General features: G+C 57.8%; 72 protein-coding genes and 2 pseudogenes. 46 read left to right on the top strand and 28 right to left on the bottom strand.

The annotated features are described in order from the left end of the window. On the bottom strand, positions 1 to 936 hold a 936-nt coding region (gene istA / locus SY26_RS18925; protein WP_157020543.1), incomplete at its 3' end, for an IS21 family transposase. Between the two features lie 297 nt (positions 937 to 1,233). On the opposite strand from istA, the gene SY26_RS21350 reads away from it, so the two are divergent. The 5 genes from SY26_RS21350 (at position 1,234) to SY26_RS18905 (ending at position 3,731) form a co-directional block, all read left to right on the top strand. After that, positions 1,234 to 1,371, top strand: coding sequence for a hypothetical protein (locus SY26_RS21350; RefSeq protein WP_157020542.1), 138 nt, complete (start codon positions 1,234 to 1,236; stop codon positions 1,369 to 1,371). Positions 1,372 to 1,954: 583 nt separating this feature from the next. Then, the gene (locus SY26_RS18920) at positions 1,955 to 2,533 is read left to right on the top strand and encodes a hypothetical protein (protein ID WP_046001842.1); all 579 of its coding nucleotides are present in this window, start codon (positions 1,955 to 1,957) and stop codon (positions 2,531 to 2,533) included. Positions 2,534 to 2,968: 435 nt separating this feature from the next. Then, positions 2,969 to 3,151, top strand: coding sequence for a hypothetical protein (locus tag SY26_RS18915; protein ID WP_046001841.1), 183 nt, complete (start codon positions 2,969 to 2,971; stop codon positions 3,149 to 3,151). A 145-nt stretch (positions 3,152 to 3,296) separates the two neighbouring features. Continuing rightward, positions 3,297 to 3,434: a hypothetical protein gene (locus tag SY26_RS21720; RefSeq protein ID WP_198143227.1), complete on the top strand. Its 138-nt coding sequence runs from the start codon at positions 3,297 to 3,299 to the stop codon at positions 3,432 to 3,434. 81 nt (positions 3,435 to 3,515) lie between these two features. Then, positions 3,516 to 3,731, top strand: coding sequence for a hypothetical protein (locus SY26_RS18905; RefSeq protein WP_046001839.1), 216 nt, complete (start codon positions 3,516 to 3,518; stop codon positions 3,729 to 3,731). A 304-nt stretch (positions 3,732 to 4,035) separates the two neighbouring features. On the opposite strand, the gene SY26_RS18895 is transcribed toward SY26_RS18905, so the two are convergent. After that, the gene (locus SY26_RS18895) at positions 4,036 to 4,446 is read right to left on the bottom strand and encodes a BLUF domain-containing protein (protein ID WP_046001837.1); all 411 of its coding nucleotides are present in this window, start codon (positions 4,444 to 4,446) and stop codon (positions 4,036 to 4,038) included. 565 nt (positions 4,447 to 5,011) lie between these two features. Between SY26_RS18895 and SY26_RS18890 the strand changes: the two genes are divergently transcribed. Beyond that, a complete protein-coding gene (locus SY26_RS18890; protein WP_084693950.1) occupies positions 5,012 to 5,818 on the top strand; it encodes a replication initiation protein in 807 nt (268 codons plus the stop codon). Positions 5,819 to 5,828: 10 nt separating this feature from the next. Here SY26_RS18890 and SY26_RS18885 read toward each other — a convergent pair whose 3' ends face one another. From SY26_RS18885 to SY26_RS18875, 3 genes are all read right to left on the bottom strand, one after another. Then, positions 5,829 to 6,164, bottom strand: coding sequence for a hypothetical protein (locus SY26_RS18885; protein ID WP_046001836.1), 336 nt, complete (start codon positions 6,162 to 6,164; stop codon positions 5,829 to 5,831). Beyond that, the gene (locus SY26_RS18880; RefSeq protein WP_046001835.1) at positions 6,161 to 6,832 is read right to left on the bottom strand and encodes a ParA family protein; all 672 of its coding nucleotides are present in this window, start codon (positions 6,830 to 6,832) and stop codon (positions 6,161 to 6,163) included. Before SY26_RS18880 ends, SY26_RS18885 begins: the two co-directional genes overlap by 4 nt. A 1,177-nt stretch (positions 6,833 to 8,009) precedes the next feature. Continuing rightward, complete coding sequence (locus SY26_RS18875) at positions 8,010 to 8,906, bottom strand: recombinase family protein (RefSeq protein WP_046001834.1); 897 nt, start codon at positions 8,904 to 8,906, stop codon at positions 8,010 to 8,012. A gap of 286 nt (positions 8,907 to 9,192) precedes the next feature. Here SY26_RS18875 and SY26_RS18870 point away from each other — a divergent pair, with 286 nt between their 5' ends. From SY26_RS18870 to SY26_RS18820, 11 genes are all read left to right on the top strand, one after another. Next, the gene (locus tag SY26_RS18870; RefSeq protein WP_046001833.1) at positions 9,193 to 10,392 is read left to right on the top strand and encodes a helix-turn-helix domain-containing protein; all 1,200 of its coding nucleotides are present in this window, start codon (positions 9,193 to 9,195) and stop codon (positions 10,390 to 10,392) included. Between the two features lie 330 nt (positions 10,393 to 10,722). Further along, a complete protein-coding gene (locus tag SY26_RS18865; protein ID WP_046001832.1) occupies positions 10,723 to 11,553 on the top strand; it encodes a GntR family transcriptional regulator in 831 nt (276 codons plus the stop codon). A 179-nt stretch (positions 11,554 to 11,732) separates the two neighbouring features. Next, positions 11,733 to 12,506, top strand: a complete 774-nt coding sequence (locus tag SY26_RS18860) for an SDR family NAD(P)-dependent oxidoreductase (RefSeq protein WP_046001831.1) — start codon at positions 11,733 to 11,735, stop codon at positions 12,504 to 12,506. 10 nt (positions 12,507 to 12,516) lie between these two features. After that, positions 12,517 to 13,176: a class II aldolase/adducin family protein gene (locus tag SY26_RS18855; RefSeq protein ID WP_046001830.1), complete on the top strand. Its 660-nt coding sequence runs from the start codon at positions 12,517 to 12,519 to the stop codon at positions 13,174 to 13,176. A 67-nt stretch (positions 13,177 to 13,243) separates the two neighbouring features. After that, on the top strand, positions 13,244 to 14,302 hold the full coding sequence (locus SY26_RS18850) for a sugar ABC transporter substrate-binding protein (RefSeq protein WP_084693948.1): 1,059 nt from the start codon (positions 13,244 to 13,246) through the stop codon (positions 14,300 to 14,302). An 80-nt stretch (positions 14,303 to 14,382) separates the two neighbouring features. Then, positions 14,383 to 15,906 (top strand): sugar ABC transporter ATP-binding protein, encoded by a 1,524-nt coding sequence (locus SY26_RS18845; RefSeq protein ID WP_046001829.1) that lies wholly within the window; start codon positions 14,383 to 14,385, stop codon positions 15,904 to 15,906. Continuing rightward, positions 15,903 to 16,898 carry an ABC transporter permease gene (locus SY26_RS18840; protein ID WP_046001828.1) on the top strand — a complete coding sequence of 332 codons (996 nt, stop codon included), beginning with the start codon at positions 15,903 to 15,905 and terminating at the stop codon, positions 16,896 to 16,898. The genes SY26_RS18845 and SY26_RS18840 overlap by 4 nt, the downstream gene beginning before the upstream one ends. Before the next feature lie 7 nt (positions 16,899 to 16,905). Further along, the gene (locus SY26_RS18835; RefSeq protein WP_046001827.1) at positions 16,906 to 17,892 is read left to right on the top strand and encodes an ABC transporter permease; all 987 of its coding nucleotides are present in this window, start codon (positions 16,906 to 16,908) and stop codon (positions 17,890 to 17,892) included. A 14-nt stretch (positions 17,893 to 17,906) separates the two neighbouring features. After that, positions 17,907 to 18,854 (top strand): carbohydrate kinase family protein, encoded by a 948-nt coding sequence (locus SY26_RS18830; protein ID WP_046001826.1) that lies wholly within the window; start codon positions 17,907 to 17,909, stop codon positions 18,852 to 18,854. A 5-nt stretch (positions 18,855 to 18,859) separates the two neighbouring features. Next, positions 18,860 to 19,603, top strand: coding sequence for an SDR family NAD(P)-dependent oxidoreductase (locus SY26_RS18825; RefSeq protein ID WP_052715387.1), 744 nt, complete (start codon positions 18,860 to 18,862; stop codon positions 19,601 to 19,603). 416 nt (positions 19,604 to 20,019) lie between these two features. After that, positions 20,020 to 21,441 (top strand): aldehyde dehydrogenase family protein, encoded by a 1,422-nt coding sequence (locus tag SY26_RS18820; RefSeq protein WP_046001825.1) that lies wholly within the window; start codon positions 20,020 to 20,022, stop codon positions 21,439 to 21,441. 209 nt (positions 21,442 to 21,650) lie between these two features. Here the strand turns inward: SY26_RS18820 and SY26_RS18815 are convergent, their stop codons facing one another. The 3 genes from SY26_RS18815 to SY26_RS18805 form a co-directional block, all read right to left on the bottom strand. After that, positions 21,651 to 22,829, bottom strand: a complete 1,179-nt coding sequence (locus SY26_RS18815; protein WP_046001824.1) for an acetyl-CoA C-acetyltransferase — start codon at positions 22,827 to 22,829, stop codon at positions 21,651 to 21,653. Between the two features lie 66 nt (positions 22,830 to 22,895). Beyond that, positions 22,896 to 23,438, bottom strand: coding sequence for a TetR/AcrR family transcriptional regulator (locus SY26_RS18810; protein WP_198143226.1), 543 nt, complete (start codon positions 23,436 to 23,438; stop codon positions 22,896 to 22,898). 143 nt (positions 23,439 to 23,581) lie between these two features. After that, positions 23,582 to 25,027 (bottom strand): short-chain fatty acid transporter, encoded by a 1,446-nt coding sequence (locus tag SY26_RS18805; protein WP_198143225.1) that lies wholly within the window; start codon positions 25,025 to 25,027, stop codon positions 23,582 to 23,584. Positions 25,028 to 25,313: 286 nt separating this feature from the next. Between SY26_RS18805 and SY26_RS18800 the strand changes: the two genes are divergently transcribed. From SY26_RS18800 to SY26_RS18770, 9 genes are all read left to right on the top strand, one after another. Beyond that, positions 25,314 to 27,260: an acetoacetate--CoA ligase gene (locus SY26_RS18800; RefSeq protein ID WP_046001821.1), complete on the top strand. Its 1,947-nt coding sequence runs from the start codon at positions 25,314 to 25,316 to the stop codon at positions 27,258 to 27,260. 74 nt (positions 27,261 to 27,334) lie between these two features. Then, positions 27,335 to 28,402 (top strand): thiolase family protein, encoded by a 1,068-nt coding sequence (locus SY26_RS18795; protein WP_198143224.1) that lies wholly within the window; start codon positions 27,335 to 27,337, stop codon positions 28,400 to 28,402. After that, complete coding sequence (locus SY26_RS18790) at positions 28,399 to 28,809, top strand: Zn-ribbon domain-containing OB-fold protein (RefSeq protein ID WP_046001819.1); 411 nt, start codon at positions 28,399 to 28,401, stop codon at positions 28,807 to 28,809. The genes SY26_RS18795 and SY26_RS18790 overlap by 4 nt, the downstream gene beginning before the upstream one ends. 15 nt (positions 28,810 to 28,824) lie before the next feature. Then, positions 28,825 to 29,271 carry a MaoC family dehydratase gene (locus tag SY26_RS18785; RefSeq protein WP_046001818.1) on the top strand — a complete coding sequence of 149 codons (447 nt, stop codon included), beginning with the start codon at positions 28,825 to 28,827 and terminating at the stop codon, positions 29,269 to 29,271. Positions 29,272 to 29,273: 2 nt separating this feature from the next. Continuing rightward, complete coding sequence (locus SY26_RS18780; RefSeq protein ID WP_046001817.1) at positions 29,274 to 30,497, top strand: MFS transporter; 1,224 nt, start codon at positions 29,274 to 29,276, stop codon at positions 30,495 to 30,497. 257 nt (positions 30,498 to 30,754) lie between these two features. After that, the gene (locus SY26_RS20725; RefSeq protein ID WP_084693947.1) at positions 30,755 to 31,102 is read left to right on the top strand and encodes a carboxymuconolactone decarboxylase family protein; all 348 of its coding nucleotides are present in this window, start codon (positions 30,755 to 30,757) and stop codon (positions 31,100 to 31,102) included. Positions 31,103 to 31,601: 499 nt separating this feature from the next. Continuing rightward, positions 31,602 to 31,949, top strand: coding sequence for a hypothetical protein (locus tag SY26_RS21345; protein WP_157020541.1), 348 nt, complete (start codon positions 31,602 to 31,604; stop codon positions 31,947 to 31,949). Between the two features lie 188 nt (positions 31,950 to 32,137). After that, positions 32,138 to 32,776: a hypothetical protein gene (locus tag SY26_RS18775; protein ID WP_046001816.1), complete on the top strand. Its 639-nt coding sequence runs from the start codon at positions 32,138 to 32,140 to the stop codon at positions 32,774 to 32,776. 36 nt (positions 32,777 to 32,812) lie between these two features. Continuing rightward, positions 32,813 to 34,633, top strand: coding sequence for a DUF262 domain-containing protein (locus SY26_RS18770; RefSeq protein WP_046001815.1), 1,821 nt, complete (start codon positions 32,813 to 32,815; stop codon positions 34,631 to 34,633). Between the two features lie 430 nt (positions 34,634 to 35,063). On the opposite strand, the gene SY26_RS21980 is transcribed toward SY26_RS18770, so the two are convergent. From SY26_RS21980 to SY26_RS18735, 6 genes are all read right to left on the bottom strand, one after another. After that, a complete protein-coding gene (locus tag SY26_RS21980; protein WP_046001813.1) occupies positions 35,064 to 35,654 on the bottom strand; it encodes a transposase in 591 nt (196 codons plus the stop codon). Between the two features lie 410 nt (positions 35,655 to 36,064). After that, positions 36,065 to 36,451 carry a type II toxin-antitoxin system death-on-curing family toxin gene (locus SY26_RS18755; RefSeq protein ID WP_046001812.1) on the bottom strand — a complete coding sequence of 129 codons (387 nt, stop codon included), beginning with the start codon at positions 36,449 to 36,451 and terminating at the stop codon, positions 36,065 to 36,067. Then, positions 36,448 to 36,672: a MazE family transcriptional regulator gene (locus SY26_RS18750; protein ID WP_046001811.1), complete on the bottom strand. Its 225-nt coding sequence runs from the start codon at positions 36,670 to 36,672 to the stop codon at positions 36,448 to 36,450. Before SY26_RS18750 ends, SY26_RS18755 begins: the two co-directional genes overlap by 4 nt. A 264-nt stretch (positions 36,673 to 36,936) precedes the next feature. Further along, on the bottom strand, positions 36,937 to 37,968 hold the full coding sequence (locus SY26_RS18745) for a YafY family protein (RefSeq protein ID WP_046001810.1): 1,032 nt from the start codon (positions 37,966 to 37,968) through the stop codon (positions 36,937 to 36,939). Beyond that, the gene (locus tag SY26_RS18740; protein WP_046001809.1) at positions 37,958 to 41,089 is read right to left on the bottom strand and encodes a UvrD-helicase domain-containing protein; all 3,132 of its coding nucleotides are present in this window, start codon (positions 41,087 to 41,089) and stop codon (positions 37,958 to 37,960) included. The genes SY26_RS18745 and SY26_RS18740 overlap by 11 nt, the downstream gene beginning before the upstream one ends. After that, positions 41,086 to 43,431, bottom strand: coding sequence for a PD-(D/E)XK nuclease family protein (locus SY26_RS18735; protein WP_198143221.1), 2,346 nt, complete (start codon positions 43,429 to 43,431; stop codon positions 41,086 to 41,088). The genes SY26_RS18740 and SY26_RS18735 overlap by 4 nt, the downstream gene beginning before the upstream one ends. 360 nt (positions 43,432 to 43,791) lie before the next feature. On the opposite strand from SY26_RS18735, the gene SY26_RS22250 reads away from it, so the two are divergent. Beyond that, positions 43,792 to 43,998, top strand: a complete 207-nt coding sequence (locus tag SY26_RS22250) for a WYL domain-containing protein (RefSeq protein ID WP_084693944.1) — start codon at positions 43,792 to 43,794, stop codon at positions 43,996 to 43,998. Here SY26_RS22250 and SY26_RS18730 read toward each other — a convergent pair. The 5 genes and pseudogenes from SY26_RS18730 to SY26_RS18715 form a co-directional block, all read right to left on the bottom strand. Continuing rightward, complete coding sequence (locus SY26_RS18730; RefSeq protein ID WP_046001808.1) at positions 43,995 to 44,624, bottom strand: hypothetical protein; 630 nt, start codon at positions 44,622 to 44,624, stop codon at positions 43,995 to 43,997. The two genes, SY26_RS22250 and SY26_RS18730, sit on opposite strands and share 4 nt — an antisense overlap. Positions 44,625 to 44,636: 12 nt before the next feature. Further along, positions 44,637 to 45,371, bottom strand: coding sequence for a hypothetical protein (locus SY26_RS21340; RefSeq protein ID WP_157020540.1), 735 nt, complete (start codon positions 45,369 to 45,371; stop codon positions 44,637 to 44,639). 1,043 nt (positions 45,372 to 46,414) lie between these two features. Beyond that, entirely contained in the window at positions 46,415 to 46,579 is a 165-nt protein-coding gene (locus tag SY26_RS18725; protein ID WP_046001848.1) for a helix-turn-helix domain-containing protein, read from the bottom strand. Between the two features lie 234 nt (positions 46,580 to 46,813). Then, the gene (locus SY26_RS18720) at positions 46,814 to 48,109 is read right to left on the bottom strand and encodes a hypothetical protein (protein ID WP_046001807.1); all 1,296 of its coding nucleotides are present in this window, start codon (positions 48,107 to 48,109) and stop codon (positions 46,814 to 46,816) included. Positions 48,110 to 48,368: 259 nt separating this feature from the next. Continuing rightward, positions 48,369 to 48,647, bottom strand: a pseudogene (locus SY26_RS18715) (IS5/IS1182 family transposase); the annotation flags it as partial. Between the two features lie 109 nt (positions 48,648 to 48,756). Here SY26_RS18715 and SY26_RS18710 point away from each other — a divergent pair. The 10 genes from SY26_RS18710 (at position 48,757) to SY26_RS20710 (ending at position 64,494) form a co-directional block, all read left to right on the top strand. Beyond that, positions 48,757 to 48,999, top strand: coding sequence for a type II toxin-antitoxin system ParD family antitoxin (locus SY26_RS18710; protein WP_046001805.1), 243 nt, complete (start codon positions 48,757 to 48,759; stop codon positions 48,997 to 48,999). Next, a complete protein-coding gene (locus SY26_RS18705) occupies positions 48,953 to 49,306 on the top strand; it encodes a type II toxin-antitoxin system RelE/ParE family toxin (protein ID WP_369799458.1) in 354 nt (117 codons plus the stop codon). The genes SY26_RS18710 and SY26_RS18705 overlap by 47 nt, the downstream gene beginning before the upstream one ends. Then, entirely contained in the window at positions 49,303 to 50,334 is a 1,032-nt protein-coding gene (locus SY26_RS20210; protein ID WP_046001803.1) for an exonuclease domain-containing protein, read from the top strand. The genes SY26_RS18705 and SY26_RS20210 overlap by 4 nt, the downstream gene beginning before the upstream one ends. 73 nt (positions 50,335 to 50,407) lie before the next feature. Further along, positions 50,408 to 50,992 carry a DUF1819 family protein gene (locus SY26_RS18695; RefSeq protein ID WP_232303420.1) on the top strand — a complete coding sequence of 195 codons (585 nt, stop codon included), beginning with the start codon at positions 50,408 to 50,410 and terminating at the stop codon, positions 50,990 to 50,992. Positions 50,993 to 51,001: 9 nt separating this feature from the next. After that, on the top strand, positions 51,002 to 51,598 hold the full coding sequence (locus SY26_RS18690; RefSeq protein WP_084693951.1) for a DUF1788 domain-containing protein: 597 nt from the start codon (positions 51,002 to 51,004) through the stop codon (positions 51,596 to 51,598). Positions 51,599 to 51,600: 2 nt separating this feature from the next. Continuing rightward, positions 51,601 to 55,125, top strand: a complete 3,525-nt coding sequence (gene brxC, locus SY26_RS18685; protein ID WP_046001801.1) for a BREX system P-loop protein BrxC — start codon at positions 51,601 to 51,603, stop codon at positions 55,123 to 55,125. Continuing rightward, complete coding sequence (pglX, locus tag SY26_RS18680; RefSeq protein ID WP_046001800.1) at positions 55,125 to 58,625, top strand: BREX-1 system adenine-specific DNA-methyltransferase PglX; 3,501 nt, start codon at positions 55,125 to 55,127, stop codon at positions 58,623 to 58,625. Before brxC ends, pglX begins: the two co-directional genes overlap by 1 nt. Further along, positions 58,618 to 61,113, top strand: coding sequence for a BREX-1 system phosphatase PglZ type A (pglZ, locus tag SY26_RS18675; protein ID WP_046001799.1), 2,496 nt, complete (start codon positions 58,618 to 58,620; stop codon positions 61,111 to 61,113). Before pglX ends, pglZ begins: the two co-directional genes overlap by 8 nt. Positions 61,114 to 61,122: 9 nt before the next feature. Then, complete coding sequence (brxL, locus tag SY26_RS18670; protein WP_046001798.1) at positions 61,123 to 63,222, top strand: BREX system Lon protease-like protein BrxL; 2,100 nt, start codon at positions 61,123 to 61,125, stop codon at positions 63,220 to 63,222. 159 nt (positions 63,223 to 63,381) lie between these two features. Further along, entirely contained in the window at positions 63,382 to 64,494 is a 1,113-nt protein-coding gene (locus tag SY26_RS20710) for an NYN domain-containing protein (RefSeq protein ID WP_084693943.1), read from the top strand. 125 nt (positions 64,495 to 64,619) lie between these two features. Here SY26_RS20710 and SY26_RS18665 read toward each other — a convergent pair whose 3' ends face one another. Then, entirely contained in the window at positions 64,620 to 65,243 is a 624-nt protein-coding gene (locus tag SY26_RS18665; RefSeq protein ID WP_046001797.1) for a hypothetical protein, read from the bottom strand. Between the two features lie 73 nt (positions 65,244 to 65,316). On the opposite strand from SY26_RS18665, the gene SY26_RS18660 reads away from it, so the two are divergent. Both SY26_RS18660 and SY26_RS18655 read left to right on the top strand, forming a co-directional pair. Further along, on the top strand, positions 65,317 to 66,345 hold the full coding sequence (locus SY26_RS18660) for an ADP-ribosylglycohydrolase family protein (RefSeq protein ID WP_046001796.1): 1,029 nt from the start codon (positions 65,317 to 65,319) through the stop codon (positions 66,343 to 66,345). A 3-nt stretch (positions 66,346 to 66,348) separates the two neighbouring features. Then, positions 66,349 to 66,975 carry a uracil-DNA glycosylase gene (locus tag SY26_RS18655; RefSeq protein ID WP_046001795.1) on the top strand — a complete coding sequence of 209 codons (627 nt, stop codon included), beginning with the start codon at positions 66,349 to 66,351 and terminating at the stop codon, positions 66,973 to 66,975. A gap of 227 nt (positions 66,976 to 67,202) precedes the next feature. On the opposite strand, the gene SY26_RS22245 is transcribed toward SY26_RS18655, so the two are convergent. Beyond that, positions 67,203 to 67,739, bottom strand: coding sequence for a DUF4167 domain-containing protein (locus tag SY26_RS22245; protein ID WP_084693941.1), 537 nt, complete (start codon positions 67,737 to 67,739; stop codon positions 67,203 to 67,205). Between the two features lie 336 nt (positions 67,740 to 68,075). Here SY26_RS22245 and SY26_RS18645 point away from each other — a divergent pair, with 336 nt between their 5' ends. Beyond that, complete coding sequence (locus SY26_RS18645; protein WP_046001793.1) at positions 68,076 to 68,501, top strand: VOC family protein; 426 nt, start codon at positions 68,076 to 68,078, stop codon at positions 68,499 to 68,501. Positions 68,502 to 68,701: 200 nt separating this feature from the next. Here SY26_RS18645 and SY26_RS18640 read toward each other — a convergent pair whose 3' ends face one another. After that, entirely contained in the window at positions 68,702 to 70,885 is a 2,184-nt protein-coding gene (locus tag SY26_RS18640) for a methyl-accepting chemotaxis protein (protein ID WP_157020539.1), read from the bottom strand. Positions 70,886 to 71,432: 547 nt separating this feature from the next. On the opposite strand from SY26_RS18640, the gene SY26_RS18635 reads away from it, so the two are divergent. The 3 genes from SY26_RS18635 to SY26_RS18620 all read left to right on the top strand — a co-directional run bounded on the left by SY26_RS18635 (position 71,433) and on the right by SY26_RS18620 (position 73,537). Further along, the gene (locus tag SY26_RS18635) at positions 71,433 to 71,726 is read left to right on the top strand and encodes an HU family DNA-binding protein (protein WP_046001792.1); all 294 of its coding nucleotides are present in this window, start codon (positions 71,433 to 71,435) and stop codon (positions 71,724 to 71,726) included. A 137-nt stretch (positions 71,727 to 71,863) separates the two neighbouring features. Beyond that, on the top strand, positions 71,864 to 72,160 hold the full coding sequence (locus SY26_RS18630) for a hypothetical protein (RefSeq protein WP_046001791.1): 297 nt from the start codon (positions 71,864 to 71,866) through the stop codon (positions 72,158 to 72,160). A gap of 289 nt (positions 72,161 to 72,449) precedes the next feature. Next, positions 72,450 to 73,537 (top strand): IS3 family transposase gene (locus SY26_RS18620; RefSeq protein ID WP_157020538.1). Its coding sequence is split into 2 segments (ribosomal slippage): positions 72,450 to 72,699 and positions 72,699 to 73,537, totalling 1,089 coding nucleotides; the frame shifts between segments, so codons are not numbered across the junction. Between the two features lie 119 nt (positions 73,538 to 73,656). Here SY26_RS18620 and SY26_RS21335 read toward each other — a convergent pair. The 4 genes from SY26_RS21335 to SY26_RS18605 all read right to left on the bottom strand — a co-directional run bounded on the left by SY26_RS21335 (position 73,657) and on the right by SY26_RS18605 (position 79,304). Beyond that, positions 73,657 to 74,823, bottom strand: a complete 1,167-nt coding sequence (locus tag SY26_RS21335) for a HEPN/Toprim-associated domain-containing protein (protein WP_157020537.1) — start codon at positions 74,821 to 74,823, stop codon at positions 73,657 to 73,659. 270 nt (positions 74,824 to 75,093) lie between these two features. Then, positions 75,094 to 75,819 (bottom strand): DUF2290 domain-containing protein, encoded by a 726-nt coding sequence (locus SY26_RS20700; RefSeq protein ID WP_084693940.1) that lies wholly within the window; start codon positions 75,817 to 75,819, stop codon positions 75,094 to 75,096. Between the two features lie 2 nt (positions 75,820 to 75,821). Next, positions 75,822 to 77,912 carry a DEAD/DEAH box helicase gene (locus SY26_RS20695; protein WP_084693939.1) on the bottom strand — a complete coding sequence of 697 codons (2,091 nt, stop codon included), beginning with the start codon at positions 77,910 to 77,912 and terminating at the stop codon, positions 75,822 to 75,824. 867 nt (positions 77,913 to 78,779) lie between these two features. Further along, positions 78,780 to 79,304 (bottom strand): SOS response-associated peptidase family protein, encoded by a 525-nt coding sequence (locus tag SY26_RS18605; RefSeq protein ID WP_369799460.1) that lies wholly within the window; start codon positions 79,302 to 79,304, stop codon positions 78,780 to 78,782. A gap of 101 nt (positions 79,305 to 79,405) precedes the next feature. On the opposite strand from SY26_RS18605, the pseudogene SY26_RS18600 reads away from it, so the two are divergent. After that, positions 79,406 to 79,813: pseudogene (locus tag SY26_RS18600) on the top strand (transposase); the annotation flags it as partial. A 123-nt stretch (positions 79,814 to 79,936) separates the two neighbouring features. Continuing rightward, complete coding sequence (locus SY26_RS21330; RefSeq protein ID WP_157020536.1) at positions 79,937 to 80,161, top strand: hypothetical protein; 225 nt, start codon at positions 79,937 to 79,939, stop codon at positions 80,159 to 80,161. Positions 80,162 to 80,618: 457 nt separating this feature from the next. Here SY26_RS21330 and SY26_RS18595 read toward each other — a convergent pair whose 3' ends face one another. Both SY26_RS18595 and SY26_RS18585 read right to left on the bottom strand, forming a co-directional pair. Continuing rightward, positions 80,619 to 81,107, bottom strand: a complete 489-nt coding sequence (locus SY26_RS18595) for a metallophosphoesterase family protein (RefSeq protein ID WP_052715383.1) — start codon at positions 81,105 to 81,107, stop codon at positions 80,619 to 80,621. A gap of 381 nt (positions 81,108 to 81,488) precedes the next feature. Then, on the bottom strand, positions 81,489 to 82,316 hold the full coding sequence (locus SY26_RS18585) for a WYL domain-containing protein (protein ID WP_369799459.1): 828 nt from the start codon (positions 82,314 to 82,316) through the stop codon (positions 81,489 to 81,491). Positions 82,317 to 82,372: 56 nt separating this feature from the next. On the opposite strand from SY26_RS18585, the gene SY26_RS18575 reads away from it, so the two are divergent. Beyond that, positions 82,373 to 83,671 carry an NUMOD3 domain-containing DNA-binding protein gene (locus tag SY26_RS18575; protein ID WP_157020535.1) on the top strand — a complete coding sequence of 433 codons (1,299 nt, stop codon included), beginning with the start codon at positions 82,373 to 82,375 and terminating at the stop codon, positions 83,669 to 83,671. Positions 83,672 to 85,184 lie beyond the last annotated feature (1,513 nt).

Below are 85,184 nucleotides of genomic sequence, written 5' to 3'. Positions count from 1 at the left end.
GCTGACCCGGCCAGTGGCCTGATCGCAGGCTTCGAACGGCGCTGCCGGCTGGTCGGACATCGCAGCCAGATCCCGCCCAAGGCGCTGGCCGATCGTCTCGGACTGGCCGCGCAGGACATCCCCCYGACGCCTGCGGCATTGCTCCTCCAGATGGGCGTTGAACGCGTCCCAGGTCGCAAACCGCGGGATCGGCACCATGAAGTTGCGRCGGGAGTAGCCAACCAGGCCCTCAGCGTTGCCTTTGTCGTTCCCCTTGCCCGGGCGGCCGTAGCGGTCGCGGAACAGGTAATGCGACAGGAACCCGTTGAAGAGCGTGGCTCGCTGGCGCGCCCCGTCCGGCAGGATCTTCGCAACCAGGCAGCGGTCGTTGTCGTAGAGGACCGATGCGGGCACCTTGCCGAAGAATGCGAAGGCCTGGACGTGACCGTCAACCCAGGCTTCCGCGGTCGCCGCTGGATAGGCCCTGACATAACAGGCATCGCTGTGCGGCAGGTCCATGACAAAGAAATGCGCCTTCTGCTCGACACCGTCGATAATGGCCACCGCCTCGCCGAAGTCGGCTTGGGCATGTCCRGGCGGGTGTGCCAGCGGCACGAACATCTCGCGACMGTGCCGTTCGCGCTCCCGCATGTAGTCCTTCACGATCGTGTAGCCGCCGGTGAACCCGTGCTCATCGCGAAGCCGCTCGAACACCCGCTTCGCCGTATGCCTCTGCTTGCGATGGACCTCCCGATCGCCCTCCAGCCAGCCGTCGATGATCCCGGTGTAGGCATCCAGCTTCGGCCGCTTCACGGGGGCCGTCCGCCGATATCCGGGCGGAACCGAGAACGCCATCATCTTGGYTACGCTGTCGCGCGCGATGTTGAAATGACGCGCTGCCTCGCGCTGGCTCATCCCCTCGGCACAGGCCAGTCGCACTCTACGATACAAGTCCACGGTGAAAATCCTCCCGCCCTCCCTGTCGCCAGAAAGGGTAAAGGTGGACGACTTTTACGCCGCCCGCAGCAGGATCATCCCGCCGCTACCGTGGCCGACTTTTGCACCGCCGTTCTCACCAACCCTACCTGAAACCGTAACCAGCCGTCAGAGGCGGCCATGCACCGCTTGAAATGGACATTCCAGCTTTCATCCACATGTGTCCCCTTGCTATGATGTGATCATGTGTTCTGTGGACACCGCATCAGCATCAAGAAGCAGAAGCAGGCCCGGGCCCGGGTTCGGAGAACCTGAAGCATGAGCTTCCGAACCTGCTACTGCATCTGGGCCATATTCTGGATCGGGTTCTGGTTCGCCTCGGGCCTGTTCCCGTGGATCGGAGACTGGACCTGGTCCTGGACCGGGGTCGGGCCCGGGGTCGGGTTCGGCCAGTAGGGGCGGCGGAGGTCCGCGAGGCTGAAATCCCTGTAAGACCTTGAAATCCTTATTCTATTCTTACTCTCTCTCTCTTTTTCTCTACTAAAAGAAGCTAGGAAAGGAAAAGAGAAGTTTTTCATTTAGAGAGTTCGAAGTTCAAGAACTTAAAGAATATATAATAATTGAGTTGGGCCTTAGCGTCCTAGCTCCTTTTGCCCTGAGACTGCTGGCCAGAGCTCCGCCCGCACTGGCACCCGAACCCGCTCCACCACCTGTAAATAATTGATTTATAACATTATAATTAAGTTCGCGAACTTGTCGGGTCTGAACATCCAACTTGGCGAGCCGATGTTGTCGTTATGACCGGAAGGCTGGTCATGTACGTCTCGCCACCTTCGTATCGGCCATTCCGACAGCAGGTAACCATACGATCCCTAAAGTCGGCCGCCTTCTCGCATTGCTTCGTGAAGTTGCCTGCCACTTCGCGAACTCCCGAAATCATTCCTCACCGTCTAGTCTATTACCACAGGCAGAAAGAGGAAAAAATCATGTACACCATAAAACACGTCCATGCCGTTTTTACAGTCAAGGACGGCAGATCATGAAACTGGAGCATTACGCCCGCCGCCTGGCTCAAAAGACCGGCACGCCGGTTCTTGAGGACATCATCCTTGGAAAGAAATCCCTCAAGGATCTTCCCGAGACATGCATGCCTTGGACAGGTCGGAAGACCGCAGCTGAACCGAGGATACGGGTAAAGAAGCTGCGCGACTACAACGGAAGACCGTACATGCAGCGCTCCCTGGACAGGCCCTATGGGATCATCACGGTCGAGGGACGAAGGCTCTCCGTTCACCGCTACGTCTTCATGCTTCTGATCAAGCCGAACTATGCGTTCACGCTGTGGAACCAGTGCGGCAACACCCTGTGTTGCAACCCCTCTCATTGGACCATCCACGGAGAGATCGAGACCCCCGAGGACCTGCCCGAGGGCTTCTACTACGACCCCGACGAACCCTGGACTCAGAGAGAGGTCAACGATCTTCTGGACCAGGCGCTTGCCAAATATATCTTCTATAGCTGGCAAGAACTGATCGAAAACCCCCTGCTCGAAGATTGCCCCCACGACATGCTCATGGAGGGCCTGACGGAGTTTCGCAGAAGGGAGCTGCTACCATGACGGACATCCAAAGAAAGGTTACTGAAAGACGCCTCGATTTTTGCGCCGTTCCGACTTTGGTTAGCAGACTGGGTGGGGTGGTAACGGGGGGAGATAGGGAGACCGGCACGGCCTATCTACCCCCCTCGCACCAGTCCTACAGCATCATGAAGTCGCTCCCCAGAGGCCGCGTTGTGCCGTCCGGGCTACAATCCTGTCCGGCGCGTGGAGATCCCTGCCATACTGCTGGTTAACAACGGGCACCTACCTTCCGAAATGCTTGGTAATGGCCTCCTCGATCATGGCGGTTTCCAGCTTGGGCAGTAGCCGCCGACGTGATCCGGCAGCGCCTCGACCACGGCAGCGATGACCTGCGCGTCCCGGTGCGGATCGCTGGTCCCCTCCCCGTCGACGCGGACGCCGACCCTGTGCCGATCGATGTCACGGCGGAGACGTTTGGAGACGTTCTATGCCTTGATCACCGTGGCGGGCCTGATGTGGGCTGGCATCGAGCGCATGCTCCGCAAGACGCGGGCGGTCTGGAACAGGAAACAGGCCGTTGAGGCAGTGAGTGAGGCCGATGCCCTGACCACTGCGTTGAACAAGGTTCCAGGGCTGGACGCGCGGCCGCCACGCTGATCTTGACTTGCAGTTGGTGCAGCTGACGAGTGCTTGGGAAACCAAGGCCGCGGGATTTTCGTTCGTCCCTTTCATCAGTATACCCTGGGGAGGGGCGATAGTGGTCACTCATATCCAACGACGAAAAGTTCAAACGCCGCGTATCGTGATCACTGCCAAGATCATCGCACCATCCAAGTATGCCTGTATTGATCCGATGCAGATGCGGGAAGGATTTCTGGATCTGATGGTTGACCGGAAGGTCGACCAGGCCATTCGCGCGATGCACCCCGACCATAAGTAGGATCGGTTTCTAAAATCGACGAGCGATCGAAACCTTGCGACTCGTTCTCCTTTCGTTCTAATCGACCGGAAGGAGACAACCATGCCCCGCCATCGAATTCACGAGCCCATCTTTCCGGAGAACCGGGCCCTCTACATCATCTGGTGCGATGAGTGGCAGGGCGATCGGTATTCCTTGGCTGCGGGCCATCTGAGCGCCATGCTCGCGGCGTGGGATGCGATGGCCGATTATTCACCGCGGGACACGCTGTCGCTTCAGTTCGGCAGCAGGGTCCTTCGGACCAGGCTGCCGAAGTGATCTGACATTCAACATCCTGTGCGTTGTTTTGTCCCATAGCCAGAAAAAGCACAAAAGGAGAACTTGCGCAGTGGTGACACTGGTAGGCTGAATGAAGGACGCTGTTGACCATCTGATAAATGATCTCCTGGGCGCAGGTCAGGAGAGTAGTTTGTCCGCGCACGATCTCCGCAAATTTCAATTCGAGCTTGCCAGGCACCAGGCGATCAAGACGATGCTCGATGCGAAGGTGAGCTTTGCCATCAGGATGTTCGAGAGGAACGACTGCTTGCGGTCATCGGATCAATGACGGCTCCGTTTTAGCTCAGCGGACCTGTGTGCCTGACTGCGCGTGCATGAAGGCAAGTACAGCCTTTGCATACTTTTGGTGATCGGCAGTTCCAGCTTCATGTGTCGCGATGAAGTTGAAGAGCATGTTCTCTTCCGACAAACCGAGGGCCATGTCCCAACCTGGAAACTGCCGCATCGGGACAACATTCCTACCCAGAACTGTAAGCCCGTGATGGGATTTGCTGCCGTAGATATGGCGCTCAACAATCTGCAGCTCTGCCTCCGGGCCTTCTATCCATTGGTGAAAGATCCCATCCTCCCAGTAAAGATACCCCGTGATGGCCATGTTGCCGTTGCGATGACGTGCTTGGGCCAAGATGGCCTTGAGCTTCGGGTCCTTCGGCTGAAGGGTCGTTTCGCTACGGTACAAAAGATTGGTGATCAAAGCGTCCTACCTCTCGCAGAGGCAAGTTTCATGCCTCGGGCGGCCAGCAATAGGAATAGCTGATCATCAACGGCTGACCTTAGTCGGTCAGACTGAATCGGATCTGATGGCTGAGGCTCTGGATAAGGCTCTGGCTCGAGCTTCTGACAAGTGGCCCCCAAACTTTATGGCTGGCCCAGACGACTGCAAGTAGCCCCTGCCCTAGTCACTGGTATCTTCCATCACCGCCCCTCGGCTCATAACCTAGGGCCGGTCTTTTAGTATTTAGGGGACATGCTGAGTGTCTCCTATTCCCGCAGCCTTCTCTTCTTCTCTATCTTCTTCTTCGTCAGAAATAAGGCACTGATAAAAATACTGAAATTAGCGTGACTATAACCGTTTGGGTGACTTACTGAAACCTATGGGGTGGTTGTCGATAACCTATGGGGTGATCTATCGTAACCGATCGGGTGATATACGAAGCTACCCTTATGGAGCATCGTAACCTATGGGGTGGTTTCACGGTTAGGGGTTCTCCATAAGCTCAAAAACGCTATCATCTGCCTAAAAATCGGGGCAGGCAGGCATGACAAAGTCCGACAATCACCCAATAAGTTACAATCCCCGGCGGACCCTCGAAGTGCGTCCGCATGGTGGAGAGATGATAAAGCCCGCGGAGCTGATCGACATTCAGGGTGCCACCGGTTTATCGCTGGCTGCTCGTCGCCTGTACAATCAGTTACTTGCGAATGCTTTCGGTCCTGACATGGGATACGAAGGCCGTGACTTCAGCATCCCCCTCTCCGAGCTACGTGGCACTCATGCCGGCAATGAGCGGATCAGCGACAGCATCGAGGCGCTGATGAAGACGGTGGTGATCGTCAGGGGCTTGGATGGGCGCACGACGCGGGTGCAGCTGTTGGGTGGTAACGACATGGTGGACAGTGAGCGCCGTCACGGGATGCTAACTTACAGCTTCGATAAGCGTTTGGCCCCTCTGCTCCGCGAAAGCGTGGTCTTCGCGAAGCTGGAGCTTGCTGCTCTCCAAGCGTTCGGCACCAAATATGGTCTGGCGCTGTACGAAGCCCTATCCCGCCGCGTGCGGCTTCATCATGTCTTCCATGAGGACTTCGAGGTCGACGCCTTTCGCAACCTTCTAGGTGTGCCTGAGGGAAAGCTGCCAAGCTTTGGAAATCTACGACAGAAGGCTATAGACCCAGCAATCGCAGAGGTGATCAAGTTGGCTCCCTTCTCGTGTGATGTCGAACCGGTCGAGCGTGTCGGTCGCAAAGTGACCATGGTTCGCCTGCGCTGGTGGGTGAAGACCGTGGACGAGATGAAAGCCGTTTACGCGGAAAGCCATACCCAACACTCTTTATTACTGGAAAGCTGATTGGTATCCGTTAGCTACTAACTATCTTTTTGCGTAGCAGGTCGACGGCTACCTCGAAGGCTTCCCCTACCCCGATTCCCATCTCATCAGCCGCGGCATAGAACTGCTCCAACGTCTCGGGCTTGGCCTTGATGTTGATCTGGGCATTGCGCCCTGTCCTGCGTCGGCGCTGCACCTTCTGGAGCGGCTCAGGGACTTTAGCGGCCGGGGTCGGCTCGCGGCGCGTAAACCCAGCTTCAGCGGCCGCCTGAAGCTCCGGTGCTGGCTTATGGCGTTTAGTCGGCTCAAAACCACCTAGGTCGCTCAGCGCGTCACCGAAACCAATCTTCGCCCTGGTGCTCGTCATTGTGCTGCCTCCCTGATCTTCGCAACCAGCTCACCAGTGAACTCCTTGGCATTGTCGATGGCCTTGTCGATATTGCTGGTCTGTGACGGGTCCAACGCCTGGAGTGTGCCGCCGAAGTCAAACAGATCACGATAGGCTGCCCGTTCTACAATAGCGGTTTGGAACACAGGCACCCCCGCCTCCTCCAACTCGCTAGCAACATTCTTGAGACTGCGGGACCGGATGGCCGCACTGGTCCGTGTCAGGACCACGGCATGCGGAATAGTGCGGCGCGCCATCTTGGCCTGCGAAGCGATCAGTTTTAGCACCTTAGCACCCCCTTTCGCATCCATGCTCGAACCCTGCAGAGGAATCGTTACGAAGTCCGACATGCCAATTGCATTGGCGACCATCAGCGAGGCGGTGCCTTCTAGATCAACAATGACAAAGTTGGCTTGCGCCGCCTCCCGCTCGATCACGTCGACGATCGTGTCCTCGGTGACGTCGCTGATGATCCGCACAGCATCAGGCTTACCCGCTAGGTTGCCCCACTGCGAGATCCAACGCTCTGGGTCTGCGTCGATGATGGTGACCGATGCCCCTGCCTCGGCTAGTTGGATCGCTGCTAGTAAAGCAGTGGTGGTCTTCCCTGCCCCGCCTTTGGGGTTCGCAAAGCTGATGGTCGGCATGTCTGTCCCTACTCGTTTTCTAGTAGAGAACATGCACTAGATAATTTTTGCAAGAAGATATCGATTAGCTACCAGTTAATAAAAAATAGCTAATAGCTAATAGATACTATTAAATAACATTACCAGATAGCTACCGCGCACCAAGGCGATATCTAGTAGCTATCAGGTAAAATAAGTGCTAAGAGGTCTAGGGCGCCGGGTTTGCGGCGATGACTGCGATCGACGTGCCTGCCGTAACCAACTAAGTTGCCATTGCAAACCAATCATGCTCTTCCCTGCCCCGCCTCTATGCTAGAAGCTACTGCTGAGCAGATAGCTGATAGGTACCATTAATCGATGCCGATTGACCTTTAAGATGTACTAAGTCTGATGGAGCTAAGTTTCTTTACGATACTATATAGATATATAGTAGCTACCAGCTAAAAATAGACGGGGTGTAGCCTGTAAAAAGACCTCGCAGCGTTACGAGCGCTCCGAGGCCAGTACAGATGAGTCCGTAAGGGACTTGTGAATGATACCGGAGCCAAAATTAAAGGGAAGGCCTTAGCGCTATCGGCAGGGCAGGAAGGTGTCATCGGTTTGGGCGACTACAACAATTGAACTCCTAAACTTCCATCATAAGTTCGCTCCATGACCGACGACCGGAAAAGCCCTGCGAAGACGATACATCCGAGTGGAAGCTTCCACTCAACGCTGCATGCAACAGCGCGGGGTGTTACTTTCGATCACGCAGTCTACGATCAGACGAAGGCTGCGCATCCTCGCGACGGTCGCGTCCATCCGCGCAACTGGGCCGGAGAGCATCCTCGTTCGTTAGCTGGGCCTCATCCGAAACTCCGGAAGTAGACGGACTGCTTTTCGGCGCCAGGTCATGCGCCCCTCTCCTTTTCGATGACGGCATAGCTGCCTCACTAATCAGCACCGGTATCTGCCACGCTTTCATAAATTCGGCTGCGGATCATCCAGCGGTCCGGCCCTGACGGGGCGCGCTCTATTCTTTCAACTCGTTGCTGCACGTTCCGGCTCTGACAGCATGTTCTTCGTCACTAGTTGCAACAGGCCGCGCAGATAGAAACCGGCGGCCTTGAAGGCAGGCTCGTCGAACTAGAACCGCTGGTCGATCTGCGGGGCAGGGAGGTCGGCTGGTAGATGGTCCATGGCAAGGTCGTTCATGGTCTCATACTCCGCGTAGAGGCAGCATCCCCAGCTTCTCAGCCTGTGCCAGCAGCATCTTGACCGATGAGGGTTGCCACGTTGTTCGCCCGCGGGGGGTGCGCTCACGCATAGCCTCTAGGCGATCGCAGATGGCCTGGAGGGTGATCTGGGGATCAGCCCCCTTTATCGCAGCCACGATCGCCGGCAGACGGTCGTCGCCTACGCGTCGGGCGGCCCGCCCCAGGACCTCTTGGGGCAGGAAGCCGTCCCGAACATAGGCCCGCACAGCCCTCAGAAGCCGCGGCTGTGTCCATTGTCGGTTCTGGGGCAGGGGGGCGTTTATGATCCGCAGGATATCCTCCCAGGCCATGTGTGGGCGCAGCCTGCGCACATGGGGAACCCAGTCCCCTGCGGTCTGGGCAACGCGTTCCATRTAGCCATCATGCCGTGCCAGGCGTACCTTGCGAAGCGCCTCCGGGTTTCGGGCACGCAGACCGGGATTTCCGCCGATCCGCCCTTCAAGACGTGCGCTGGCCAGTCCCGCTTTGGTGCGCTCGCGGATCAGAGCCCGCTCGAACTCGGCCGCAGCCCCCAGAACTTGGAGCGTGAACTTTCCCTGGGGCGATGCCGTATCGATCGGATCCTCGATCGAGCGAAAGAACGCGCTCTTTGCTTCGAGTTGCTCGATGATCTCCAGCAGATGCGAGAGGGACCGGGCCAGTCGGTCGATCCGAACGACGACCAATGTGTCTCCCTTGCGGATACCGTCCAGGACGCTCGTCAGGACGGGGCGGGCGCGATTGCCACCGGACCCATGCTCCTCGCGGATGACTGAGCAACCTGCGGCTCTCAGAGCCTGGGCCTGGGGCAGGGGGGTCTGATCGTCCGTAGAGACGCGGGCATAGCCAATCAGCGGCATGGAGGGCCATCTTTCATAATATGTAGACGTCAGTAAACGACCGTTTGTAAACGAATGCAACGCCGATATCTGTGGCAGCTGTACGAATGCCCAGGTCCTCTACGTTCAGCAGGGGACGGAACTTAGCGCCTTTGTGCGCTCTCTGGGTCGTATTCCAGGGCCTTCGGGATCTCATCTGCCCGAGTGGCGGAATGGTGGTGACTTCGGCCGATATCTGAAAGTACTAGGCAACTGCAGAATGTTGGCAATATGCTAAACTGTTGGCGTCATAATCATGGATTGTCAGATGGATGTCGGATCGCTGCTTTTGAGTGCCGAGACCCAGGCTGCGAGGGTTGAGGGCATTCTCTTGGCCGACCCCGCCCTGGCTACACTGTGGCGAATGGAGACGAGCCTTCTGGAGGCTGCCGCCTCGGTCGGCCTCGAAGGCGAGCGCATCTCCACGCAGGGGATGGTGCTTCGTCTGACCAGCGGCACGGCGGTGGAAGAGGATGCCCGGGCGGTCGAGATGGCCCTGAAGCTTCTGGTCGTCATCCGCCGGCCCGGAGACCCGTTTGGCGCGCCGATAGCGGCGCTGCGCCGGATCGAGGCGGCTGCGGCACCCATCGGGCAGACACGCGATGAGGGCGATCGCTTGGAGGATGCGGAGCTGCCCTTGGTCGTGGAGGCCAGTCGCACCTGGTCCCACGTTCCGATCCTGGCGGGATGGCGTGCGGCGGCCAGCTATGCCTTCCGCTCCCGACGGAGCAGCCCGGTGGCCGAGCGGCTGATCTTCATGGCCGTGGAGGGTGCCGCGCGTCATCTGCAGGGGCTGTCTCCTGATAAAAGGGCTAGCCGCGATGAGCTGGACGAGAGGGCAGGGGGCCTGCTGATGCCGGCGGCTGCCGTGTGGATCGTGCCGCCATCCGTGTCGCTGACCCGCACCGGCTTTCGGGTCTGGTCGCCGATGACCGGGCTGGCCACGTTCCTGGAGGCCGCCACGCGGAGCCTCTCTCATGACCTCGGTCATCTGGGGACCCTGCGCCATGAGCTGGCGCGTCTCTCGGCCATGGCGTCGTCTGCACACGGGCGGTCGCGCCTTGGCGACTTGATCGCCTATCTGAAGGCGCAGCCGGTCGTGAGCTCGGCGATGGTCATGGATCATCTGGGGGTGACGCGCCGGACGGCCCTGACCCTGATCGGCGAGCTCGTCGATGCCGGCTGCCTCAGCAATCTCACCGCCCGCAGCACCTCCCGGTTCTGGGCACTGCCCTCCCTTGCCGCGCGAATGGGACATGCGGGAGGGGCAGGGGCCGCTCGTCGCGGTGTGTGCGCCGGCCGCGAGGGGCCGAGCGAACGCATGAAGCAGATCGGTGCCTTGGACCGAATGAAGGGAGGGCGCGACGAGGGCCAACTGAACCGCATCATGGCAGAGCTCGATGCCGCGATGTTGGGGGTCGATGATGTCGTGCGCCGGGCGGGGGGTCGAGAGCATAAGGATGAGTAAGGAAGTCAAAATGCCCCGCTCGGCTCGACGTAGTTGCCGACCGTGGCAAGGTGACGACCGGGATGTTGTTTTTCTTAACCGGTAGGGAAGCCCACTGCTGTGCGACGAAGCTCCTTTGCCGTAAGGCACTTCTTAAGTAGGAGAAGGTCCGGTCCCATGAGAATGGCTCATAACACCACCTAGTGAATTTTGTGCTGAGCGAGCTTCAATTGCTTGAAATTCTCATAAGTTAAGCACAAGGCCAATCGTAGATATGAAACGTAGCCGGGAACTTGGACGACCATGAAATTCAACATCAACCACTGTCAGAACATAGCAGGGTGGTAGCCAATGGTTGAAAATGGTACCAAGAAAACGCGTGGCAGGCCTCGTAATGATGATAAGGCTGCTGTCGATGTGATCCGCCGTATTTCTAAGAGCGGTAATATTCGCCGTGACCTCGATACCCCAATGTGGGTACAGCTAAAGAACGCGCTTTCTGAGGAAATAGGTCGGCAAACGCTTAAGCCGGACATGCGCCTGCCTGCTGAGCAAACCATCGCAGAGCTTCTTGAAATTTCCCGCCCCGTCGTACGGGCTGCACTGGATGCTCTGTCCAACCAGGGCCTGATTGCGAAGGTGCCGCGCAAAGGGATCTTCGTTACACAGCCATCCTCGGAAACAAGCTTTCTTACGTCAAACGTGTCCGTGCACTCTGACCTTCAAGCGCGTGGACACGTAGTGAGTGCGGAGGCTTTCCTGTTCGAACGCTGTGCACCCGATGAGGAAGAGCAGCGAGTTTTCTCCATCCCACCCGATGGAACCGTCGTCCGCATCGGGCGCATCTACCGGTCAGACGGCCAACCGATCACACATACTCTGATATCACTTCCAGGACACAAGGTACCGCGAATGGAAATGCTAGATATCCAAGGGCGCTCAATATTTGAAATTCTGAATACGCATTACGGTCTTACCGCCCGTCGAGCTGAAAGGTGGATCACCGCCGCATCAGCGCACGACGAGGTCGCGGCACGCTTGGAGGTGCTGCCCGGGCACCCGCTGATCTGGATTGAATCGATCGCTTACGACGCATTTGACATGCCCTTGGAGTACTATCGCGCGTTCTACAATTCGAACGTCGCTCGCATACATGTGTCGACGGGTAGCTTCAACAACTAGTTGATATATATACATATATCGGATTATTCTGAGTCGCTTCTATTTCTGGTAATAACTAGATTGACAGTGTGTACTATGTTCCTGCATTCTCATCCTTGGGAGGGGGATGAAATTCCCCATGGCTATCAAGATATGACGCAGACTTGCCGGAATGGGCGAGTTCTGTGCCTGGAGGAAACATGCCTTACGCCAACCTGTTTGACTTATCGGGTCAGCTAGCTGCCGTTACAGGGGGTGCTAGTGGCATCGGCCTCGAGAGCGCGCGGGCACTTGCGGCTCATGGGGCACGGCTAGAACTGCTCGACATGGACGGTCAGGCGCTGGACCGGGCTGCGGAAATCCTGCGCAGGGAAGGGGCTGAGGTCGGTACCCATATCTTGGACGTGACAGATCCTGACGCGGTGCGTGCGGCCTCAGACTCGATCTGCGACCGCTCGGGTGTGCCGCATGTGCTAATGGCCTCGGCAGGTATCGCGCGTTTGCATTCAGCAACCGGCGTCCCTGACGCCGATTGGCGAAAGGTGATCGATGTAAACTTGAATGGAGTTTTCTGGTGCTGCCAGGCGTTCGGCGCGCGGATGGTCAGCGAAGGTCGCGGATCGATTATTAACATGGGTTCGATGTCCGGGACCATCGTCAACACTCCGCAATTCGCGTCTAGTTACATGGCGTCGAAAGGGGCAGTCCATCATATCACCCGCGCCCTTGCAGTCGAATGGGCGAAGAATGGCGTGCGCGTCAACGCGCTGGCACCCGGCTATGTCGGCACCGAAATGACGCTGGAAATGCGCGCTCAGCCTGAACTGTTCGAAAAATGGCTCGAAATGACCCCTATGGGGCGCTGTGCAGAACCGTCCGAGATCGCGGCCGCCGTCGTTTTCCTGGCTTCCCGTGCCTCTAGCTACATGACCGGCTCCATCCTGGCAGTGGATGGCGGCTACACTTGCCTCTGAGGAAACCCGCATGACGACCCAGAACATCCTGTCGGACGATACCGATCAACGCATGAAGATTATCGAAGCCTGCCTTGAAATGAACCGCTCAGGCATCAACCAAGGAACGTCGGGAAATATCTCTGTGCGGTCAGGCGAGGGTATCCTCGTGACGCCCACATCAATGCCCTATGACACGCTGGTTCCGGAAGACATCGTCTGGATCGGCTTTGATGGAGAGGTGCGCGGCAGGCAACGCCCGTCTTCGGAATGGCGCTTCCACCTCGACATCCTGCGGCAACGCCCAGATCTTAACGCCGTTGTCCACGCTCACCCAAACGCAGCCACTAGCTTGTCGATTATGGAAAAGGGCATTCCGGCAATCCATTACATGGTTGCGGTCTGTGGTGGGCCAGACATTCGCTGCGCGCCTTATGCAACATACGGCACGCAGGAGCTGTCCCGCAACGCAGTTGCTGCACTCGAAGGGCGGACTGCCTGCCTTCTCGGTCATCACGGTATGATTGCCTGCGGCACCTCGCTCGATCAAGCAATGTGGCGCGCTGTCGAGGTGGAAACCTTGTCAAAGCAGTATTTGGACTGCCTGCCGATGGGCGAGCCGCCCGTCCTGAGCAACGATGAAATTCAGAACGTCATCGATCGGATTGCTGGCTACGGCCACTCCGATTGATCACGGCCGACGTCCCTGGACGTCGGACTGGGCTTTTTGATGATAACTTGTGGGAGGAGACCACATCATGATCAGGAATATCCTTAACAGCACCATCGCGGCCACGATCCTTCTAACCGCCGCCCCAGTTATGGCGCAAGATGCCGAACAGTCAGGCGCGCTTCCGGATGCCGACGTGCCGTCGCTTGACGGCAAGACGGTAGGTGTCACCGTCATTGGTACCGACCATCATTGGGATCTTATGGCCTACCGTGGTCAGATCGACGAACTTGAACGCCTCGGCGCTGAGGTTATCGCTCTCGACGCGGGACGCAGTGACCAAACACAGGTCAGCCAGATTCAAACGCTCATCGCGCAACGTCCCGATGCTATCATTCAACAGTTGGGCAACATCGACGTTCTTGACCCGTGGCTGAAGCGTATCGAACAGGCTGGCATCCCGCTTTTCACAGTAGACACGGCCACGCCTTACGCTGAGAACCAGTCCACTTCTGATAACTACTCGATCGGTGCCCAGCTCGCGCTGCAAATTGTTAAGGATATGGGCGGGGAGGGAAAGATCGCGGTGTTCAACGGGTTCTATTCCGTACCCGTGTGCAAGATCCGCTATGATCAACTGAAATACGTTCTGGAAGCTTATCCGGCAATTGAGGTGATCGAGCCCGAACTGCGTGACGTCATCCCTAATACTGTCCAGTCAGCCTATTCGGACACTTCGGACATGTTGACGCAGTATGGAGCAGACAGCGGCCTCAAGGCAGTATGGGGATGCTGGGATGTTCCAATGATCGGCGCGACCCAAGCCATAGCTGATGCGGGTCGGACCGACGTCAAGACGTACGGTGTGGACGGAAGCCCCGAATACGTCGAAATGGTCGCCGACCCCAATAGTCCTGCGGGCGCCGTTGCCGCCCAACAGCCATACGCAATCGGACAGCAGGCCGCGCGTAACGTCGCGATGTCGCTTGGTGGTGAGGATATCTCGCCGTTCAGCTTTCTGCCCGCTGTACTGATTACAAAGGAAAACGCGTCTGAGACGGCCGAGCCCTTCCTGCCAGGCGCAGCGGATTCTTCGGCCGACGCCCCGGCTGAGGGCGCCGAGGAAAGCGAGAGCGGCTCGAACTGATACTGCAGCCGCAATCCCGGCCGGGCTGTCATTGAGTGGCTCGGTCACTCCCCCCTTCACGTCACAGCAAGGAGGACGGCATGACCGCTTCCGCAATAGAGATGCGCGACATCGACAAGCATTTTGGCCCTGTCCATGCACTGGACAAAGCCGATCTCGTAGTTGAGCCCGGCACCGTGCATGGCCTTGTGGGCCAGAATGGCGCGGGGAAGTCTACTATCATAAAGGTCCTGGCCGGGATCTACCGGCGTACCGGCGGAACCGTTCGCGTTTTCGGGGAGGAGATTGATCAGATCACGCCAGCCCTCATCGAGGCCAGGGGTGTACACTTCATCCATCAGGACCGCTTGTTAGTGCCGACCGCGACTGTTGCCGAGTCCGTATGCCTGCGCAACGAACCTCGGGTCGGACCCTTCATTAATCACCGCGCCATGCGCCGCCGTGCCTCCGAGTTGCTGAAGAGGCACTTCAAGCTGGATTTGGATCCAGACATGTTGATCCAGGACCTGTCCACCGCGCAGCAGAAGATCGTCCAGATCACGCGCGCGCTGGCGAATAACGCCAAGGTGCTGGTTCTGGACGAGCCAACGGCCGCGCTGGTCAAGAAAGAAGTTGACAACCTTTTTGACGTACTTCGCACACTGCGTAATGATGGCCTCGCGATCATTTTTATTTCGCACTACATGAGCGAAATAAGGGAAATCTGCGACACGGTTACAGTGCTGCGCAATGGCACTGATGTAGGCGTTGTTGACCCGAGCGAGGTCGGTATTCAGCGCATCGTCGACATGATGACGAACCGCGATACGTCCGAGATGTATCCGCCGCGCGACGTCACTTTGGGCGCGGTCATTCTTGAAATGCGCAACGCTACCGCCGAACCCCATTTCCGCAATGTTTCGCTTAAACTACGCGAGGGCGAAATTTTGGGGCTGACGGGTCTTCTCGGTTCGGGCGACAAAGAGGTGATGAACGCCTTGTTCGGGCAGATCCCTTTGGACAGCGGTGAAATTCTGTTGCGAGGAAATTCCCTTAAGCTGCGTTCTCCCGTGGATGCGGTGGGGCGGGGTTTTGCCAAGATCCCCGAGGATCGGAGAGCGCATGGCGTGGCGACGGCATTGTCGGTACGCGAGAATGTATCACTGGCCTCACTGTCGTCGATGTCCAAGCGTGGTCTTGTGTCGCGCCGAGCTGAGGCGAAGCGGGTCGACGATCTGATCGCCGATCTGGGCATTAAGACACCAGGCCGCGATCAGCTGGTTAAGAACCTCTCGGGAGGCAATCAGCAAAAGGTTGTCGTGGCCAAATGGCTGTCCTGCGAAAGTGAAGTCTATCTCATGGACGAGCCAACCGTCGCCGTCGATGTTGGCGCGAAGATCGAGATATTTACGCTCATGAACCGTCTTGCGGCTGAAGGTAAGGCACTCGTCTTCCTGTCTTCCGACCTCGAGGAAATCGTAGAGATGTGCGACCGCACGCTTGTCATCCATCGCGGCGAGCTGATCGGGGAATATGCCAAGGGCGACATCGATGCCGATCGCCTCCTGGCCGCCGCATCTGGTGCTGTCATCGAAGAAGGCTCCAACGAAAGGATTATCGCATGACCGCTTCTGCAGTCGTCCCACCGCGCGTATCCGCCGAAAAGGGCCGCAACTTTGCCAAGCTTGCCATCCGTCTTGGGGCGTTCGTAGGTTTCGCGTTGATCGCAATTTATTTTGCCGTAACGGCGCGTGGTTTCGTCACCAGTTACAACCTAACGAACATTGTAGAGCAGTCTACCATACTAGGGGTTCTAGCCTATGGTATGACTCTGGTTTTTGCCGGTACGGGCACGGACGTGCAGCGTGGCGGCATTGACCTGTCGATCGCTGCGAATGCAGGCCTATGTGCAGCTGTTTATGCGGTACTGATGCGGGCGGGCTATGGCGGGATGGTCGCTGTGCCCTGCGCACTGGTGACAGGCATGATCGTAGGTGCGCTGAACGGCTTTGCCGTGGTCGGGCTTAAAATCATGCCACTTCTGGCCACACTTGCGGTCATGAACATCACCGAGGGGCTGGAACTAACACTGACCGAGAACACGGTGGTGTCTGTGTCATCGCCGATGATTGATACATTGGCCTTCGGGCGTTTGCTGGGCATTTCGACAATGTCCTGGATTTTTGTCGTGGTCTCGATCGTGTTGATTTGGATTGCACACTATAGCCGCACGGGCCTGCGGCTCTACGCTGTCGGTGGGCATGCCGAGGCCGCGCGTGCCGCGGGTATCCGCAACGGCACCTATGTATATGGAGCCTATATCGGGGCAGGGCTCCTGGCCGGTCTTACGTCTATTCTGATCGTCGCGCGGCTGTCTTCCTCGACGCCTGGAACGGGACAAATGTTGCTGCCGGTTCTTGCTGCAGCGCTTCTGGGTACGGTCTTTTCACGCCGACTCATTCCGACGATTGGGGGGACGTTACTGGCTGCACTGTTTATCGGGACTCTTGCTAACGGATTCCAGCTTCTCGGCATCTCTTCCTATTGGGTCAGCGGCGTGCAGGGGGCTTTGATCCTTGTGGTCGTCGCCGCGACCTCTTTTGCAAAGAATTCGTGAGGCTGCCATGACAGATACAACCGCTTCCACGCCGTCACGCAAGCTGACCCTCGAGGCTCTCTCGAACTATGCGGTGATTGCCTCTTTTGCTCTAATCGTCGTCTTCTTCGCTGTCTTCGCCGACGGGTTCCTCAGCAGTGAAAACTTGATGAACCTAGTTCTGAACAAGGTGGTTATTCTCGCCGTCGTTGCGCTTGGGATGACGCTAGTCATTGCCGCCGGAGGGATCGACCTGTCCGTCGGGGTCTCAGTCGATTTAAGTTCGATGGTCTTCATCATGATGATCGCCGCCGGTATTTCGGGGGTCTTTGCCGTCGCCGGGGGGCTTGCTGCTGCCATTTGCGTCGGCATCGTAAACGCCGTCCTGATCAACAAGCTTAAGATCAACCCTTTCCTCGCGACTCTCGGCGTCCTTTTTATCGGTGAGACGGTTCAGCGCGTGTCAACCCAAGGTGGTGTGCCCATCTATCTGACACGTGCCGAATACGCTGCCCCCTTCAATGCAATCGTCCGCACGCACCTATTCGGTGTGCCAACGCCAATCGTCGTGCTAATCGTCGCTGCTCTTGCAGTTTATATCACACTGCATCGGTCCGTTTTCGGTCGCTACGTGTCGGCACTGGGCGCCGCACCTGACGTTGTACGCTATTCTGGCATTCGAGTGCCGCTGCACATGTCGATCGTATTCATCGCCTGTGCCGCGATCTCGGGGGTCGCGGGGATCTTGCTCAGCTCAACGGTGCGGTCATACGTACCGTTTTCCGGCGATGCCTTCCTGCTGGATGCCATCGGAGCGACCTTTATCGGTACTGCTATCAGCGCTGAACGTCGTCCATCGGTGGTAGGTACGCTTCTTGGCGTGCTTCTGCTGGCCGTCATGCGCAATGGTCTTCTGCTAATTGGGTGGAACTTCTTCTGGCAACAAGTCGGGATCGGCGTGCTCGTCTTCCTAGTCTTGGGCGTGTCCTTCGGGCTTCGCCGCCGCAACGATTGATGAAAGAACGAAACATGCCGAACTTCGATGTATCTTCCGTAGGCTTTGCGGTCCTCGATATCTTGGGCCGTCCAGTTATAGGCATCCCCGAAGGCGGGCGAGCCGCATATATCGATGAGATCCGTATGACCGTCGCAGGCACCGCTGGCGCTACAGGAATGGATTGCGCGATCCTAGGCCTCCGGACACAAATAGTCACCACCGTCGGCACGGACGAATTAGGGGATTTTCTCGTCTCGAAGATGCAGAGTTACGGGATGAACACCGCAATGGTAGGACGGGATGGTTCCGTCCAGACTTCCGCGACTATTCTACCTGTGCGCCCTAATGGTGAACGACCGGCGCTGCATGTACCTGGCACAGCCGCGACCTTTACTGTCGCACCCCAAGATTACGACAAGGCTCTAGATGCCAGTGTTATCCATATCGGTGGTACGGGCTTGCTGAAGACCTTTGATGGCGAGCCGACGCTGGCCTTTATCAAGGCCGCAAAAGATGCCGGACGGATCACGACGTTTGATCTGATCCAAGCTACCCCTGAAACGACCGCACTGGTCGAGCCATTGCTGCCCTATATCGACTACTTCATCCCCTCGATTGAAGAGGCGCAAGAGATGTCGGGCCTGACCAAGCCCGAAGACATCGCACAATGGTTTATGTCACGGGGTGTGAAGAACACCATCCTTACGATGGGTGGTGATGGGGTTTATGTGCACCCGGCCGAAGGCGATCCCTTCACCCTGCCTGCACATGAAATAGATGTTGTCGATACAACAGGCTGTGGCGACAGTTTCACAGCGGGGATCATCGTGGGGCTGGTAAAGGGCTGGCCGCTTGAGGAATGCGCTCGATTTGCCTCCGCCGTAGCCGCACGTGTAGCGATGGGCCTGGGGTCGGACGGTAAGCTGACGTCATTCGACGATACGGTTGAGGCCATGAACACGCTTCCGCGGAAAGGATGAAACTGATGCGTATGCTTGATGGACAGACAGCTCTTGTCACCGGGGGAAGCCGCGGTATCGGCGCCGCACTGGTGCGGGGTTTGGCCAACGCCGGGGCAGATATCGTAATCGCCGATCTGCCAATGCAGGACAACGAGGCCGCCGCGATAAAAGCCGAGGTGGAGGAGTTGGGCCGTACCTGCCGCTTGGTCCACATGGATGTGACCGACGAAGCAAACGTAAAAGACGCTATTGCCGAGGCCGGGCGCATCGATATCCTCGTAAACAATGCAGGCATCCTTAAAGCCATGACGCTCGAGCATTTGGACCAGAAGACCTGGGACGCGCATTTTGACGTAAATGCCCGTGGTGTCTTATTCGTGACGAATGCCGTATTACCGCAGATGCGCGAGCGTAAGTCGGGGCGGGTGATCAACATCGCCTCGCTGGCCGCGCGACAGGGTATCGCAACCGAAGGGCATTATGCCGCGACCAAGGCCGCGGTCGTCACTCTGACACGGGTCTATGCCCAAGAGGTTGGTGCCGACGGCATCACCGTCAACGCGATCTGTCCGGGTATTATCCTAACGGAGATGGCGAAGAACAAGCTGGTAGGCGAAGATCGCGACCGCTGGACACAGGCAACCTCGCTCAAGCGCTTGGGCGATCCTTCGGATGTGGCGGGTGCGGCGATCTTTTTTGCATCGCCGCTATCAAATTACGTGAGCGGCCAGGCGCTTAACGTCTGCGGCGGTCTCTACTTTCACTGAGGTGACCAACACCGATGGCACGGTTCGGGAACCGGCGCAGGCAGTCTTGCAGCAGTCCGGTTGGCTAAGGGCCACCGGCTTTGTGCGAACTTTATGACTGCTTTGGCGGCATCGTTGGTCTGATTCAGATTTCTAGATCAGATCCAGAATGACCCTCCAAGGGCACGATGCCTGCCAAGCCAAGAAACATCACAGCGGTCGGCATCACTCGCCTCGGTGGTCTACCCGCCTTAGTGGGATCTACCCTCAGGGACAGTTTGAAAATCCGACAGGAGATAACCTTAGGTGCCGCGCTTTGGCACTGGTGATCAATCGCCTGGCCGGCGCCGATGCACTGCCGGATGTCCGCGACCGGGCCGAAGTCATGCTCAACCGCTATGGCCCAAATGCGTGAACCACACCAACAGGAGAAAAGAATGCAAGAGACCGATAAGTTCTATATCAACGGTGCATGGATCAAACCACATGGCCGCAACACCCATGCGCTGATCAATCCAGCGGACGAAACGCTCATCGCCCAGATCCCCATGGCCGATGCAGAGGATGTTGATGCTGCCGTCGCCGCCGCCCGGGTAGCCTTCAAAGACTGGCAGTTTACCTCGCGCGAGGAGCGGCTTGTATTGCTGCGGCGGCTGCTGGATCTTTACAATGCGCGTTACGACGACATCGCGGAACTAATGACCCGGGAAATGGGCACGACGCTCGGCTTTTCGAAGGCGGCACAAGCTTGGGTGGGGCGCGCGCATCTGGAAGTGGCCATTGACGCGCTGGAGCGGCTGCAGATTGAAGAACTGCGCGGCACGACGCTGATCTCGCTAGAACCTGTTGGGGTCTGTGCGCTGATTACGCCGTGGAACTGGCCTATGAACCAGCTTGTGGTCAAGGCCGCCCCGGCGCTGGCGGCAGGTTGCACGATGGTAGCTAAACCATCCGAGTTCTCGCCGCTGTCCTCGATCCTTTTTGCAGAACTCGTGCACCAGGCAGGTTTTCCCAAGGGGGTGTATAATCACCTTACGGGGTACGGCGAAACGGTGGGTGAAGCGCTCGCAGCACATCCAGACGTTGACATGGTCTCAATTACTGGTTCCACCCGCGCTGGTATCGCCGTAGCACGAACCGCGGCTGAGACGGTCAAGCGGGTGGCTCAAGAACTGGGCGGCAAGTCTGCAAATATCATCCTGCGGGATGCCGATCTTGAAAGCGCAGTGAAGGACGGCGTCGATGCCTGCTATGTCAATTGCGGTCAGGCCTGCCGGGCACCGGCACGAATGCTGGTGCCTGCCGAGCGTATGGAGGATGCCAAGCGCTACGCCCGCGAAGCTGCTGAGGCCCATTCGGTAGGTGATCCGGAAACTGATGTGGCCTTGGGTCCGGTCGTTAACAAGGCTCAGTTTGACCGCATTCAGTCGTTGATCCAGTCCGGTATTGACGAAGGCGCTACGCTGGTAACCGGCGGCACCGGCCTACCGGAGGGTCTAAGCAAAGGCTTCTATGTCAAGCCGACGGTCTTTTCCGATGTGAAGCCCGGCATGACGATAGAACGCGAGGAGATCTTTGGTCCAGTCATCGCGCTTATCCCGTATGATACCGAAGAAGATGCAATCCGCATCGCCAATGACTCGGTCTATGGTCTGTCCGCGTATATTCAGAGCGCCAATCTAGAAAAGGCGCGCAATATCGCACGCCGTCTGCGCGTCGGCTCGATCTGGATCAACGGTGCTGATTGGGATGCGCGCGCACCGTTCGGTGGCTACAAGCAGTCAGGCAACGGGCGCGAGCATGGTGAATGGGGCTTGCACGATTACTTGGAAGTAAAGTCGACCGCCGGCTGGACATAACGATAGATGGTTCTCGACGCGTATTGAGATGTGCAGCGTTTCCAAATGTTGCAGAAGGATGGTTGCCAGTCCTTCTGCAAGCTTGGTTATGATTCCAAATACCGGTATATTATTCGTCACCCGGGCCCGGGGGGAGGGGCGATGCGCTGAAAAAAACGTCCCTAGTTCGACTTGCGCCGGCCTGACCGGCCGGTGCCAACTCGTTACGATCAGGCGCGTTCAAGACAGATCGCTACGCCCATTCCTCCACCGATGCACAGTGAAGCAAGGCCTTTTTTAGACCCCGAACGCGACATTTCATGCAGCAATGTCGTAACGATGCGATTTCCGCTGGCAGCCAGCGGGTGCCCAAGAGCGATGGCACCACCATTCACATTGATAGCTGCTGGATCCCAGTCCATCTCGCGGTTGACGGCAAGCGATTGTGCTGCAAAAGCCTCGTTTATCTCTAGCCGTCCAAGGTCCTTCGCCGCCCAACCTGCTATATCCAGGGCCTTACGCGAGGCCTCGACGGGGCCGAGACCCATGTCCATCGGATCAAGTGCGGCGGCAGAGTAGCTTGCGATGCGGGCCATTGGCGTCAGGTTCAACTCGAACAGTTTACTCTCTGACACGACCAGGACCGCAGACGCGCCATCGTTAAGTCCCGAGGCGTTGCCAGCCGTGATCGTACCTTCACTGTCGAAGGCTGGGACCATGTCAGATAGCCTTTCCAATGTTGTCTTGCGTGGTTGCTCGTCGAGGTCGACGGTTCGATCCCCCTTGTGATCCGACACAGTGATGGGCGTGATTTCCGAATCAAACACGCCCGAGGCCTGGGCAGCGAGTGCCTTTTCTTGCGAAATGAGAGCAAAGCTATCCTGTTCCTCTCGAGTGATTTGATAGCGCCGGGCAAGGGCCTCGACCGTCATTCCCATGTGGATGTCATTGAAGACATCCCAGAGACCATCAACAATCATCATATCTTTCGCGCTCATGTCGCCCATCTTGCGCCCAGTGCGGGCGCCCGGCAGCAGATGGGGAGCTTCTGTCATGCTGTCTTGCCCACTAGCAAGGATGACATGCGCGTCCCCAGCACGGATCGATTGCGCAGCAAGGTGAATGGATTTCTGTCCGGCGCCGCAGACCTTGTTGATGGTCATGGCGGGGACATGGTTGGGGATGCCCGCCCAGATCGCGGCCTGACGCGCCGGGTTCTGACCCGCGCCACCCTGAAGAACCTGTCCGGTTATCACCTCGTCGATGATGCCTGGGTCGATGCCCGCATCCTCGATCACGGCGCGCATCACCTGCGCCCCAAGCCGCGCGGCGGCCATTCCGGTATATGCGCCGCAAAGACGGGCGATGGGCGCACGGCGCGCGGCGACGATATAGGCGGCCTGAGACATGGCGGTCCTCCTTCTGGTGGTTGGACCGAATAGTACAGAGCCTACCGCCAAGCGTCCAGAGGCCAGTCAGCTCTTGTGGCAAGCTCTGAGGACGAGGCCTGAGAACTTGGCGGCCAAGGCTTCGATGTCGCCTTCCCGCCCGGACCCGATCCAGAGGAAAGAATAGAAGAAGATCCCCAGCAAACCCTTGATCTCATCAGAATCCATGGGGCGAAGCTGTCCGACATCCCGCGCCTCGTTCATCACCCGCTCCCACAAACGAAAATAGTCGCCGTGAAGCCGCAGGACGCTGCGCCGGACCTCGGGCGATAGCGCATGAACTTCACGGAAGCAAACGGTCATCTGCGCATTATCCTGAACCACGGCGCGCATGAGCGATAGCGAAAGCGCTTGAATGCGCGCCTTGGCGTCAGAGTTTCGCGCAAGGATCGTTCTGGCATCGGCAAGAAGTTCCTGGAGGTAGACTGTCATGATGTCGAGAAGCAGCGCCTCTTTCGAGCGAATATGGTGATAGAGAGCACCTTTGCCATAGCCCGTTTCAGCACAAAGCTCGGCGGTCCCGACGCCTGCGTAACCTTTTGATGCGAACAAACGGGCAGCGGTTTTCATGATCGCGCGCTTGCTCTCGCTAATCTCGGGGGCAGGGGCATGCATTAGAGTACTCTCATCTGAAATTGTCCGACCGTTCTATCATCGGGCGACCGGTCGGACCAGAGGCAATGGCGCCGCAGGTGCGGCGCCTGATCCCATACTTACAAAACCAGCGGAAGCAGGGTGATGCCGACCCCGAAGATGACAAGTGCCACTAGCATCATGACTGCCGTATAGCCCAGAATGTCGCCCGCGCGCAGCCGCGTGACCCCGAGAAGCGGAAGCATCCACATCGGCTGTAGCCCGTTCGTCAATTGATCGCCGTAACCGAAGGCCAGGACGGTCTGACCAATATCTGCGCCGATGTCTTGGGCGGCCTGAATCAGGACTGGCCCTTGCACGGCCCATTGACCGCCCGCGGAGGGCACGAAGAGATTCACGACGGCCGCACTCAGCATGGCGAAGAACGGGAATGTGAAATCATTCGAGATCGAGACCAGCCCGTTGGCAAAGATCGCGATCAGCCCAGAGCCCGACATGATCCCCATGATCCCGGCATAAAATGGGAATTGTAGGACGACCTGACCGCAGGCGCCAATGGCATCATCCACCGCGCGGACATAAGCGATTGGTGTACCATGGGCCGCCATGCCCAGAATGAGCAGCGTGAAGTTGACCAGATTGAGGTTTAGGTCGAACCCGTTCGTCGCGAAGTGCCAGACGATGTAGCCGAACCCCACGATGATGACCAGCCAGCTGAGGATGCGAGAGTTTTCGAGCCGTGCGGCGACGGTCGCGTCGCCTTTGCGCGTCAGACTGGCATTTCCGGCGGCATCGAGCTTGGCATTGCCGCCAGCGTCCGGGGTCCCGTCCGAAGGAACTGGGTCGCGGGACACAAGCTGGCGTTCATTTTCGGGGGGCTGCATGCCCGCATAGACGAAGGGAATGATAACAAGATAGGCTAACAATGTGAGTAGATTGTAGCCGGTCAGAATGGTCTGGCTGAGCGGTACCAGGCCGATATCCCCCACGAGGAAATGGTCCGGGGTGTTGATCAGCAGCGGGGCAGAGGCGGACAGACCGCAGTTGAAGACGATGAGCCCGGAAAACCCTGCCGCGGCCGCGAGCGGGTAGTGCACTCGAATGCCCCGGTCGAGGCAGTTCTGGCTGATCTTGCGAGCCGAGATAGCGCCGATGATCAGGCCCAGCCCCCAGCTGAGCGCCCCGAAGATCACTGCAAGTACGGTGATCATCACGATCGCCTGCGTCGCGCTTTTCGGCACGCGCGCGATCCGGTCAATCCCACGTTCGACAGGTGGCGACGATGCCAGCGCATATCCGAACAGCAGGATGACGGTCATCTGCATCGCGAAATTCAGCAAGTCCCAGAAGCCCCCGTACCATAGCCCGACAATCTGGGCGGGGCCCGTCGGTGTCAGTATCAGGGCAAAGGCTGCCGTGACGCCGGTCAGGATAATCGCGAAAATGAACGGGTTAGGTATGTAAGCCCGCGTGAACGACGAACAGGTGACGCCCAATCTGTACAACATGGTTTCTCCTCCCTTTGCGACCGGATCCACCTGTGTGGACCGTTCGGTCTTGGACATGCTGTGTGCCGGAACATGGTCAAGTCAAGCTTTACCGATTGGTCTAACAAGCGATGACACCAACGAGGATCCGCAAACTTCGGTGATTCCATAGCAAAGATACAAATTAGGACACGTTAAGCTATTTAAGTCTAACTTAACGAATTTAAACGATAAATACTTCCAATTGTACTGCCCACTACTCTAATCCTATCGCATAGAACAGAAAAATTCTTGCATTCGAAAGCCCTGACCGATTAGTCCATATAGATCGGGTCGTTCAATCTGACCCGGTGGAGGGGGAGAAGTGACAGACAGTTCGGTACTCTGGCGGCCATCGGATACGGCCTTTCGGGACAGTGCCCTTGCACGGTTCGCGCAAGAATGCGGCATGGATCCATTCGACTATGAGGCGCTTCACGGCTGGAGCATCTCTGAGCCAGGGATGTTCTGGTCTCGGCTCTGGGATTTCGCGGAGGTGAAGGGCGACAAGGGAGCGATCACGCTTGAACGCGATTCTGCGGCGCCGATGACCGGGGCGCGGTTCTTCCCGCAGGCGCGGCTGAACATCGCCGAGACCCTTCTTGCAGGCGCCAATCCCAAGCGTGCAGTTGTCGAGCTGGACGAATCCGGCAGCCGGGTCGAGATGTCTGCCGATGCATTAAGGGCCGAAGTCGCCCGCATCGCGCGCGGTCTTCGCGATGCGGGTGTCATGCCGGGGGACAGGGTTGGCGTGGTCCTGCCCAATCGCATCGGTTGCCTCGTGACACATCTGGCCAGCCTTGCAGTCGGTGCGGTCTGGACGTCGTGTTCGCCCGATTTCGGTTCGGCAGGTATTCTTGACCGGATCGGCCAAGTAAATCCGAAGGTCATGTTCGTCCAGCCACACGTGCGATATGGCGGAAAGCAGATCGACCTGACTAGCGGGCTAACCGACCTTCTGCACCAAATCGGTGGCTTGCACGCGGTCGTCACGATCGGCGACGGCGATCTCCAGGCATCCGTTCCCGTCACATCGTGGGAGGATTTCGGCACAGACGGCCCGTTGGTCTTCGAACCGCGCGCTTTCGACGACCCTTGCTATATCCTTTACACGTCGGGCACCACCGGCGCGCCCAAGGCCATTGTTCACCGAACAGGGGGCGTTCTGCTGCAGCAACTGAAGGAGCATATGCTCCATGGCGATCTAAGGCGCGGCGACAGCTTCATGTGGTACACGAACACCGCATGGATGATGTATCACTGGGCCGTCGCCGGGATGGGCTGCGGCGCGACCACAGTGCTGTATGACGGAGCGCCGGTGCTGAAAGGCGCTGACGGGCTTGATTGCAGCCCGCTATGGCGGGCGGTGGAAACCGAGGGCCTGACACATCTCGGCATCTCGCCCAAATATCTGTCCACGGTGATGGAGCAGGGCTACCGCCCGGGCGAGGCGCACGATTTGTCCAGCCTGCGCTGGTTGATGTCGGCGGGCAGTCCCGTGTCGCCGCGGCAATACGACTGGATGTATGACGCAGTCAGCGCGGATATGGGCTTTGCCTCGATTTCGGGTGGGACCGAAATCATGGGCTGCTTCCTGCTCGGGTCTCCGCTGCACCCTGTGCACCGTGGCCGACTGACGGTGAAGGGGCTGGGCATGGCCGTCAACGTCTTCGATGAGCGCGGCGCGCCTGTGCTGGGCCGCCCGGGCGAACTGGTCTGCACAGAGCCTTTTCCGTCCATGCCAAGGACGTTCTGGGGGCCGGACGGGGACGCACGCTATCGCAAGAGCTATTTTTCTGAGCGCGCAGAGATATGGACGCATGGCGACCATGCCACGCTTTACCCCGACGGCACGGCCGTGATCCACGGCCGGTCGGACTGTACGCTTAACCCTGGCGGGGTGCGCATCGGCACGGCCGACATCTACAACGTCTGTGCGCAATTCCCGCAGCTTGAGGATTGCATCGTTTTTGGCCGGCCGGTCGAGGGGGACGAAGAGATCGTCCTGTGCATCAAGATGGCAGGCGGCGCAAAAGCCGAACCGGATTTGGCCAAGGCGATCCGCAGCAGATTACGAACCGAGTGTTCGCCGCGTCACGTTCCCAGTGCGATCTATGCGGTGGCCGACATCCCCATGACGGTGAACGGCAAGCGTGTCGAAGGGGCCGCCCGTTCTATGGTTGTGGGTACCGCGCTGGCAAACCGCGGTTCGCTGGCCAATGCCGATTGTCTTCATGAGTATGCCGCATTGTCGGAAAGGGTTGCCCTATGAGGCCTCATGCTGCAATCGTCGGTGCAGGATCGCTTGCACCGCAGCGCCGGACCGAGGGCGCGTCGACGCTTGGGATGCTGGCACGTGCGGCCAAAGCCGCTCTTGACGATGCGTCGATGGAAAAGGCCGAGATCGACGGGCTGCTTGTCGGTCCTCAGGTCGGCGAAACGCCGCAGCATGTCCCGGCGACGGTATCGGAATATCTGGGCCTTCAGCCGGCGATGTCGAATGTGGTAGACCTTGGCGGTGCGTCCGGGCCTGGGATGGTCTGGCGTGCCGCCGCCGCCATTCAGGCTGGCATGTGCGAAACCGTGCTGTGCGTCATCGGCAACCACCGCAACGCAGAAGCGTCACGTAGCCCCAACCGCAACCCCATCCGCGAGTTTGACGTGCCGTTCGGTGCCTCGGGGGCGAACGTATCTTATGCGCTGCTCAAACAGGCGCACATGGCGCGTTATGGCACCACCGAAGAGGATTTCGCGCTGATCGCCCATTGGGCACGGGCCAACGCCCAGAAATGCCCCGAGGCGATCTTTCATGGCAGCCCCGCCAGCGTCGCCGATGTTCTGAATTCGCCAATGATCGCAAGCCCGCTGCGCCTGTTCGAGATCGTCATGCCCGTGGCGGGTGCCGAGGCGGTCATCGTGACGACAGCAGAAAAAGCACGGGGGCGGCGGGCCGCATGGCTTTTGGGTGCAGGAGAAAAGATCACCCATCGCGCCGTCAGTCAGGCACCCGATCTGACATCGGGGCCCCTCAAACCTGCGATGGAGCGCGCCTTCCGGCAGGCAAGGGTTAGCGCGGATCGGATGTCGCTCTTGTCGCTGTATGATTGTTATACGATCATGGTAGCCACGACGCTGGAGGATGCGGGACTTTGCCCGCCGGGCGGCTTTGGTGCGTTCATGCGATCCAACGATTTCAGTCATTCGGGTGACATGCCGTTGAATACGCACGGGGGCCAGCTTGGCTATGGCCAGCCTGATCTGGCAGGAGGCATGACCCATGTCACCGAAGCCGTCCGACAGTTGCGCGGCACCGCCAAGGGCCGGCAGATCGCGAACCCCGAATTCGCGCTTGTCACGGGCAACGGCGCCACCATGTCCGAAGCCGTGGCCCTGGTTCTGGGAGTTGAAGCATGACCGATCTTGCGACGTTGAACGTGCCCGGACCGACCGTCACCCCCCTTACCGCGCCTTTCTGGCAGGCCGCCGCCGAAGGGCGGCTGCTGATCCAGCGCTGCGGCGCCTGTCGCAAGGCTGTGTTCTATCCCCGCGAGATCTGCCCGCATTGCTGGGCCGATGCGCTTTCATGGGAAGACGCCGGTGGTTCGGGTCGATTGAAGTCCTTCAGTATCATCCACAAGCCCGGACATTCGGGCTGGAGCGTGGCGACACCCTATACCGTGGGTTTGGTCGAACTGGCCGAGGGGCCGACCATGCTCAGCCACATCCTGACGGAGGACCCGCAGGTCGGCATGGCGCTGACGCTGGCTCCCACAGATATCGGCGGCCGGGTTTTGCCGTGCTTTCGCCAGACGCAACCTTAACAGCAGGAGAATACCATGATCGACAAGAACGGATGGACCGGCACCATCAACGGCATGCCGAAGGAAGGCCAGTCGGCCGAGCGCAGCCGCACCACCCGGATGGAAGACATTCACGCCTTCACGGACATGACCGGCGATCGCAACCCAGTGCATTACGACGAGGCGTTGGCCAAGAAGACCTCGTTCGGCAAGCTGATCGTGCAGGGTGGGGTGACAACGGGTATCCTGAATGCCTGCGTGGCTGAGGACCTGCCCGGACCGGGGACGGTGTTTCTGAACACCAATCTAAACTTCAAGAAGGCCGTTGGCGTCGGTGAGACCATCACCGGCCGTGTCGAGGTAATCAAGGTGCGCGAGGACAAGCCGCTCTGCACTCTCAAGGTGACCGTGACCGATTCCGAAGGCGCAATCTGCGTCGAGGGCGAGGCCACCACCTATACGATGCCGCTTGAAGGGCTTTGACCATGACGGGCACCCGGGCCATGCCGCAGGCCAGTGAACGCTGGCGGATGCTGGCGATCATCTGTCTCGGCGTCGTCGGGGTGCTTGCGACATGGTTTTCGGCCACGGCCATCGTGCCCGAGCTGATCAGCGAATGGCAGCTGTCATCGGTACAGGCGGCTTGGTTGACGAATGCCGTGCAGTTGGGGTTCGTAGTGGGCGCGTTGGGGGCATCGCTTGTCAACCTTCCCGATATCATGCCCATGCACCGTCTGATGACAGGGGCCGCCGTCTTGGCGGCCCTGTCGAATGCGGCCCTTCTGGTGGCTGGACCGGACAGTGCGGTCCTGGCCCGTTTCGTGACAGGCCTCGCGCTGGCTGGTGTTTATCCGCCCGCACTCAAGCTGATGGCCACGTGGTTCGTGAAAGGCAGGGGCCTTGCATTGGGGTTCCTGATTGGAGCGCTGACCTTCGGCTCGTCCATGCCACATCTGGTGCGCGCGGTCGCGGATGACATCAACTGGCATGCTGTGGTTTGGGCGACTTCGGCGACGGCGCTGATCGGCGCGATCCTGTTTGGTCTTTTGGTGCGCGAGGGGCCGAACCCGTTCGGCCGGGCAACCTTCAACCCACGGCAATCTCTGACGGTCTTCACGAACCGCGCGCTTCTTCTGGCGAATATCGGATATTTCGGCCACATGTGGGAGCTTTACGCCATGTGGGCATGGATCCTTGCATTCGCAGCAGCGGCAGAAGCGGGCGTGCAACCATTTCCTTTCGGCTCGCCCTCAATGCTAAGCTTCGTTGTGGTCGCATCGGGCGTGATCGGATGCCTTATCGGGGGTTGGCTGTCCGATCGGATCGGACGGTGCCTGACTTGCGCCGGAATGATGATTGTCTCCGGTACATGCGCGATGCTGATCGGGTTCTTTTTCGACGGACCTCCCCTTGTGTTAATGCTACTAGCGGTTGTTTGGGGTGTTACTGTGATCGGAGACAGCGCCCAGTTCTCGACTGCCGTAACAGAGCTTGCCGACAGTACCTTTGTTGGCACCGCGCTGGCCCTTCAGATGGGCATTGGCTTTGCGTTGACAGTTGTATCGATCTGGGCCCTGCCACTTATTGCAGAGTGGATCGGAGGGTGGCAGTGGGCATTTTTATTCCTAGTGCCCGGGCCAGTCATTGGTACATTTGCGATGCTTGCTCTGCGTGCGCGAACAGAGGCGGTCAAAACAGTGCGCGCCTAATTGAAAATTATTTTCGTAGCCTGATTATGAAAATTACACCATCTGTGGCTCGGCGTTCTTTAGCGCCGGGTATCCATGAATTGCGGATCGCCGCTACTAAGTTAAGCAGACGGTACTTTTAATCTACCAAATAACCGATGTGCGCACACAGTGATGTGCACGAAAATACTATTCGAGACTTATAAGCGGATATAAAGTCTGGGTTGCATTATAGGAAAATAAGCGGATGATAACCTTACCACAAGGGAGAGAGCATAATGAACTGGTCTACTTCACGAGACGATCTGCTGGCGAATATCGGCGAGTTGAACAAAATCGCACCAGAGTCCGTTGGTGCTTACATGCAGGCCAGCGGCGCAGGGGCAAAGAGCGGCCATCTTGATGAAAAAACAAGGCAGCTAATTGCCATCGCAGTTGCGATAACGACCCGCTGTGACGGATGCATTTCGGTGCACTCCAAGGAAGCTGTAGCAGCAGGCGCGACACGAGAGGAAATTGCAGAAGCATTGGGCGTTGCCATGTCGTTGAATATGGGCGCGGCATTGGTGTATTCATCACGCGCGCTTGATGCGGCGACAGAGTTTGGGGCAAAAGAGAAAGATTGATTGCGGAGCTTAAGGTGACTTAACGCCATTAACTCTGTCAATGGTAATTTAAAGCCATGGCAGGCTCATAAACCGGAGCCGAAGCTGAACTATCGTGCGAGGAAGAGCCTGCCGTCGCGTCGCCTTTTACGGTTGATGGTAGTTTTTGGTATGTTAAGAAGAATAAGATGTCGGACCCACCTGGGTCAGTTCACTTTGATAAAGTTTTTTAACCAAGCCTTTTTATGCACACACTATCGGCCGCCATATACGGCCCTAGTTCTCTCTATGTTGATACTCTGCTTTGTGAGCTACTCCCCGAAAATCGGACAGTGACGGAAGCTACGATCTGACGTTTGCTGGTCTCCAAGAACGAGGAGATCAGAAATGCGGAAACGCAGAAACCATGACGCGGACGCGGCGCAGCCTCTGCATTATGGCCAGCGATGCGCATCCATTTTTGCCGCGGGGGGAAGAGAATGTGCTTCGGCGGAAGACTCCGCCTCCGGGGAAAGACGTAGTGCTTGCGACCGCGCAGTATCAGATGCCGAACCTGAAGAATGTGGACCTGTCCTGGGCAGTGCGGCTGCCTGCGGATCATCGCTCGCTGCGGGCGATCGCAGAGGCTCAGGTCGGTGATCCTGTGCGGCTGGTGAACGAAGGCGGAGCCTGGCTGATCCATGATGCTCACGGACGTTCTTTGGGACGCATGGCACGGACATGGTCATCACCCGATGGTCTGACCCTCCTTAGAGGAGAGATTGGTGCCGTAGTGTGCTGGCGCAAGGCCGACAACAAGGAGGAATTCCGCGCCCACCTGCGCCGGGACACATGGGAAGCAATATGTCCTGAGCTGGTGTATGGGTAACATCCAATCGGAATGTGTGCCTGCTATCCGTGTAGGAAACTTCGTGCATTACGACGCTCGGAACACGGTTTGAGGTGGCCTCGCCGCAGAGATCTCCCGGCACTTGATGAACCTGCTGCTTGCGTAATCGAGGCTCTCTTGCTCCAATACTTCCTTGTGGGAACGAAAATACGGGCAGCATCACAGGCATGAGCACCTTGGTTGATCACTGGCGGCGGTTGATAGGCAGCGTCCACCCAGATGATGCCCCGTTTTTGTCCTCGCGGCCACACTCCTTCAATCTGGATTGGCCGCCGCCCGCCTATATTGGGGACGTGGACAACGCACCTGTGGTCCTGCTGATGATGAACGGCGGATACAATCCGGAAATGACACCCCGGGAGTTTGCGGACGCCGGAGCGATCGAGCGGTATCTGGACATGTTGCACAACCCCAGACCGGTAAAACCGAACGACGTGTCTCCGTATTACGACACGGCGAACTATGGGGGATACATCGCGAACGGGCGGATGGTCTTGGTCAACGCACTTGCTTACCGGTCAGGGAAGCTCTCAGAAGAGCGACAGAATAGGATGCTGGCGGATATTCTGCCCAGCACGCTTGTCCATAGAACTTGGCTGAAAGAGACGGTCATTCCGCAGGCGATAGCCGGAGACCGCGTTGTCATCGCTCACCGCAATGGACTGTGGGATCTCGACCGATATCAGTTCGACCACCCGAACATAATCTTCTCGCAGGAGCGCAGGGCAGGGCGGGTTTCGTCTGGCAGCCCGAACTTCGCGCGACTGTCACCAGAGGTTATTCGCATTATCTCAGGTGATTATTAGTAGCCTGCTTCTAAAAGCGTCTCCAGGAGAGCAGCATTGCAGCCAAGTTATATTCCGATTTCCCAGGTTTTCAGCCAAGATCAGCGATTTACTGTGCCACTTTTTCAGCGGCCCTATGTCTGGAGCAAGGCAGAACAGTGGGAGCCGCTGTGGGATGATGTGCTTGGTGTCCTAGATCGCTTGAAGGCGAGAAAGGGCGATGAAATAGTCGCGAGCCATTTCTTGGGGACCATTGTTCTCGAGCAGAAGCCTACTGCGACGGGGAGCCTGCCCCGACGAGAGGTCATCGATGGTCAACAGCGACTAACTACGCTCCAGATCCTTTTGAAGGCCGTAGAACATGCGATCGATTCATGTGTCCGTTCCGGTGACGAAGCTATCGACAAATCAATCGCACTGGCGAAACGGCAGATTGCTAAGCTGACATCCAACGATGCCGTTGAGGAGGAGATATACAAGGTCTGGCCCACGAACGAGGATCAGGCACCATTTAGGGACGTTATGGACAGCCATGCCAGTGAGGGACCATCCGATTCCGGGCGCATGGCAGATGCCTACACCTTCTTTTATACTGCGGCGAAGCAGTTTATCGGAACGGGCGCCCCGGCGGAAATGGCGGGCATCTTGTCCGAGGCAGTTCGCAACTACATGCGGCTTATCGTTCTGGACCTTGATCAGGGAGATGAGCCGCAGGCCATCTTCGAAACGCTGAACGCCCATGGCACGCCCCTTCTGCCGGCGGACCTCATCAAGAACTGGTTGCTTTGGGAAGCCGCGCGGCAAAAGCAGGATGCCGGGCCGCTTTACGAGGCTTACTGGCGCCTGTTTGATCGGGATCATCACTACTGGCGCGCCCGGGTCGGGACCGGACATGCGGCTCGGGCGCGGGTTGATACATTCTTGCAGAACTGGCTCTCCAAGGAGACCGGCGAGGCGGTGTCTGGCAAGCATCTTTACGATCGCTTTCTCCGATATGCCGAGGGTCTTCGTGCTAAGGATGCTGAGGGCTTTCAGGTAAAGAGTCTGATGGCATCGATTCATGCCGACGCACTTCGTTTCGCGAAGATAGATCAACCAAAGGGAAATCGGCGTTTCGACCTCTTTCTGGAGAGGCTGACCCGCTTGGGGATCATCGTCTTTCATCCGTTGTTGTTGGAGATCATGTCCCGCAACGAGAGAGATCCACAGGACGCTGATGCCTTCGCGGAAATGCTGGAAAGCTACCTCGTTCGCCGTCTGATATGCGGAGCCCAGACAAGAAGCTATGGCACCCTCTCTCTCACGATCCTGAAAGCGATCAAGGCAGTTAGCGATCAGCCGACGAGCCTGGTTCTACGTGAAGCTTTGGGTGCTTTGGACGGTGCCGACGAATGGCCGTCCGACGAAGTTTTCCGCCGCAACTGGGTCGGGCGTCAGTTCTATGGCTATTTCAAGCGCGACAGGGTGCTGATGGTTCTCCAAGCGCTTGAGCACAGGTATCAGAGCAGGAACGGGAAGGCCGAGCCTCTGATGTCCTTTGACTGGTCACAACTGCAGATTGAGCACATTCTGCCGCAAGCTTGGGAAGCCCACTGGCCTCTGCCTGAGGGCCTTACTGCTGAAGAGAGAAGGGCCAACATTCAAGGTATCGGTAACCTCACGCTGGTGAGCAAAAAGCTTAATCCTAGCCTATCCAACGCACCGTGGTTTGACTCTGACGCAGGAAAGCCAGGCAAGCGTAGCGGCCTGAATGCCAACACCATGCTAATGATCAATCGAAAATTATTGGATGAGTGCAAGAGCGGCTGGTCCGATGATGCGATCAATATACGAGCCGAGCGATTGGCCCTGGATGCGAAGGATATATGGCCACGCTGAGGTCCTCTATCTGCTGAAAATTCCAACCTCATCCGCAAGGTCCTGAGTGGCCTGACTACAACCAGCAAAGAAATCGGGACGCTGCGCACTCATGGGCGAATTCTCAAGGAGGTTAGAAATGAACATCGAATGCGTAATGGCATCAAAAATCCTTGCAGGGAAACAGATCGATCCGGACAGCTTCAGCATCGCAGATTTCAACATCGCAGAGGCGGCTGACAAGATCGACCAGCTGGTCTCGCCCGACCCGGCCCGGCCACGATACATGCGCGCCGACGTGCCCGCAGGCTGGTATCGCCTTCTTTCCATGGCGGTCGGGGCGGCATATTGGCGCGCAGGACAGGAACTGGGCGCATCTATCACGCTCATTCAGTGCAAGGAGAAGTTCGGCGAACTGCGGCTGCTCTTCACCACCCAAGGCAGCGCCACGCTAAAGGCTGACATTGAGGCGATCACCGCTTGGACGCGCAGCCAATCTACGACTGTCTGCGCGGCTTATGGAACGCAGGCTGAGATGACCCATGATGGGTGGATCATCCCCCTCAGCGACGAGGCGATCGCACTTCGCGCGCGCGATCTCATAGCTTTCAGGAAGCAGACGGCGGCGCCGGCTCGCTAAATATCCACTGCGTAGCAGATCTGCGAGCGTGAACTTGAAAATGCGCTTCAGCCCGGCGGCATAGAGCCCGATGATCTTGTCATCCATGCCGTCAATGCGGGTCTGGCCCTTCTTCACCAGCTCCGGCTCAAAGCTGCTGTCGCGGTCACGGGGCACAGCCACCGGCAACTCGCCGTCCCGGCCCTTCAGCACCTTTGTCGACGAGTCGTTGCGCCGGTTCGCCTGGCCCGGCGGCGCGTCCTTGCCCTCCTCATAGCCTAGATGCGCGGTCAGCTCCGCGCCCAGCATCCGCTCCATGAGCCGGATCTTCAGCTCCTTCATCAGCCCGGCATCGCCGAGCAGATCCTCGGGGCGCTCAACGCCCTTCAGCAGTTCATCCAGAAGTTCCTTGGAGATCGTCATGCATGCTTCCTTAATGAAGCATGGCCCGGATCACTCATATACAGAAGATCGGACAATCTCGACACGTTGGGTGCCGTCGTCTGCAAACAGATCGACCGCTTCTCCTCATCCGTCCAAAACCGCTTAGTCCGACGCGCCATCACGCAACCAAAGTGTCCACTATCCCATGGTGGACACTATCGATCACCCACTACGAGAGGCAGTGCCGCGACGCCGGACGCTTACTTGTATTCGCACCCACGAATACGGGCAGAAACTCGATGCCCGCTGCCTCCTGAACGACACGCAGGCCTTGGTTCTCAAGGCCGGGCAGACACAGCTGGAAAGCGCCTGATGCCGCTGCTCTATAATTCCTCCGCTCCTGCAGGCAGCGATGGGCAATGGTGGGGCGCAGCTGTTCGGCGCGCTCATCAAAGCTTCTCCATTCCCGCCTCCAGCCACGCAGCAAAGGCCGCCTCGGTCACATCGCCCGAGGCAAGATCCTCCATCATGCGAACGCCCTCTACGGGATCGGGGCGGAAGCCCAGGCCGTTGAGGCGCAGGAAAGTCAGTGCGGTCACAAAGGCCGCGCGCTTGTTGCCGTCGACAAAGGCATGCGCCTTCGCGATACCGTAGGCGTAGGCTGCGGCAAGCTCGGGCAGAGAGGGCGTGCCATAGGCCGCTTGGTTCAGCGGGCGTGCGCAACCTGCCTCAAGCAGGTTGCGGTCACGCATTCCCGCTGCGCCGCCGTGCCGGGCAATCTGGCGGTCGTGGATGGCGATGACGGCGGCAAGCGGGACCCAGGTTGGGCCTGTCACGCCAACGCTGCCAACAGGTCGCGGTTCTCGTCCATGACGATCTCGGCCGCCCCGAGCGCGGCCATGACCTCGGGGTCGTGGGCGGTGATGCGCAGCGAGCCATCATCTCCGCGCAGCACGAACAGGCTGTCGCCTTCCTTCACGTCCAGCAACGCGAGCATCTCGGTCGTCAGCGTCATCACGTTGGAGTTGCCGACCTTGCGAACCTTGCTGTGCATCATAGCAAAACCTCTTGTATCACATTCGTATATACGTGCTGTTTGCACTTGCGTCAACAGGCTCAAGCCCTTGCCCTACGGATGGTTTTTCTGGTCATGCTCCGAAGAAACGGGCTAACCGGCATCTGGCATTTTGTGGCATCACTGACCAAGCATCTGAATGTGCTGAGTGAGCAGTCGTAGACAGTTGCAAGCTCCTGATCAGGAGATGACCTGCCCGTTTTTGTCACCCTGTGCGTCTAAGTCGAAGTCGTTGCGGCCGGAAAGTTATTTGCTGACGTATTTATTGGTGCCGGCCGCAACACGCTCCTCCGTCAGCCGCCGACCCAGATCGTGGAGCATGTCGCGCAGCCGCTTGGGGGCGAGAACCTGAACCTCGCCACCCCAGCGGGCAAGGTGCCAAACCATTTCCTGCAATCCGCCTGCGCGGAAGCGGACGATCAAGCTGCCGTCAGGCTGCGGTTCGTGCGTGGCGGTCGGGTGAAAGCGGTAGGTCGCCGCATCCCGCGACACCTTTGCCGAAAAGTGCCAGACGATGTCCTCTGGCGGTTCCTGCCAGACCCCGAACGAGTTGTGGGCATAGCTCTGCAGACTGAAACCATCAGGTTGAGTGAAGGCGTCGCCGGTGATCTCGACCTTCTCGAAGCCCGACAGGGCGAACAGCCGCACCGCATCCGCATAGTCGCTGAAGGCAACCAAATACTGCCGTCCCTGCCCCAGTAGCATGCCCAACGGGCCAAGCCGCGTGTTCCACGTCAACTGCCCCCCGCGCGTGCGGTGAGAGACGATGATCCAGCAGCCGTGCAGGATGGCCTTGCGAAGCTGGGCCATGATCGCGGGATCTAGGCTTTCATGCGGGCCGGGACGCAAGGCGACACCGTCGGCCTCCATCAGCGCCTCGATGTCGGGATCAAGACGGGCACGAAGGGGCCGGTCGACCGCGCCCACGACGCGGTCGGACAGCGTCGCCAGCATGTCGGCGGTCTCGGCGTCGCCTTCGCGGCGCAGGACCTCGGCCGCGCGGTGGAGGGCGCTGATCTCCTCAGCGCGGATGGCCGACAGGCGGCCCAGCGTGCCGTGCGGCAGCTTCAGGCGAACGCGGCGGGTGTCGGGGTCGATGGTTTCCTCGATCTGCGGAAAGGCGCGGATCAGGGCCTCCTTCATCCGCTGCGCGGTGCGGTGGCCCTTGCCAGACTCTTCGGCGATGTCGGTCAGGGTGATGCCATCGGCGCTGGCCTGCATCCGCAGTGCGAGCCGCATCAGCACGTCCAGCTTTTCATAGCGGAGGTCATCGGCCATCGGGCAGTTCCAGCATTTCCAGCGTTCCGGCATTCATCCAGTGAATGCCCACCCGGCGCACGGGCCGCCCGAGTGCCTGCGCGGCGGCATCGGCATAGGCGGCAAGCTGCGGCCAATAACCGCCGAAATCGCCGCCGCCGGTCTTGTGATCGACGATGACAAGGCCCTCTGGCCCCTCGGCCAGCAGATCGATGACGCCGTTCAGCTGCGCGCCTTCCGGAAGGTCGATCTGGATCGGCAGCTCGAAATTTAGGTCGGGAAAGCCCTCGGCCGCCAGGCGCTCACGCAGGCGCGTGGCCTGCAATCCGATCTGGGCCAGTGTTCCGGCATCAAGCCCGGTTGCCTTGGGCAGGCAATCGGCCATGTCGGGACGCTGCGCCAAGGTGCGGAAGGCAAGATGCCAGGCTGTGCCGCGCGCCGTGGCCTGCATCGTCTCGGTGCCAGCAAAGGCGGTCCCGAGTGCGACAACGTGTGGCTGCCCCGGCATTGCCCGTGCGCCCTGATGCGAGGGACGCTGCCGCCACGGCGTCATCGGTGCGGTAGGCGCCGGACGCAGATGGCCGAAGCGCAAGGCGTCCGGCTCACGCTGCGACATGTCGCCCGGTTCCGGCGCGCCAGCCGCAGACAGGGTGGTGCGGCAGGACATCTGCTGTCCACCGATGGTCAGGTTCTGCAGGGCAATGGTCAGCCCGGTTTCATCCTTCAGCAGTTGTGCCATGAAAGGAGCGGGATCCTCGTCCTTCAGCGCTCTGGCAAACTGGAAGTTCGGCCACTCCAGGATCAACCTGTCCCGGGCGCGGGTCAAGGCAACGTAGAGCAGGTTGCGGGCAGCCTCCAGCGCGGCGGGCAGGCGGTCCTCGAGGAACGTCTCCTGCCGCTCGGGCACATCCAGTCGCGGTGTGTGGATCAGCCGCACCATGGAAAGCACCGTGCCCAGATCACCGAAGTCCGCGAACTCGGCCGTGGTGGTGCCCGGCCATTCGTCGATCTCGCGGTCCAGTTCCGCAATAACCGTGATCGGCCATTCCCGGCCCTTGGAAGCGTGCCATGTCACGATCTCGACCCCAAGCGCCGAGCCCGAGGAAGGGTCGGGATGGCGGTCGAAGTCGCGATCGGCCTGGGCGTCCAACCAGCCCAGAAAGACCTTCGGCGACCAGCCGTAAAAGCCCGCAGCAGCCTTCATGTCGGAATGGGCGGCATCGAACTCGGCTGCCTCGTGTTCCAGGCGGATCAGGTCGGCGCGGGCCTGCGCGCTGTCCGGCAGATGGTCGGCCCAGTCCAGAAGCCCCGCCGTGTGGTGAAGCCGCGGCATAAGCACCTCCATAGGCGCCGTGCGCGCCAGCGGCGCCAGTTCAGTCAAGGGCGCAAGTTCGGGCCGGTCGGTCAGCGTGCCGTCCACCAGCGCCGCCATTGCCACGTCCAGGGACAGGGCAGCAGGTCCCAGTGTCAGGAAGCACAGCGCAGCGTGGCTGTCGGCGGGATCGGCGACGAAATTCAGCGCATGCCGAGCCGCAGCCACGATGCGCGAGGCCGACCAGCCCTCGCCGCTGATCCGAACGGGCAGGCCGAACTCGGTCAGCTTTGCCGCATAGGCGGTGGCGGTGGTGTGGCGCATGACCAGCACCGCGATGTCCGAGGGCCGGACCGGGCGCAGTTCGCCGGTATGACGGTCGGTGACCATCTCGCCATCGTCCAGAATGGCGCGGATGCGGCCGGCGACATGCTGTTCGGGGCGGATCCTGCTGCGACGTCCGTCCTCGACCACGATCGCCTCGAGAAAGGTCTGGCCGGTTTCGCAGCGCGTCGGCGCAAGGCTGGTGTAGCGATCCCCGAACAGCCCCACGCCCATCCGGTTGACAAATCCCATGATGCGCGGATCGCTTCGCCAGTTACGGGTCAACGGGTCAACGTTGTTCGGAAAGGCTTCGACCAGTGCCTGCGTCAGCCGCGGATCGGCGCCCTGGAAGCCCATGATCGACTGCTTGATGTCCCCTACCAGCAGCGTGCGCGGCGCGGCGGAAGCCAGTCGCCAGAGCAGCGCGAACTGAACGGGGTTGGTATCCTGGAACTCGTCCACGATGACGCAATCGACCTCGGCCAGAACGGCATCGAGAACCGGGGCATTCTTGCGCAGCAGGCGCTCGGCCTCGACGATCATGTCGGAGAAGTCGATCACGCCAAGGCTGCGCTTGCGATCGGCATAGTCGGCCATAATTGCCTGCGCCCCGCCGATCAGGCAGCGCAGATGCAGCATCGCGTCGTCACGCGGTCCAGGATGATCGACGATGCGCGCCGCAGCGGCCATGACGGCTTCGGCATGTGCATCATAGCCGGGGGGCGTAGGGCAGCCGCGCTTGGTCATGCGCAAGTCGCGGAGCTTGCCCCAGAGCTTCCAGTCGTATGAAAGCCGGTCGGTCTCGACCGCTGCGCGCAGGTTCGCCAGATCCTTGCGGAAAGTCTCCAGCGGCCCGCCCTTGAGGTCTGGCAGGTCGGTGCAGCCCTTCGGGAACATCGCCAGCATATCCCTAACGGCCTGCCGAAGTGCGGCTTCGAACGGCCCACCGCTGTCGGCGGTCTCGCCATGGATGCGGTGCAGGCGTTCGCAGGCGGCATCGATCAGCGCGGGATCGGCGCCCGCATCCCCCAAGCCCCGCAGCAGGTCGATCATGCGGAGGACGGCGCTGCGAAAGCCGTCCTCCACCCCCGCCGACCAGTTTGCCGCGTAACCGTAGCGTTCGGGGTCGGCCATCACGGGGTTAAGCACCTCACAGCGCGCCAGCGCCTGACGGATCAGAAGGTCGCGTTCCGCATCCGACAGGTGGCGCGGCTGCGGCGAGGCTCCTGCGGCAAAGGCGTGTTCGGTCAGGATGCGCAGGCCCAGCCCGTGGATGGTCGAGACATAGGCACTCTCGACCGCCAGCGCCGCGTCAATCATGCCGGCATCCAGCAAGCTGGCACGGATGCGCTCCCGCAACTCACCCGCTGCGGCCTCAGTGAAGGTTACGGCCACGATGCGGTCGGGACGGACAACTCCGTCGCGGACCCATGCGGTCAGCTGTTCCTTTATGCGGTAGGTCTTGCCGGCCCCGGCGCCGGCGGGAACGATGATCAGGTGCTTCATTGGGGATTCCCGACAAGGAAGGCGGCGACGATGGGACTGTCGTTCAGGGCGTAGGCGGTGAACTTCGCCTCCTTCCGAAAGAACTCTTCGTCCCCTGTCTTGTTCAGGTGAATGGTGCCGGCACCAACCTCGGCCAGTCGCCGGGTCAACATTGCAATGGCCTCGGCGGAGATGTCAGTTTCAATCCCTTCCATCCGCGAACTCTCACGTGACGTCAGGCCGTGATGCAGAACGCCACCGTCGCGTAGGAGGTGATAGGCGACTCCGGGCGCCACGTCCTGCGGAATGGCCTCCAAGCCGTCACCTTCACTTCGGATCGGACGTTCCAGCATGGCGCGGTAAAGTCCCAGTTGAAGGTCCCAGCCGGTGTTCATGCGGTCACGGCGCGCACGCGTGCCCGAGGACTTGTGATCGACGATCAGCACCTGACCGTCGGCCAGACGCAGGATGCAGTCGACCTTGCCGTGCAGCGTGATGCCATGCGCCTCGCCGTGCAGACGGATCTCGGTGCCGAGGATTTCAGCGCCCTCCTCGGCCAAACGCTCGCGCCAGTGCAGCGCCGCACGCAGGATGTCGCGGCGCAGGGTATCGCGTTCAAGTCTCCAGCTCGCGGCCAGCAGAAAGGGCGCATGGTTACGAATGGCGGCTTCCAGATGCCAGTCGAAGCTGTCGGTGATCGCATCGGCCGTGCAGACCGGACCTACGGGAAACAAATGCTCCAGAACCTGATGAGCGATATTGCCCTTGATAAGCACGTCGGGTCCGTCGGGGGCCCATGGTGTGTCCTGCGCCCCGGCCTCGGCAATGATCCAGGCTAGGGGGCTAACCAGCAGCTTTTCCAGGCGGCTCGGAGTTTGCGGCAGGACGCCCCCGTCATCGTCGCGCCGCAGCGCCAAAAAATCGCGATTCAGGGTGAGCACACCCTTATCGGGGATTGCAAGACCGGTATTGCGTCGCGCGATCTGCCGGTGCGCGCAGGGCCACCGCGTGGTGTCGCGCAGGTCGATCACATCGGCAGCGACGGTGCGCGCGACCAGTGACAGCCCGGTGGTCGGCTGCAGCCGCGTTCCGCGCCCGTCACGATAGGGACAAAGGAAGGTGATGGATTCCGATGCTGCGGCCAATTGGTGGCGGAACAGATCAAGCGTGCGCTTCAACTGCTGCGCCCGGCCCGGCATCGCCAGCCCCGTCGCATCGACAATAGCGGTCAGCTCGCTGTCGAGGAAGAACGGATCGTTTGTGACGGGCGACGGATAGTTGTTTCCCGCAAAATCCGCGACGATCAGGTGACGGCAGTTCCGCCAAGGAACCTGATCCGCAGGCATCAGGGCCACGCCCTCGACCATGCGGGAAGGATCAGGCAAAGTTGCGGCCCCGCAGGTTGCAGTGCGCAGCAGCGTATCCCAGTCCAGCGGATCAGCGGTCAGTGCCTTGATGGTGCGGATTCGGGCACGAAGAGATGCGGCGTAAGACCTCATGGCCGCGGCGTTGGTCAGGCACTCGGCCAGAACGTCCAGCTTGAAGCAGAGCTGTGCGACGCTTTGAGCACCGCCGCGCAGCGCCTGGTGCAACTTGGCAGCATTTCCGGTCAGCCCTGCGGCCGCTCCGCGCCAGTTGCCGCCCATGATCTCGCGCGCAAGCAGGTTGCCAGTCGCCGCGTCCCACGGCATCAGGGGCGAGGCATACAGGCTTGCCCGTGCCATGCCCGGCTGCAACGGACCAAGCACCAGCAGCGCGTGCAGCAGCGCCTCGCCAGCAAGATCCCGGATGGCAGGCTCGGCATATCCGGTCAGCGGCACGCCCGCCTCGTCAAAGGCGCGGGCCAGATGCTTCATCCCGGCAGGAGTTGCCAGCACGGCGATGTCTTGGGGCGCCGCGCCTGCTTCGATCAGAGCCTGTGCTTGGGCGGCCGCGAAATCCGCCTGCTCGACCGTGTCGCGCACACCGTAGAACGTCAATGTGCCATCGTTCTCGCGCCGGTCTACCCCTGCCGCGAATAAGTTGCGCTGCAAATGGCCAAGGCTGCCTGGATGCGCGGGCACGGCGTCATCGAACGGCACGCTTCCATGCAACTCCGCAAGGCGCTGCATCAGCATGCGTTCGACGGTTGTGGCGTGCGGGTCAGGCCGGTCGAGCACAGGAAGAGGCTCCAAGAATCGGTCGACTTCCAGCGCATGGCGGACCGGCCAAAGCTCCTCCGGCAGCGCCTCGCCCATGCTGCGCCACAGGTCCAACAGCCCCTGCAGGTGGCTCCTCGCCCGCGAAGGAGCGAGGGCAGCAAGGTCCACCTCCGGCCGCAACTTCGTCGTCGCCATCATCAGCCGCCGCAGGGCATATTCCACCGCTGCTGTCGTCTCTGCCGGAGCGACGGCAAGGCTGGCTGACCAAGGAGCCTCGATCGCTTCGAGAGGCAGGCGCCATTCCGGCGTGCGAGGAGCGAGACAGGCTTCGGCCAGTAGGCTTGCTGTAAGGGGGCGGGATGTACCGGTTCTGGGGTGAATGGTAGTCAGGGGAAAAAGGCGCATATGAAACCTGACGGACGAGAATGGGACAAGCCTAGGGCACCGCGGCACCCGGTCCAACAGTTTCCTGTGTCAGGGTGACAGTTTCGGACGTCGCACAAGTCGTCAGCGGCAGAACATCGGGAGGAGGCACGCCCGAGAGCCGCAGGGTCAGGCTTATCGGCGCCGCAGGTTAGCACCTTGTTCTTCGGCTTGCGCTGCCACACAGCCATGACCGATGCCCCTGGCGGCAGTCTTACTGTTCGCTTCACAGCAGGCGGGATTGAGGAGATGTACGACCATCTTATCCGATGGGGTGATCGGGTGCGGATCATCGCACCCGAAAGCTTGCGGGCGACCCGGCGGGACAGGATCGAGGCTGCCGGCCAAGCGCTGCGAGATCATTAGGCCTCGGCCAGTGCCTCTTGGTGCTTGGGCGGCAGGCAAAGTGCGTCCCTGATCGCGCCAAGCGCTTCTAGGCTGCTCTTTCCTGCGATCAGGTGGTCAAGGGGATCTACCACCAGACGCTGCACGTCCGCCTCATTCGTCAGTGCGTCGAGCGGGACTGAAAAGAACCAGTCTTCGCACCGCTCTCCAATCCAGCGGAAGCCATCGCTGTTATAGCGCTCAGCAACCCCATCATCATCCATATCCTCGGCTTCGCCGCCCGCGTTTGGGAAATCGGTGCCATAGGAAAAATTCCCCTCCTCACCAACTCCATAGCCGATCAGAAGCTTCGCCCGTTGGCCATGGCTCCATTCAAGTTCTGAGGCATCACTGGTCAGCTGAAATCCTATGGATATCCAGCTCGTTACTCTGGCTTTCGCGCGATTGCTGCTCCAGAAGGCAAAATGGCGAACCCACAGCGGCTCGATCCAGCCATTATCTACCTGCGCCTCCCAATCTTCGTCGGTGATAATTTTATCCTGAAATTGCTGCATGATCGAGCTCCCGATCACGTCGCCCACTGCCTCCAGCGCGTTTACTGTGTCGAGCATGTTGCGAACTGATTGCCAGATTACTTTATCGCTCATTGTTAAACCTTTTCAGTTAAGAATGTATTTGCTTGCCGGAAAGCGCCACGTTGATTGAGGCACGGGGATAAGATCCCGAAAGCTGATTGAATTAAACTTCAGGCATCCAGTTCCAGGCGAATCCAGAGCTGGCCAACCCTGCATGGTCCGGGCCTTAGGCGTGTTGGTCAGGAACTGGTGGACTTGTTGCGACCATGCAGTCAACGGACCATCTGGCTGCTGCTTCAGAGCCAACATATCTTTGGCCACAGCTTGCCATGTGCGCGATAGAACTTGAGTATCATGCTCAGCGCAGGCGGCCACTTGCACCGCATGGTGCTTTTCAAAGCCTAAGACAGTCAATGTCTTTACCCTGCGCGGTGCTCTACCGATCAGCTGCCGATGCTCTTCGCTACGATAGACCCAGTTCGATACCGCACCAATCTGGCGCTCAAGCTGACCAGCTCCTAAATAAGCACCCCATTTCACCTCAATGATGTGACAGTCTTGTCCATCACATATCACTACGTCAGGCTCCACACGTTGCCGCTGGCCTTCACGGTAAAACCGGGGCCATAGTATCATTCTTGCAGTAGAACTGAGCTCCAGCTGGAGCAATGCCTTCAAAGCTGCGGCTCTTGACCTGACATCCATGAAGTCCAAAGCACCGAACACGGTCGATGTAATCAGGTCTTCACGTGGCTGCTTGGCGACGCCCTTGATGACACGGTCTAGCCTCGCTTTCTTATTGTTCAGTGCATGTAGCATCTCGGGTTTCCTTTAGCTTTTAGCCTTTCTATGCGGTTGGAACGTCAGATTCGGACGTGCTCTCCGAGCGGCGCCAACCGGCTGGTTACAAGGTTTCCTTGACACGACAGGCTCTTGCCCTCTTTGCCTGTTTAAATGCCACAAAAATATTATTGGTACAGGCGTGTCATTTCGTTGAGCCGTGAGACGAGGTGGACGTGGCCGGCATTGGTGGAGAACGTTTGGACTTGCGCCCCCCCCATTCCAGGCAAGTCCGATCAGAGACAAGGCCTCATAAACAATCGTTTCTGAAGGTGCCAGAAAAGTGTAAGTTTTGGCTATATGTCTTGCAAAACCGGACCTCCGTTGCGGCCAGCGGCAAAGTCTGGTGACGGGACGGAGCTGCCGTTTGATGTGGCTATCTCAATGTCTGCTTTGGCATAGGGATAGACGGTCCAATATTAGTGATCAACTGTGAATCTCGCTTAAAATCTCCATGTGTCAATTTCGGCTCTTCTACTAATTCAAAAATTTCGTTCCATATGCACTTTCTCAAAACATTAGGAGGGTCTGGAAGATCAACCTCTCGTCTTCGGCCGTCTATGAAAAAATCAGGTTTACTAATTTTAAACCCCAGAACGAACTGGTAAGCCCATGAGGGCCAAAAGAGCATCTATTCTATTAGCTTTCAAAAGGCTTATTTTGGAACTGATATGAATTTCGACCCGGCGGCAATATGTAATTTCCTTAGGCAGGTATCAACCGCATCCATACTGCCAACGTGCTTGCGTTTAATAACATCATATTTGAATTCGGAAAGAATAATTGCGTTAGTATATTAGTATTTTGCGATAATTTCATCGTTCGACACGCTATACTCTATAAGCAGGGCTCCTCCGCCATCGCCTACTCCTTCGGGAGAAAACTCAAACCCCAAGCTCTCAGCTGATCGAAGCGATGGCCGCAAAACACTTCTCTTAATATTCCAACTCTTTGTTTGGGCGCCAGCACGAACAGACTTTAATTGCGTTTTAATCAAAAGGTCTTTATCATCAAGAATTACATCAACCGTCAAGCTGAAAGCAGATAAGACGGCGCCACCGCTTACGGATCATCGTCGGATGCACGCCATATTCGGCGGCCAACTCCGACACCGTGCGCTCGCCCTTCAAGGCTTCCAGCGCAACACGGGCCTTGAATCCCGCATCATGGTTCCAGCGTTTCTTCATGTCCTGATCTCCTTGCTCTTGGAGACCAGCAGACGTCAGATCGTAGCTTCCGTCACTGTCCAATTTTCGGGGAGTAGCTCACTCCGTTATCCCCGCCGCTAACCGCTATGGGGGAAGGTTCACATGGCTCACTTCTCAGTGGAAATTATGCGCTTACCCGGCTCAGTTCTGGGTGGAAATCAACAGGCGCACCCCCCGAAGGAACAAAGATCGAACTTTACTTCGGGGTTGCTTTCACCGATTGGGCAGCAGTTCTCCCTGTTCGGGCGCCGCTTCTCCTGATGAGAACAGCGAGTCAATGATAGTTTTTGGCACGCGGCGACGCTCCATGATGGAGCGCAACCGACTGAGAAATCGAGGATCCTCGACGTTCGACGGGGAGACGTTCTTCTCGACAAGACGGACAGAGGGTGGCTCAAATGCAAGCATCGTTTCGAACACCTCACTGGCTCGGTTCGCTAGTTCCAGTTTTAGGCTGTTTTCATCAGGCTGGTTCCCCCACCGCGTCATGTAGTCGGGCGGGGACGCTGTCCATCTTGGAAGGAACTCAGCACTGAAACTTTCTTGAAAGGCGGCACGATGAGAGTCCAGCGCAGCGCGGACTTTGTCATGATATCGTCCGACGACTGTCAGGAAGGCCTGGACTGCCGCATCGAAGTCCTTGCGATCTTCACGCAGGATCACACGGCCAAAATTATCGATCTGAAAGGTGTAGATGTCTTCAATCCGCTTGCGTTCCTTGCGTAACCAGGCGTCATCGACGAGTGCGGTCTTGGCGTCCTTGCCTTCGCCTATCGTAACTTCTACCGCTCCAACTGCAGCCATCGGTGCCCGCAGTCGACTTGATATCTGAGCTTGGAGATGCGCATCGCTTACGGTGCTGAAGCCCTCCGGAAGTGGAACCTGCTTACGGCTTAGCGCGAAGCCCGTAATCTCGAACTCAACATAGACCACACGCGACGAGAATACCTGCATGCGCCTGGTGATATCGAACTTGACAGGTGGGTTTCGTTCAAGGTCGGCCTGCATGGCCTTAACTTTGGAAGGATCCAACGCTGCATTCCCAATTTCGCCGGGGGGAGAATCGTTGTTCGCATGTGCGCCAGAAGCGCGTACGAGCTTTTCCGTTGAAGCACCGCGGAGAACGATCGCGTTTGGTTTTTCTGCTGTGTCGGAAGCCGCTTCGATGTTCTTTGAGACCGGCGCAAATACCATCGTGTCGTCATCCGATATGATCACCCCGATGCGTACACCGGGCTGCACCCGGAGATCGAGCAAATTCCTTGAGGCGGCATCGCGGATAACCTCCAGCGCTTCGTATTCTCCGAAACCAAGGCGATAGACCTCGGAATTGGCGTCGACAATTACGCGTATGTCGAGATGCTCCAGCTCGTCGAGCCGTGCGGCAAGTGCATCGGCAACGGCACGAGACAATGCAGGGGCAATGACAACCAGACGGCTCTTGGCGCTGTCAATCATTGAGATAACAGCAGTGTCGGTGGCTACGGTAAAGGTGCGGTCTTCATCCATCAAAAGTCATCCTTAGCTTAATAATATTTGCGAATGTAGCCGTCCTAAATTCTCAAAGTGGCCTGCCGGTTAACATTAAAATCGCCTGACAGATTCTTTGGGTCAAGAGCCCCTCAATATTTACAATTTTTGGTGTCAGGTAACGCTTTCAGTGAGTTTAATCCAAATATGACGCCTACTGTTGCCTCTTTGAGGTACCTGTAAGTCGCGGTCTTGGGTAGTATTACATCCTATCTGCCTGACTTTACGCGCCTTGGTGTCAGGCTATGCACGGGTTCAGGCGGCGCAATTTCACAAGGCGGCGCATGTTGTAGGCGAAGTTCTTCATCCCGATCTTGGCTCCGGCGCGGACCATGCCGATCATGCATACCAGGGTGCCGCCCTTGTAGTTGACCTGCGCGCCGAAGACATGTTCGACCCGGACACGCACGGTAGATTTGGTACGGTTGCTCCCCTTGGTTTGTTCAGTCAGTGGCTTTCCCCACTTGCCCTTGCGGTGGACGTGGCTGGTCAGCCTTCTGGCGCGCAACTTGCCCTCGATCTTATCGGCCTGATAGCCGTGTTGCGCGACAACTATCTTGTCCATGAGGGCTAGATAATTATGGCAAAGTTTGTCATAATGTTGAGGAAATCTGACGGAGCTTTTGATGGCCACGATGAACGTCTCAATCCCCGATCCCATGAAGGTGTGGGTTGAGGAGCGGGCCCGCGGGGGCAGCTTCAGCAATGCCAGTGACTACGTTCGGCATCTGATCCGGCGTGACCAGGAACGCGCCGGCGCAATCGGGCAGCTTCAGGCTGCCGTCACCGAGGGTCTGCAGAGCGGTGAGCCCCGGCCGTTCGATGCCAAAGCCTTCAAGGCAAAGATGCGCCACAAGCATGCCGGCTGAGGAGCGCTATAGTCTCAGGCTTACGCCCCAAGCTGAAGACGACATGGAAGAGATCTGGCTGCACGGCGTGGCGGAGTGGTCACCCGAGCAGGCAGACAGATATATCGACGGGATTACGGCTGTTTTCGATCTGCTCTGTGCTATGCCGGGGATCGCGCGAGAGCGTCCGGAGTTTAACCCGCCTGTTCGCATTCATCCCTCCGGTGCTCACTTAATCATCTATCGGACCATCGGTGTCCGGCTTGATGTGCTTCGTGTTCTCGGAGGTCGTCAGAACTGGCCGATATTACTGGAGGTTCTGGAATGACCTCGGACTTTTTGCCCTCTTTTCCTAAGGGTCCGTTCCGGTTCGTGGCGCTTGATGTCGAAACCGCCAACAATGACCGCGGCAGCATCTGTCAGATCGGCGTCGCCTGCGTGCGGCCAGACTATTCGATCGAGACATGGATGGCCTATATCGATCCGCAGGTGGACCGTTGGGTCTTCACCTATCTGCATGGGATCAGCGCCATGACCGTGCGGGGCGCACCGGCATTCGCGGAGGTGCTGCCGGTCTTGCGCGAGGCGCTCGCCGGATACACGGTGTATCAGCACTCCGGCTTCGACCGGAGTGCAGTGTCCGCCGCCTGTCATCACGCGAACCTTGCCGTTCCAGACTGGGAGTGGCAAGACGGTGTTCAGGTCGCGCGCCGCGCCTGGCCGGAATTGCGAAATGGCGGGCATGGACTGGCCAGTCTCAAGCGGCATCTTGGGCTTGTCTTCGAGCACCATGACGCGGGCGAGGATGCCCGTGCGGCTGCGGAAGTCGTTCTGAAAGCGGAACGCGCACAGGTCGACAAACCTCGGTACTCCACAGTATCTGCCGCAAGACAGGCCCGACATACCGAAGACTTTGATTTGATCGATGACGGCGATGACAGCCTGGAAGTCACCACGGAGCATGTGATCGGATGCCCTGCATCAACGGCCTTTGAACACGCTCTGTCACCCCGCGCTCTTGGAACGACAGAGATTACACAGGGCAATCTAAACTATAGCCACATCTACCTGAAAAATTTCTTTGAAGCGTTTCCGGAAGACGCCGTCGGCGGCTCAAACCGCGCCCTGGCGGCCGCGCGCGAAATCACCGTGAACTGGGGCGGAAGCGCTGCGGTCATGACCGATCTTGATGGTGCCAAGCGATTTTTCCGAAAGCGGGGTTGGATTCGATCCTTTTTCGAACATAACGCCGTGGAGGCAGGAGATCTGGTCCTGATCGAGGAGACCGCCCCCTACTGCTATCGTGTCGTTGCGCAGCCACGACAGAGGCCTATCAAGGCGAGCGGCACAACATGACAAGTAGCGAAAAGGGCTGCGACCCTCTGGGGCTTTAGTTGCTATGATGTCGTCAGACACGACTTCGTACCGAATGTCCTTCACGACGGGTGGCCTTCTGCTGCTCGAAAGCCGCGCCGTTGCCATGCTTCACGTGCCGGGTGAGGCCTGGGCCGCGACGCTCGAACGGGCCCGGAAGGAAGGGGCGACGACCCTCCCGAAGGTTGCGTCGAACAAACGGGTCCTCAACGAAATCGTCCTCCGCCTGTCAGCTCTGTCCGCTGAGGAATTGGCCTTTCTTGCCGACGAGGCTGACCACGACGAGACGCAGGCCCTGCTGTGGGTGGCCATCTGCAGAACCTACCGGTTCATCGAGGAATTCGTGCGGGAAGTCGTGATTGACCGGTACCTCTCCTACCGCCTGGAACTTCCAGTCGAGAGTTTTGACGTCTTCTTCCACCACAAGGCGGAGTGGAACGACAAGCTGGCACACCTCAGTCCGGGCACACAGAAGAAGCTCGGTCAGGTGATGTTCCGCATCTTGCGGGAAGCCGGGATCATCTCCCGGGACCGCCACATCCAGACAGCGATCCTTTCCAATCGATTGCAAATTATGATTGAAAATGCACAGCCTGCAGCCTTTGATTATTTTCCCGGCCTCCGTCGGGGTGGAGTTTGATTTTTGAAGATGATGTTTGATCGGAAGGGCAGGGCCGAACACCTGTTCAAGGTCGTGACCAGCCAGCGTTTTTTGACCAAGCAGGGCCTGGGCAATGAGGTGCCGTTTTTCATCTGCCCGTATGCGGCTGCGGACGGCATGGCGATGGAAGAGGATCGGGCCGATCTGATCACCCGAAGTGCCCATGCGGGCGTTCGCGTTCTGGACCTGAACCTCTATGACATCACGCTTCAGATCCTCGCCGAGCGAGGCATCCTGGAACAAGTCCTCGAGATCGAACATGACACGGACAAGGCTGAACTGAAGGAGTTGCTGCAGGGGGTCTTGGACCCTCAGGCGCACCTGGTGCCGATGGTGGCAGAGATGATCAAGGCCACGCCCCACGACGTCATTTTCCTGTCGGGCGTCGGGGAGGTCTATCCCTACCTGCGCTCGCACAATGTCCTGAACAACCTGCAGAGTACGGCCAAAGAAGCGCCGACGGTCATGTTCTTCCCAGGGAGCTACACTCATGCGCTGGCCACCGGCGCATCGCTCGATCTGTTCGGCCTGCTTCACGACGACAAATATTACCGTGCTTTCAACATCATGAATTACGAGGTCTGACCGTGACCCAATATCTTCGCGACATTTTCGCAAAACCCGTCGATCGTGCCATTGATGGTGTCATCAAGGCCGATGACGACACCGGACTGCGCCTCGAGCTTGACGAGTACGTCATCACGGATGAGATCGGTCAGCGCCTCGAGCAGTTTCTGGAGGCCTATACCGATTACCACACTGCCAATGGCGTGTGGATTTCCGGGTTCTTCGGCTCGGGCAAATCGCATCTGCTGAAGATGCTGGCGCTGCTTCTGGAGAACCGCGAGGTCGATGGCAGGCGCGCAGCGGACATTTTCCTCGAGAAGGAGAAGATCAAGGACGCCCCAATGATCCGCGGCTTGCTGCAGAAGGCGGTCGCCATCCCGTCCAGGTCGGTCCTGTTCAACATCGACCAGAAGGCCGATGTGATTTCCAAGACCGATGTCGACGCCCTGTTGGCAGTCTTCCAGAAGGTCTTCGATGATTCCTGTGGCTTCTATGGAAAGCAGCCTCATATCGCGCAGATGGAGCGTGACCTGCACGGCCGTGGTCAGCTGGACACGTTCAAGGCCGCCTTCCAGGCTGCGTCAGGAAAGCCGTGGGAGCGGGGACGCGAACAGGCGCTGCTGGAGACCCGCAATGTCGCCACGGCCTTTGCCGCAGCCACAGGTGGCGATCCCGTGGATGCCAAGGATATCCTGACCCAGTACCGCAAGGACACCCGGGTCTCGATCGAAGATTTTGCGGCGACCATCAAGGCGTGGATTGACGAGCAGGAGCCAAATTTCCGGCTCAACTTCTTCGTCGATGAGGTCGGCCAGTATATCGCCGACAACGTGAAGCTGATGACCAACCTGCAGACGATCGCAGAAAGCCTGAACACCAAGTGCAAGGGTCAGGCCTGGATCATCGTGACCGCGCAGCAGGATATGGCCTCCGTCATCGGGGACATGACCCAGCAGCAGGAAAACGACTTCTCGAAGATCCAGGCCCGGTTCAGCAACCGGATGCCTCTGAACTCGGCCGATGTCGCCGAGGTTATTCAGCGCCGGCTGCTATCTAAGACGGAGGAGGGAGAAGCCCAACTCAGCAATCTCTATCAGCGGGAAGAAAACAACCTCAAGACGCTGTTCGACTTTACGGACGGGTCGATAAAGTTGAAGAATTTTCGTGATCGCGACGAGTTCGTGCTCAGCTATCCCTTTCCGCCTTACCAATACCCGCTGTTCCAGATGGCGATCCAGGCGCTGTCGCAGCACAACGCCTTCGAGGGCAAGCACAGCTCCGTCGGTGAACGCTCGATGCTGGGGGTCTTCCAGGAGGTCGCCAAGAAGCTGAAGAATGAGCCTGTCGGGGGCCTCGCAACGTTCGACCAGATGTTCGAGGGCATCCGCACCGCCCTGAAATCGTCTGTCCAACAATCCATTCACATCGCCGAGCGTGACATCGAAGACGTGGACCCGTTCGCTGTGCGGGTCCTTAAGGCGTTGTTCCTTGTTAAATACGTCAAGGAGTTCAAACCCTCAGTTCGCAACATCTCGATTTTGCTGCTGTCAGGGTTTGAGAGCGATCAGACGGCGCAACGGCGCCGGATCGAGGAGGCCCTGGCCTTTCTGGATCGCAACACCCTCATCCAGCGCAATGGCGAGGTCTACGAGTTCCTGACCAACGAGGAAAAGGACGTCGAGGCCGAGATCAAGGCCCTTCCCGTCGAGCAGTCGGAGGTCTCGGGCGCGCTGGAAACCATGGCCTTCGACGCCATTCTGCGAAGCCGCAAGATCCGTCACAACACATCGGGCAATGAATACCAGTTCACGCGGCGCCTCGACGGTCATCTGATCGGCAAGGAGCATGAGCTGGCGATCCACCTGCACTCGCCGTTCAGCGAGGATGGCGACAGCCCGGAGACGATCCGCACCCGGACCATCGCCAATGAAGAGCTGGCGGTGGTCATGAAGCCCGATCAACTGTTCCTGCGCGACATGGTCCTTTTCAAACAGACGGACAAGTTCGTCCGCCAGTCCCGCAGTGGATCCCCGCAGCCGGGCAGGGATCGGATCATCGCCGAGAAGGGCGAGCAGAACAGCCGTCGCGCGAAGGATCTCGAGCTGCGGCTGCGCAAGCTGATCGGAGAGGCGCGACTGTTCGTCCGCGGTGACGAACTGGACATCAGCGGTGAGGACCCTCAGGAGCGCGTCACCAAGGCATTCCAGACCTTGGTCGACAAGGTCTACACGAACCTGCCGATGCTGCGCGGTGTCATCTACACCGAAGCGGATATCATGAAGTCCGTGCAGTCGGGCACATCACTCTTTGGGCACGACGGCGAAGGGCTTGGTGAGCCCGAACAGGAAATCCTGAACTTCCTGAGCAGTCAGGCCCGCAATGGGGTGAAGGTCTCGGCGAAGCACCTGACCGACAAGTTCTCCACAAAGCCCTTTGGCTGGCCTAGCCACGCCGTGATGTGCCTGACCGGGAGCCTGATCACAAAGAATAAGATCGAGGCGCGCATCGACGGTGCAGTCTATGAAGGCGTCGATCTCGCCCGGGCGCTGAACAACAGCCAGATGGTTGGAAACCTCTTGCTGACGACGCAAACGGAGTTCACGCCTGCTGCACTGCGCAATGCAAAGGAGCTTTATCGTGAGCTGTTCGGATCCCCGCCCGGTGGCAGTGAAGCGCGCGCATTGGGTGAGGACTGGAAGCATGCCGTCGACGCGTTGGAAGCCAAAGTCGATGATCTGACCCGTCAGGTCCATGATTATCCATTCATGGCGGCTTTGGGTCCTCTGCAGGCGCGCCTGAAGGCCATGAAAGGGAAGCCAGCCGCATGGTACATCACCGAGCCGATAAAGCAGCAGGATAAACTGCTCGATGCGCGTGAGATGATCCTCGACAAGATCCTCAGCTTCATGGGCGGCGGCCAGAAGGACATCTACGACGATGCTCGCAAAGCCCTGTCTCAGCAGTCGGAGAACATCGCGGATGTCGATGCGGATGCCGGACGGCGGCTGCGGGCGGTCATGGATGACGAGAACTGCTATCGGGGATCGGCGATTCAGAACCTCAAAGTGGATCTCTATGATCTGAAGAACAAAGTTGATCTTGCCGTGATCGCCGAGCGCAAGGCTGCCAGCGCGGCCCTGGACGAGGTTGCCGTGACACTGGGCCAGCTACCAGAGTACCAAGCGCTCACGTCCGAGCAGAAGCAGTCGATCGACGGACAGCTTGCAGCGCAAAGGGACAGGCTTGACACAACCAGTCTGATCCCGTCGTTACGGGATCGTAGCAATCAGGTCCGTCAGCGGTTGCTGACGTCACTACTCTCGACGATCTCGGAGATGACCAGAAAGCAGCCTGTCACTCCTGGAAACCCGGGGGAGCCTTCGAGAACTGATCCCAAACCACCAAGCCACGTGAACGCACGCGATCTGAAAGTAAATATTGGAAAGCCCTACCTTACCGATGAGGCAGAGGTGAACGACTATCTCGAGGCCCTGAGAAAGACCCTGCTTTCCAAAATTGCGGCAGGCACGAAGGTGATGATCTGATGGATACCAACGCGCTCAAGAAATTCGCGCAGGCTGCGCGCAATCTGCTGATCGGTCAGGTCACCGCCAAGCTCGATCTGGTCCTAGCCGAGGGCGCGGCCGCTCGGCGCGAGCATCCGCGGGCGGTCAAGGATCTGGAGAACGCATTGCGGACTTCCGGCAGGACCCAGGTGGTCGAACAGGTCGCCTACACCTGGTTCAACCGCTTCACGGCGCTGCGCTTCATGGATGCGAATGGCTACACCCAGGTTCGCGTCGTCTCCCCGGCTGACGGCCAGACCCGTCCGGAGCTTCTGGCCGAAGCTGCGGCGGGCAACCTGCCCGACGGCGCACCTGCTGAGGTTTCCGCCTTGCTGGATGGCCGTGTCCCGTCGAATGACCCACAGGCTGAGGCCTATCGCCTGCTGCTGGTCCATGCCTGCAATGCGTGGCACGGGCCGATGCCATTCCTGTTCGAGGAGCTTGACGATTACACCGAACTGCTGATGCCCGAGGATCTGCTGTCGCAGACCTCGATCCTGGCCCGGTTGCGCGCGGTCATGACGGAAGAGGCCTGTCAGGATGTCGAGATCATCGGCTGGCTCTACCAGTTCTACATCTCGGAGAAAAAGGATCAGGTCTTCGCGGGGCTGAAGAAGAACCAGAAAATCACCGCCGAAAACATCCCCGCCGCAACGCAGCTGTTCACCCCGCACTGGATTGTCCGCTATCTGCTGGAGAACTCTCTGGGACGGCTGTGGCTGCTGAACCGGCCACAGTCAAAACTCGCGGCGCAGATGGACTATTACATCGCGCCGGAAGAGCCCGAGACGGACTTCCTGAGGATCGGCAAGCCCGAGGAGATCAAGGTCTGCGATCCAGCCTGCGGGTCGGGGCACATGCTGACCTATGCCTTCGACCTGCTCTACGCCATCTATGAGGAAGAGGGATACGATCCGACCGAGATCCCCGGGCTGATCCTGACGCACAACCTGACGGGGGTAGAGATCGACGATCGCGCAGGCGCACTGGCGGCCTTTGCGCTGGCGATGAAGGCGGCGGCGAAACTGGGGCGGCGGCGGTTCCTGCGGATGGAGGCGAAGCCCGACATCGTCGTGTTACAGAACGTGAGTTTTACGCCCGCCGAGTTGCAGGACGTGGCCGCCGTGGTGGGCAGGAATCTGTTCACGGATGAGTTGCGCGAGACAATGGGCCAGTTCGAGCAAGCCAAGAACTTCGGCTCGCTGATCGTGCCGAAGCTGCGCGATCCGGCCGAGACGGTGCGGATGGTGGAGGCACGGGATTTTGGCGGCGACTTGCTGTTGAAGGAGGTGCAGGCGCGCGTCGTGGTCGTGCTGCGCATGGTAGAGGCGCTGTCGCCGAAATATCACGTAGTGGTGGCAAACCCGCCCTATATGGGCGGGAAAGGGATGAACGCGAAGCTGCAAGACTACCTGAAAGATAACTTCAGTGACGTCAAAGCAGACCTCTTCTCGGCGTTTATGGTTCGAAATACGAGTTTGGCCCTTCTAAAAGGTCAATTGGGATTTATGACGCCGTTTGTATGGATGTTCATTTCGTCCTACGAAAAACTGCGCCTGTTTATCTTGGAAGAAAAAACGATCTCAAGCCTGATTCAACTGGAGTATTCAGGGTTCGACGGAGCGACAGTGCCAATTTGCACGTTTACGTTGGAAAATACTCATCGCCCTGATTTCCAAGGTGGTTTCGTGCGTCTTTCTGATTTCCGAGGCGCAGCGAACCAAGCGCCGCGCGCGCTGGAAGCAATTCAAGACCAAAACTCTAGCTGGTTTTATCGAGCCTCGGCCCAGGACATTCAAAAAATCCCAGGGAAACCCATTGCGTACTGGGCAAGCCCAAAAATGGTTGACTGTTTTGACCTACCCGACAACGTCGGAAGTCTTGCTTCCCCGCGCCAAGGATTGGCTTCAAGTGACAACGATCGTTTTCTTCGGTTGTGGCACGAAGTTACTCCTAACCGATCCTCGTTCAAATCTTTTAGCCGAAAAGAGTCTGTTGCATCGGGTGCGCGATGGTTTCCATACAACAAAGGTGGAGCATACCGAAAATGGTTTGGGAACAACGAGTTTGTAGTAAACTGGGAGGCCGATGGACGTGCTCTCCTTGAACTCGCTACACAGTTATATGGAAGTCCGACCCGCACAATTAAAAACATCCGGCACTATTTCTCTGACAGCATTACTTGGTCAGCAATTTCAAGCTCAAAACTTTCAGTAAGAAAGAGCGACCCCGGTTTCATTTTTGACCAGAAAGGCCAATGTATTTTCTCAGAAAAAGAAAGTGACAAAATTCTTCTTATTGGATTTCTTAACTCCAAAATCTGTTACCACCTTTTGAAGTTTATATCTCCAACGTTGGACTTCGTGTCCGGTACAATTGCAAAACTCCCAGTTAAAACGGCTCAAGGAACGGATGCGAAAACTCAAGCATTGATTGAATCTGCCCGCTCCGATTGGGACGCTTACGAAACCTCCTGGGACTTCACGACGCTCCCACTGCTCCAGCCCGACCACCGCACCGAGACGCTGGAGGCCACCTACACCACCCTCCGCACCCACTGGCAGGGCATGACGGATGAGATGCAGCGGCTGGAGGAAGAGAACAACCGCATCTTCATCGACGCCTATGGCCTGCAAGACGAGCTGACTCCCGAGGTGCCGCTGAACGAGATCACCCTCACCTGCAACCCCGCCTATCGCTATGGCACCAAGAACGATGCCGAGGCGAACGAGGCTCGCCTGCGCGCCGACACCATGGCCGAGTTCCTGTCTTACGCGGTGGGCTGCATGTTCGGCCGCTACAGCCTCGACGCGCCAGGCCTGATCCTCGCCAATCAGGGCGAGACACTGGCCGAATACATCGCCCGCGTCCCGGACCCGACCTTCATGCCGGACAAGGATAATGTCATCCCCGTGCTCGACGCCGACTGGTTCGCCGACGACATCACCGACCGGTTCCGCCAGTTCCTGCGCGTGACCTTTGGCGAGGACAGCTTCCGCGAAAACCTGCGCTTCATCGAAGAGGCGCTTGGCAAGGACATCCGCAGGTATTTCACCAAGGATTTTTATGCCGACCACGTGAAGCGCTACAAGAAGCGGCCGATCTACTGGATGTTCTCCAGCCCCAAGGGCACGTTCAACGCGCTGATCTACATGCACCGCTATCGCGGCGACACGGTCTCGGTCCTCCTGAACGAATATCTGCGCGAGTTCGTCACCAAGCTGGAGGGCGAGCAGGTGCGCCTGAACAAGCTGGCCGACGATCCCACTGCGACCCAAGGGCAGCGGACCAAGGCCCTCAAGGATGCGGGCGTCATCGCCAAGCAGCTGGATGAGCTGAACGAGTGGGAGCGCGAGGTGATCTTTCCGCTGGCCCAGGCCAAGATCGAGATCGATCTGGATGACGGGGTCAAGGCCAACTACCCAAAGTTCGGCACCGCGCTGAAGAAGATCATTGGGCTTGAGGTCAGCGATGAATGATCGCCTAACCGCTAGCCTGGCCCGGTTGTTCGATGAGCATCGGATCGTGTTCTGGTACGATGCGGCCCGCGACATGCGCACGGCATTCGAGGCGATCGATCTGGACGGTGTCGCAAAGATCGAGATCGCCAACAACCAGTTCGGACTGAAATACCGGATGCTGCGCCAAGAGCCGGATCAGAAGTTCCTAGTGTTTTATGACGGGCCAGAGCCCGCGATGCAGGAGAACTGGCTGCTGGACGTGCAACTGGCCACGACCGTCTTCAAGGCCGATCAGGCTGCGATCTGGCTAAGCGAGCTGAGCCTGCCAACTGCCTTTGAGGAGGTCGTGCGCGACCATACTGAGTTCTATCGCGCCAGCAGTCGGATCGCGGATCTGAAACGCCTGATGCAGCAGGGAGACACCAGGACCGATATCCGCCGGCGCATGCTGGCCGTCTGCGTCGGTGCCGAAGGAGCCCTGGATACGGTGATCGAGCAGCTGCTGGAACAGCTGGCTGCCGGACGCGACGAGGGCATGCGGCTGATCGAGCGGGCGAACCTGTCCGAGTTCTTCTGGAAGCAGGTTGCCAATGCCTACGGCTATCTCTCGGACAAGCCGGACCTCGAGGACTTCGCGATCGCGTTCTTCGAGGGTGCCTACCAGCTGGCCTTCGGCGAGGATGCGAAGCTGAAAGCGGAAGCGCTGCTGGTCTTCCGTCGCTGGAAGAACAACAAGCACTATTCCGAGGCCTTCGAGACGCTCAGCAAGCGCTTTGAGGGTACTCTCAAGATCCCGCATGATCTGAAGTTGCGCCAAGCTCGGACCTTGAAGTCAATCGATCATTTTGAAGAGATCGACCGACACGTGATCCGTTCCCTGGTTCAGGCCATGGCAAGCCAAACCTTGGGCGCTGCGGATGTTCTGCAGATCATCCGGGAGCGGCGGCAAAGCCACTGGTATGCGACCTACGAGCATGTCTATCAGGCGATCAGCCATGCCATCGAGTTTCAGCAGGCCTTGGCCGAGGCCAATCTCAGCATGACCAGCCCCGAGGAGGGCATCAAGCGCTACGTTTCGAGTTGGTACAAGCTGGATCAGCTGTATCGGAAGTTCATTTTTCACATGCAAAAAAGTGGTCAGGCCACGCTGCTGAGCGACTTGTTCGAGGTGGTGGAGAACCGCTACACGACCAGCTACCTGCTGAAGGTCAATGACGCCTGGCAGGATCAGGTTGCAGCCATGCCCGAATGGAGCGTGCGCGGCTATCCGATGCAGCGTAACTTCTACCGGGACCAGGCCGCTGAATTCCGCCGCAAGGATCAGAAGGTTGTCGTCGTCATCTCGGACGCCTTTCGCTACGAGATTGCCGAGGAATGCCTGCGGGCCATCCGCAAGTTGAACAGGTTCGATGCAGAGCTGAAACCGATGATCAGCAGCTTGCCCAGCTATACCCAATTGGGCATGGCGGCCCTGCTGCCGAACAAGGACCTGACAATCCAACCGGACGGCATTGTCAGATCTTTCGGCGAGTCGACCCAAGGGACATCCAACCGAGAGCGGGCTCTTGCCCAAGGCCGAACCGGCGACCGCGCAAAGGCGATGAAGGCAGACGAGTTCATGAGCATGCGCTCCGAAGAGGGAAAGATCCTCTTCCGCGATCATGACATCCTCTATCTGTACCACAACCGGATCGACGTAGTCGGAGACAAGCTGACCACCGAAGAGCGCGTGCCGGAGGCTGCCGAAGATGCTATCGCGGACCTGACAATGGTGGTCCGCAAGCTGACCAGCGCCAATGTCTCGAACATCCTGATCACTGCCGACCACGGATTTCTCTATCAGCACCGCCCGCTCGACGAGACGGAGTTTTCAGTCGCGGAACCGGCAGGGGATGAGATCCATACCCGCAACCGCCGCTTCGTCGTCGGCCGCGGGCTGAAGGCGACAGCCGGAATGAAACGGTTCTCACCGGCCGAGTTGGGCCTTGCCGGGGATCTTGACGTGCTGGTCCCAAACTCCATCAATCGTCTGCGGGTCAGGGGGGCTGGAAGCCGGTTCGTTCACGGTGGGGCAAGCCTGCAGGAAATCGTCATCCCGGTGCTTCGGGTTGGAAAGCAGCGTGAGTCCGACGTTCAGATGGTCGAGGTTCAGATCATCTCGTCTGGTCGCAATCTGATCTCGTCAGGCCAGCATGCCGTGACGCTGTACCAGGTGCAGCCGATCTCGGACAAGCTGCAGCCGCGAGATCTGGTGGTTGGGCTCTATGCCATCGATGGCACCCTGATCTCCGACGAGCATGAGGTGCCGTTCGACTATCGATCGGACAATCCGCGCGAGCGCGAGATGCCGCTGAAGCTTTTGCTGTCACGGGACGCTGATGCCTTCAACAATCAGGACGTGTTCCTGAAGTTGCGCCAGCGCATCGGCAAGACCAGCCGCTATGATGACTACCAGAGCCAGCGCTATGAACTGCGACGCGGCATCCCGACCGATTTCGACTTCTAAGGAATGGCCATGAGTACGCTTGACGACAAGATCAACGACCATTTTGCAGGCTTCGTGGTCCGCAAGGACTTGGTCAAGGCCGTGAAGGGCAACGCGATCGTACCGACCTACGTGCTTGAGTACCTGCTGGGTCAGTACTGCGCGACCGACGACGAGGCGTCGATCGCGACCGGCATCGAGACGGTCAAGGAAATCCTCCGCAAGCACTATGTCCATCGCAGTGAGGCGGGCCTGATCCAGTCCACGATCAAGGAGCGGGGCCGCTACAAGGTCATCGACCAGATCAGTGTGTCACTGAACGAAAAGACCGACAGCTACGAGGCGACCTTCGATAATCTGGGCATCAAGAAGGTGGCCGTGGACAGTGGTACCGTCAAGGCGCACCCCAAGCTGCTGGTGACGGGGGTGTGGTGCATCGCAGACGTCCAGTACGAGTTCTCGGAAGATGCCCGGACCTCGCCATGGATCCTCGAGACGATCAAGCCGATCCAGATCGCGCGCGTGGACTATGAGAGCTACAAGGCGGGGCGGGCGAAGTTCAGCACCGACGAATGGATCGACCTTCTAATGCAGTCGATCGGGTTCAACCCGGACACGTTCGGGCGCCGCAGTAAGCTACTTCAGCTGATGCGGCTGATCCCCTTTGTGGAACGCAACTACAACATCATCGAACTGGGCCCCAAAGGGACCGGCAAGTCCCATATTTATTCTGAGTTTTCTCCGCACGGGCAGCTGATTTCTGGGGGCGAGGTCAGCATCCCCAAGCTGTTCGTGAACAATTCGAACGGGCGGATTGGTCTGGTCGGGTATTGGGACGTGGTGGCTTTCGACGAATTTGCGGGGCGTGAGAAGACTGCCAACAAGGCGCTCGTCGACATCATGAAAAACTACATGGCCAACAAGACCTTCTCGCGGGGGATCAACCCGATGGGGGCCGAGGCCAGTTTCTCGTTTGTCGGCAACACCGATCACAACGTGCCCTACATGCTGAAGAACAGCGACCTCTTCGAAGCGCTGCCGCCTCAGTTCCATGACTCGGCCTTCATCGACCGGCTCCATGCCTATCTGCCGGGGTGGGAAATCGACGTTATCCGCGGCGAGATGTTCACCAGGGGCTACGGGTTCATTGTCGATTACCTGGCAGAGATCCTACGTCATCTACGTCAGGAGGATTACTCCAACCGGCCGGATCGGTATTTCAAGTTCAGTGAGCAGATCTCGACGCGGGATCGTGACGCCATCTCGAAAACCATGTCGGGTCTGCTAAAAATCCTCTTTCCTGCAGGTGGTGAGACGGAGGCAGAGACCGAGGAGCTGCTAAAGCTTGCCTTAGAAAGCCGCAAGCGGGTCAAGGACCAGCTGTTCCGCATCGATGCGACATATCCGGAGGTGGACTTCTATTACACCGGCTCCGACGGCAAGAAACGCCATGTGCGCACGGTGGAAGAGGAAGAGTTTCCGCAGTTCTATTATCGCAAAGGAACGCCAGGCGCTGAGGTCTCGCAAAGCGCCGACATGGACGGCGTTGAGATGCTTACTGACGCCCTCAAACCATCGCAATCACGGCCACATGACAATCCTGCATCCACGACCCCAAAGCCGGCCGAAGGGCATCATGTCTTTGCCGAGAACCGCAAGGGGATCAGCTATGACACGCTGTTTGGCCATCACCTTCAAGGGGCGTCCCGCATCATCGTGACGGATCCCTATATTCGATACTTCTATCAGATCAAGAACATGATGGAGTTTGTCGAAATGGTCATTTCCCGAAAGGCACCTGAGGATCAGATTTCTGTTCATCTGGTCACGGCTCCTGATGACGGGAATATACCGAAGCAGCGCGAACTGCTCGAGAGTATTTCCGAGGCTTGCGTCGGTACGGGCGTGGATTTCACTTGGGCATATGACACCAGTGGTACGGCCCATGCCCGTGATATCGTCACCGACAATGGTTGGAAGATCGTCCTTGATCGTGGGCTAGATATCTTTCAGGCACCCATGCGCCGTGAGAACGGATTCAACCTTGGTGACCGCCTTCAAGAACATCGAATGGTAAAGGCGTTTTACGTGACCTATCTGAAGGAAAATTCGGATATTTCGTTGAAGTGATCTTTCGGCAATGATCCAGAGCCTCAATTTGAAAACGCATTGTAGTGAAATCCTATTTCTATTAAAATGGTCATGCCACTACAATATCGGTTTTATTATATAAATAACTGATCTGCATATGAAATTTATGCGTGCACTAAGGGGATATGAGGGATTAGAATGATTGGTGATTTTGGAGATAGAAATCCTAATTTATCGCATGCCAAAAAGCAGGAGATAAACTCTGAGAACTGGATGATATTTCGCGCTCCATTGGAGTCAGCTGCACAGCAGGTTCTAGAGCGTGTTGGAGCGAAAATAGAGACACATAAGATTTTGGTTCTAGTGGATCTACAAGGCATGTATCTCGGCCTGCATTCGTGGTTGAGCGATAAAAAGTTTCCTATTGATGGTGGGCTTGTCTTGAGTAGAATAGCCTTTTTTCAATTGCTAGATACCTTTGATAGAATAAAAAAGCACACTCTCAGCATTAGAGACGATAAAGTTTTAGACTTCGAGAATATTATTGAACAAATCGAGAAATCAAAACCGGGAGATTCAATAAACGTTAAGGTCCATGCTACATATATTCGTTATGTCCCTCAATTTGAGCTTTTCTTTGCTCCCGCCCCGCTACCAGACATAGAGTGGCAGCTTATGAAACAGGTGAAATTGGGAAGCATTGATGCGAAAAACCAGCTAAAAAAAATACAATCAGGAATACTTAAGCGTCCTTATTTTGAACGCAACTATGCAGCCTATAGTGATTTTGTTCAAAAACTTAAAGCAAATCCTGAATACTCTAGATCAGAAGAAGGATTCTTTAATTTTTTTGTTGGGCCAAAAGGATTGCAGGTATTCGATGAAAAAGAGGTAGATACGAGAATTGTTATTCGCGCTATGGAGGCATTTTACGAGTACGAAGCAGACTCATTGTGTATTGTGTCATCAGACCAAGACTTCACGCCGGTGCATAAGAAATCCCATAAGTTTGGAGTTAATGCGTATCAAGCTGACTTGGCAAAATTCCATGATAGCTCAGGAATTGGTCGAAAATTAAAAGAGTTAGGCAAAAATTTTATACATGGACGTGTAGATCCAATCTGGCCACTAACAATCATCACAGAAGCAATATCTGTACCTGGCATAGATCATCAAGCACACTATACCCTTTCAAAAAATGAATTAGATGCACTTTGCGAATTACACAATCAAATGAATGATTATCATATATCAATAGAAGCCGATGAAAGCGGTTCCGCAAAAATTAATATTTTTAAGCCTCCTATTTAGGGGCCATTACTAACCTATCAAAATAGTGATATGGCCCGTGTATTCAGGATGCTACATTAAGGGCTGACTGGATGTTATTAAACCTGCCTGTAAAATATGATATCTTCACGTTGTTAAAGGCACGTTTAAATTGCTTTCTTCGATGCTGCACTTACAAACTTCCGAAGATTATCCCCCGTCCACCGCTTGCCCCCATGCGTAAGGAGTCCGAGGCCATTCAGGTGCTCAGCCCTCTCCGCCCAGGAACCATCCGGCTGATGGGCCCGCGCTGCGATCACCCGGCCACGATGATCATCCTTGCCGGCCCGGTGGGCCTCGTCGTCGGCGTGCCATGTGCGGAAGTGCAGGCGCGGGTCGAACGGCTTGCCGTCGACCGGGATCGGGTCCGGCGGCAGCGCCTGCATGCGGTCCTGGGGCAGGGCGGCCCAGAGGAAGCGGTGCGGGCGCCAGTTCACCTCATGAGCGAAATCGACGGTCAGAAAGATCGTATCATCCGCCGCCGTCTCGACCAGGCGTTTGACCGCGACCACGGCCTCCGCGCTGGCCCGGTCTGGAGCCAGCTCCAAAAGGGCGATCTCACGGATCATCGTGCCATGCGCCAAGCGCACGTGGCGACGTGCCAGATCGCGCTGATAGCGGATCGTCAGGCTCTCATCGGCCGCGGCGTCCACATCGGCGGACAGGGAGACGAACCCGGCGCGCGGCACCGGGCGGGTCCAGTAGATCCCGACGTACGCTTGCTGGGTCATGCGGAAAATCCCGACGGTCGGACTGTGGCAAGCCCTCTTGTGCCATCCTCGCCGCATGATGACGAGGAGAGAGATGATGAACACGACACTGCAGACAGAGCGGCGGCAGGAGCAGATCTTGGACTGCCTGCTGGCCGGCGCCATGGGCGACGCGCTCGGGGCGGATATCGAGTTCGCCAGCCTGGCCCGGATCCGCGCGCGCTTTCCGCAAGGCTTCGGTGATCTGCCCCTTCATCAAGGCATCCGGGGCGCGATCACCGATGATACGCAGATGACCCTGTTCACAGCCGAGGGGCTGGTGCGCACCGCAGTGCGCGGGACGCTGAGGGGGATCTGCCATCCACCCGGCGTCATCCATCACGCGTTGCTGCGCTGGCTGGTCACGCAGGGTGAGACGCCGCGGATGGAGGTGGATGACGTCGGACTGGTCGCCGAACCACGCCTGCATGTTCGCCGCGCACCGGGGCTCACCTGCCTCGACGCGCTGCGACGGGCGGGCAGCTTCGGCGCGCCGGTCGTGAACGGATCGAAGGGCTGCGGGTCGATCATGCGTGTGGCGCCCATCGCCTTCGTCGCGGAGGATCGTGTGCGGGACCTGGCGACGGAGTGTTCCGCCCTGACCCACGGCCATCCGACCGGGCAGGAGGCCGCCGCTGCCTGGGCGCTGATCCTGCGATCCCTGGCGGACGGTGACGATCTGGAGCGGGCGGCCCAAACCCATGCCCGCAGCTTCGGGGCCGAGACGCGCGAGGCCATCCTGCGCGCATTGCAGGCGCCGGCCGATGGCCGCCCCGAGACCACCGAACAGCTGGGTGGTGGCTGGACCGCCGAGGAGGCGCTCTCCATCGCCATCCACGCCTGCCGCTGCGCGCGGGACCTGGAGCACGGGCTGGCCATCGCGGTCACCCATTCCGGCGACAGCGACAGCACCGGCGCGATCGCGGGCAACGCGCTCGGGCTAATGTTCCCCGGTCAGGCCCGGACACACAGATGGGTCGCGCAGGTGGAGTGCCGCGACCTGATTGAGCGCATGGCTAGGGATCTGGCCTTGGCAATCTCCGGCCAGATGGATGATCTGGTGACACGTTACCCGGGAGCCTGATGAATGGACGACACCCCCACGCCGATCAACGTGCTACGCAGCCTGAAAAGCAGGGCAGCCATCGCCGCCCGCCGCGCAATGCGTGATCTCCCTCATATCGCTCCGCTAAGGAATTATGCGGCAAAGCTGCGCGCCGAGAACCGGGGGACCGTTCCCGAATTCGACCCCATGGACGGCGGCACCGAGGCGAGGCTGCTCTTCCTGATGGAAAAACCCGGCCCGATGACCGACGATCTGGCAGCGACCGGCAAGACCGGCTCGGGCTTCATCTCCCGCGACAACGACGATCCCACCGCCGAGGCCATCTTCACCTTCATGCGGCAAGCCGGTATCGCGCGCCAGGACACGGTTCTGTGGAACGTCGTCCCGTGGTGGAATGGGACGCGAACGATCACGCCGGCTGAGCTGAACGCAGGTCTGCAACAGCTGGACGCCCTCATCGATCTGCTGCCCAAGCTTACAACCATCATTGCAGTGGGCCGCCGGGCGGCGCGGGCAAAGACTGCCGTGGAGAAGCACGGTCTCGCATTCCACGCCTCGGCACACCCGTCGCCGATCAACCGTGCCACGCGACCCGAGGTTTGGAACGCCATTCCGGGCATTTGGAAACAGGCGTCGGCCAAGAGATAGAAAACCACATGTGACATAAGACGGATTACTGCGGTAAAATGATACCACAAGGCGCCGGTATTTTTATGCTTCGCAAACCGCTACCCTACCCTAAATAGCTACCGCTACTGCCGTGCCACAGATAGACGCGAAACGGGGCTTAGCGCTCATCCGGCTCCCGCAGCGGCCGAGAATACCCGAGATTCATTGATTAGGCATGTCCCTCACCAGCTTAGCATGGGCTGAGCTTATTTTGACCGAAGTACCAATCCGAGCTGAGCCAAAGTGTAGCCATGCTGCCCGGCAACCCGCTCAAGGTCAGCCGCTGCCGCTGCTCGTTTCGCGATCCTGATTTGCTCTTGGCTCCTGATATCATGGAGCTCTGGCACTATCTTTACGACGACCACCTCAGGCGCAGGCGCTTTGTCTATGTACACCGCAGCCGAAGGAACGATCATGTCTGCACCAGCCGCAGAAGAGTGCGTTTCTGTTACACTCCGCGCTAGCGCGTAAGGCTGGTCCTTCATTGGTTGGGTTTCGGTGCGACGGACAGGATTGCCTAAGCGTGTATAGTGCTCGGCTGATTGCAGGAAGGCTTCAGCCGCCACGCGATCATTCGCAAGCCGCGCTTCCTCTGCAAACTGAAAGTAACGCTCGACGAGTTGCCGCGCGGTGCCTCGGATCTTCCCCTTTGCGCTAGTGCTCTCAAGGATATGGTTGCCAGGATCACGCTGTTGCTCTGGCGAACGCGATGCGCCACTCCGTCGATGTCGATGCGGTTTCATGAGCCAATACGATAAGGATAGCGGGGATGCGTACGCCGCTTCCTGCCGAGATAGGGTGAACCTCTCTGATCAGCAAGAAGGCTGTTGCATGGCGGCCGCCTAGCACCCCATCAACTCCCACAAGGAAAGGTTTTCGACGCCCTGTTCCGGCTGCTATGCGGGAGGGAGCTGCCGTTGACCACTCTATATATCTGGCCTAGCCTTTGCTGGTCTGAAACAGGTTAGGTTCGGGACGGTTGGCCCGGCCCCCGCCCTGCGGGTCCTTCAGTTGCGAGGCATCGGCCCAAGACTATCAAGGCGTCTGCGCGGTGCAGATGCCGATAGAAAGGGCATGACATGAAACCCAGAATTTCTGTTCTGACACTTGGCGTAAGCAACCTTGAACGGTCGCTCGTTTTCTATCGCGACGGACTCGGGCTGCCGACAAAAGGCATTATCGGCCAGGAGTTCGAGCATGGTGCGGTGGCGTTCATTGACCTTTCCGGCGGACTGAAGCTCGCCCTCTGGGCGCAGGCCGACATCGCCCATGATACCGGATTGCCAGTTCATCCGGTCAGCTCTACCGCCGTGACTATCGGCCATAATGTTGCGCGGCCGGAAGACGTCGACTACTGTATGGAAGCTGCGGTTCGGGCAGGTGCCGAGGTGATCAAAACCGCACAGGATACATTCTACGGTGGCTACGCCGGCTATTTCCGCGACCCTGACGGGCACCTTTGGGAAATCGTGTGGAACCCTGACCTGCTTCCGCCGGAGGATTGAGCCGCTTTATTTTTGGTTGCTGGCTTAGCAGGGCCCACGACCGCCTTGGCGTCCTTGCGCCAATGCCCTAGCGCGGCCCTAGTGGCCGCTTTGTCCCGCAAAGCCGCCGCTTGCCTGTATCTTCCAAGGGTCGGCTGTGCGGGAAGGCGCTACCTTTGCCACCCACACCCGCCAAAAGGTAGGTGTGGGAACATCACTCATCAGAATTCAATAATTTCGCCGCTGCGACCTCCCAGTAGCCTAAGATTGCTTCGAGCAGGAGTTGCCGGACGGCTTGAAGGGCGGGCAGAAATCGAAACCGGGACTGCATTCACCCTAAAACGTGATATTTCCAGCGTCATCTCGTCGGCGCGCTGCTGTAGCGAGACTGCAGCGGCATTTGATTCCTCCGCTACGGCCGCATTCTGTTGGGTCACGGTATCCAGCTGATTGATACCGGAATTGATCTCGGCCAGACCAACCGCTTGATCACTCGCCGCAGCAGCAATCCCCGAGATCTGCTCGGAGACGTCCTGCGCCTGTCGCTGGATCGTGTCGAGGCTCTTGCCCATGCGCCCCACCAGGTCCGAGCCGAGCTGCACCTGGGCGGCGCTTTCCGAAATGAGTGTCTTGATGTCACGCGCAGACTCAGACGCGCGCTGCGCGAGGCTCCTGACCTCCGAGGCCACGACTGCGAACCCGCGTCCTGCCTCGCCCGCCCGCGCAGCCTCGACCCCCGCATTGAGAGCCAGAAGGTTCGTCTGAAACCCGATGTCCTCGATAACGTCGATGATCCGGGTGATCTGGTCGGAGTATTGCTTGATCCCTCCCATGGCCTCCACGGCATCGCGCACCACAATCGAGCTGGCTTCCGTGATCTCGCGGTTCTGACGCCCGGATGTTTCGGCATGGCCTGCCCGCTCCGCCGTCGAACGGACGCTTGCGTTCATTTCCGTCAGAGCCGCTGCAGACTGCTCGAGGGCGGCAGCCTGCGTCTCTGCACGACTGGCAAGGTCCTGTGCTGCAGAGGTGATCTCGTCGGCGCCGCTGCGGACCTGATCCGCAACCTGCACAATGGACACGACCGTTCGGCTCAGACCGCTGACAACCTCGTTATAGGCTTTGCGCAGCGCCTCGTAATCGACCGGGAACGGATCATGGGCAGGGCTGGCAATCTCCTGGGTCAGATCACCGGTCGCCAGGCGCGACAATCCAGCGCCGATGTCATCGACGACCCTGGCCTGCTGGCGCGCCTGGACCTCCCGTCGCGCCATCTCCTCTGCTTCAAGACGTCGGGTTTCAGCCTCCAGATCACGTCGTTCGATGGCATTCTGACGGAACACCTTGAGGGACCGGGCCAGCGCGGCCAGCTCGTTTCGGCCTTCATCGCCTGTGATGTCGAATGAGAGATCTCCATCTGCAAGGCGGTTCGTCTGATCCAGGGTTCGGGACAGGCTGCGTGACAGGCTGCGAGAGAGTACGATGGCGATCGCGCCGCCCATAAGAACGGTCAGACCGACACCCACAAACACCGAAAGCACCGTCATTGAGGAAATGTCCTCAGCGTCCTGTGCGCTTGAAGCCGCCATGGTTTCGGCTGCGCCCTGGATTTCCGAAGTCACGGCCAGGACCTCGTCTGCCGTAGCACGGACGGTGAGAAGACCGTTCTGAAGATCACCCATGCCACGATCGGCGGCAACTGCTTCGCTCCAAAGATCCTGGGTGATCGCATTCACATCATTCAAACCGGCCCGAGTACGCGGGTCAGTAAGCGCAAGTCCTGCGCGGGAGAGCTGATCCTGCAGACTGGAGTACAGGTCGGAGGCTTCGGCAAAAACATCAGAATCCTCAATTGGAATTGCTGCGACAAGACGCAGACGCATTCGAAGAAGCGTCTTGTTGGCATCTGCCACGAGAAGCGCACGCTGCACGTCCCCTGCAGCCTGCAACTCTGTCTGCAGCTGATCCATTCCCTCTCGCGCCAAGGTACTCAGCTCGACGATGCGACGCATCTGAACATCCCTGGCAAGATACGCTTGCGAGAATGCCTGAGCCTCCTCGATATGACGGTCCTTCAGCGCGACAAGGGTTTGGCCCTGGGCAATGCCCTCACTCTGGGCCTGGTCTGCCAGTCCGCGGACATGGTTCATGGCGGTGACAATGGCTGCTGCCTTCGTATCGTCTGGTGCATCGAGAAACCGCAGGATCGTGCGATCTGCATCGGACACCCCTTTTGCGATTTCTACTGCGAGTTGGGCTTCCTGTTCTGCATCGGTAGTCTGCCGATGCGCAGCGTTTGCACGCGTGATCTGATGTTGGGTAAAGCCGGCGAAGAGAACCAGAAGGATCAGGATCAGTGCAAATCCCGCCGCGATCTGGCGGGATATCTTGATATTCTTCAGCATGATGGTGCTTATAACCTATAATAAGCAGACGGACGGATGTTGCACCCCTCCAGGGCAGCAGCGACGGACGGAGATCGGCCTGGAGCCGATCGCATTGAGAGCTTGGAATGCGGTCTTTTCTGCATGCGAAGACACTGGTGGGCATCCATGGAGTGGCCTCCGAGACGCGCCGATGCCTGGCCTACGGTTTAAAAGCTAAAGATAAAAATAGCGTTTATTATTGAGCATCGATTTTTACATTTACATAAACTAAACTGTTTGCGGCAATATACGTGATGCGTCAATTATTTTTAATTAGGCGGCCTATTCAGATAATCATAAGCTTTTTGCGCCATGAGCAACTTGAAATATTAGCACGGTACGGGATTATATTATTGTATATTATGTTATTATAAAAATTATTTTTTCTAAAATACCGTCATAACCCGCCAGCAAACAAACGCTAGGAACAACGGCCGGACCTCGAAAGGGTACCGGTAGTTGGAACAGTGGGCCTAACCCCTAAAAAGGCCCATTCATGTCCTCGTGAGACGAAGGAAGACGCCCAATGGTCCGTTCTGAACTGCTGGAGAAGTTGCTTCAGGCACACCCTCATTTGCCCCGGCAGGCGGTGGAACTGGCTCTCGACACGATCCTGGATGCGATCACTACCGGTCTGGTGCAAGGGCACAGAATAGAACTGCGAAAGTTCGGTAATTTCACCTGCAAGGTTCGCGAGGCCCGCACAGGGCGCAATCCCAGGACCGGTGAGGCTATCTCCGTAGCGCGCAAGCAGGTTCTACGGTTCAGGGCCGGTGGCTATATCCTGGAGCGGCTCAACCGTCCCACTGCGCTTGACTGATCTCCTTTCCCCCTTCCAACGCAGGGTCCCCCAAGTTCGCTTAAGTGAAAGACTGGACCCCTGAGCCAACCCGGACGTTGTGTTTCGCTATGACAGGCAAGACATCAGCACCCTGACCCCATTACAACGAGGCAAATATGGCACTTCTAGAAGCAACGTTCGAAACACGGCGCGAGGCTGAAATGAGCATCGAGCGGTTGGTGCAAGAGTTTGGCTTAGACCGAAAGGCCATCGAGGTTGTAGCTGATGGCGCGTTGAACAGCGCAGGAGAGGATCTGTCCGGAGGGGACAGTGCTTCCGACTCTCCGACGCCCTCTGAGCGTGAGGACGCGGCGCTTAACAACCGGATCAAGGTCTCGGTGAGCGTAGACGACGAGGCTGAGGCGGAACGCGTCCGCAACGCGTTCTCGGAGTTCGGCGGCGATCGGTCCTGATCGCTGCACCAATGCGTGCGCGGCGGCATCCCCTTTCCTTCTGCTGTGGTTCGCATGGGCTAGGAGGACGGGTGGCGCCGTAGGCTAAGCCTATCCAAGGGCTTGCTATGAGCTGGCCAGCGGGCCACAGCCCCATAACCTCTGACTGGTCACCGTCCTCAGGTACATAATTACCATTACTGGGTATTATGGTATCTCAGTGAAAGCTGGGTTTTCTTCGGTAATCCTCCCCATCGTTAAGGGGGTTTATTCGTAGAATTTTCTCGTAGCGTGAGCTGAGGAGATTCGAATGAGAAAGACCCGATTTACCGAGCCGCAGATCATGGCTGTGCTGCGCCAGGCCGAAGGCGGTGTTGCGGTGCCGGAGCTGTGCCGAGAGCATGGGATCAGCAGCGCGAGCTTTTACAAATGGCGGGCGAAGTATGGCGGTATGGATGCGTCCATGATGAGCCAGATGAAGGCGCTGGAGGATGAAAACCGGCGGCTGAAGCGCATGTTCGCGGACCTGAGCATGCAGGCCGACCTGCTCAAGGAAGCTTTGGGAAAAAAGTGACGCGGCCAGCTCAACGCCGCGAGTTGGCCGCGAGGGCGGTGGCAACGAAGGGGGTCAGCATTGCGCTGGCCTGCCGCACATTTGGGGTCAGCGAGACGTGCTTTCGTTACAGCCCGAAGCGCTGTGCCGAGAACGAGACCATCGCGGATCTTCTTGAGGGCCTGACCAAGGCGCACAGAACCTGGGGCTTCGGCCTATGCTTCCTGTATCTGCGCAATGTCCGTGGCCATGCCTGGAACCACAAGCGCGTTCGCCGGATCTACTGCGAACTGGAACTGAACCTGCGGATCAAGCCAAGGCGGCGCATCAAGCGGCACAAGCCGGACGTGCTCTCGGTTCCAGACGCGCCGAACCTCGTGTGGTCCATGGACTTCATGGCCGACCGTCTGGCCGATGGTCGCCAATTCCGGCTGCTGAACGTGCTCGACGACTTCAACCGCGAGGGTCTGGGCATTGAGGTCGACTTTTCGCTTCCGGCCGAGCGCGTGGTTCGGGCGCTGAACCAGATCATCGAGTGGCGCGGCAAGCCCATGGCCATCAGGGTCGACAACGGCCCGGAATACATCGGCGCAACCTTGGCAATCTGGGCCGCAAAGCAGGGCATTGTCCTGACCCACATCCAGCCCGGCAAACCGCAGCAGAACGCTTACGTCGAGCGCTACAACYGCACCGTCCGCCATGAATRGCTCGACCTCTACATTTTTGAAACCATCGCGGAGGCACAGAGTATCGCAACCGACTGGCTCTGGACTTACAACAACGAGCGACCCAACATGGGCATCGGCGGCATAACACCCGCACAGAAACTGAAAATGGCTGCGTGAGTTCTACGACCAAACCCCGTTAAAACGGGGAGGATTACCCTTCGTTGTAGACAGTCTCTGCGCGTTTGATAGCAGCCCCTATTGCCATGCAGGCGACTGATGCGAAGAGCCTGATGATGTCATTCCTGACGCTGTACAGAAAGGTTGATGCAAGCCTCGACTATTAGATCCAGTACCTTTTCCATTTTGTCGAAGGGATAGTCATCAGAACGAGTTGTTCTTAGAAACTCGTCCTGTTGGGCGCTCTTTTCGCCGGACGTCTGGTCTATCGAGCCTTGATACGTTCCCGCGCGCTGGTCGTAATTGGTCCATCTGATGCGGCAGTCCGGTAGGAGCTTTAGGTAGCACTCGATTGCAGCAGCTCTGCCGTTGATGTCGGCCAGATGCTCGCCGCTTGGTCCGATCGTCGGGAATTCTTTGAACTCTTCGAGATCGGGCAGTTTGATCGCGTTGATGCCAGAGAGCTTCTTAAGATGCGCCAAGGATGCGACGCCCACCGTATCGTTGTCGAAGATGGCTAGAACGCCGTCGGCCTTTCCGATACTTCTCAGGCCCCTCATGAAGTTCATAAGGTTTCCGTGGCCGCCGAACGGATAGTTGTCTTCCATGTCAACAAATTGGAAGAAATCGGCTATTTCAGGGCGTAGGATCGCAAAGGCGTGCTGGATCAGCTTTGTATCGCTCGTGCCTTCAGTAACAAGTAGGAAGCCTCTTCCTCTCGCTCCGACAGAAAAGTCCTTGCGTTCGAAATACCCACTATCCACGACATCCATAAAGTCCCATTGCACAATGAGATCGAGGTTTTCGGGGCGCTCTGCAAGCACCCGCAGAATGTCATAGGGCGTCAGTCGGTCAAGAAGCGTGCTGACATCCCAGCCCGGTGATCGACCATAGCGACCATGTAGGGGGTCCTCTAGGCGCTTCTGGTATTCACCAGGTAAAAGGCCTGCGTGGTCACGTCCATCGTACTCTACAAGTAAGGATAGATCAGTGTTGCGAATAAGCTCTAGCGCCTCTCTAAACGGGATGTCATGCGGTTCGTCATAAGTAACGAAAGGGTTATTGAATTGCTGTTCGATAGCAGGGAGTGTCGATCCGAGAAGCTCTAGGCGTGGTAAAATCGAGCGCAATGTCGCTCGAAAGCCCTCCACTTGCCTAGGTTCATATTCTCTTTCGAGGGTTACGCTGTCAGACGGCAAGTAAATAGATTGGTGCGTCGTAGTATTGAAATTTCCACCTGACTCAAGATGGAAGTTTCCGATGCGGAAGTCTGAATAGGTGCCCAACGCTGATCCTTCGGTACATGCGAGCCAGTAATGTTGCCGTTGCTAACGGGCGCAAAGCTGAACGTCGAGCCATGTGCAACGACTCGGCCTTGATGATAGAGAAGTCCGACCAGCCTCGCGGGGTCGTCCCGAAACCATCATGCCTCTGTTCAGTATGAAATGCACATTGTCTGCTTTATCCCGCATAGTGACCCTTAAATGATAGGACCTATCCGTCTGCTTTGCAGGACACTATAATCATTCGCTGCAATCGTATTGCAGTCACCTGCGCTAGTAGTTTGAGGAGAAGTGGAAGTTGCGCTTTTCATCGTCATTAAAATAGTGTGATGCTCCATCATTGATTAGAGATCGTGCCAAAACCTCATCCCAGCAGCCGGCGATTGTCACTGCATCTTTCCACATGTCCTCAGCGCCATAAAATCTCGACTTTGACCGCCAACTATTCGGGTAGTAGTATTTTAACATTAAGTAAACGAAGGATAAAGGCGATATTTTCCGCGCTGAACTCCATCGGTCTTCACCGGACATCCCTATGTGAAAATGTGCTCCTGGATGAATAACCCTCTTAAATTGACTTTTGCTGTATTCAAACCTCACCCTAGGGACAAAATGCTCAACGGGCATAGCTTCTGCATAAGCATGGAACTCTTCTTCATCAATCTCATTGTTATCTCTCATCTCTTCTAGTTCAAGATATTCCGATAACGCCCCAAGTGATCCAGTGACTCTTGGATTGGGGTAAAAAGCTAATGCAAACTCTTCATCGTCTTGGTGTGAAAATTGGAAATAGGCTAAATCTTTTAGTCGAATGTTATAGTGAGAGAGAGACAATCCCTTCTCATATATTTGAGAATAGCTTTTTGAAGTTAAGCATACCTTATTAAAATCTTCAGACCTAGGAAGAGACACTTGACACGAAAATTCCGCCAAAAGGTCAATCGCCGCCAATGCAGCGCCAGCATTACGGATCGATCCATCAAAATCAGCGCGTTTCAAACCTAATCCTCAATCAAGCTATCAAGGTCTTCGTCAGACAGGTTAAGCTCTCTTTTCATTTTCTCCATCCGGCGTTTTGCCTCGATTAGGCGCTCATGCCTCTCCTCAAGCCCACGCTGAATAGTATTGAAAGTGTTCATATCTGGCATAGTGAATTCAATTTGAGGGGTTTTTTCGAGCGCCGTCTGCACCTCTATTTTCAACCCATCCAAAACCTTGCTTTCCACACCAAAGATGCGCAGCCATGCTTTTGTACGTGTAAAGGCAACAAATAGCTTGTTCCGCCCAATGCGAGTTTTGAGAGTTACTGCATCGGAGCCTACAATGATAACCGCAGCAGCTTCGTTACCCTTGGCACGATAAACCGTACTCATCGTTACCATCCCATCAATACGGAACGGTGGCTCGCTATATGCATCCTTAATAATGTTATTAGATCTGATTCCCCAACTGCTGAGTTTATTTCCGATGCCAGTAAAATAACGCCTAGCAGAACGATCATCTAGACTGATAACCATTATTTGGTGCGCAGCCAGGCCACCGTCAATGAATGCTTTTACTTCAAGCGCAGCTAGTTCCACTTCTTCGTCGAGATTTGCACCGGACTTCATTTCGACAACTGGAACGCCTTCTGGCGACTGCAAGATGCTAGGACTATTACGCTCTGGGCGCTGAACAATGTTGTAACTTCCTGTGGTGAAGCTACCTGAAACAACTTCATAACCCACATCCTCCCAATGCTTAGCATTTTCAAGCATCTGCACGGTGTTATTATATACGCCGAAGCCTACTGAGTGGGCGAGTACTAGGACTTCACGTTGATTGCGATATGATCTCTGAAGTACGAAATCATTCGTATCTGTGCCGTGTGGTAAGCTTCTGCCTAACGAGACGCGTGGATGACCGTCGCTATCTAAGCCGAATAACACCTCTGGCTCGCGAACTTGAACATCGAAAACATTCTGAAGTTCATCATAGGCCCATATAATTTGTTTTTGATCCCTTTCTCCTTTGGCAAGGTAGAAACACATTTGATAAAAGCTATCAGGAAAATCTTGACCCTCGTCTATTAGGATCACATCGTAGTACTGCTTTATATCACCTGTCTCCAAAAGCTCGTTGCAGGCGGACGCAAAAGGGTTCAATTGGCCGCGAAGATCATTGAGACTTTTGGGGGAGCGGTTAGCCCTAATGCAGGCATCTCTGTAAACACCAGGGGTATTACTTCTACCCCAACCGTGACGTACGTGAATATTATCCCAATTAGGATCAGTCTCGGCAAAATGCCTATGAAAGCGCGTTATTAGCCTTTCAATTACGTCTCTCAGGCTTCTAGTATAATAAGTAATCAAAATTTTGGAGCTGGGATCTTCAATATGTGCCAAGGCCGCTTTCATGGCGAGAATTACGGTTTTACCCGTACCTGCAAGACCTCTAATTCTCTGAGGTCCAGGGATCTTTGTAAGCGCGACTGACCTCTGCGTCGCATCAAAATTATAAATTATTGCCTCCAAATCAGAAAACGCTTTAGCTAGCGGTGGAACATTGCTCTGATCTTCGAGATTCTTAATTTGTCCAAGTGCCTTGGCACCCTCAACTATTGCTCGAACTTCGACCTCTTGTTCCTCAGAAAGCCTATCATCCTCCTGACGGAGGGCATTTTCTAGCGTAGCTTGACTTTTGGCAATCTCTACATCCTCTACATCCAAATCATCTTCGCCCATATTTGGGGCATATAAAATTGGCACAACATCAATAATTAAACGGCGTTTTTTCTTTAGTATTAGACTTTTTGACAGCAGTGATTCTGTCGTAGCTGCCGCCTGTAAAATGCTAACTGCATCTTTTCGAAGCGACTGCAAGTCGCTGCTGGCTGAATATTTTATAAGCTTAATGCCGTGATGTGTAGATATTGCCGTTAAATCAGATGTGTGAGTTCTACCGTCATAGTCTTTTACTTGTGGCCAACCTGCGTAAATCGTAACATTTTCGTCTTGAGGAAAAATGGCACCACTGCGAATTGCGTTTAGAACTAATGAAAGATCATACTGCTCCTGTCCGCGGCCGATCGTTGGAATGTAGTTTACAGGCATTTTTAACCTCGGGATTCTTTCGTGCGGCTGACCCGCGCTAAGGAAATTTGGTGAACAGTTTAGCGTGCAAAAACTAGTAAATGTAAGTGGGAATTTTTCGAGCTACCGCCGTATTATCACCTGTGGTCGCACTTCTGCTGCAGGCTCTGATCAACCATTTACTCTTGTTGGTACCAAATTTGGCTCTAGGCCAAGTACCTATACTGCACCTGCACTGCCTTTAGACGGGACGAGTGACGGCTCAGGGCTCTTCACATTCATACTGTGTCGACTTCTAACCGCCCACTTTGAGGCATGCTGGCATGCCCGAGAGGCAGACATCGTCAACAGCAGGTCAAGTTTAGGCCACCCACACTAAGTCAAGCACAAACGCAAAATTAACCAATCTGCCTGACCAAAAAGCTATTTTGCTTTTCTAGCTTGGCAAATCGCTCCAGACCTCGCGCTCAAGAGACCTAGCGCGGATCATTGGATGTCCCTCCTTCTATCCATAAACCAGCCATGTTCAGAAACGATCATTGGTGCAACATCGTCCAGCGTGCTGCAAAAGTCGTCGTAGAACGCCCTTTTGCGACATGTCTTAAAACCGCACGGCTTTTGATACACGTTCTAGGTGTGAACGTCCTTCCTGCATGACGAAATGGACGCCCACGCAGCGACCCGGATCAGCGAAGCCCGGGGCGAACGCTGTTTCTGCAGCGAGGAAGAGGCGCGAACCGCCGGGTGGAGGCCGCCACGGGGCTAGACTGTCCACGATGTCCGCCCGGCCGTCCGTGCTGCTCAGAGCGCCGCCTCGGCGGGTGTCAGCGCGCCGTCCAGCAGGGGCCGCTGCAGCTCCTCGGCACGGATGCCGCCGAGCCAAGCCTCTCATTCCTCCGGATGCGTCAGGATCACCGGCATGGCCTTGGGATGGATTGCCGCGACCTTGGCGTTTGGTGGACAGTTCAGGAAAGCGTAGAGATCATCGGTCGTCTCGCCATCCTTCACCTTGCGGAGCGAGGTCCAGCCGCGGGTCTCGATCCCCGCGAAGAACATGGTCGCGTCCGGGTCAGTTAGTGCGAACCACTGCACCCCCTGCCCCTTGCCGCGCGGCTCCGAGAAGCTGGTGACCGGCACGAGGCAGCGATGCCCCTGCCCCAGCCAGCGCCGCCAATGTGGCGAGCCGAGATTGCGCACGTTGGTGACGCCGGGATCCCGCGCGGTCTTCAGGACCGACGGCGGCGAGGGCATGCCCCATCGCGCCTTGACGAGTTCCGGCCTGTCGTCGCCGTTCCGAATGATCGCTACCAGCTGATCGGGATAGACGCAGCCGGACGCCAGATTTCCCGCGCGGTCAGTGAGCCCATCGATCAGACGGGTCAGTGCTTCCTGCGAGGTCGTCACGTTATACAGATTGCAAATCGCCCTGCCCTCGCTGCTGTTCGGGGTGCGGGAGCTGAACCGACGCCTGCCCCAAGGCGGAAGCAGTCCAGTAAACTGTTTCCCTAAGAATGGGCGGCATGAAGACCATGCTGCATGCCATTTGCGACAGCCAAGACCGGCCGCTCGACCTGTTCACTACCGCCGGACAAGTGAGCGATTATATCGGCGTACGGGCGCTGCTCAGCGGCTTACCAAACGTCAAATGGCTGCTTGGCGATCGTGTTTATGATGCTGACTGGTTGAGAGATGCGTTGTAGGACAAGGGAATTCGCGCCTACATCTCTGATCGAAAGCACCGCAAGACGCCGGTCAAGTATGACAAGCGACGCTACAAGCGGCGAAGTTGTATCGAAAGAAGGCTCAAGAATCAGAAGCGCGCTGCAATGCGATACGACAGATGTTCAAAGATCTTTCTCTTGGCCCTCAACACGTGCGTTGACCCCTCGCAGCAACCGTCATCTATCGGTTATGAATCATGATCCTAGACGCAACTAATTTGACTATATTATGCTGAACTTACTACCAATAAGGAAATGGTTCTGTTCTTTCAGTCGCGCCGCGCTGATGAGCAGTCAGACTTGCGGGAGTAGGAGGTCAAGCTCATGCCTACCAACCCTGAATATGACATAAACCAGCTTCGGTCCGAGACGCGCAAGCTCAACGCAGAAACCGCGAAGCTGATGGCCGTGCAACGCAAACTTGAGGCTGAAGAACTGCTCCTGCAGCGCCAGCACCAGCACCTTCCCGCTTACTGGGTTCAGATCATCCTTGCCCTTTGGGCCGGCGCTGGCCTCCTATCGGCTTTAGATCTGCTTATTAATCGTTGATCTGCCAACGCCGGTAAATCCACTCTTTATGACCCCGAACGCTCATATTGCCCCTCGGATCGTCTTCGTACTGACTCGAAGAGCGGAGCGATCTCTGGCAAGAGCCCCGGCTCATCATCCCGCATTCGCCTCATCTCGGCCCTCTAGCAATTGTGTCGATCTGAGCTACTCCCCAACTTTTGGACGGATTTTGGGTCGAGTTAAGCTACTGTCTGCTCCTGTTGATGGGGTTGCGTGACTTCGATTTGCAGCGAGGAGACCACTGCCGGTGGTCGACCGGCAGGGTCCTTGTGGGGTCGGCGTTGGTTGTGGAATTCCATCCATTACTGGACACCGTTGCATGCCTGCGCATCCGGTCTCCTAGGCATGCAGGTAGACACACTCGTATTTCCAGGGTGCGCCACAGGTGCTTTGCAAAGTTGTACCGTTTAGGGAGCCATGTCCAGGCGCAAGCAGGTCAGAAGAGCAAAGGGTGGATCATCGCACGGGGTCGACCGGCCTCTTCCCAGAGGAAGGCCAGGGTGATCGGCAAGCGGAAACGGCGGGGGCCGGCGGCGCCGGGGTTCAGCCAGAGGGTGCCGCTGCCTTCCTCAATGCTGGGCTTATGGGAGTGGCCCGAGATGACGACGTTCCACCCCGCGGCTTTTGGATCGCCCTGCAAAGCTTTGCGGTCATGGATCATGTGGATCCGCAGGCCTCCGATCGTGAGGCTCGCCGTTTCGGGAAGGAACTCAGCCCAGTGCCCGCGATCGATGTTGCCCCGGATTGCCGTTACCGGGGCGATGTGCGCCAGTGCGTCAAGATGGTCAGGGTCACCTATGTCGCCCGCGTGCAGGATACGGTCTACGCCTTTGAGAGCCTCCAGCGCCTCGGGGCGTAGCAGACCGTGGGTGTCAGAAATGACACCGATGCACGCCCTGGGAGATGGCTGGCAAAGTGGTTGCATAAGGCAGGTCCTTTTGGTCATCGCACCTTGGTGCTTTGTCAGCCCGGTGGCTGCCGTCTTTGCTGGCAAAGGCCCCTGGGGCGGTGGCGTAGCATGCTTCTTGGCCGGTCTTCTATCTGCGGGAGACTGTTCGGTCGTCGCCAAGGCGAGCGCGGAGGACTGACGCTATCTCTTCGTTCAGTTCTCGTGTCTCTGACGCCGTCGCCGCCTTTGCGGCTCCCGGCCTATCAAAGCCCTGCTTCATGCCGTTCAAGCACTGCAACAGCATGCATTTGGTAACCGTCTGGGGCATGTTCCGGACCTTCATTCCGAACGCAGGCTGAACATAAGGCGGGCAGGAAAATTGCGTCTCCTGCATGCGGAGGTTCCCATGTCCTTGAGTCAGGACCGCCCGGGCTTGGACTTCCGACCTGGATCCTCTTTGCTGACCGGGTCGGGGTCCAGATAGCTTCCGATGAGCTCATCGCGGAGGTAAGGAAGGAATGCCTCCCGGACCTGGATCTCGCCGTAGCCTTCGTCTTCGTCCTCTTTGTCGCTGAACGCATACACCTCATTGTCCGGCCCGGCATCGCTCCTCCGGGTCACCACGGTGCTGAACCGCTTCCATGCCTCGTCAAGCCGGGCATCCCTGTAAGGTTCAGTCCCGGGCGCAAGGACGACCCGGGTGATCCGCGCGAGTGCAGTGTCCCGGTACTGCATCGTCAGGTGTTCGTATCCCCGCATGAGGAACCGTCCCTTGATGCGGAAGATGGCGTGGGGCGAGACCAGGCGACCTTGCTCTCGTCCTCCGCCATCTACAGTGACGAGAAGGGGCGTTTCGGTGCGGATCGCGCGGACCACCGTCCGCACGACGGCAAGGTTCGGATCTGGCTGCCGGAGATCCGCCTCGACGTACCTCCTGCTGCCCAGCATGTCGTCCAACCACCGTTCCAGGCGCGGTATGGAAGAGAAGACCGGCGCCTCCGGTAGGTTAGCGTTCTCGTCCAGTGTCAGCCGACCGCCCTGCACCCGACCCTCTTCGTCACGCAGGAAGACCGGTCCGCAGGCCTGCTCGAACAGCATCTCGAACTCCGCCTGGTGCCGGGAGACGGTCGGCTCCGACAGGCCGAAGATCTCCCGATAGACGAGCTTTTCGGCTGCACCGAAGACCCCGCCATATCGGATTGCCGCCTCCACCCAACCAAAGGACAGGTTCCTCTTCGTCACCACGGCCAATAATCTTTCATTTTGAAAGTTTCTTCTTTCATGTCCCTTCGAGAGGCCGTATGACCAACAGACCTGAAAACGAGCCGGAAGTGCATTCCGACACCTCTGCCCTGTGCGATGATACTGGTATCCAAATGGGTCATCCTGAGCCGGATCGCCCGCATCACGAGACCGAAGCTCATGCGCGCCATCGTGATGAGCCTGCGCCGAACGGTCGTTTCGCCGCGCAAGGCTCTCGGGACCTGCACCCGATCTCGGAGAATGTGGGAGCGGCCGCCGATGAGAGTGGCGGCTGCCGGCCGTCTGACGGCCTGGAAAGGGTCATCCTGCAAGAGAAGTTCGTCCCCCGTGGTTCGTCGATGATCATCTACCGTGCCACGAACCGGATAACCGGAAAGATCTACATCGGTAAGACCGTCCGGCAGCTCTACCACGCAAAGGCCCGCCACCGCCAACGGGCGATGCGCCGCGATCTCTACGGCAGCGACAGTTATTTCTATGCCTCGATCCGCAAGCACGGCTGGAGCGCCTTCGACTGGAAGATCATTGACCAGGGAGAGAATGATACGGAGTTGCAAGCACTCGAGCGGGCGTGGATCGCCCAGACCGGAAGCTACCGGGACCGCTCCATCGGCTACAACATGACACCGGGCGGTGATGGCGGGGCCGGGCGCAAGCTGTCACCAGAGCAGATCGCCGGCATCAGCCGTCGGTCGTCCGGGGAAGGAAACTCGGGCTGGGGCAAGTTCGGCAAGGCGCATCCCGCCTATGGGCATATCAAGTCCCCCGAAACACGCGCGGCCATCTCCCGGGCGCATAAAGGGAAGAAGGTGTCGAGCGATACCCGTGCGAAGATGTCGGCCACGCGGGTCGCGATGTTTGCCGAGCAGCGCAGGGAGACCTTGCGCCGCCAGGAGGAGGAGCGGTGTGCCCGACGCGCAGCGCAGGCAGCAAAGAAAGCCGCGGGGGGCTTCAAGGGTGAGAAGGCGCGAGCGTCCAAGGTGACGGATCAGCAACGGGCCGAGATCTGCCGGCGCCGCGCGGCCGGCGAGAGTTACAGCGCGATCGCCAGAGACGTTTCCCTGGGGCTGACCGGCGTCCGGGCAGTGGTGCTGCACTGGGGGCCGGATAACGGTTATCCGTTCCTGCGCGTCGTGGCCGCATCCAATCATCGCGCGAAGCTGACCGATAAGGACCGCATGACCATCATTGCGCGCTACAACGGTGGTGAGGCGATCGCTGCCCTGGCCTCGGCCTTCAACGTGGGTGCAACTACGATCTACATGACAGTGTCTGACTGGGGTCCGAAGCACGGGTTCCCCTACCAGGGCCGGAAGGGTGGATGGAGGGCGACCTGAGACAGTGACGCTTCGCAGATGAGCGCAAGGTTCCCTTGGTTGATAATGGATTGGGTGGGATCCGTCAGAACCCTTCAGGACGAAATCTGTGCCGGGAAGGCAATCTTGTCTGCTGAAGGCTGGGACCCACACTCCAGATCCGCTTCTGACGCCCTGCCGGCAGAGACCGCTGCAGTCGGTTTAAACCACCTGCCGGCAGCCTTTGTTCAAGGCCTCGGCAGGTCAGGACTGACGCTGGAATGTCTCTGCTATCGATCAGTCGAAAACGTCCGAAGGAGCCGTTCTTGCTTGAAGGGGGCGCAATCGGACATGGCCGCCCGTCGTTCAGGTCGGTGTCCGAAAAGGAGCGGACGTGAACCGAGAAGGATCAGTACGGTGCACTGTGGTGCGCCTGAAAATCGGAAATTTTCCGGGAGCCGTCAGGCGATCCGTCAAAGGTCCTGTAGCACGATGCTTAAAAAAAAGGGTCCCACCTCTCCTGTCAAACTGTCCCGATGATCCGCTCGAAAAACGCCCTATAATCCGCGTGCGCAGGAAATTCCGGATTTTGCCGGGATGAAGCATGCATGTTCATGCATGACAGGAGAGGAGGTAGCGGACGCGGTCTGATACGTTCAGAGCCTTTTCTGACAAAGCGCCGATCTCGAAGTCATCCTGTCCGCAGGCCATGACATTCCCCAACCCTGTCAGGAAGAGATATGCATCCCCTTGATGGTCGTTCTTGCGCGGCCTCACATGCATGCTACGAGCAACTCTGTGAAACGAAATGGCGGGTCTTCGATACGGAAGCATCAACGCCGCAGACAATCGCCATGAGCGGGCCTCAGAGAGGCCTTCCGCTGCCCTATAGAGCGACAGGTACCCCCCCACCACCATTGGACGCTCTTCGGGCCTCCTGGAGGGCTTCTGGCTACTCTCAGGACATACTACCAGATGAGGGGGGTGAAACAGCTTTTTCCAGAAGCGCGTTTGGTCGGCGATAGAGCATTCGGATGGACGATCCTCGATCATGGCTTCGCAAGAGACCCTGCTCCTGCAGCAGCAGTCGATCAATCTGAATGAGACCCCGACACAGATGCTGAAAAGCAGATGCGTCATCTTGAAGCCGGATCAGGTTTTGGATGTGGACGCAGGACCTCGTCCAGTTGAACCCGGAGAGCACACCGGATCACATGGCAAGAATGGGGGGGGTATTCAGGAGGTTTATTTAGCGTCTTGCCAAAGCATGCCCGTAGAGGCCTCATAGAGGCCTCCAGAACGGCGGAAAGCCCCATAGGTAACCAACTGTCAACGGCGGCGTAAAAACCGGCCACGCGGCGGCGCAAAACCAGGCCAGTGGCGGGGCGCCAAGCGCCATGGCGCGCGCGCTCCCCAAATAGCTGGCGCGTGCCATGGCGCTTTGKCCCGCAGGGCCAATCTCGCAAGGTGCGATTATGTGGTTGCTTCAGCCTTTCGGGCGCGGCTTTGTCCGAGCCGATAACTGTCGCCGTTCATCTCGAGGATATTGACGTGG

It is taken from the genome of Paracoccus sp. 228 (assembly GCF_000967825.1).
Lineage (GTDB): Bacteria > Pseudomonadota > Alphaproteobacteria > Rhodobacterales > Rhodobacteraceae > Paracoccus > Paracoccus marcusii.
Note: the sequence above shows the minus strand (reverse complement) of the source record. Positions and strands in the feature narration are given on the sequence as shown.

Bases quoted from the DNA above. Each gene is read 5' to 3' on its own strand.
- SY26_RS20725 (WP_084693947.1), top strand. From the start codon at position 30,755: ATGAACTGGTCTACTTCACGAGACGATCTGCTGGCGAATATCGGCGAG.
- SY26_RS18745 (WP_046001810.1), bottom strand. From the start codon at position 37,968: ATGGCCGATGACCTCCGCTATGAAAAGCTGGACGTGCTGATGCGGCTC.
- SY26_RS18705 (WP_369799458.1), top strand. From the start codon at position 48,953: ATGCCAAAGCCTTCAAGGCAAAGATGCGCCACAAGCATGCCGGCTGAG.
- SY26_RS18635 (WP_046001792.1), top strand. From the start codon at position 71,433: ATGGTCCGTTCTGAACTGCTGGAGAAGTTGCTTCAGGCACACCCTCAT.
- SY26_RS18880 (WP_046001835.1), bottom strand. From the start codon at position 6,832: ATGCCGACCATCAGCTTTGCGAACCCCAAAGGCGGGGCAGGGAAGACC.
- pglX (WP_046001800.1), top strand. From the start codon at position 55,125: ATGGATACCAACGCGCTCAAGAAATTCGCGCAGGCTGCGCGCAATCTG.
- SY26_RS18730 (WP_046001808.1), bottom strand. From the start codon at position 44,624: ATGAGCGATAAAGTAATCTGGCAATCAGTTCGCAACATGCTCGACACA.
- pglZ (WP_046001799.1), top strand. From the start codon at position 58,618: ATGAATGATCGCCTAACCGCTAGCCTGGCCCGGTTGTTCGATGAGCAT.
- SY26_RS18780 (WP_046001817.1), top strand. From the start codon at position 29,274: ATGACGGGCACCCGGGCCATGCCGCAGGCCAGTGAACGCTGGCGGATG.
- SY26_RS18865 (WP_046001832.1), top strand. From the start codon at position 10,723: ATGGTTGAAAATGGTACCAAGAAAACGCGTGGCAGGCCTCGTAATGAT.
- SY26_RS18885 (WP_046001836.1), bottom strand. From the start codon at position 6,164: ATGACGAGCACCAGGGCGAAGATTGGTTTCGGTGACGCGCTGAGCGAC.
- SY26_RS18820 (WP_046001825.1), top strand. From the start codon at position 20,020: ATGCAAGAGACCGATAAGTTCTATATCAACGGTGCATGGATCAAACCA.
- SY26_RS20710 (WP_084693943.1), top strand. From the start codon at position 63,382: ATGATTGGTGATTTTGGAGATAGAAATCCTAATTTATCGCATGCCAAA.
- SY26_RS18790 (WP_046001819.1), top strand. From the start codon at position 28,399: ATGACCGATCTTGCGACGTTGAACGTGCCCGGACCGACCGTCACCCCC.
- SY26_RS18725 (WP_046001848.1), bottom strand. From the start codon at position 46,579: ATGAAGAAACGCTGGAACCATGATGCGGGATTCAAGGCCCGTGTTGCG.
- SY26_RS18810 (WP_198143226.1), bottom strand. From the start codon at position 23,438: ATGAAAACCGCTGCCCGTTTGTTCGCATCAAAAGGTTACGCAGGCGTC.
- SY26_RS18825 (WP_052715387.1), top strand. From the start codon at position 18,860: ATGCGTATGCTTGATGGACAGACAGCTCTTGTCACCGGGGGAAGCCGC.
- SY26_RS18640 (WP_157020539.1), bottom strand. From the start codon at position 70,885: ATGCTGAAGAATATCAAGATATCCCGCCAGATCGCGGCGGGATTTGCA.
- SY26_RS18860 (WP_046001831.1), top strand. From the start codon at position 11,733: ATGCCTTACGCCAACCTGTTTGACTTATCGGGTCAGCTAGCTGCCGTT.
- SY26_RS18750 (WP_046001811.1), bottom strand. From the start codon at position 36,672: ATGATGCACAGCAAGGTTCGCAAGGTCGGCAACTCCAACGTGATGACG.
- SY26_RS18815 (WP_046001824.1), bottom strand. From the start codon at position 22,829: ATGTCTCAGGCCGCCTATATCGTCGCCGCGCGCCGTGCGCCCATCGCC.
- SY26_RS18695 (WP_232303420.1), top strand. From the start codon at position 50,408: ATGTCCTTCACGACGGGTGGCCTTCTGCTGCTCGAAAGCCGCGCCGTT.
- SY26_RS18645 (WP_046001793.1), top strand. From the start codon at position 68,076: ATGAAACCCAGAATTTCTGTTCTGACACTTGGCGTAAGCAACCTTGAA.
- SY26_RS18655 (WP_046001795.1), top strand. From the start codon at position 66,349: ATGGACGACACCCCCACGCCGATCAACGTGCTACGCAGCCTGAAAAGC.
- SY26_RS18805 (WP_198143225.1), bottom strand. From the start codon at position 25,027: ATGTCCAAGACCGAACGGTCCACACAGGTGGATCCGGTCGCAAAGGGA.
- SY26_RS18690 (WP_084693951.1), top strand. From the start codon at position 51,002: ATGATGTTTGATCGGAAGGGCAGGGCCGAACACCTGTTCAAGGTCGTG.
- SY26_RS18795 (WP_198143224.1), top strand. From the start codon at position 27,335: ATGCTGGCACGTGCGGCCAAAGCCGCTCTTGACGATGCGTCGATGGAA.
- SY26_RS18595 (WP_052715383.1), bottom strand. From the start codon at position 81,107: ATGCAACCACTTTGCCAGCCATCTCCCAGGGCGTGCATCGGTGTCATT.
- SY26_RS18870 (WP_046001833.1), top strand. From the start codon at position 9,193: ATGGATGTCGGATCGCTGCTTTTGAGTGCCGAGACCCAGGCTGCGAGG.
- SY26_RS20695 (WP_084693939.1), bottom strand. From the start codon at position 77,912: ATGCCTGTAAACTACATTCCAACGATCGGCCGCGGACAGGAGCAGTAT.
- SY26_RS18665 (WP_046001797.1), bottom strand. From the start codon at position 65,243: ATGACCCAGCAAGCGTACGTCGGGATCTACTGGACCCGCCCGGTGCCG.
- SY26_RS18835 (WP_046001827.1), top strand. From the start codon at position 16,906: ATGACAGATACAACCGCTTCCACGCCGTCACGCAAGCTGACCCTCGAG.
- SY26_RS21340 (WP_157020540.1), bottom strand. From the start codon at position 45,371: ATGCTACATGCACTGAACAATAAGAAAGCGAGGCTAGACCGTGTCATC.
- SY26_RS18840 (WP_046001828.1), top strand. From the start codon at position 15,903: ATGACCGCTTCTGCAGTCGTCCCACCGCGCGTATCCGCCGAAAAGGGC.
- SY26_RS18720 (WP_046001807.1), bottom strand. From the start codon at position 48,109: ATGGATGAAGACCGCACCTTTACCGTAGCCACCGACACTGCTGTTATC.
- SY26_RS18630 (WP_046001791.1), top strand. From the start codon at position 71,864: ATGGCACTTCTAGAAGCAACGTTCGAAACACGGCGCGAGGCTGAAATG.
- SY26_RS21980 (WP_046001813.1), bottom strand. From the start codon at position 35,654: ATGACGATCTCCAAGGAACTTCTGGATGAACTGCTGAAGGGCGTTGAG.
- SY26_RS18845 (WP_046001829.1), top strand. From the start codon at position 14,383: ATGACCGCTTCCGCAATAGAGATGCGCGACATCGACAAGCATTTTGGC.
- SY26_RS18785 (WP_046001818.1), top strand. From the start codon at position 28,825: ATGATCGACAAGAACGGATGGACCGGCACCATCAACGGCATGCCGAAG.
- SY26_RS18575 (WP_157020535.1), top strand. From the start codon at position 82,373: ATGACCAACAGACCTGAAAACGAGCCGGAAGTGCATTCCGACACCTCT.
- SY26_RS18775 (WP_046001816.1), top strand. From the start codon at position 32,138: ATGAGCACCTTGGTTGATCACTGGCGGCGGTTGATAGGCAGCGTCCAC.
- brxL (WP_046001798.1), top strand. From the start codon at position 61,123: ATGAGTACGCTTGACGACAAGATCAACGACCATTTTGCAGGCTTCGTG.
- SY26_RS21330 (WP_157020536.1), top strand. From the start codon at position 79,937: ATGCCTACCAACCCTGAATATGACATAAACCAGCTTCGGTCCGAGACG.
- SY26_RS18710 (WP_046001805.1), top strand. From the start codon at position 48,757: ATGGCCACGATGAACGTCTCAATCCCCGATCCCATGAAGGTGTGGGTT.
- SY26_RS18740 (WP_046001809.1), bottom strand. From the start codon at position 41,089: ATGAAGCACCTGATCATCGTTCCCGCCGGCGCCGGGGCCGGCAAGACC.
- SY26_RS18905 (WP_046001839.1), top strand. From the start codon at position 3,516: ATGCCCCGCCATCGAATTCACGAGCCCATCTTTCCGGAGAACCGGGCC.
- SY26_RS18920 (WP_046001842.1), top strand. From the start codon at position 1,955: ATGAAACTGGAGCATTACGCCCGCCGCCTGGCTCAAAAGACCGGCACG.
- SY26_RS18890 (WP_084693950.1), top strand. From the start codon at position 5,012: ATGACAAAGTCCGACAATCACCCAATAAGTTACAATCCCCGGCGGACC.
- SY26_RS18855 (WP_046001830.1), top strand. From the start codon at position 12,517: ATGACGACCCAGAACATCCTGTCGGACGATACCGATCAACGCATGAAG.
- SY26_RS21350 (WP_157020542.1), top strand. From the start codon at position 1,234: ATGAGCTTCCGAACCTGCTACTGCATCTGGGCCATATTCTGGATCGGG.
- SY26_RS20210 (WP_046001803.1), top strand. From the start codon at position 49,303: ATGACCTCGGACTTTTTGCCCTCTTTTCCTAAGGGTCCGTTCCGGTTC.
- SY26_RS18850 (WP_084693948.1), top strand. From the start codon at position 13,244: ATGATCAGGAATATCCTTAACAGCACCATCGCGGCCACGATCCTTCTA.
- SY26_RS22245 (WP_084693941.1), bottom strand. From the start codon at position 67,739: ATGAAACCGCATCGACATCGACGGAGTGGCGCATCGCGTTCGCCAGAG.
- SY26_RS18660 (WP_046001796.1), top strand. From the start codon at position 65,317: ATGATGAACACGACACTGCAGACAGAGCGGCGGCAGGAGCAGATCTTG.
- SY26_RS18830 (WP_046001826.1), top strand. From the start codon at position 17,907: ATGCCGAACTTCGATGTATCTTCCGTAGGCTTTGCGGTCCTCGATATC.